General features: G+C 67.0%; 114 protein-coding genes, 3 tRNA genes and 1 pseudogene (2 of these 118 running past the window's edge). 84 read left to right on the forward strand and 34 right to left on the reverse strand.

The window, feature by feature from the left end:
- Both uvrB and LTA6_RS14250 read left to right on the forward strand, forming a co-directional pair.
- Positions 1–172: the final stretch of an excinuclease ABC subunit UvrB gene (uvrB, locus tag LTA6_RS14245; RefSeq protein ID WP_407358144.1), read on the forward strand. It extends 1901 nt beyond the left edge of the window; only the last 172 of its 2073 coding nucleotides appear in the window; the start codon falls outside the window, past its left edge; it ends in the stop codon at positions 170–172.
- A gap of 21 nt (positions 173–193) precedes the next feature.
- Positions 194–526, forward strand: coding sequence for a TfoX/Sxy family protein (locus tag LTA6_RS14250; protein ID WP_407358145.1), 333 nt, complete (start codon positions 194–196; stop codon positions 524–526).
- A 3-nt stretch (positions 527–529) separates the two neighbouring features.
- Here the strand turns inward: LTA6_RS14250 and LTA6_RS14255 are convergent, their stop codons facing one another.
- On the reverse strand, positions 530–772 hold the full coding sequence (locus tag LTA6_RS14255; RefSeq protein ID WP_407358146.1) for a hypothetical protein: 243 nt from the start codon (positions 770–772) through the stop codon (positions 530–532).
- A 46-nt stretch (positions 773–818) separates the two neighbouring features.
- Between LTA6_RS14255 and LTA6_RS14260 the strand changes: the two genes are divergently transcribed.
- The 11 genes from LTA6_RS14260 (at position 819) to LTA6_RS14310 (ending at position 12631) form a co-directional block, all read left to right on the forward strand.
- On the forward strand, positions 819–1259 hold the full coding sequence (locus tag LTA6_RS14260; protein WP_407358147.1) for a MarR family winged helix-turn-helix transcriptional regulator: 441 nt from the start codon (positions 819–821) through the stop codon (positions 1257–1259).
- A gap of 71 nt (positions 1260–1330) precedes the next feature.
- Positions 1331–4219: an excinuclease ABC subunit UvrA gene (gene uvrA, locus LTA6_RS14265; RefSeq protein ID WP_407358148.1), complete on the forward strand. Its 2889-nt coding sequence runs from the start codon at positions 1331–1333 to the stop codon at positions 4217–4219.
- On the forward strand, positions 4219–6114 hold the full coding sequence (gene uvrC / locus LTA6_RS14270; RefSeq protein WP_407358149.1) for an excinuclease ABC subunit UvrC: 1896 nt from the start codon (positions 4219–4221) through the stop codon (positions 6112–6114). The genes uvrA and uvrC overlap by 1 nt, the downstream gene beginning before the upstream one ends.
- 28 nt (positions 6115–6142) lie before the next feature.
- A complete protein-coding gene (gene rapZ / locus LTA6_RS14275) occupies positions 6143–7015 on the forward strand; it encodes an RNase adapter RapZ (RefSeq protein ID WP_341974409.1) in 873 nt (290 codons plus the stop codon).
- 68 nt (positions 7016–7083) lie between these two features.
- Positions 7084–8061: a DNA-binding protein WhiA gene (gene whiA / locus LTA6_RS14280; RefSeq protein ID WP_341974410.1), complete on the forward strand. Its 978-nt coding sequence runs from the start codon at positions 7084–7086 to the stop codon at positions 8059–8061.
- A 142-nt stretch (positions 8062–8203) separates the two neighbouring features.
- Positions 8204–8830, forward strand: a complete 627-nt coding sequence (locus tag LTA6_RS14285; protein ID WP_341974411.1) for a superoxide dismutase — start codon at positions 8204–8206, stop codon at positions 8828–8830.
- Between the two features lie 103 nt (positions 8831–8933).
- Positions 8934–9944: a type I glyceraldehyde-3-phosphate dehydrogenase gene (gene gap / locus LTA6_RS14290; protein WP_407358150.1), complete on the forward strand. Its 1011-nt coding sequence runs from the start codon at positions 8934–8936 to the stop codon at positions 9942–9944.
- Between the two features lie 7 nt (positions 9945–9951).
- Positions 9952–11166, forward strand: a complete 1215-nt coding sequence (locus LTA6_RS14295) for a phosphoglycerate kinase (protein WP_407358151.1) — start codon at positions 9952–9954, stop codon at positions 11164–11166.
- Positions 11157–11948, forward strand: coding sequence for a triose-phosphate isomerase (gene tpiA / locus LTA6_RS14300; RefSeq protein ID WP_341974414.1), 792 nt, complete (start codon positions 11157–11159; stop codon positions 11946–11948). The genes LTA6_RS14295 and tpiA overlap by 10 nt, the downstream gene beginning before the upstream one ends.
- A gap of 81 nt (positions 11949–12029) precedes the next feature.
- Positions 12030–12278: a preprotein translocase subunit SecG gene (gene secG, locus LTA6_RS14305; protein ID WP_102192666.1), complete on the forward strand. Its 249-nt coding sequence runs from the start codon at positions 12030–12032 to the stop codon at positions 12276–12278.
- Complete coding sequence (locus tag LTA6_RS14310; protein WP_102192665.1) at positions 12278–12631, forward strand: RNA polymerase-binding protein RbpA; 354 nt, start codon at positions 12278–12280, stop codon at positions 12629–12631. The genes secG and LTA6_RS14310 overlap by 1 nt, the downstream gene beginning before the upstream one ends.
- 60 nt (positions 12632–12691) lie before the next feature.
- Here the strand turns inward: LTA6_RS14310 and LTA6_RS14315 are convergent, their stop codons facing one another.
- The gene (locus LTA6_RS14315) at positions 12692–13885 is read right to left on the reverse strand and encodes a hypothetical protein (protein ID WP_407358152.1); all 1194 of its coding nucleotides are present in this window, start codon (positions 13883–13885) and stop codon (positions 12692–12694) included.
- 103 nt (positions 13886–13988) lie between these two features.
- Positions 13989–14059, reverse strand: a tRNA-Gly gene (locus LTA6_RS14320).
- A gap of 107 nt (positions 14060–14166) precedes the next feature.
- Here LTA6_RS14320 and LTA6_RS14325 point away from each other — a divergent pair.
- From LTA6_RS14325 to LTA6_RS14365, 9 genes are all read left to right on the forward strand, one after another.
- Positions 14167–14240, forward strand: a tRNA-Pro gene (locus tag LTA6_RS14325).
- Positions 14241–14303: 63 nt separating this feature from the next.
- Positions 14304–15779: a trigger factor gene (tig, locus tag LTA6_RS14330; RefSeq protein ID WP_363547342.1), complete on the forward strand. Its 1476-nt coding sequence runs from the start codon at positions 14304–14306 to the stop codon at positions 15777–15779.
- A 70-nt stretch (positions 15780–15849) separates the two neighbouring features.
- A complete protein-coding gene (locus tag LTA6_RS14335) occupies positions 15850–16332 on the forward strand; it encodes a tetratricopeptide repeat protein (RefSeq protein WP_407358153.1) in 483 nt (160 codons plus the stop codon).
- Positions 16333–16413: 81 nt separating this feature from the next.
- Positions 16414–17010: an ATP-dependent Clp protease proteolytic subunit gene (locus tag LTA6_RS14340; protein ID WP_341974418.1), complete on the forward strand. Its 597-nt coding sequence runs from the start codon at positions 16414–16416 to the stop codon at positions 17008–17010.
- Between the two features lie 19 nt (positions 17011–17029).
- On the forward strand, positions 17030–17671 hold the full coding sequence (locus LTA6_RS14345) for an ATP-dependent Clp protease proteolytic subunit (RefSeq protein ID WP_341974419.1): 642 nt from the start codon (positions 17030–17032) through the stop codon (positions 17669–17671).
- Positions 17672–17854: 183 nt separating this feature from the next.
- Positions 17855–18790 carry a sugar-binding transcriptional regulator gene (locus LTA6_RS14350; RefSeq protein WP_341974420.1) on the forward strand — a complete coding sequence of 312 codons (936 nt, stop codon included), beginning with the start codon at positions 17855–17857 and terminating at the stop codon, positions 18788–18790.
- Entirely contained in the window at positions 18787–19788 is a 1002-nt protein-coding gene (deoC, locus tag LTA6_RS14355; RefSeq protein ID WP_407358154.1) for a deoxyribose-phosphate aldolase, read from the forward strand. The genes LTA6_RS14350 and deoC overlap by 4 nt, the downstream gene beginning before the upstream one ends.
- Positions 19789–19798: 10 nt before the next feature.
- Complete coding sequence (locus tag LTA6_RS14360; protein WP_407358155.1) at positions 19799–21241, forward strand: aldehyde dehydrogenase family protein; 1443 nt, start codon at positions 19799–19801, stop codon at positions 21239–21241.
- A complete protein-coding gene (locus LTA6_RS14365) occupies positions 21238–22089 on the forward strand; it encodes an aldehyde dehydrogenase family protein (protein WP_407358156.1) in 852 nt (283 codons plus the stop codon). The genes LTA6_RS14360 and LTA6_RS14365 overlap by 4 nt, the downstream gene beginning before the upstream one ends.
- A gap of 72 nt (positions 22090–22161) precedes the next feature.
- Here LTA6_RS14365 and LTA6_RS14370 read toward each other — a convergent pair whose 3' ends face one another.
- A complete protein-coding gene (locus LTA6_RS14370) occupies positions 22162–22755 on the reverse strand; it encodes a sigma-70 family RNA polymerase sigma factor (protein WP_341974424.1) in 594 nt (197 codons plus the stop codon).
- Complete coding sequence (locus LTA6_RS14375) at positions 22755–23366, reverse strand: hypothetical protein (RefSeq protein ID WP_341974425.1); 612 nt, start codon at positions 23364–23366, stop codon at positions 22755–22757. Before LTA6_RS14375 ends, LTA6_RS14370 begins: the two co-directional genes overlap by 1 nt.
- A gap of 245 nt (positions 23367–23611) precedes the next feature.
- On the opposite strand from LTA6_RS14375, the gene clpX reads away from it, so the two are divergent.
- Together clpX and LTA6_RS14385 are read left to right on the forward strand one after the other, a co-directional pair.
- Positions 23612–24880, forward strand: a complete 1269-nt coding sequence (gene clpX, locus LTA6_RS14380; RefSeq protein ID WP_341974426.1) for an ATP-dependent Clp protease ATP-binding subunit ClpX — start codon at positions 23612–23614, stop codon at positions 24878–24880.
- Positions 24877–25590, forward strand: a complete 714-nt coding sequence (locus tag LTA6_RS14385; protein ID WP_341974427.1) for a peptidase E — start codon at positions 24877–24879, stop codon at positions 25588–25590. Before clpX ends, LTA6_RS14385 begins: the two co-directional genes overlap by 4 nt.
- A 26-nt stretch (positions 25591–25616) precedes the next feature.
- Here the strand turns inward: LTA6_RS14385 and LTA6_RS14390 are convergent, their stop codons facing one another.
- Genes LTA6_RS14390 through LTA6_RS14400 form a run of 3 tightly spaced genes read right to left on the reverse strand, consistent with a single transcriptional unit; the run spans position 25617 to position 29219 of the window.
- Positions 25617–26228, reverse strand: coding sequence for a methyltransferase domain-containing protein (locus tag LTA6_RS14390; RefSeq protein WP_341974428.1), 612 nt, complete (start codon positions 26226–26228; stop codon positions 25617–25619).
- Positions 26225–28276: a M3 family metallopeptidase gene (locus LTA6_RS14395; RefSeq protein ID WP_341974429.1), complete on the reverse strand. Its 2052-nt coding sequence runs from the start codon at positions 28274–28276 to the stop codon at positions 26225–26227. Before LTA6_RS14395 ends, LTA6_RS14390 begins: the two co-directional genes overlap by 4 nt.
- 34 nt (positions 28277–28310) lie before the next feature.
- On the reverse strand, positions 28311–29219 hold the full coding sequence (locus LTA6_RS14400; RefSeq protein ID WP_341974430.1) for a LysR family transcriptional regulator: 909 nt from the start codon (positions 29217–29219) through the stop codon (positions 28311–28313).
- Positions 29220–29308: 89 nt separating this feature from the next.
- Between LTA6_RS14400 and tdh the strand changes: the two genes are divergently transcribed.
- The 4 genes from tdh to LTA6_RS14420 are packed head-to-tail and all read left to right on the forward strand — an operon-like array spanning position 29309 to position 32417.
- A complete protein-coding gene (tdh, locus tag LTA6_RS14405) occupies positions 29309–30352 on the forward strand; it encodes an L-threonine 3-dehydrogenase (protein ID WP_341974431.1) in 1044 nt (347 codons plus the stop codon).
- Positions 30352–31530, forward strand: a complete 1179-nt coding sequence (locus LTA6_RS14410; RefSeq protein WP_407358157.1) for a glycine C-acetyltransferase — start codon at positions 30352–30354, stop codon at positions 31528–31530. Before tdh ends, LTA6_RS14410 begins: the two co-directional genes overlap by 1 nt.
- Positions 31531–31590: 60 nt before the next feature.
- Entirely contained in the window at positions 31591–32196 is a 606-nt protein-coding gene (locus LTA6_RS14415) for a helix-turn-helix domain-containing protein (protein WP_341974433.1), read from the forward strand.
- A 2-nt stretch (positions 32197–32198) separates the two neighbouring features.
- Entirely contained in the window at positions 32199–32417 is a 219-nt protein-coding gene (locus LTA6_RS14420) for a hypothetical protein (protein ID WP_341974434.1), read from the forward strand.
- A 100-nt stretch (positions 32418–32517) separates the two neighbouring features.
- Here LTA6_RS14420 and LTA6_RS14425 read toward each other — a convergent pair whose 3' ends face one another.
- The gene (locus LTA6_RS14425; RefSeq protein ID WP_341974435.1) at positions 32518–32733 is read right to left on the reverse strand and encodes a hypothetical protein; all 216 of its coding nucleotides are present in this window, start codon (positions 32731–32733) and stop codon (positions 32518–32520) included.
- Positions 32733–35357, reverse strand: a complete 2625-nt coding sequence (valS, locus tag LTA6_RS14430; RefSeq protein WP_341974436.1) for a valine--tRNA ligase — start codon at positions 35355–35357, stop codon at positions 32733–32735. The genes LTA6_RS14425 and valS overlap by 1 nt, the downstream gene beginning before the upstream one ends.
- A gap of 169 nt (positions 35358–35526) precedes the next feature.
- Here valS and LTA6_RS14435 point away from each other — a divergent pair, with 169 nt between their 5' ends.
- The 4 genes from LTA6_RS14435 to LTA6_RS14450 are packed head-to-tail and all read left to right on the forward strand — an operon-like array spanning position 35527 to position 40433.
- Positions 35527–37140, forward strand: a complete 1614-nt coding sequence (locus tag LTA6_RS14435; protein ID WP_341974437.1) for an ABC transporter substrate-binding protein — start codon at positions 35527–35529, stop codon at positions 37138–37140.
- 43 nt (positions 37141–37183) lie between these two features.
- Positions 37184–38131: an ABC transporter permease gene (locus LTA6_RS14440; protein ID WP_341974438.1), complete on the forward strand. Its 948-nt coding sequence runs from the start codon at positions 37184–37186 to the stop codon at positions 38129–38131.
- Complete coding sequence (locus LTA6_RS14445; protein ID WP_341974439.1) at positions 38128–38940, forward strand: ABC transporter permease; 813 nt, start codon at positions 38128–38130, stop codon at positions 38938–38940. Before LTA6_RS14440 ends, LTA6_RS14445 begins: the two co-directional genes overlap by 4 nt.
- Positions 38937–40433 carry an ABC transporter ATP-binding protein gene (locus LTA6_RS14450; RefSeq protein WP_341974440.1) on the forward strand — a complete coding sequence of 499 codons (1497 nt, stop codon included), beginning with the start codon at positions 38937–38939 and terminating at the stop codon, positions 40431–40433. The genes LTA6_RS14445 and LTA6_RS14450 overlap by 4 nt, the downstream gene beginning before the upstream one ends.
- Before the next feature lie 2 nt (positions 40434–40435).
- Here LTA6_RS14450 and LTA6_RS14455 read toward each other — a convergent pair whose 3' ends face one another.
- Positions 40436–41086 carry a pentapeptide repeat-containing protein gene (locus tag LTA6_RS14455; protein WP_341974441.1) on the reverse strand — a complete coding sequence of 217 codons (651 nt, stop codon included), beginning with the start codon at positions 41084–41086 and terminating at the stop codon, positions 40436–40438.
- Between the two features lie 243 nt (positions 41087–41329).
- Here LTA6_RS14455 and LTA6_RS14460 point away from each other — a divergent pair, with 243 nt between their 5' ends.
- The 5 genes from LTA6_RS14460 (at position 41330) to ndk (ending at position 48069) form a co-directional block, all read left to right on the forward strand.
- Positions 41330–42178 (forward strand): endonuclease domain-containing protein, encoded by an 849-nt coding sequence (locus tag LTA6_RS14460; protein WP_407358158.1) that lies wholly within the window; start codon positions 41330–41332, stop codon positions 42176–42178.
- Between the two features lie 360 nt (positions 42179–42538).
- A complete protein-coding gene (ileS, locus tag LTA6_RS14465; protein ID WP_407358159.1) occupies positions 42539–45889 on the forward strand; it encodes an isoleucine--tRNA ligase in 3351 nt (1116 codons plus the stop codon).
- A complete protein-coding gene (locus tag LTA6_RS14470; protein ID WP_341974444.1) occupies positions 45886–47238 on the forward strand; it encodes a folylpolyglutamate synthase/dihydrofolate synthase family protein in 1353 nt (450 codons plus the stop codon). The genes ileS and LTA6_RS14470 overlap by 4 nt, the downstream gene beginning before the upstream one ends.
- Entirely contained in the window at positions 47235–47651 is a 417-nt protein-coding gene (locus LTA6_RS14475; RefSeq protein ID WP_407358160.1) for a DUF4233 domain-containing protein, read from the forward strand. The genes LTA6_RS14470 and LTA6_RS14475 overlap by 4 nt, the downstream gene beginning before the upstream one ends.
- A gap of 1 nt (position 47652) precedes the next feature.
- Positions 47653–48069, forward strand: a complete 417-nt coding sequence (gene ndk, locus LTA6_RS14480; protein WP_102192635.1) for a nucleoside-diphosphate kinase — start codon at positions 47653–47655, stop codon at positions 48067–48069.
- A 63-nt stretch (positions 48070–48132) separates the two neighbouring features.
- On the opposite strand, the gene LTA6_RS14485 is transcribed toward ndk, so the two are convergent.
- Positions 48133–48750, reverse strand: a complete 618-nt coding sequence (locus LTA6_RS14485; RefSeq protein WP_341974446.1) for a vitamin K epoxide reductase family protein — start codon at positions 48748–48750, stop codon at positions 48133–48135.
- Between the two features lie 273 nt (positions 48751–49023).
- On the opposite strand from LTA6_RS14485, the gene LTA6_RS14490 reads away from it, so the two are divergent.
- Entirely contained in the window at positions 49024–51543 is a 2520-nt protein-coding gene (locus tag LTA6_RS14490; RefSeq protein WP_407358161.1) for an Rne/Rng family ribonuclease, read from the forward strand.
- On the opposite strand, the gene LTA6_RS14495 is transcribed toward LTA6_RS14490, so the two are convergent.
- A complete protein-coding gene (locus LTA6_RS14495; protein ID WP_341974448.1) occupies positions 51508–51774 on the reverse strand; it encodes a DUF4031 domain-containing protein in 267 nt (88 codons plus the stop codon). The two genes, LTA6_RS14490 and LTA6_RS14495, sit on opposite strands and share 36 nt — an antisense overlap.
- A 236-nt stretch (positions 51775–52010) precedes the next feature.
- Here LTA6_RS14495 and rplU point away from each other — a divergent pair, with 236 nt between their 5' ends.
- The 12 genes from rplU (at position 52011) to LTA6_RS14555 (ending at position 60678) form a co-directional block, all read left to right on the forward strand.
- Positions 52011–52319 (forward strand): 50S ribosomal protein L21, encoded by a 309-nt coding sequence (gene rplU / locus LTA6_RS14500; RefSeq protein ID WP_341974449.1) that lies wholly within the window; start codon positions 52011–52013, stop codon positions 52317–52319.
- A gap of 19 nt (positions 52320–52338) precedes the next feature.
- Positions 52339–52596 (forward strand): 50S ribosomal protein L27, encoded by a 258-nt coding sequence (gene rpmA / locus LTA6_RS14505; protein WP_028501603.1) that lies wholly within the window; start codon positions 52339–52341, stop codon positions 52594–52596.
- A 76-nt stretch (positions 52597–52672) separates the two neighbouring features.
- Positions 52673–54172: a GTPase ObgE gene (gene obgE / locus LTA6_RS14510; protein ID WP_407358162.1), complete on the forward strand. Its 1500-nt coding sequence runs from the start codon at positions 52673–52675 to the stop codon at positions 54170–54172.
- Positions 54169–54954, forward strand: a complete 786-nt coding sequence (gene proB, locus LTA6_RS14515; RefSeq protein WP_363547273.1) for a glutamate 5-kinase — start codon at positions 54169–54171, stop codon at positions 54952–54954. Before obgE ends, proB begins: the two co-directional genes overlap by 4 nt.
- A 9-nt stretch (positions 54955–54963) precedes the next feature.
- On the forward strand, positions 54964–56217 hold the full coding sequence (locus LTA6_RS14520; RefSeq protein WP_407358163.1) for a glutamate-5-semialdehyde dehydrogenase: 1254 nt from the start codon (positions 54964–54966) through the stop codon (positions 56215–56217).
- Positions 56218–56268: 51 nt separating this feature from the next.
- Entirely contained in the window at positions 56269–56493 is a 225-nt protein-coding gene (locus tag LTA6_RS14525; protein ID WP_102192627.1) for a hypothetical protein, read from the forward strand.
- A 6-nt stretch (positions 56494–56499) separates the two neighbouring features.
- On the forward strand, positions 56500–57096 hold the full coding sequence (nadD, locus tag LTA6_RS14530; protein WP_341974453.1) for a nicotinate-nucleotide adenylyltransferase: 597 nt from the start codon (positions 56500–56502) through the stop codon (positions 57094–57096).
- Entirely contained in the window at positions 57093–58214 is a 1122-nt protein-coding gene (locus tag LTA6_RS14535; protein ID WP_407358164.1) for a hypothetical protein, read from the forward strand. The genes nadD and LTA6_RS14535 overlap by 4 nt, the downstream gene beginning before the upstream one ends.
- The gene (gene rsfS, locus LTA6_RS14540; RefSeq protein ID WP_341974456.1) at positions 58214–58591 is read left to right on the forward strand and encodes a ribosome silencing factor; all 378 of its coding nucleotides are present in this window, start codon (positions 58214–58216) and stop codon (positions 58589–58591) included. The genes LTA6_RS14535 and rsfS overlap by 1 nt, the downstream gene beginning before the upstream one ends.
- A 47-nt stretch (positions 58592–58638) precedes the next feature.
- The gene (locus LTA6_RS14545; RefSeq protein ID WP_363547262.1) at positions 58639–59934 is read left to right on the forward strand and encodes a threonine/serine exporter family protein; all 1296 of its coding nucleotides are present in this window, start codon (positions 58639–58641) and stop codon (positions 59932–59934) included.
- Positions 59935–59989: 55 nt separating this feature from the next.
- Positions 59990–60295, forward strand: coding sequence for a hypothetical protein (locus LTA6_RS14550; protein WP_363547259.1), 306 nt, complete (start codon positions 59990–59992; stop codon positions 60293–60295).
- A gap of 98 nt (positions 60296–60393) precedes the next feature.
- A complete protein-coding gene (locus LTA6_RS14555; protein WP_363547256.1) occupies positions 60394–60678 on the forward strand; it encodes a hypothetical protein in 285 nt (94 codons plus the stop codon).
- Between the two features lie 9 nt (positions 60679–60687).
- Here LTA6_RS14555 and LTA6_RS14560 read toward each other — a convergent pair whose 3' ends face one another.
- The 3 genes from LTA6_RS14560 to LTA6_RS14570 form a co-directional block, all read right to left on the reverse strand.
- A complete protein-coding gene (locus tag LTA6_RS14560) occupies positions 60688–61608 on the reverse strand; it encodes a CorA family divalent cation transporter (protein ID WP_407358165.1) in 921 nt (306 codons plus the stop codon).
- Positions 61609–61621: 13 nt separating this feature from the next.
- Entirely contained in the window at positions 61622–61825 is a 204-nt protein-coding gene (locus LTA6_RS14565; RefSeq protein ID WP_341974461.1) for a hypothetical protein, read from the reverse strand.
- A 111-nt stretch (positions 61826–61936) separates the two neighbouring features.
- Positions 61937–62569, reverse strand: coding sequence for a TetR/AcrR family transcriptional regulator (locus LTA6_RS14570; RefSeq protein WP_407358166.1), 633 nt, complete (start codon positions 62567–62569; stop codon positions 61937–61939).
- 102 nt (positions 62570–62671) lie between these two features.
- Between LTA6_RS14570 and LTA6_RS14575 the strand changes: the two genes are divergently transcribed.
- A complete protein-coding gene (locus LTA6_RS14575) occupies positions 62672–63229 on the forward strand; it encodes a dihydrofolate reductase family protein (protein WP_363547247.1) in 558 nt (185 codons plus the stop codon).
- Positions 63230–63289: 60 nt separating this feature from the next.
- Here the strand turns inward: LTA6_RS14575 and LTA6_RS14580 are convergent.
- A tRNA-Ala gene (locus LTA6_RS14580) sits at positions 63290–63362 on the reverse strand.
- A 115-nt stretch (positions 63363–63477) separates the two neighbouring features.
- Between LTA6_RS14580 and LTA6_RS14585 the strand changes: the two genes are divergently transcribed.
- Genes LTA6_RS14585 through LTA6_RS14610 form a run of 6 tightly spaced genes read left to right on the forward strand, consistent with a single transcriptional unit; the run spans position 63478 to position 68283 of the window.
- Positions 63478–63918: a GNAT family N-acetyltransferase gene (locus LTA6_RS14585; protein ID WP_407358167.1), complete on the forward strand. Its 441-nt coding sequence runs from the start codon at positions 63478–63480 to the stop codon at positions 63916–63918.
- A 46-nt stretch (positions 63919–63964) separates the two neighbouring features.
- Entirely contained in the window at positions 63965–65053 is a 1089-nt protein-coding gene (locus LTA6_RS14590) for an NAD(P)-binding domain-containing protein (protein WP_407359289.1), read from the forward strand.
- A 4-nt stretch (positions 65054–65057) separates the two neighbouring features.
- Complete coding sequence (locus LTA6_RS14595) at positions 65058–65846, forward strand: hypothetical protein (RefSeq protein WP_407358168.1); 789 nt, start codon at positions 65058–65060, stop codon at positions 65844–65846.
- Positions 65843–66367: a hypothetical protein gene (locus LTA6_RS14600; protein WP_407358169.1), complete on the forward strand. Its 525-nt coding sequence runs from the start codon at positions 65843–65845 to the stop codon at positions 66365–66367. The genes LTA6_RS14595 and LTA6_RS14600 overlap by 4 nt, the downstream gene beginning before the upstream one ends.
- Before the next feature lie 21 nt (positions 66368–66388).
- Positions 66389–67045, forward strand: coding sequence for an SDR family oxidoreductase (locus tag LTA6_RS14605; protein WP_407358170.1), 657 nt, complete (start codon positions 66389–66391; stop codon positions 67043–67045).
- A 56-nt stretch (positions 67046–67101) separates the two neighbouring features.
- Positions 67102–68283 carry a glycoside hydrolase family 3 N-terminal domain-containing protein gene (locus LTA6_RS14610; RefSeq protein ID WP_407358171.1) on the forward strand — a complete coding sequence of 394 codons (1182 nt, stop codon included), beginning with the start codon at positions 67102–67104 and terminating at the stop codon, positions 68281–68283.
- Here LTA6_RS14610 and LTA6_RS14615 read toward each other — a convergent pair.
- From LTA6_RS14615 to LTA6_RS14625, 3 genes are read right to left on the reverse strand one after another with little or no spacing between them, the layout of a single operon-like run.
- Positions 68187–69122: a 3-methyladenine DNA glycosylase gene (locus tag LTA6_RS14615; protein WP_407358172.1), complete on the reverse strand. Its 936-nt coding sequence runs from the start codon at positions 69120–69122 to the stop codon at positions 68187–68189. The genes LTA6_RS14610 and LTA6_RS14615 overlap by 97 nt on opposite strands.
- Position 69123: 1 nt before the next feature.
- Positions 69124–70149, reverse strand: a complete 1026-nt coding sequence (locus tag LTA6_RS14620; protein WP_407358173.1) for an App1 family protein — start codon at positions 70147–70149, stop codon at positions 69124–69126.
- A 4-nt stretch (positions 70150–70153) separates the two neighbouring features.
- Entirely contained in the window at positions 70154–70825 is a 672-nt protein-coding gene (locus tag LTA6_RS14625) for a DedA family protein (protein ID WP_341974472.1), read from the reverse strand.
- 42 nt (positions 70826–70867) lie between these two features.
- On the opposite strand from LTA6_RS14625, the gene LTA6_RS14630 reads away from it, so the two are divergent.
- The 5 genes from LTA6_RS14630 to holA all read left to right on the forward strand — a co-directional run bounded on the left by LTA6_RS14630 (position 70868) and on the right by holA (position 79033).
- The gene (locus LTA6_RS14630) at positions 70868–72175 is read left to right on the forward strand and encodes an anthranilate synthase component I family protein (RefSeq protein ID WP_407358174.1); all 1308 of its coding nucleotides are present in this window, start codon (positions 70868–70870) and stop codon (positions 72173–72175) included.
- 31 nt (positions 72176–72206) lie between these two features.
- Positions 72207–74786, forward strand: a complete 2580-nt coding sequence (gene leuS, locus LTA6_RS14635; protein ID WP_407358175.1) for a leucine--tRNA ligase — start codon at positions 72207–72209, stop codon at positions 74784–74786.
- 255 nt (positions 74787–75041) lie between these two features.
- Positions 75042–75638 carry a ComEA family DNA-binding protein gene (locus LTA6_RS14640; RefSeq protein ID WP_341974475.1) on the forward strand — a complete coding sequence of 199 codons (597 nt, stop codon included), beginning with the start codon at positions 75042–75044 and terminating at the stop codon, positions 75636–75638.
- A complete protein-coding gene (locus LTA6_RS14645) occupies positions 75635–77986 on the forward strand; it encodes a ComEC/Rec2 family competence protein (RefSeq protein WP_407358176.1) in 2352 nt (783 codons plus the stop codon). Before LTA6_RS14640 ends, LTA6_RS14645 begins: the two co-directional genes overlap by 4 nt.
- A gap of 9 nt (positions 77987–77995) precedes the next feature.
- Positions 77996–79033 carry a DNA polymerase III subunit delta gene (gene holA / locus LTA6_RS14650; RefSeq protein WP_363547218.1) on the forward strand — a complete coding sequence of 346 codons (1038 nt, stop codon included), beginning with the start codon at positions 77996–77998 and terminating at the stop codon, positions 79031–79033.
- Positions 79034–79082: 49 nt separating this feature from the next.
- Here holA and rpsT read toward each other — a convergent pair whose 3' ends face one another.
- On the reverse strand, positions 79083–79343 hold the full coding sequence (gene rpsT / locus LTA6_RS14655) for a 30S ribosomal protein S20 (RefSeq protein ID WP_341974478.1): 261 nt from the start codon (positions 79341–79343) through the stop codon (positions 79083–79085).
- 259 nt (positions 79344–79602) lie between these two features.
- Between rpsT and LTA6_RS14660 the strand changes: the two genes are divergently transcribed.
- Positions 79603–80985: a GH1 family beta-glucosidase gene (locus tag LTA6_RS14660; RefSeq protein WP_407358177.1), complete on the forward strand. Its 1383-nt coding sequence runs from the start codon at positions 79603–79605 to the stop codon at positions 80983–80985.
- A gap of 5 nt (positions 80986–80990) precedes the next feature.
- Positions 80991–82211: an MFS transporter gene (locus LTA6_RS14665; RefSeq protein ID WP_407358178.1), complete on the forward strand. Its 1221-nt coding sequence runs from the start codon at positions 80991–80993 to the stop codon at positions 82209–82211.
- Here the strand turns inward: LTA6_RS14665 and LTA6_RS14670 are convergent.
- From LTA6_RS14670 to LTA6_RS14690, 5 genes are all read right to left on the reverse strand, one after another.
- On the reverse strand, positions 82206–82940 hold the full coding sequence (locus LTA6_RS14670; protein ID WP_407358179.1) for an alpha/beta fold hydrolase: 735 nt from the start codon (positions 82938–82940) through the stop codon (positions 82206–82208). The two genes, LTA6_RS14665 and LTA6_RS14670, sit on opposite strands and share 6 nt — an antisense overlap.
- Before the next feature lie 70 nt (positions 82941–83010).
- Complete coding sequence (locus LTA6_RS14675; RefSeq protein ID WP_363547209.1) at positions 83011–84723, reverse strand: ABC transporter family substrate-binding protein; 1713 nt, start codon at positions 84721–84723, stop codon at positions 83011–83013.
- Positions 84724–84840: 117 nt separating this feature from the next.
- On the reverse strand, positions 84841–86772 hold the full coding sequence (locus tag LTA6_RS14680; RefSeq protein ID WP_363547206.1) for an ABC transporter ATP-binding protein: 1932 nt from the start codon (positions 86770–86772) through the stop codon (positions 84841–84843).
- A complete protein-coding gene (locus LTA6_RS14685; RefSeq protein ID WP_341974484.1) occupies positions 86769–87674 on the reverse strand; it encodes an ABC transporter permease in 906 nt (301 codons plus the stop codon). The genes LTA6_RS14680 and LTA6_RS14685 overlap by 4 nt, the downstream gene beginning before the upstream one ends.
- A 20-nt stretch (positions 87675–87694) precedes the next feature.
- Entirely contained in the window at positions 87695–88678 is a 984-nt protein-coding gene (locus LTA6_RS14690; RefSeq protein WP_341974485.1) for an ABC transporter permease, read from the reverse strand.
- A gap of 239 nt (positions 88679–88917) precedes the next feature.
- Between LTA6_RS14690 and lepA the strand changes: the two genes are divergently transcribed.
- The 3 genes from lepA (at position 88918) to hemW (ending at position 92729) form a co-directional block, all read left to right on the forward strand.
- A complete protein-coding gene (gene lepA / locus LTA6_RS14695; protein WP_341974486.1) occupies positions 88918–90768 on the forward strand; it encodes a translation elongation factor 4 in 1851 nt (616 codons plus the stop codon).
- Between the two features lie 73 nt (positions 90769–90841).
- Positions 90842–91495: a DUF1990 family protein gene (locus LTA6_RS14700; protein ID WP_341974487.1), complete on the forward strand. Its 654-nt coding sequence runs from the start codon at positions 90842–90844 to the stop codon at positions 91493–91495.
- 16 nt (positions 91496–91511) lie between these two features.
- Entirely contained in the window at positions 91512–92729 is a 1218-nt protein-coding gene (gene hemW / locus LTA6_RS14705; protein ID WP_407358180.1) for a radical SAM family heme chaperone HemW, read from the forward strand.
- On the opposite strand, the gene LTA6_RS14710 is transcribed toward hemW, so the two are convergent.
- Positions 92726–93595, reverse strand: coding sequence for a carboxylesterase family protein (locus LTA6_RS14710; RefSeq protein WP_407358181.1), 870 nt, complete (start codon positions 93593–93595; stop codon positions 92726–92728). The two genes, hemW and LTA6_RS14710, sit on opposite strands and share 4 nt — an antisense overlap.
- The gene (locus LTA6_RS14715; RefSeq protein WP_407358182.1) at positions 93529–93909 is read right to left on the reverse strand and encodes a carboxylesterase family protein; all 381 of its coding nucleotides are present in this window, start codon (positions 93907–93909) and stop codon (positions 93529–93531) included. Before LTA6_RS14715 ends, LTA6_RS14710 begins: the two co-directional genes overlap by 67 nt.
- A gap of 125 nt (positions 93910–94034) precedes the next feature.
- On the opposite strand from LTA6_RS14715, the gene hrcA reads away from it, so the two are divergent.
- The 12 genes and pseudogenes from hrcA to LTA6_RS14775 all read left to right on the forward strand — a co-directional run bounded on the left by hrcA (position 94035) and on the right by LTA6_RS14775 (position 104062).
- Positions 94035–95069: a heat-inducible transcriptional repressor HrcA gene (gene hrcA, locus LTA6_RS14720; RefSeq protein WP_341974490.1), complete on the forward strand. Its 1035-nt coding sequence runs from the start codon at positions 94035–94037 to the stop codon at positions 95067–95069.
- Positions 95070–95113: 44 nt separating this feature from the next.
- Positions 95114–96229 (forward strand): molecular chaperone DnaJ, encoded by a 1116-nt coding sequence (dnaJ, locus tag LTA6_RS14725; RefSeq protein WP_341974491.1) that lies wholly within the window; start codon positions 95114–95116, stop codon positions 96227–96229.
- 15 nt (positions 96230–96244) lie between these two features.
- Positions 96245–96973, forward strand: a complete 729-nt coding sequence (locus tag LTA6_RS14730; RefSeq protein ID WP_341974492.1) for a 16S rRNA (uracil(1498)-N(3))-methyltransferase — start codon at positions 96245–96247, stop codon at positions 96971–96973.
- A gap of 55 nt (positions 96974–97028) precedes the next feature.
- On the forward strand, positions 97029–97379 hold the full coding sequence (locus LTA6_RS14735; protein WP_407358183.1) for an HIT domain-containing protein: 351 nt from the start codon (positions 97029–97031) through the stop codon (positions 97377–97379).
- Positions 97380–97428: 49 nt separating this feature from the next.
- Entirely contained in the window at positions 97429–98454 is a 1026-nt protein-coding gene (locus LTA6_RS14740) for a PhoH family protein (protein WP_341978399.1), read from the forward strand.
- Positions 98451–98909 (forward strand): rRNA maturation RNase YbeY, encoded by a 459-nt coding sequence (gene ybeY, locus LTA6_RS14745; RefSeq protein WP_341974494.1) that lies wholly within the window; start codon positions 98451–98453, stop codon positions 98907–98909. The genes LTA6_RS14740 and ybeY overlap by 4 nt, the downstream gene beginning before the upstream one ends.
- The gene (locus LTA6_RS14750) at positions 98906–100201 is read left to right on the forward strand and encodes a hemolysin family protein (protein ID WP_407358184.1); all 1296 of its coding nucleotides are present in this window, start codon (positions 98906–98908) and stop codon (positions 100199–100201) included. The genes ybeY and LTA6_RS14750 overlap by 4 nt, the downstream gene beginning before the upstream one ends.
- Positions 100194–101090: a GTPase Era gene (gene era, locus LTA6_RS14755; protein ID WP_363547188.1), complete on the forward strand. Its 897-nt coding sequence runs from the start codon at positions 100194–100196 to the stop codon at positions 101088–101090. The genes LTA6_RS14750 and era overlap by 8 nt, the downstream gene beginning before the upstream one ends.
- Before the next feature lie 54 nt (positions 101091–101144).
- The gene (locus tag LTA6_RS14760; RefSeq protein ID WP_407358185.1) at positions 101145–101663 is read left to right on the forward strand and encodes a sigma-70 family RNA polymerase sigma factor; all 519 of its coding nucleotides are present in this window, start codon (positions 101145–101147) and stop codon (positions 101661–101663) included.
- The gene (locus LTA6_RS14765) at positions 101660–102643 is read left to right on the forward strand and encodes a hypothetical protein (RefSeq protein ID WP_407358186.1); all 984 of its coding nucleotides are present in this window, start codon (positions 101660–101662) and stop codon (positions 102641–102643) included. Before LTA6_RS14760 ends, LTA6_RS14765 begins: the two co-directional genes overlap by 4 nt.
- Positions 102640–103122 carry a hypothetical protein gene (locus LTA6_RS14770; RefSeq protein WP_341974499.1) on the forward strand — a complete coding sequence of 161 codons (483 nt, stop codon included), beginning with the start codon at positions 102640–102642 and terminating at the stop codon, positions 103120–103122. Before LTA6_RS14765 ends, LTA6_RS14770 begins: the two co-directional genes overlap by 4 nt.
- Positions 103122–104062, forward strand: a pseudogene (locus LTA6_RS14775) (NADP-dependent oxidoreductase). The gene LTA6_RS14770 and the pseudogene LTA6_RS14775 overlap by 1 nt, the downstream one beginning before the upstream one ends.
- Here LTA6_RS14775 and LTA6_RS14780 read toward each other — a convergent pair.
- Positions 104059–104712 carry a hypothetical protein gene (locus tag LTA6_RS14780; protein WP_341974501.1) on the reverse strand — a complete coding sequence of 218 codons (654 nt, stop codon included), beginning with the start codon at positions 104710–104712 and terminating at the stop codon, positions 104059–104061. The pseudogene LTA6_RS14775 and the gene LTA6_RS14780 overlap by 4 nt on opposite strands.
- A 195-nt stretch (positions 104713–104907) precedes the next feature.
- On the opposite strand from LTA6_RS14780, the gene leuA reads away from it, so the two are divergent.
- Positions 104908–106662, forward strand: coding sequence for a 2-isopropylmalate synthase (gene leuA, locus LTA6_RS14785; RefSeq protein WP_341974502.1), 1755 nt, complete (start codon positions 104908–104910; stop codon positions 106660–106662).
- Positions 106663–106665: 3 nt separating this feature from the next.
- Here the strand turns inward: leuA and LTA6_RS14790 are convergent, their stop codons facing one another.
- Complete coding sequence (locus LTA6_RS14790; RefSeq protein ID WP_341974504.1) at positions 106666–107352, reverse strand: TRIC cation channel family protein; 687 nt, start codon at positions 107350–107352, stop codon at positions 106666–106668.
- Positions 107353–107386: 34 nt separating this feature from the next.
- On the opposite strand from LTA6_RS14790, the gene recO reads away from it, so the two are divergent.
- Both recO and LTA6_RS14800 read left to right on the forward strand, forming a co-directional pair.
- The gene (recO, locus tag LTA6_RS14795; RefSeq protein WP_341978401.1) at positions 107387–108130 is read left to right on the forward strand and encodes a DNA repair protein RecO; all 744 of its coding nucleotides are present in this window, start codon (positions 107387–107389) and stop codon (positions 108128–108130) included.
- A complete protein-coding gene (locus LTA6_RS14800; RefSeq protein ID WP_341974505.1) occupies positions 108127–108927 on the forward strand; it encodes an isoprenyl transferase in 801 nt (266 codons plus the stop codon). Before recO ends, LTA6_RS14800 begins: the two co-directional genes overlap by 4 nt.
- On the opposite strand, the gene LTA6_RS14805 is transcribed toward LTA6_RS14800, so the two are convergent.
- Both LTA6_RS14805 and LTA6_RS14810 read right to left on the reverse strand, forming a co-directional pair.
- Positions 108870–109493: an AAA family ATPase gene (locus LTA6_RS14805; protein WP_341974506.1), complete on the reverse strand. Its 624-nt coding sequence runs from the start codon at positions 109491–109493 to the stop codon at positions 108870–108872. The genes LTA6_RS14800 and LTA6_RS14805 overlap by 58 nt on opposite strands.
- Complete coding sequence (locus LTA6_RS14810) at positions 109490–110053, reverse strand: AAA family ATPase (protein WP_341974507.1); 564 nt, start codon at positions 110051–110053, stop codon at positions 109490–109492. Before LTA6_RS14810 ends, LTA6_RS14805 begins: the two co-directional genes overlap by 4 nt.
- A 53-nt stretch (positions 110054–110106) precedes the next feature.
- On the opposite strand from LTA6_RS14810, the gene LTA6_RS14815 reads away from it, so the two are divergent.
- Positions 110107–110781, forward strand: a complete 675-nt coding sequence (locus tag LTA6_RS14815) for a DsbA family oxidoreductase (RefSeq protein WP_341974508.1) — start codon at positions 110107–110109, stop codon at positions 110779–110781.
- 71 nt (positions 110782–110852) lie between these two features.
- Here LTA6_RS14815 and LTA6_RS14820 read toward each other — a convergent pair whose 3' ends face one another.
- Together LTA6_RS14820 and LTA6_RS14825 are read right to left on the reverse strand one after the other, a co-directional pair.
- The gene (locus LTA6_RS14820; protein ID WP_341974509.1) at positions 110853–112076 is read right to left on the reverse strand and encodes a metallophosphoesterase family protein; all 1224 of its coding nucleotides are present in this window, start codon (positions 112074–112076) and stop codon (positions 110853–110855) included.
- Between the two features lie 176 nt (positions 112077–112252).
- A complete protein-coding gene (locus LTA6_RS14825) occupies positions 112253–112756 on the reverse strand; it encodes a glutathione peroxidase (protein ID WP_341974510.1) in 504 nt (167 codons plus the stop codon).
- A 60-nt stretch (positions 112757–112816) separates the two neighbouring features.
- Between LTA6_RS14825 and dusB the strand changes: the two genes are divergently transcribed.
- On the forward strand, positions 112817–113124 hold the 5' end (the start) of the coding sequence (gene dusB, locus LTA6_RS14830) for a tRNA dihydrouridine synthase DusB (RefSeq protein ID WP_341974511.1). Its footprint extends 847 nt past the window's final position; the window shows 308 of its 1155 coding nt (coding positions 1–308); its start codon is at positions 112817–112819; its stop codon lies beyond the right edge, outside the window.

Below are 113124 nucleotides of genomic sequence, written 5' to 3' on the forward strand. Positions count from 1 at the left end.
CGGCATCGCAGCCGAGGGTGCTCAGCAGTTGGAAGCCACGATCCAAGACCTGTCCGACCAGATGCTCGCCGCTGCCGGGGAACTCAAATTCGAACTCGCAGCGCGTCTACGCGACGAGGTGCAGGACATGAAGAAGGAACTGCGCGCGATGGAACGCGCCGGACATGCCTGATCGCGAGCGGAGCTGACCCACATGGATGACGCGGGGAACGAGCTCGCCGATCGCATCCGCGCTCTGCTGAGCGCCGACGTCGCGCTGGAGGAGCGCCGCATGTTCGGCAGCCGCGCCTTCCTGGTCGAGGGTCGGATCCTCGTCGGGGCGCGCAAGGGGGGTGTCCTGCTCGTTCGTGTCACCACCGAGCACGGCGCGGCATTTCTGACTCAGCCCGGTGCCACCCCGGCGGTCATGGGGGCGCGAACCATGAGCCCGAACTGGCTGGATGTCGCGCCGAGTGCGATCGAAGACGATGATGCGCTGATGTTCTGGCTCGACGCCGCGAGGGAGGACAGCGCGACGCTGAGTTGACTCCTACGGGCAGTGCATCAGTGGTTTCGGGCCGGAACGGTCGATCTCGTGCTCCGTCATCGGGGCGCCGCAGAGGGGGCACGCCCTTTCCGCGCGCTCAGCTGCGGTCGGCGGCGGTGTCTTCTCGTAGGGGCCGACGGACGCAGGCCCGGCCAGGCGCACCAGATTCGAATTGAACCATGCGTAGAACCCGCCGGCTTCGCGGATGCGCGTGCGGAGAGGTTCGCGGTCGGTGTCCTTGGTCATGTTCATTAGTGTACTAACTATTAGGGCGGATGTAAGATCATCTCTCGTGACGGCCTCTGATGATCTGCTCCGGCTGGAGAACCAGCTCTGCTTCGCGCTCGTGACGGCGGCGCGCAACGTCGTCGCGATCTATCGGCCGATCCTCGAGCCCCTCGGTCTCACGCATCCGCAATATCTCGTGATGCTGGCGCTGTGGGAACGCTCTCCTCGCGCGTTGAACGATCTCGCAGCCGACCTCGCGCTGGAGCCCGCCACCGCATCGCCGCTCGTGAAACGACTCGAGAAGGAAGGACTCGTCACCCGGCAGCGCAGCGCCGGCGACGAACGTCGTCTCGACATCACGCTCACCGATTCCGGGCGGGCACTGCGGGAGCGCGCCCTTGATGTACCGCAGCAGGTGATGTCGGCGGTGGGGATGAATGTCGATGAAGTCGCGACGTTGCGTGACGGCGTCGCGCGGTTCGCGGGGCGCACCGAAGGAGTGTGATCGCGATGCGCTGGTCGCGAACTCGATTGTCCGCCGGAGCCAATGTCGGTGGCCCCTCGTAGACTTGATCGGTGCCTATTGTCCCCGTTGTCACCCCAGGAAAACTCAGTGTTCGCGGTGCCCGCGTCCACAACCTCAAGAACGTCGACATCGACATCCCTCGCGACTCGCTGGTCGTGTTCACCGGGCTGTCCGGCTCCGGCAAGTCCAGCCTCGCATTCGACACGATCTTCGCCGAAGGGCAGCGCCGGTACGTCGAATCGCTGAGCGCGTACGCGCGCCAGTTCCTCGGCCAGGTCGATCGGCCAGACGTCGATTTCATCGAGGGCCTGAGCCCCGCCGTGTCGATCGACCAGAAATCCACCAACCGCAACCCGCGCTCGACGGTCGGCACGATCACCGAGATCTATGACTACATGCGACTGCTCTGGGCGCGTATCGGCATTCCGCACTGCCCGGAGTGCGGTGAGAAGATCCAGCGTCAGACCGTGCAGCAGATCGCGGATCAGCTCATGGAACTTCCCGAGCGCACCCGGTACCAGATCGTCGCCCCGGTCGTCTCGCAGAAGAAGGGCGAGTTCGTTGACCTGTTCCGCGAGCTCGGCGCGAAGGGCTACTCGCGGGCGATCGTCGACGGCGAACTCATCCAGCTCGCCGAACCGCCGACGCTGAAGAAGAGCTACAAGCACGACATCGCCGTGGTCGTCGACCGGCTCGTGGCATCCGATGACATCCTCGGCCGCGTCACCGACTCGGTCGAGACCGCACTCGGACTCGCCGGAGGCGTCGTGCAGGTCAACTTCGTCGACGGCGAGGGGGACGACGCCTGGCAGACTTTCTCCGAGAAGCTGGCGTGCCCCAACGGTCACGCGCTCACCCTCACCGAGATCGAGCCCCGCACCTTCTCGTTCAACGCGCCGTTCGGTGCGTGCCCGTCCTGCTCCGGTCTCGGCACCCGGATGTCGGTCGACGTCGACCTCATGCTCGGCGACGAGGACCTCTCCATCCGCGAAGGCGTCATCATTCCCTGGACGACCCAGGGCAAGGGCCTCTTCCAGTACTACGAGCGGCTGCTCGAGGGTCTCTCCCGTGACCTCGATTTCTCGTTGGACACCCCCTGGCGCAAGCTGCACTCCGACGTGCAAGAAGCGATCCTGCGCGGCGAGAACTACAAGGTCACCGTCAAGTGGAAGAACCGCTACGGGAGGGAGATGCGCTACGCCTCGGGCTTCGAGGGCGTCGTCCCCTATATCGAACGGCAGTACCTGCAGGCGGAATCCGATAACCAGCGCAACCGCTGGGGGGAGTACCTCCGCGAGGTGCCCTGCCCGGTCTGTCAGGGCAACCGCCTCAAGCCCGAGGTGCTCGCCGTTCAGGTGCACGGACACTCCATCGCCGAGGTCTCGCACCTGAGCCTCGCAGACGCACGCGGCTTCATGGAGAAGCTCGTGCTCACCGACCGCGAGGCGAAGATCGCGGCCCAGGTGCTCCGCGAGATCCGGCTGCGGCTCGACTTCCTGCTGCAGGTCGGACTGTCATACCTCAACCTCAGTCGCTCCGCCGGCTCGCTCTCCGGCGGTGAGGCGCAGCGCATCCGCCTGGCGACGCAGATCGGCTCCGGCCTCACGGGCGTGCTCTACGTCCTCGACGAACCCTCGATCGGCCTGCACCAGCGCGACAACCGCCGCCTCATCGACACGCTGATCAAGCTCCGCGATCTCGGCAACACTCTCATCGTCGTCGAGCATGACGAAGAGACCATCGAGGCGGCCGACTGGGTCGTCGACATCGGTCCAGGAGCCGGTGTCAACGGCGGTGAAGTGGTCCATTCCGGTCCCTACTCGGCGCTGCTGAGCGACAAGAACTCGATGACGGGGGACTACCTCTCCGGTCGCCGTGAGATCCCGATGCCGAAGAAGCGGCGCAAGATCGACAAGAAGCGGCTGCTGAGCGTCGTCGGTGCCAAGGCGAACAACCTGAAGAACGTCACGGCGGACTTCCCGCTCGGCGTGCTCACCGCTGTCACCGGCGTGAGTGGTTCCGGCAAGTCTTCGCTCGTGAACGACATCCTGTACCAGGTGCTCGCGTCGCGCCTGAACGGAGCGCGCACCGTGCCGGGCAAGCACACGAGGGTGACCGGGCTCGACAACCTCGACAAGGTCGTTCACGTCGACCAGGCACCGATCGGACGCACCCCCCGATCGAATCCGGCGACCTACACGGGCGTGTTCGATCGCATCCGCACCCTCTTCAGCGAGACCCCCGAAGCCAAGGTCCGCGGCTACCAGCCGGGGCGCTTCAGCTTCAACGTCAAGGGCGGACGCTGCGAGGCGTGCTCCGGCGACGGCACGATCAAGATCGAGATGAACTTCCTGCCGGACGTCTATGTCGACTGCGAGGTCTGCCACGGCAAGCGCTACAACCGCGACACCCTCGCCGTGCACTACAAGGGCAAGAACATCGCCGAGGTTCTCGAGATGCCGATCGAAGAGGCAGCGGACTTCTTCGAGCCGATCCAGGCGATCCACCGGTACATGAAGACGCTCGTCGACGTCGGACTCGGTTACGTGCGCCTCGGTCAGTCTGCGACGACCCTCTCCGGCGGCGAGGCTCAGCGCGTGAAGCTGGCGACCGAGCTCCAGCGCCGCAGCAACGGCCGCAGCATCTACGTGCTCGATGAGCCGACGACCGGTCTGCACTTCGAAGACGTCCGCAAACTCCTCGAGGTGCTCAACGGCCTGGTGGACAAGGGCAACACGGTCATCGTCATCGAACACAACCTCGACGTGATCAAGTCCGCGGATTGGGTGATCGATCTCGGACCGGAGGGCGGCTCCGGTGGCGGCGAGATCATCGCGACCGGCACTCCGGAACAGATCGCTCGCGCCGAGCAGAGCCACACCGGGCAGTTCCTCGCGGAAATCCTCGGGGAAGGGCGCTCGGCGCGGAAGGCCAGCTGATGGCCGATGTCCTGCCCTACAAGCCGCGGGCGGGGGAGATTCCCACCGACCCCGGCGTGTATCGCTTCCGCGACGCCGAGGGCCGAGTTCTCTACGTCGGCAAGGCGAAGAACCTCCGCCAGCGGTTGTCGAACTACTTCGCTCCGCTGCGCACGCTGCACGAACGCACCCGCCGGATGGTCACGACGGCAGCATCCGTCGAATGGACGGTGGTGCCCACCGACGTCGACTCGCTGCAGCTGGAGTACATGTGGATCAAGGAGTTCGATCCGCCGTTCAACGTGCGTTACAAGGACGACAAGTCCTATCCGTTCATGGCGGTGACGCTCGGCGACGAGGCGCCCCGGGTGATCGTGACCCGCAACCATCGCATTCCTGGGGCGAAGTACTTCGGGCCCTACCCGAAGGTGTGGGCGGTGCACGACACCATCGACCTGATGGTCAAGGCCTTCCCGATCCGCACCTGCAGCGACGCCAGTTACAAGCGCGCCATGCAGACCGGACGGCCCTGCTTTCCCGGCCAGATCGGCAAATGCGGCGGCCCCTGCTCGATGACGGTGACGGTCGAAGAGCACCGTGCGATGGTCGACGATTTCGTCGCCTTCATGGCCGGTGGCGATGAGCGCTTCACCAAGGAGCTCACGAAGCGGATGCTGGCGGCATCCGCGGCGATGGATTACGAAGCGGCCGCGAAGTTCCGAGACAAGCTCTCGGCGATCGAGGCGGTGCTCGGCAAGAGTGCACTGGTGCTCGCCGCCGACGAAGACGCGGATCTCTTCGGTATCGCCGAGGACGAGCTGGCCGCGGCGGTGCAGCAGTTCGTGATCCGCGGCGGGCGCGTGCGCGGCGTGCGGGCGATGACGATCGAGAAGGAGATCGACATCACCACCGGTGAGCTCGTCGACCAGGTGCTGCAACGCGCCTACGGCGAAGCCGAGGATGTGCCGCGCCGCATCCTCGTGCCGACACTTCCCGACGACGTGGTCGAACTGGAGTTGTGGCTGCGCGAACGACGAGGAAAGAAGATCGAGATCACCGTCGCTCAGCGGGGGCAACGGGCAGACCTGATGCGCAACGCGACGCTGAACGCGCAGCAGGCCCTGATCAGGCACAAGACGCGCCGCACCAGCGACTACCTCGCCCGCACTCAGGCGCTCACCGATCTGCAGGAGGCGCTGGAACTCGAAGAGGCACCGCTGCGGATCGAGTGCTTCGACATCTCCCATCTCGGCGGCACCAACGTCGTCGCCTCGATGGTCGTATTCGAAGACGGGCTTCCACGAAAAGACCAGTACCGCTCGTTCAACATCCCTGAGACGACCGACGACACCGACTCGATGTACCAGGTCCTCCGCCGCCGTCTCGCGTATCTGGACCGGCCGGACCTGCAGGCCGATTCAGAAGCCGTCCTCGACGAGGAGACAGACGCAGGAACACAGGCGAAGCGGAAGCCGCGCTTCGCGTACCCGCCTCAGTTGCTGCTCGTCGACGGCGGGAAGCCGCAGGTCGAGGCGGCCGCACGAGCCCTTCGTGACGCCGGTCATACCGAGATCGCGGTGTGCGGCATCGCCAAGCGACTCGAGGAGATCTGGCTGCCGGGGGAGGATTTCCCGGTGATCCTGCCGCGCACCAGCGAGTCGCTGTACCTGCTGCAGCGACTGCGCGATGAGGCGCACCGCTTCGCGATCGTCCACCAGCGCAAGAAGCGCAAGCGCGACATCTCGACGGTGCTCACCGAGGTCCCCGGTCTCGGTGCGTCGCGGATCAAGACCCTGCTCAAGCACTTCGGTTCGGTCACGGCACTCCGCGCCGCGCAGCCGGGGGAGATCGAAGAAGCGCCGGGTATCGGCCCCGTGCTCGCCCAGAACATCCATACGCATCTCTCCACTCGCTAGGCTTGAGAGGACGGGGAGAAGGAGCAACATGACAGACGAGGACAAGGGCGAGTTCCTCATCGTCACAGGTATGTCGGGCGCAGGCCGGACGACGGTCGCCAACGCGCTGGAGGACCTGGGCTGGTACGTCGTCGACAACCTCCCGCCGCAGATCCTCCGTCCGCTGCTCGACCTCACTGACATGGGTGGCGGCGCGCTCCCGAAGGTCGCGGCCGTCGTCGATGTGCGCGGTCGCAACCTGTTCGACGATTTCCCTGGCGTGGCGAGGGCGCTTCGTGCCCGAGGCAGTGTGAGGGTGCTGTTCCTCGACGCCTCCGACGACGTCCTGGTCCGGAGATTCGAGTCGGTCCGGCGGCCGCAACCGCTGCAGGGCGACGGCACGCTCCTCGACGGCATCCGGATCGAGCGGTCGAAGCTCGCCCCCATCCGCGAGGCCGCCGATCTGATCATCGACACGTCGAATCTGAACATCCATCAGCTGGCCACGCAGGTTTCTCAGATGTTCTCCGAGGAGGGCGCGGCGAGGCATCGCGTCACCCTGCTCAGCTTCGGGTTCAAATATGGACTCCCGACGGATGTCGACCTCGTCGCCGACATGCGTTTCCTGCCGAATCCGTTCTGGAACGAAGAACTCCGCGGACTCACGGGCCAGGACGAGCAGGTGAAGGAGTACGTCCTCTCGCGGCAGGGAGCCGAGGAATTCCTCGATGCCTACGCGGCCGCGCTCGCGCCGGTTCTCGAGGGGTATCAGCGCGAGAACAAGAGCCATTCGACGATCGCGATCGGCTGCACCGGCGGCAAACACCGCTCCGTGGCGATGTCTGAAGAGCTGGCGCGCCGGCTCAAAGCGATCCCGGGAGTGGCGGTCAACGTCCGTCATCGGGATCTCGGACGCGAGTAGCAGAGCGTTCGGCCGAGTAGGCTAGTCGTTTGCGTCGCGATCCGGCGCGTGAGCGTATGAGGAGTCTCGTGGCACTAACCACCGACGTCAAGGCTGAGCTGGTCAGCATCCGTAATGCACCCCCCACGGTGCGTGTCGCGGAGGTTACCGCCATTCTCCGGTTCGCCGGTGGGCTGCATTCGATCGCGGGTCGTGTCGCGGTCGAGGCGGAGGTGGATGCCGAGACTCTCGCGCGCCGCGTCGCCCGGGATCTCGCCGAGATCTACGGCGTGCGTCCGGAGATCGCACAGGTGCAGTCGAGCACCGCCAACGAGGGCGCACGCTGGGCCGTCCGCGTCATCGCCGCAGGCGAGACCCTCGCCAGGCAGACCGGCCTCCTCGACCAGCGCCGACGCCCCGTGCGCGGCCTGCCGAACCGCCTCACCACCGGTTCTCGCGAAGAGGTCGCCGGCCTCTGGCGCGGCGCGTTCCTCGCCGCGGGAACCCTCAGCGAGCCCGGGCGTTCCGCCATGCTCGAGGTGGCCTGCCCGTCGTCGGAGGCCGCCATGGCACTCGTCGGCGCCGCCCACCGGCTCGGTGTTGCCGCCAAGGCGCGTGAGGTCCGCGGGATGCCGCGCGTCGTCGTCCGCGAGGGCGAGGCCATCCGCACCATCCTCAACGAGATGGGCGCCCAGCGGACGGCCGTCGCATGGGAGGAGCTCCGTCAGCGCCGTGAGGTGCGTGCCGGGGTGAACCGCCTGGTGAACTTCGACGATGCGAACCTCCGCCGTTCGGCGCAGGCCGCTGTCGCCGCCTGCGCGCGCGTGGAGCGCGCACTGGAGATCCTCGGCGACGACGTGCCCGATCATCTGCGTCTCGCCGGCGCGCTTCGTCTCGCGCACCGTGACGCGAGCCTCGACGAACTCGGCCACCACGCGGATCCGCCGTTGACCAAGGACGCCGTCGCCGGCCGCATCCGTCGTCTGCTCGCGACCGCAGACAAGCGGGCGCAGCAGGAGGGCATCCCCGGCACCGAGGCCGCAGTGCCCGCCGGTCTCGACGTCTGAGCCCGTCATAGCCGGAAGGATCCGGTCCGCCCCGACGTTCTCGTCACTAGGATGAATAACGTCTGCTCCACGCCGCACTTCGGTGGCGCGGAGGATCGGCAAGCGCCGCGCCGCGGCGCGGCGCGGATTGGATGAAAGCGATATGGCAACCTACACGCTCCCCGACCTCCCGTACGACTTCGCAGCCCTTGAGCCGCACATCAGCGGGAAGATCATGGAACTCCACCATGGCAAGCACCACGCGGCCTACGTCGCCGGCGCGAATGCGGCGCTCGACGGGCTCGCCGAGGCTCGCGAGAGCGGCAACCTTGCGAACGTCAACAAGCTGGAGAAGGACCTGGCGTTCAACCTCGGCGGCCACGTCAACCACTCCATCTTCTGGACCAACCTGTCGCCGAACGGCGGAGGACAGCCCGAGGGTGAGCTGAAGGCAGCGATCGAGGAGTTCTTCGGATCCTTCGAGAAGTTCCAGGCGCACTTCACCGCCAACGCGATGGGCATCCAGGGCTCCGGCTGGTCCGTGCTCAGCTGGGACTCGATCGGCCAGCGCCTGATCATCCAGCAGCTGTTCGACCAGCAGTCCAACGCTGCGCAGGGCACCGTGCCGATCTTCCAGCTCGACATGTGGGAGCACGCTTTCTACCTCGACTACCTCAATGTGAAGGCCGACTATGTCAAGGCGGCGTGGAACATCGCCAACTGGGAGAACGTCGCTCAGCGCTTCGTAACAGCCCGCGAGAAGACTGCAGGCCTGCTGGTACTGTCGTAAGCAAGACGGGCGTCCCGATGGGCCAACTGCCCGTCGGGACGCCGTTGTCCATGCTTCTCTAGTTGAAACCGCGCGCGAGCGCTCGAGAAATCAGGAGACCTTAGTGTCTGTCAAGATCGGTATCAACGGCTTCGGCCGCATCGGACGCAACTACTTCCGCGCGGCTCTCGCGCAGGGCGCAGACATCGAAATCGTCGCAGTCAACGACCTCACCGACAACAAGACCCTCGCACACCTGCTGAAGTACGACTCCTCCGCGGGTGTCCTCGATGCAGAGATCAGCTACGACGACGAGAGCATCACCGTCAACGGCAAGACCATCAAGGCGTTCGCCGAGCGCGACCCCGCCAACCTCCCCTGGGGCGAACTGGGTGTCGACATCGTCATCGAGTCGACCGGTTTCTTCACCAAGGCCGACCTCGCCAAGAAGCACATCGATGCCGGCGCGAAGAAGGTTCTCATCTCCGCTCCCGCGACCGGCGACGACCGCACCATCGTCATGGGCGTGAACGAGGAGACCTACAACCCGGAGACGGACCACATCCTCTCCAACGCCTCGTGCACGACCAACTGCCTCGCCCCGCTCGCCAAGGTCTTCAACGACGAGTTCGGTATCGTCCGCGGCTTCATGATGACGGCGCACGCGTACACGGCAGACCAGAACCTCCAGGACGGCCCGCACGGCGACCTGCGCCGTGCACGCGCAGCGGCGATCAACATCGTCCCGGCGTCCACCGGTGCCGCGAAGGCGATCGGAACGGTTCTGCCCGAGCTCAACGGCAAGCTCAGCGGCTCGTCGTACCGCGTTCCGGTTCCGGTCGGCTCGATCGTCGACCTCACGCTGATCACCGAGCGTGAAGACCTCACCGTCGACGTGATCAACGCCGCGTACAAGAAGGCCGCTGACGAGGGTCGCCTCGCCGGCTACCTGCAGTACAACGCCGACGACATCGTCTCGACCGACATCGTGCACAACGCGCACTCGTCGATCTTCGACTCCACGCTGACCAACGTCAGCGGCAACCTGGTCAAGGTCTCGAGCTGGTACGACAACGAGTGGGGCTACTCCAACCGCCTCGTCGACCTGACCGAGTACGTCGCAGAGCGTCTCTGAGCTCGACATGACTCTGCGCACCCTGGACTCTCTGGGTTCGCTCGAAGGCAAGCGCGTCATCGTCCGTTGTGACCTCAATGTCCCCTTGCGGGACGGGGTCATCACGGACGATGGTCGTGTGCGCGCTTCGCTGCCGACCTTGAACGCCCTCATCAACGCCGGAGCACGCGTCATCGTGTGCTCCCACCTCGGACGCCCCGACGGGGCGCCCGACCCGCAGTACAGCCTCGAACCGGTCGCTCAGCGACTCTCCGAGCTGCTCGGCAAGCCGGTGGCGTTCGCGCGCGACACGGTGGGGGAGTCGGCACACGATGCCGTCACGTCCCTTGAGGACGGCGGCGTCGTCGTCATCGAGAACCTGCGCTTCAACGCGGGTGAGACGGCGAAGGACGACGCGACGCGTCAGGCCTTCGCCGCGCAGCTCGCAGAACTCGGTGACGTGCTGGTCTCCGACGGTTTCGGCGTCGTGCATCGCAAGCAGGCGAGCGTCTACGACCTCGCGGAACTGCTGCCCTCGGCGGCGGGACTCCTGATCGCAGCCGAACTCGACGTCCTGGACCGTCTCACCGAGAAGCCGGAGCGACCGTACGCGGTCGTGCTGGGCGGCTCGAAGGTCAGCGACAAGCTCGGCGTGATCTCGCATCTGCTTCCGCGTGTCGACCGGATCCTCGTCGGCGGCGGAATGCTGTTCACGTTCCTCAAGGCGCAGGGACACGCCGTCGCATCCAGTCTCCTCGAAGAGGACCAGCTCGACACCGTCCGCGGCTACCTCGCCGAGGCGGAGAAGCGCGGCGTCGAGATCGTGCTCCCGACCGATGTGGTCGTCGCGGCGTCATTCTCGGCGGATGCCGCGCATGAGATCGCAGCGGCGGACGCGATCGAGGAGACCGCGTTCGGTGCTTCCGGGATCGGGCTCGACATCGGCCCCGAGACCGCTGCGCGCTTCGCCGAGGTCATCCGCACCTCGAAGACGGTGTTCTGGAACGGCCCGATGGGCGTGTTCGAGTTCCCGGCCTTCGCCGCGGGGACCAAGACCGTCGCACAGGCGCTCACCGAGGTCGACGGACTCAGCGTCGTCGGCGGCGGAGACTCGGCCGCCGCCGTGCGGCAGCTCGGCTTCTCTGATGACCAGTTCGGTCACATCTCGACGGGTGGAGGCGCCAGCCTCGAATTCCTCGAGGGCAAGAAACTACCCGGCCTGGAGGTGCTCGGATGGGCATAAGCGCTCGTACCCCGCTGATCGCGGGAAACTGGAAGATGAACCTCGATCATCTGCAGGCGGTGGCGTTCGTGCAGAAGCTGCACTGGACGCTGAAGGATGCCAAGCACGAGGACGGTTCGGTCGAAGTCGCGGTCTTCCCGCCCTTCACGGACATCCGCAGCGTGCAGACGCTCATCGATGCGGACAAGATCCCGTTCGCGCTCGGCGCCCAGGATCTGTCGGCACATGACTCCGGTGCGTACACCGGTGAGGTGTCCGGTGCGTTCCTGGCCAAGCTCGACGCGAAGTACGTCATCATCGGTCACTCCGAGCGTCGTGAGTACCACGCCGAGTCGGACGAGGTCGTCGCATCCAAGGTGCAGGCCGCGCTGAAGCACGCGCTCGTGCCGGTGATCTGCGTCGGCGAGACCGCGGAGGACCTGGAGAAGTTCGGTGCAAGTGCCGTTCCGGTCGGTCAGCTCGAGGTCGCGCTCCAGGGCGTGTCGAAGGACGCTGACATCGTCGTGGCGTACGAGCCGGTCTGGGCCATCGGCTCGGGTCAGGCGGCGACGCCGCAGCAGGCGCAGGACGTCTGCGCGACACTGCGCGGCGTGATCGCGAAGGTTCTGGGGGAGGATGCGGCTGCTCGCACCCGCGTCCTCTACGGCGGCTCGGTGAAGTCCGCCAACATCGCCAGCTTCATGCGTGAGCCTGATGTGGACGGTGCCCTTGTCGGCGGCGCGAGCCTCGTCGTCGATGAGTTCGCAGCGATCATCCGTTTCCAGAAGCACGTCGGCGTGTGAGTGTGACGGGGCTGCGGCCCCGTCACACCGTATACTTGACCGTTACGAGGGCAAATCTGCCCTGGCGAAAGGCTCTTCTTCGTGGCAATTCTCGAGTTCGTCCTGCAGGTCGTGCTGGGTATCACCAGCGTCCTGCTGACCCTCCTCATCCTCCTCCACAAGGGCCGCGGTGGCGGCCTGTCCGACATGTTCGGTGGGGGAATGTCGTCGGCGGTCGGCTCGTCCGGTCTCGCGGAGCGGAACCTCAATCGCTTCACTGTGGTCCTGGCGCTGGTGTGGTTCGTCGCCATCGTCGCGCTGGGGCTCATCACGAAGTTCGAGGTGATCTGATGGCTACCGGTGGTAACGCCATTCGCGGCACGCGTGTCGGTTCTGGCCCGATGGGCGAGCAGGACCACGGCTATCATGCCGACCGCATTGCAGTGTCGTATTGGGACGGTCTCGGCAACGAGACGGTCCGCTACTTCGCCGCCGGCCTCCCGGACGAGGAGATCCCCGAGACCATCGACCACCCGCAGTCGGGCCTCCCGGCTGGCCGGGACAAGGAGAACCCGCCGGCTCTCGCCAAGCCGGAGCCGTACAAGACGCACCTCGCTTATGTGAAGGAACGTCGCACCGATGAGGAAGCCGTCCAGCTCCTGGAAGACGCCCTCACTCAGCTGCGCGAGCGTCGGGGTCAGTGACCACCACGCTCTGAAGAAGAAACCGCCACGACCGAGTCGTGGCGGTTTCTTCGTCTGCGGTCAGCGGCAGCCCGCGGCAGCGTCGATGTACGACTGCGGGGGATAGCCGTACGCCCACACTCCGTTCGCATCATCGGTGAAGCCCATGCTGATCGCCCAGCCGGTCGCCCACTTCTCGATGCTGTCCTGAGTGGAGTCGTCGTACATGTCTGCGCACTTCACGCTGATGGCGTGGCCGACCTCGTGCGCGACGAGTGCCTGACTCATCGCGGACGGCCACTGCTCGGCCACGGAGTCGGACAGCTCGATCGTCGCGTAGCCGGGATCGTCGTACCACCAGGTCGTGTATCCGCCCATGCCGCCGTCGAGTCCGAAGCCGTTGACGAGTTGAGCCCAGTCGAACTCGAGCAGCACACCGGGAGCCAGGCTTCGCGCGAAGGCCTCCACTTCGAGACGCGTGCCCTGCAGCGGACCGGCCTTCTCTGCGATCTCCGCCTGCTCTGAGGCGACGATCTGCGTGGCGGCCGACTCCAGGGCGATGAACGCGTCAGCGGCGCCCTGGTCGATCGTGGTCGTATAGGAGACCTCCTCGGCGGCGTCGCGCAGAGCGATCACGTCAAGGTTCCGGGCGGAGATGTGCGCCGCTTCGAGCGCAGAGGCGCTGTCTGCCGCCGAGACCAGGGCGGCGACGCCGGATTCGGTCACGGTCGTCGCGGTGGCAACGGCGTCATCGCTTTGATCCTGGAGATCCTCGGCATGCTCGTCAGCACGCGCACGATTTTCATCGAGCTGCTGCGTCTCGGAGAACAGCTCCCAGAACCAGAAGGGCTTGTCGTCCGTCTGCGGCAGGGTGACTGCGAGAGCGTCGTCTGCTGCGGATGCCTTCGTCTGGCCTTCCGACACGGCGACGCCGAGTGCATCTGTTGAGCTCGCATCGAGCAGGGTGCCGCTGTTGTTCTCGAGAATGAGCGCCGCTGCATCCGTCGTCGTCCGAAGAGCGCCGACCTCTGCCCTGAGCTGTTCCGCGGTGGTCGCGGCGGCGGAAACGGAATCCTGGTACGCCGCTTCGGCACCGTCGTATCCGGCGTGGGACGAGAGCTGCACCGCGGCGATGGTGGCGACGGCCGCCACGGCGCCGAGAGAGCCGAGGACCGCGCCAGTGCGCCTCTTGCGCGGTACAACCGGCGGCGGCGTGATCGGACCGGTCATCTGTGCCGGGAGCGCGTGTCCGCCGGCCGGATAGGGGTGACTCACGATGTTTCGTCTCCTGCCTCCGCACCGCCGTGCGATCGTCGACATGAGTCTAATCAGGCGCGAATGCAGAAGGCCCCGCCACTGGCGGGGCCTTCTGAGAACGAGGGGCTGACGAGAATCGAACTCGCATCATCTGTTTGGAAGACAGAGGCTTTACCACTAAGCTACAGCCCCGAATCAGATCCTTCACGGACACTGACCGGACTCATCGATCATAGCGGACTGTCGCGGGTGCTCTCGTCCGTTAGACTTCATGGGGCTGAATCCGCGTGCGGATTCCCCGGGGCGTAGCTCAGCTTGGTAGAGCGCCCGCTTTGGGAGCGGGAGGTCGCAGGTTCAACTCCTGTCGCCCCGACACGACTTCCACAGGCATCACAGCCGCGATTCAGCGCGGAAATGACAAGGAGAACGAACCAGCATGGCGAACAGCACCGTCGAGAAGCTGACCCCGACCCGGGTCAAGCTCAGCATCACGGTCACACCGGACGACCTCAAGCCGAGCATCGCTCACGCGTACGAGCACATCGCTCAGGATGTCCAGATCCCCGGCTTCCGCAAGGGCAAGGTCCCGGCTCCGATCATCGACCAGCGCATCGGTCGCGGCGCGGTCATCGAGCACGCCGTCAACGAGGGCCTCGACCAGTTCTTCCGTGCCGCCACCGCCGAGCACAAGCTCCGCGTGGTCGGCCGCCCGGCCGCCGAGATCATCGAGTGGCCGAACGAGAAGGACTTCTCCGGAGACCTGCTCGTCGACATCGAGGTGGACGTCCGCCCCGACATCGAGCTGCCCTCCTACGACGGCATCACGGTGACCGTCGACGCCGTCGAGACCGACGAGGCGGCCCTCGACGAGGAGCTCGACCGTCTGCGCGCCCGCTTCGGCACGCTCATCCCGGTCGACCGTCCCGCTGCCAAGGGCGACTTCGTCGAGCTCGACCTCGTCGCCGCGATCGACGGCGCTGAGATCGACCGCGCCGAGGGTGTCTCGTACGAGGTCGGCTCGGGCGAGCTCCTCGAGGGCATCGACGACGCGATCGAGTCGCTCACCGCTGGTGAGGACACCACCTTCCGCTCCGCTCTCGTCGGTGGCGACCACGCCGGTGCAGAGGCCGAGGTCTCCGTCACCGTCAAGGCCGTCAAGGAGCGCGAGCTTCCTGAGGCTGACGACGACTTCGCGCAGATCGCCAGCGAGTTCGACACCATCGCCGAGCTCCGCGCGAGCCTCGCCGAGCGCGTTGCCGAGCAGGGCGTGTTCGCCCAGGGGTCCGCGGCGCGCGACAAGCTCGTCGAGACGCTGCTCGAGCAGATCGACATCCCGGTTCCGCCGAAGCTCATCGAGGATGAGGTGCACAGCCACCTCGAGGGCGAAGGCCGCCTCGAGGACGACGAGCACCGCGCCGAGGTGACGGAGGCCAGCGAGAAGCAGTTCCGCACGCAGGTGCTCCTCGACACGATCGCCGAGCAGGCCGACGTGCAGGTCTCGCAGGACGAGCTCAGCCAGTACCTGATCCAGTCCGCTGCGCAGTACGGCATGGCGCCCCAGGAGTTCGTCGAGGCGCTGCAGTCCTCGAACCAGCTCCCGGCACTCGTCGGCGAGGTCGCGCGCAACAAGGCTCTCGCTGTCGCGCTCGGCAAGGTGACGGTCGTCGACACCAACGGCAAGCCTGTCGACCTCACCGGCTTCATCGGTGGCGACGACGAGCAGGATGCTGCTGAGGCCGAGGAGAAGCCGGCCAAGAAGGCTCCGGCCAAGAAGCCCGCTGCGAAGAAGGCCCCCGCGAAGAAGGCGGCCGATGACGCAGACGCTGCCGAAGCCGCTGCGGACAAGCCCGCTGCGAAGAAGCCCGCCGCCAAGAAGGCTCCGGCCAAGAAGGCGGCCGACAAGGCCGAGTGATCGCCACGCGATCGTGACGAAAGGGGCGGGTGCTGCGGCATCCGCCCCTTTTTCATTCGAGGGGGAGTGCATGACGAACTGGGAAGAACAGATCGATGCCGTCTGGAGCGACCGGACGCTCTCGGACGCACAACGTATCGAGCGGATCGACGCGCTTGCCGAGCAGCGACCGGACCATGACGCCCGCGCTCTCTTCGAACGCGCCGGTGCCCGTGACTCCGCGGGGCTCGAGGCGGAGGCGGAGGGTCTGTATCGGCAAGCCCTCGACGCGGGGCTCGACGATGAGCACCGAGCTCAGGCCGCCATCCAGCTTGCCAGCACGCTGCGCAATCTCGGGCGGATCGAAGAGGCGCTGGAGATGCTTCGTGCGGAACGCGAGCGAGGAGGCCCGCTGGCCGATGCGGCTGCCGCGTTCTACGCGTTGACGCTGGCATCGAAAGGCGATCCGTATACCGCTGCGGCCGTTGCCCTCGAAACTCTCGCTCCGCACCTCCCGCTGTACACGCGTTCCGTCGCGGCGTATGCCAAGGAACTCGCTGCCCCGCCACGCTGATATGCCGACGGCGAACACGGCCGGAGCGCTGCGTTGTCGCCGGTAGATTCGAATCACCGAAACACGGAAACAGGAGCTGACATGGCTGCAGAACCCCTCGTCGCGACGAGTGTCTTCGACAGGCTGCTGAAGGACCGCATCATCTGGCTGGGTTCAGAGGTGCGCGACTCGAACGCCAATGAGATCTGCGCGAAGATCCTTCTTCTCGCCGCAGAAGACTCAGAGAAGGACATCTACCTCTACATCAACTCGCCCGGTGGCTCGATCACCGCTGGCATGGCGATCTACGACACGATGCAGTTCGTGCCGAACGACATCGTCACCGTCGGAATCGGCATGGCGGCCTCCATGGGTCAGCTGCTGCTCACCAGCGGCACCAAGGGCAAGCGTTACATCACGCCGAACGCGCGCGTGCTGCTGCACCAGCCGCACGGTGGCTTCGGCGGTACGTCCAGCGACATCCAGACCCAGGCGCAGCTCATCCTCTCGATGAAGAAGCGTCTCGCGGAGATCACGGCATCGCAGACCGGCAAGTCGGTCGATCAGATCAACGCCGACGGCGACCGCGACCGCTGGTTCACCGCGGACGAGGCCCTCGAGTACGGCTTCGTCGACCACATCCGCGAGCACGCGAGCGATGTGACCGGCGGCGGCGGCACTGCGGACGCCGCAGAATAACGGATTCGAGAGGACTCACATGTACACCCCGACCTTCCAATCCGCAGGCAACCTGCCCTCCAGCCGCTACGTTCTCCCGCAGTTCGAAGAGCGCACGGCCTACGGCTTCAAGCGCCAGGACCCGTACAACAAGCTCTTCGAAGATCGCGTGATCTTCCTGGGCGTGCAGGTCGACGACGCATCCGCCGACGACGTGATGGCACAGCTCCTCGTCCTGGAGAGCCAGGACGCCGAGCGCGACATCACGATGTACATCAACTCGCCCGGTGGCTCCTTCACCGCGATGACCGCGATCTACGACACGATGCAGTACGTCGCGCCGCAGATCCAGACGGTCGTGCTCGGCCAGGCGGCGTCGGCTGCGGCTGTGCTGCTCGCGGCCGGTGCTCCCGGCAAGCGTCTCGCGCTGCCGAACGCCCGCGTGCTGATCCACCAGCCCGCGATGGGCGAGGCAGGTCAGGGCCAGGCGTCCGACATCGAGATCCAGGCCGCGGAGATTCTCCGCATGCGCACGTGGCTCGAGGAGACGATGGCCTCGCACACGGGTAAGCCCGTCGAGCAGGTCAACCGCGACATCGACCGCGACAACATCCTCTCGGCCGCTCAGGCGCTCGAGTACGGAATCGTCGACCAGGTGCTCACCACGCGCAAGCGCGCGTAGCATCTCGGCAAGAGAGGGCGGCCCGGGTTTCCGGACCGCCCTTTTGCGCACCCCGAGGAACCGGTACCGCGCCGGTGTCTCGGAGGAGCGCGAATGCGCGTCGGTCGTGAACCGCCTGCTCATCTGAGCACCGGAGTGCGCGGATGGGGTTGACGGCTTACGCTGGAGACGAAGGAGGATGCCGTGGACGACGAATTGCTCATGGTCAGGGTCGCTGAACTCTCGTACGACGAGGACAAGACTCAGGACGAGATCGGCGCCCTGCTCAAGATCTCCCGGTGGAAGGTCGGCCGGCTGCTCACGCAAGCGCGCGAACGCGGCATCGTCCGCATCGAGATCGTGCATCCTCGGGCTCGTCGGCTCGGACTCGAGCGCGCGCTGGTCGAGCGATTCGGCCTCGCCGAAGCGGTCGTCGTGCCGTCGCCTTCCGGTGAGGAGAGCACCCTCGATCGGGTCGCCCAGGCGGCAGCCGACTTCCTGACGACGCTTCGCCCGGTGCCGCGCACCCTTGGCGTGAGCTGGGGACGCACGCTCCGCGCGGTCGCCGAGGCGCTCACCGACGGCTGGGCGCACGGCGTGACCGTGGTCCAGCTCAATGGCGGAGTGAGCCTGAACCGCCGCTCCGGCGGAGCTGCTGGCCTCGCCGGGATGATCGCACAACGTGCATCCGGGCACGTCTCCCTGCTGCCGAGCCCCGCCATTCTGGAGCGGGTGGAGACGAAGCTGGCGATCGAGGCCGATCGCACCGTCGCGGCTGTTCTCGAAGAGGCCACCCAGGCGCAGGCATTCCTGTTCACCGCCGGTCCCTGCGACGCCAGCTCCGCCCACGTCGAGAACGGCTACCTCAGCGTTCAGGACGTCGAGGAGCTCGCCAGGCGCGGTGCCGTGGGTGACGTCCTCGGGCGCTACGTCGATGCCGACGGCAACATCGTGGACCCGCAGCTGGATGCCCGCACTGTCGGTGTCGGGCTCGCTCGCCTGCGAACGGCGAAGACGGCGATCTTCGTCACCGCAGGCCCCGCAAAACATGACATCGCGCGTACAGTCGTCAGCAGCGGCCTATGCAGCGTTCTGGTGACCGATGAGACCACAGCCCGAGCATTGTTGGAGGAACAGTGACGACCAAGGAATTGAGCCGCAGAACAGCGGTGGACGTGCTGGGCGGTGAGCCCGATGATGCGACGCTGCGGCGGTTCCTGCACGGGCTCCCCGGAGTGGATGCGGTAGGTCTCGAGCAGCGAGCTGCCGGACTCGGCACCCGTTCGATCAAGACGACGTCGAAGGCATGGGCGCTGGACACGATCATCAAGCTGATCGACCTGACCACGCTGGAGGGATCGGACACGCCTGGCAAGGTGCGCTCGCTCGTCGCCAAGGCGAAGAACCCGGATGCCGCCGATCCGTCGTGCCCGAAGGTCGCGGCCGTCTGCGTATACGGCGACATGGTCGGCGACGCGGTCGCCGCCCTCGGCGGCATGCACGGCGACCCGGACGACGGACTGATCTCGGTCGCCGCTGTCGCCACCGCGTTCCCGAGCGGACGCTCCTCCCTCGAGATCAAACTGGCGGACACGGCGGATGCAGTCGCCGCGGGTGCCGACGAGATCGACATGGTGATCGATCGCGGTGCGTTCCTCTCCGGACGGTACGGTCTCGTGTTCGACCAGATCGCCCGGGTGAAGGAGGCCTGCCGTCGCGAGGACGGCAGCTACGCCTCGCTGAAGGTCATCCTGGAAACGGGTGAGCTCAACACCTACGACAACATCAAGCGGGCCTCGTGGCTCGGCATCCTGGCCGGGGGCGACTTCATCAAGACGTCGACGGGCAAGGTGCAGCCTGCCGCCACCCTGCCGACCACTCTGCTCATGCTGGAGACTGTCCGCGACTGGCACCAGGCGACCGGCGAGAAGATCGGGGTGAAGCCCGCTGGCGGCATCCGGTCGTCGAAGGATGCGATCAAGTACCTCGTCACCGTCGCAGAGACCGTCGGCGAGGAATGGCTGCAGCCGCACCTGTTCCGTTTCGGGGCCTCCAGCCTGCTGAACGACGTTCTCCTGCAGCGCCAGAAGCTCACCACCGGCCACTACTCGGGCCCCGACTACGTCACGATCGACTAGGACAACGCATATGTCATTCCTGGAATACGCTCCCGCGCCGGAATCGAAGGCGCTCCTGAACCTCAAGGACAGCTACGGTCTGTTCATCGACGGCGAGTTCGTCGACGGATCGGGCGCCAGCTTCTCCACCATCTCGCCGGCCGATGAGTCGCGCATCGCCGAGATCGCATCGGCGAGCGATGAGGACGTCGATCGTGCCGTCGCCGCAGCGCGACGCGCCTACGAGAAGACCTGGTCGAAGATGAGTGGTCGCGATCGGGGCAAGTACCTGTTCCGCATCGCCCGTCTCGTGCAGGAGCGCGCGCGTGAACTCGCCGTCGCGGAGAGCCTCGACAACGGCAAGCCGATCAAGGAGAGTCGCGACGTCGACGTGCCGCTCGTCGCCGCCTGGTTCTTCTACTACGCGGGCTGGGCCGACAAGCTCGATCACGCCGGCCTCGGCGCGAATCCGCGCTCGCTGGGCGTAGCCGGCCAGATCATCCCGTGGAACTTCCCGCTGCTGATGCTCGCGTGGAAGCTGGCTCCGGCCCTCGCCGCCGGCAACACCGTGGTGCTGAAGCCGGCGGAGACCACGCCGCTGACCGCACTCATCTTCGCCGAGATCCTGCAGCAGGCCGACCTCCCGGCCGGTGTGGTGAACATCATCACCGGTGCCGGCTCGACCGGAGCATCCCTCGTCCGGCACCCTGACGTCGACAAGGTGGCCTTCACCGGCTCCACCGGCGTCGGCCGTGACATCGCTCGCGCCGTCGCCGGTACGAAGAAGAAGGTCACCCTGGAACTCGGCGGCAAGGCTGCGAACATCGTCTTCGACGACGCCCCCATCGACCAGGCCGTCGAGGGCATCGTCAACGGCATCTTCTTCAACCAGGGACACGTCTGCTGCGCCGGCAGCCGCCTGCTCGTGCAGGAGTCGATCCACGACGAGGTCATCGACCGGCTGAAGAACCGGCTTTCCACTCTGCGTCTCGGCGACCCCCTGGACAAGAACACCGACATCGGTGCGATCAACTCGGCCGCCCAGCTCGCCCGCATCCGCGAACTCAGCGACATCGGCGAGGCCGAAGGCGCCGAGCGGTGGACCGCCGACTGTGTCATTCCGGAGAAGGGGTTCTGGTTCGCGCCGACGATCTTCACCGGAGTCGAGGCCTCGCACCGCATCGCACGCGACGAGGTGTTCGGGCCGGTGCTGTCCGTGCTCACCTTCCGCACGCCGGCCGAGGCCATCGCGAAGGCGAACAACACGCCGTACGGTCTCTCCGCCGGGATCTGGTCCGACAAGGGCTCCCGTATCCTCGCCGTCGCCGACCGGCTGCGCGCTGGTGTCATCTGGGCGAACACGTTCAACCGTTTCGATCCGTCGAGCCCGTTCGGCGGCTACAAAGAGTCCGGTTACGGCCGCGAAGGCGGACGTCAGGGACTCACCGCCTACTTGAAGGGGGCTGCAGCATGAGCAAGCGACTGACCGTGCCGAAGACGTACAAGCTCGCCATCGGCGGCGCTTTCCCTCGAAGCGAATCGGGACGCACCTACGAGGTGCTCTCGGCGAAGGGCGCGTTCCTGGCGAACGCCGCGCAGGGTTCGCGCAAGGATGCTCGGGATGCCGTCGTCGCCGCCCGCGCCGCCGTGAAGGGGTGGTCCGGGGCGACCGCGTACAACCGCGGGCAGGTGCTGTACCGCGTCGCCGAAGTGCTCGAAGGGCGTCGTGCGCAGTTCGTCGACGAGATCGTGGCGCAGGAGGGCATCTCCGTGGCTGCCGCCGGAGCGCAGGTCGACGAAGCGATCGACCTCTGGGTCTGGTACGCCGGCTGGTGCGACAAGTACGCCCAGATCGCAGGCAACGCCAACCCGGTCGCCGGTCCGTACTTCAACATCTCGGTGCCGGAGCCGACCGGTGTGGTCGCGATCGTCGCACCGCAGGATTCCGCCCTGCTCGGTTTCGTCTCGGTCGTCGCCCCGGCGCTGGTCGCAGGCAACTCCATCGTCGTGATCGCGAGCGAACGGTTCCCGCTGTCGGCGATCAGCCTCGCGGAGGTGCTGGCGACGAGTGACGTCCCAGGGGGAGTGGTCAACGTCCTCACCGGGTCGCCCGCGGAGATGGCCCCGTGGCTGGCCTCGCATCAGGACGTCAACGCCCTCGACCTCGCCGGAGCGGGGGACCTCGAGTGGGTCGACCTGCAGATCGCCGCGGCCGACACGCTGAAGCGCGTGATCGCGCCGGGCGAGGTCATCGCCTCACCGGAGCGGATCTCGGCTTTCACTGAGATCAAGACGGTGTGGCACACGAAGTCGATGGTGTGATCGGCGTGAGCCCGGGATTCGGCGGATCGAACCCGGGCTCAGGTGTCGCTCAAGAAATGTGTAGGCACTACTTCATCGCGCGCCGGTGGCTGGACTCGGTTGCGAACGGGCCCCAGCGGCTTCATCGTGGAGCGGATGCTCGCTCAGGTCCCGTTTGAGTCGCTGAAGAGCGCGTGCGTATCTTGTGCGTGCAGTCGAATCATTGATCGAAAGGAGCCGTGCTGCCTCGGCGATGCTGAATCCATCCCAGTGGATCAGCATCACGAGTTCCCGTGATCGCTTGTTGAGCGCCTTGATTGCGTTTCTGGCTGTCTCCGCGCGCATGTTCGCCTCAACGACCGAATCTGCCGCGTTGTCGTGCAGTGGAGAGACGCGGAGGTGATCTCGTAGCTCGTCGGCGAGGGCGAGGCGTTTGGCAGCACTCCTATAGTGTTCGCGGAGAACGTTGCGCGCAATCCCGAAGCACCACATCCGTGCGTCCGTGTCGCTCGATGGGACCTTCGTGCCGCTCTCCCAGAGCGCCAGCAGGACCAGTCCGAGAAGGTCTGCGGCATCTTCGGGTAAGTTGACCCGTCGTCTGAAGTAGCGGAGAAGGCCGTCAGCGTTCTCATCCACGACGATCGCGATCCAGTCGTGAAGTTCCTGGGGAACGGGAGCACGGACCATCAGCGCAGCTGTCCCGTGCAGTCCATGGTTCCGCCCACTTGTTGACCTTCTGCCCGCAGCTCAGCGGGAATCTCTCCATAGAGGACACCCCCTATTGCGAGGTTGAAGGAGTGCCTGTCGCGGAGTTCCTGCGTGTCGGTCTCCCAGACGTCGTTGGGGCCGGGGGCGAACGGGTTCGCGATCGCTTCCTCGTACACACGCTGACCGATTCCGGTCCAGTCGTGGTTCTGGGCGAACTCCGCGAGCCGCTCGTCGGCGGCGCTTCGAGTGGCCGGGTCACCGAAGTAGATGCCGTAACGGCAGCTCACGTCGACGCCGGTGTCCGTCGTGTAGAGGATCGGGATCTCCACATCCATCTCGACCGGCGTACCGTTCACCGCGATGCCGAGTGGAATCATCACCGCGGCTCCGGTCAGAGCTATGGCTCCGGCGATGCCGAGGGGAATCATCGTGCGGCGGCGCTTCCACCAGGGCGCGCGGGTTAGGGTTCCCGCGATTGATGCTTCCCGAGTGTCGACGGTCATTCGACGCACGAGATCGTGGAGTCTCGCGTCCTCGCCCGCAGCGACGGGGTCGGCGGATGCGAGATCCGACCGCAGCAGTTCGTTCATCATGGCTCCTTCGTCATCATCCCTCAGACAGGACATGACAGAAGCGAGCCAAACCGTCTCAATCCGCGATCCAACTAAATGATCGGGTGTGAAGTTCGATCTCACGAGGAGCAAGGTGTGATCAGAGCCTGACCCGGCGTGGGTCGTTCGCCATCGGCGAGCGGCCCCGCGCCAATGCGGCCCAGTGTCCCTTGCAGCGGTTAGGCTCAGATGACGATCTCTGGATCCCCCCTAGGAGGACGCGCATGGCCCGTATCGGTGAAAGCGCTGACCTGTTCAAGTGCTCGTTCTGCGGAAAGAGCCAGAAGCAGGTGCAGCAGCTCATCGCTGGCCCCGGTGTGTACATCTGCGACGAGTGCGTCGAGCTGTGCAACGAGATCATCGAGGAGCGGATGGCGGAATCCTCCGCCGAGGGCACAGCCGAGTTCGATCTGCCCAAGCCGCGTGAGATCTTCGCGTTCCTCGAGGAATATGTCGTCGGCCAGGAGCCGGCGAAGCGCGCACTCGCGGTAGCGGTCTACAACCACTACAAGCGCGTCCGCGCGCACGGCACTCTGCAGACGGCCGAGCAGAAGGCCGAAGAGGTCGAGATCGCGAAGAGCAACATCCTGCTGATCGGACCGACGGGCTGTGGCAAGACGTACCTCGCGCAGACACTCGCGAAGCGGCTGAACGTGCCGTTCGCCGTCGCCGACGCCACCGCCCTCACCGAAGCGGGATACGTCGGCGAAGACGTCGAGAACATCCTGCTCAAGCTGATCCAGGCCGCCGACTACGACGTCAAGCGCGCTGAGCAGGGCATCATCTACATCGACGAGGTCGACAAGATCGCCCGTAAAGCGGAGAACCCGTCGATCACGCGTGACGTGTCCGGCGAGGGTGTGCAGCAGGCGCTGCTGAAGATCATCGAGGGCACGGTCGCCTCGGTTCCGCCGCAGGGCGGACGCAAGCACCCGCACCAGGAGTTCCTGCAGATCGACACGACCAACGTGCTGTTCATCGTCGCCGGCGCCTTCGCCGGGCTCGAGGACATCGTGTCGGCTCGCGTCGGCAAGCACGGCATCGGCTTCGGTGCCCCGCTGCACGACAAGACCAAGGATCTCGACCTCTTCAGTGAGGTGCTGCCGGAGGATCTGCACAAGTTCGGGCTCATCCCCGAGTTCATCGGCCGCCTGCCCGTCGTCACGAACGTGTCGCCGCTGGATCAGGACGCGCTGATGGAGATCCTCACCGGTCCGCGGAACGCCCTGGTGAAGCAGTATCAGCGCATGTTCGAGTTGGACGGCGTGCAGCTCGAGTTCGATGAGGAGGCGCTGCGCTCGATCGCCGATCTCGCCGTCGATCGCAAGACCGGTGCCCGCGGTCTCCGCGCGATCCTCGAAGACGTCCTCGGACCGATCATGTTCGAGATCCCGTCGGCTGATGACGTCGCCAAGGTGATCGTCACGAAGGCCGCCGTCGACGAGGGCGCACCGCCGACGATCATCATGGAGCGTAAGCGCAAGAGCGCGTGAACGGAACCGTCGTCGCCCTCGGAGGCGGCGGGTTCTCGATGTCAGACGACGGCACATCGCTGATCGACGACTATCTTCTGGAGCTGACCGGCGCGGCGAAACCCCGTGTCTGCTTCGTGCCGACGGCCAGCGGAGACTCCGACTCGTACAGTAGGCGTTTCGAGGCCGCTTTCGCGGGACGCGCCGAGACATCCGTGCTTTCGTTGTTCTGCCAGGATCCATGGGGTTACACCGATCCCCGGATGCTGCTCGACCAGGATCTGGTCTACGTCGGCGGCGGTTCGACAGCGAACCTCCTCGCGCTGTGGCGCCTGCACGGGCTGACGGAGATCCTGCGTGAGGCGGCGAGCAACGGCACGGTGCTCGCGGGAATCAGCGCAGGAATGAACTGCTGGTTCGAGGCGTCGTCGACGGACTCATTCGGTCCGCTCGCCCCGCTGGCGGACGGTCTCGGATTCGTGAAGGGCAGCGCCTGCCCGCATTACCTCGGCGAGCCCGATCGGCGGGAGAAGTATCTGAGCTGGGTCGCGACGGGCGCGCTGCCCGACGGCTACGCGGTCGACGACTATGCCGCGATCGTCATGCGCGACGGGTCGCTGCACGAGGCGATCGCGGAGCGTCCCGGCCAGCCGGTGTTCCGTGTCGAACGTGCCGGTGACGAGGCGATCGAGCACGCCATTCCAGTGCGGGTGCTCCAGAACCCTTCCTGACCCGCCCATTCTGATTCCGGGCTCGATTATCTGTCCACGCGCAACTCGGCGATGAGGATGGCCGTGTCTGCTTCTCGCCATTCCGAGTGCCGGATGACCGCGAAACCTTGTGACGCGAACGTCGCGCGCAGTGTCTCAACCGAGTCGAACGAATCGTGGTCCACGGGAACCGACCGGTACTTCACAGGACCCGGTTGACGGCCATCGCGCAGAAACGTCGCCGTCACGACCCGGCCACCTGGCCGCAGCATCCGCCGCCACTCCGCCACGGCACGAACAGAATCGGGGATGAGGTGCAAGGCCGTCACGCAGGTGATCAGGTCGACGGAGGAGTCGGGGAGTGGGACAACCGCAGCATCCGCCTCAATCCACGTGGCACGTGGCAGCGCATCGCGGGCGACAGTCAGCATCCCCGGAGAGATGTCCGTGCCGACCATTTCGAGTCCGGCCGCTCTGTCGTGGAGTGCGCGGAGGACGAGACCGGTGCCGGTCGCGACGTCGAGGACATCATGAACGCGACCCAGCTCCACGAAGTCCGCGACCGCGTTCGCCAGCTCGCGATGCATCACGCTTTCGTCGTATACGGGTGCACGTCCGTCGAACACGTCGCGGATCGCTGCGAGCGCGTCGTCGGTCACGCGTCCAGGCCGCGCCGCTTCAGCAGCGGAGCGATCTCGGCATCGCGGCCACGGAAGTCACGGTAGGCCGCAAGCGGATCCATCGAGCCGCCGACGCCGAGCAGGCGCTGACGGAACCGGTCGCCGTTCTCCCGAGTCAGGCCCCCGTTCGAGCGGAACCATTCCACAGTGTCGGCGTCGAGCACCTCGCTCCAGATGTAGGAGTAATAGCCCGCGCTGTAGCCGCCGGAGAAGACGTGCGCGAAGTACGTCGACGAATAGCGCGTGGGGACGACGGGGTTGTCCAACCCGATGTCCGCGAGCGCGGTGGCCTCGAATGACGCGACATCGACGGCTCCGTCCGATGGCCCGACCCGGTGCCAGGCCTGATCGAGCCACGCTGCCGCGAGGTATTCGCTTGTTGCATGCCCCTGGTTGAACGTCTCGGTCGCACGCAGGCGGTCCACGATGGCAGGATCGAGCGGCTCGCCGGTCTCGTAATGCTTCGCATAGTTGTCGAGCACCTCCGGCCAGAGGATCCACATCTCGTTGACCTGGCTGGGGAACTCGACGAAGTCCCGGAAGACGTTCGTTCCGGCGAAGTGCGGGTACGTCACGGTCGCGAACAGGCCGTGCAGCGCGTGCCCGAACTCGTGGAAGAGCGTCGTCACCTCGTCGAGCGTGAGCAGCGTCGGCTCGCCGTCACCGGGGAGCGGCACATTGAGATTGTTGACCACAACCGCGGCGGTCCCTCTTAGACGGGACTGGCTCACGATCGGGTTCATCCACGCGCCGCCGCGCTTGGAATCCCGGGTGTAGAGGTCGAGGACGTACAGGCCCAGGGGGCTGTCGTCTTCGTTGTGCACCTCGAAGACGCGCGCGCCGGGGTGGTAGGCGGCGAGGTCACCGCGCTCGGTGAACCGCACGCCGTACAACTGGGTAGCGGCGTAGAAGACGCCCTCCTGCAGCACCCGCTCCGCCTCGAACCACGGTCGGAGCGCGCCGGTGTCGATGTCGAATCGAGCGGTCCGGACACGCTCGGTGAAGTACGCCCAATCGTGGGCTGCGACCGTGAACGGCTCCGCTTCGGTCTCATCGACGATGGACTGCAGCGCGGCTTGTTCAGCCCGGGCATTCCGGGCCGCAGGTGCGGCGAGTTCGCGCAGCATCTGCTCGACAGCCAGCGGATCGCCTGCGGTCTCGTCGGCCGTGACATACGCCGCATGCGAGTCGTAGCCGAGCAGGGCCGCGCGCTCGGCGCGCAGACCTACGATCTCGCTGAGCACCGGGCGGTTGTCGTGCTCGTTGTCTCGCGCGCCGCGCGCCTGTGACGCCTCGAGGATGCGCTGACGGGAGCTCCGGTCCCGGAGCTGTGCGAGGTACGGATGCCCCGTGAACAGCGGCAGCGACACCAGGAAGCGACCGGGAAGCCCGCGTTCCTCGGCGGCGCGGGCAGCCGAGGAAAGCTCGCCGACCGTCAGCCCGTCGAGCTCCGCGGCGGAGTCGAACACGACCGCGAGATCGTTGGTGTCGGCGAGGAGATTCCGTTCGAAGACGTTGCTGAGCGTCGACAGCTGCTGATTGAGACCGGTCAGACGTGCCTTCGCGGCATCGTCGAGCGCGGCGCCGGCATGCGTCATCTCGCGGTGGTGACGCTCGACGAGGTAACGCTGTTCGGCGTCGAGTTCCCGCGCGTCCAGCTGCGCATGCACCTGCTGCACCCGCCAGTACAACTGACTGTTCAGGATGATCGCATCCTGGTGGGCGGCCATCAGCGGTGCGAGCTCCGCATCGATCTCCTGGATCTCCTCCGTCGCGTCGGCTGAGCTGACCGTGTAGAAGACGTGCGCCACGCGGTCGAGCAGTTCACCGGCGCGCTCCAGCGCTTCGATCGTGTTCTCGAAGGTGGGCATGGAACGCACCATCGTGATCCGGTCGATCTCTCGGAGGTGTTCCTCGAACGCGGCGCGGAAGGCAGGAAGGTAGTGCTCGGGCCGGATCGCACTGTAGTCAGGGAGACCGTAGGGGAGTACGGATGGCTGCAGCAACGGGTTCGTGGCATCGGTCATCCTTCGAGCCTAGGGCGCATCGGCATCCAGCGGCTCACTCGCTCAGCCGTGTCATCACCCGCTGCAGAGCCTCGACGACGACCCGCACCGAACGCCGGCGAAGGTTCTCCGGCCGCGCCAGCAGGTCGATCATCCGGTGCGTGCTCACCCCCTGCAGGGGCAGCCGGACGATATCGCGGTCATCGGCGCTCCTGGACGTGTAGCGGGGCAGCATGCCGATCGCGTCGCCAGCGGCGACCACCGCGGACACCGCGCCGTAGTCGTTGATCCGGTGCTGCACGTGGATCGTGCGGTTCGTGACCGCGGCGACGGCACGGAGGACATCGTCGGGGGAGTACCCGATTCGACTCGTCACCCAGAGTTCCCCGGCGACGTCGGCTGGTGTGAGGGTCTTGCGAGAGGCGAGCACATGAGTCTTCGCGACGGCGATGTCCAGCGGCTCGCGAACCAGCGTGAGGCTCCGGATGCCCTCGGCCGGCCACGGAGCGGTGTGCTCCATCCGGTGAGCCAGCACGAGGTCGTATCGGGCGGTGAGGGCCGGAAAGTCGCTCTGCGCGACGTCTTCATCGGTCAGTTGCACCGTGGGTGATGACGTCGATGTCGACAGTTCGCGGACGAGCGAGCCGAAGAGTGCCTGACCGACGCTGTGGAACCCGCTCAGCGTGACGATTCCGGTGGTGTCGGTTTCGAAGTCGTCCAGTGCGTTGCGTGCAGCCGCCATCGCGTCGATCGCCTCGGCGCCCGCCGCGGCGAGCACCTCGCCGGCTGCGGTGAGCATCAGGGTTCGGCCTTCTTTGCGTGTCAGCGGAGTTCGGAAGCCGCGTTGCAGGGCGGAGAGTTGCTGGGACACGGCGGAGGGAGTCACTCGCAACTGTGCAGCGACGGCGGTGACGCTTCCGAGTGCGCCGAGCTCGCGGAGGATCTGCAGCTGATGGAGTTCCATTCCGAAAGTCTAGAGTTAAGAGCTGGCTTAACGAATAGTGCAGTAATCAGCGATTGCTCTACATGGTGCAAGTGCGGTGTGATCGAGTCATGAAAGCACTGTTCAAAGCCGAACGCGCAGCCGGGCTCGAGCTCGTCGAGCGCCCCGACCCCGTGGCCGGCGCCGACGAAGTGATCATCCGGGTGCTGCGCACCGGCATCTGCGGCACCGACCTGCACATCCAGCGCTGGGACGACTGGGCGGCATCCGCCGTCGTCGCCCCGCTGATTCCGGGTCACGAGTTCTACGGTGAGGTCGTCGAGGTCGGTCCGCTCGTGCACGACATCGCCGTGGGCGACCGCGTGTCCGGCGAAGGACACATCGTGTGCGGCACATGTCGCAACTGCCGTGCCGGCCGTCGCCAGATGTGCATCCGCACGATCGGGCTGGGCTTGCAGCGCGACGGCGCGTTCGCCGAATACCTCTCGCTTCCGGCGGCCAACGTCTGGGTGCACCACGCCGAGGTCAGCCCAGAGCTGGGTGCGATCTTCGACCCGCTCGGCAACGCGGTGCACACCGCCCTCACGTTCCCGCTGATCGGCGAGGATGTCCTGGTCACCGGCTGCGGCCCGATCGGACTGATGGCGATCGCCGTCGCACGGCATGCCGGTGCGCGCTTCATCGTCGCCACCGACGTCAGTGCTCCGCGATTGGAGATGGCACGGCAGATGGGCGCGAACGAGGTCGTGGACGTCTCGGTGCGCGACATCCGCGAGGCGCAGGTGGCCCTCGGCATGCGCGAAGGCTTCGACATCGGTTTCGAGATGAGCGGGGCGCCCTCGGCGCTTCCCGGCATGATCGACAACATGAACCACGGCGGCCGCATCGCGATGCTGGGCCTGCCGAGCAGCGAGTTCGGGGTCGACTGGGGAAAGCTCGTCACGCACATGCTGACCATCAAGGGCATCTACGGTCGTGAGATGTTCGAGACCTGGAACGCGATGGGCGCGATGCTGCAGACCAGCGCGACGTTGCGCGCATCGATCGGGCAGGTCATCGCCGAGGTGATTCCGGCGCGTGACTGGGAGCGCGGATTCGCGGCCTCTGAGTCAGCAGGAACGGGCAAGATCATCCTCGATTGGACGGAGTTGTGATGTACGGAACTTTCCAGAAGCACGTGGCGGCCGAGCTGGCCGGCATCGAAGAGGCCGGGCTCACCAAGCACGAGCGCGGCATCCGCGGGCCGCAGAGTGCCGAGATCACCGCCGACGGCGCGGCGGTTCTGAACTTCTGCGCGAACAACTACCTGGGGCTCGCTGACGATCCCCGGATTCTGGATGCCGCGACGGCGGCTCTTCAGGAGTGGGGCTACGGCCTCGCCAGCGTGCGCTTCATCTGCGGCACGCAGGAGCAGCATCTGGAGCTCGAGCGGCGCCTGTCCGGTTTCCTCGGCACCGACGACGCCATCTTGTACTCGTCATGCTTCGACGCCAACGGGGGAGTGTTCGAGACGCTGTTCAGCGCGGAGGACGCGATCATCTCCGACGAGCTCAACCATGCGTCGATCATCGACGGCATCCGCCTCTCCAAGGCTCGACGGCTCCGCTACCGCAACCGCGACATGGCAGACCTCGAGGAGCAGTTGCGAGCGGCATCGGATGCACGCTTCCGGGTGGTCGTCACCGACGGCGTGTTCTCGATGGACGGCTACATCGCACCGCTGGCCGAGATCTGCGACCTCGCCGAGCGCTACGACGCGCTGGTGTTCGTGGACGACTCCCACGCGGTCGGTTTCGTGGGCGAAAACGGTCGCGGCACGCCCGAGCTCTGTGGCGTCGCGGACCGCGTGGACATCTACACCGGCACGTTCGGGAAGGCCCTGGGCGGGGCTTCTGGTGGATACGTCGCTTCGCACGCCGACATCGTCGCCCTCCTGCGTCAGCGCTCGCGCCCCTACCTCTTCTCGAACACTCTGGCGCCCGCGATCGTGGCGGGAACCCTGACCGCGCTCGACCTCGTCGAGGGTTCGGCGGATCTGAGGGCGCAACTGCGCGACAACGCCGCACTGTTCCGGGAGCGGATGGCGACGGAGGGATTCGACCTGCTTCCCGGTGAGCATCCGATCGTTCCCGTGATGTTCGACGACGCCGCGCTCACCGCCCGCGTCGCGAGGGAGATGCAGGCCCAGGGGATCTACGTCACAGCGTTCAGCTTCCCGGTCGTGCCGCGAGGGGCGGCGCGGATCCGTGTGCAGCTGTCTGCCGCGCACACCGCGGAACAGATCGAGCGCTGCGTCGCGGCATTCGTCGCCGCCCGCGCGTCGGTGAGTTGATCCTCAACACTTGCAAAGAAACACTTGCAAAGAAGTCTTTGCAAAGGTATCTTTGCATGCATGACGGATGACACGCAGGTTCGAAGGCTTGATTCGGGGGCGCTGAAGGCGCTGGCGCATCCGTTGCGCGTGCAGATCTTCGATCTCCTTGCTGCACAGGGACCGCAGACCGCGAGTTCCCTCGCCGGCCTCGTCGGAGAGACCTCGGGGTCGATGAGCTATCACCTGCGGGCCCTTGCCGCGCACGGACTGATCCAGGAAGTCGAGGGGCGCGGCACGGCGCGCGAGCGCTGGTGGGAGCGCCCGAAGGGGCGCATCGAGGTACCGGGACCCGACGAGTCCACATCGCCCGCGAGTCGCGCGGCAGCCCAGATCGTCACTGCGGAGTTCTTCCGCCTGCGTCACGAGACGCTCATGGCGTATCTCAACCGGCCGCAGTCAGAGGTGCCGGAGGAATGGCGCGACGTCGGTCTCACGATGACGACCCACCTCGATATGACGCCGCCCCAGGTGTTCGCGCTGCGCGAGGAGATGGAGGCGCTCGTCGAGAGCGCGATCCAGCGCTTCCGCGGTCAGACCGGCCCTGATGTTCGTCGCGTCTCTCTCCGCGCCGAGATCTTCGACCTTCCGACGGCGAACAGCCGCCAGACCAGCCCTGAGGAGTGATCATGACCACTGCAACGCTTCGACTCGCCGCACCGACACGCTTCGAACGACTTCTCCAGCAGGTCGCGCTCGGACTGTCTCGCCACGTCGAACGCCGCATCGTCGCCCGCGCCGAGCGTCGCGAGATCGCCCTCGACATGCTGCGCGAGCAGCAGGCGCGCCGACACGACCCGCGGGCCGTGGATCACGCCCTCGCGCAGCTCGGCCTGCCGAGGCGCTGAGAATCCCGTCGGGCGTTTCGTCTCGTCGCTGCGGTCCTCGCTCAACGACCGGAGACGCTTCTTGGTCGTTGAGCGAGCGAAGCGAGACGAAACGCGGCGCTCAGTCCTCGAACGGCCGGGCGATCACGTCGCCTGAGGCGGTCTGCAAGACCTCCCAGCCGGAGTCGAGTTCCGCGGTCGCGCGGCCCTCGAGCCAGGTGAGCGTCCAGTGGCCGCGCAGGCCGCGGGACTCGACCTCGGCGATCGCGGGGCGGAGCGCCGCTGGTACCGAAGCAGGTGGCTCCGAACCGGTGGCCCAACGAGTGCCCAACTGCATCAGACGCCCTCGCCCACTGCAGGCTCGACGGGGGCGAGCTCGATCGCGATGACCGCGAACGCCTCGGCCTCGCTGAACTCGAGCTCGGCGATTCGGCCGACGGCGCGCAGGTCATCGGCGGCGGCGCGGAGGGCGACGAGCTTCGCGGCGGGAGCGGCGATTGCTGCACGAGCGACCGGCGTCTTCTGCGAGGCCTTCGCCTCTGTCTTCGCACGACGGATGCCGATCAGCGCCTCACTGGCGGCAGACAGCACCGCAGGATCGCCGGCGATGCCGAGCGGCTCCGGCCAACTCGCGGTGTGCACCGAACCCTCCTCGAACCACGACCACACTTCCTCGGTGGCGAACGACAGCACCGGAGCGAGCAGACGAAGCACCGCAGAGAGGGTCAGGCGCAGGGCGAGTGCCGCCGATGCCTGCCCGACGTCGTTCTGGTTGTACGCGCGCTCCTTGACGAGTTCGAGGTAGTCGTCGCAGAACGTCCAGAAGAAGGCCTCGGTGACTTCCAGGGCCTTCGCCTGGTCATAGTTCTCGTATGCCTTCGTGGCATCGCGGATCACTCCGTCAAGCGCGGCGAGCATCGAAGCATCCAGCGCGTGCGTGACCTGTGCATCCTCGGGAACCGGGAACGACAGCACGAACTTCGCCGCGTTCAGCACCTTGATCGCCAGACGGCGACCGATCTTCACCTGCGTCGGATTCTGCGGGTCGAACGCCGCATCCATTCCCAGTCGGCTGGAGGCCGACCAGTAGCGAACGGCATCCGAACCGTGCGATTCGAGGATGTCCGCCGGCGTGACGACGTTGCCCTTCGATTTCGACATCTTCTTGCGATCGGGGTCGACGATGAAGCCGCTGATCGCCGCGTTGCGCCACGGTGCCCGGCCGTCCTCGAGAGTCGAGCGCAGCATCGTGGAGAACAGCCAGGTGCGAATGATGTCCTGGCCCTGCGGACGCAGGTCGAACGGCGCAGTGAGGTTCCACAGCTCCTCATCGCGCTGCCAGCCGCCGGCCAGCTGCGGGGTGAGCGACGACGTCGCCCAGGTGTCGAGGATGTCGGCCTCGGCGTCGAATCCACCGGCCACGCCGCGCTGGTCCTCGGTGTATCCCGCCGGCACGTCGCTCGTCGGATCGATCGGCAGCGAGGCGGCATCCGGGGTCAGCACACGGTCGTAGTCACGCTCGCCGTTCTCGTCGAGCGCGTACCAGAGCGGGATCGGCACGCCGAAGAAGCGCTGGCGCGAAACCAGCCAGTCGCCGGTGAGGCCGCCCACCCAGTTCTCGTAGCGCACCCGCATGAAGTCCGGGTGCCAGGCGAGCTCGGCACCGTGCGCGATGAGCTCGTCGCGCAGCTTCGCGTCTCTCGCGCCGTTGCGGATGTACCACTGGCGGGTCGAAACGATCTCGAGCGGGCGGTCGCCCTTCTCGAAGAACTTCACCGCGTGGTTGAACGGCTTGCCGACCGACGTCATGTCGCCGGTCTCCTGCAGCTTCTCGACGAGCGCCTTGCGGGCGCTGAAGACCGTCTTGCCGCCCATGTTCTCGGCGTACCAGTCTCGAGCGCCTGCATCCGACACCAGAGAAGGCGCTTTGGGAAGGAATCGGCCATCCAGGCCGATCGTGGTCATGTTGGGCAGTGACTCGTTCGTCGTCGTGCGCAGCTCGCGCCACCAGATGATGTCGGTCACGTCGCCGAAGGTGCAGACCATCGCGGCGCCGGTGCCCTTGTCGGGCTGAGCGAGGTGGTGTCCGTGGATCTCGATCTCGGAGCCGAAGAACGGGGTGCGCACCTTCGTGCCGATGAGGTGCTTGTGCGGGCCCTCCGGGTGCGTCACGAGCGCGATGCACGCCGGGAGCAGCTCCGGGCGGGTCGTGTCGATGGCGATCGAGCCGGTGCCATCGGCGAAGGGGAACTCGATCGTGTGGAACGCCGCCTGCTGGTCGCGGTCCTCCAGCTCGGCCTGCGCGATCGCGGAGCGGAAGTCGACGTCCCACAGGGTGGGCGCAAGCGCCTGGTAGGCCTCGCCGCGCTCGATGTTGCGAAGGAACGCGAGCTGGCTCTGCCGGATCGTGTCGTCGGAGATCGTGCGGTAGGTCTGGGTCCAGTCCACGCTGAGACCGAGCTGGCGGAAGAGGCTCTCGAACTGCTTCTCGTCTTCGACGGTCAGCCGCTCGCACAGCTCGATGAAGTTGCGGCGGCTGATCGGCAACTGGTCGGCTGCGCGGCTGGACTTGTTGTCACCGCCCTCGAACGGGGGAGTGAAGTTGGCATCGTACGGAAGAGTGGGGTCGCAACGGACACCGTAGTAGTTCTGCACGCGGCGCTCGGTCGGGAGGCCGTTGTCGTCCCAGCCCATCGGGTAGAACACGGTCTTGCCACGCATGCGCTCGAACCGCGCCTTGATGTCGGTGTGCGTGTACGAGAACACGTGCCCGATGTGGAGGGATCCGGATGCCGTCGGCGGTGGTGTGTCGATCGAATAGACGCCATCGCGGCCGGCGGCAGCGGCGCGGATGCGGTCGAACAGGTACGTCCCCTGATCGCGCCATGCGGCGTCCCACTTCGCTTCGAGACCTTCGAGTGCGGGCTTGTCGGGAATCTGGTTCTGAACGGACACGGCCATGGAGGTCTCCTCGAGCGATGTATGCGGCACTGTGTGAGCGTGCCTGAGTGTGGGTTGTGCCCTCAGTCTAATGGAGAGCCGATGACGAAGGATGAGGTGTAAATCGACCCGGTCCAAGAAGGGGTCGTAGACTGAGATGTCACCCCATCGCTCTTCTCGAGGACCTTTCATGCGCATTTCGCTCCGGCGTCGCCTCCTGCCCTTCGTCGCGGTCTCCGCCGCTGCCGCCCTCGCGCTGAGCGCCTGCGCGGCTCCTGGGGCTACCGAGGAAGGCGGCGGAGAAGTCGTCTGGGGTGTCGACGGCAGTCTGCTCGCGTCCGGCCACATGGACCCTCAGACGAGCCAGTTGGACATCTCCGCCGCTGTCCAGCGGTCCGTCCTCGACTCGCTGGTCTTCCAGAAGCCCGACGGCTCGTTCGGCCCGTGGCTCGCGACCGAGTGGACGGTGTCCGATGACAGCACCGAGTACACGTTCACGCTCCGCGACGATGTGACGTTCCACGACGGGGAGCCGTTCGATGCGGCGGCGGTGAAAGCGAACTTCGACCGGATCATCGACCCCGAGACGGAATCGGCTCAGGCCGCGAGCATGCTCGGCGGAGAGTTCTACGCCGGTACCGACGTCGTCGACGAGCACACCGTCACGGTGCGCTTCTCCCAGCCTTACGCGCCTTTCCTGCAGGCAGCGAGCACGGCGCAGCTCGGCTTCTACTCGCCGAAGGTGCTGGCCGAGTCCGCTGACGAGTTGAAGGTCGGCGGCCCCGGCATCACGGTCGGCACCGGCCCGTTCGAGCTCACCGAGTACACGCCGGAGCAGGAGATCGTGTACACGGCCAACGCCGACTACGCGTGGGCGCCGGAAGGCACGGAGAAGCCCGGATTCGAGACGCTGCGCGTGGAGATCCTCCCCGAGCCATCGGTGCGCGCGGGCGTCGTCAGCTCCGGAGAGGCCGACCTCGTCGGCCAGATCCCGCCGAACGTCGCCGCCACGCTCGGCGACGGGGTGACCGTTGAGGCCGTCGAAGAGCCGGGTCTTCCCTACTCGCTGTACCTCAACGAGAAGCACGGCGTCTTCGCCGACCAGAAGGTGCGCGAGGCGTTCTCCCGTGCGATCGACATCGATGCGTCCGTCGAAGAGATCTTCTTCGGCGAATACCCGCGCGCGTGGAGCATCCTCGGACCGACGACCCCGGGCTACGACGCATCACTCGAGGGATCGTGGCCGATGGACCGCGACCTCGCGAACTCCCTGCTCGATGAGGCCGGGTGGACCCAGCGCGGCGACGACGGCATCCGCACCAAAGACGGCCAGCGGCTGTCCGCGCGCTGGATCGCCTGGACCCCGGTGCCCGACGATCGTGCCGCGCTGGCGAACGCCATCCAGTCCGACCTCAAGGAGGTGGGCTTCGAGGTCCTCCTCGAGAAGCTCGAGCCGGGTGCCTACAACGAGCAGTACGGGCCGAAGACGTTCGATCTCACCGACTGGAGCTTCTCCGGCGTCGACGCCGACCTGCTGCGCAACCATCTGCACAGCGAGGGTTTCCAGAACGCCTCGCAGGTCACCGACCCGACCATCGACGAATTGCTCGAGAAGGGTGTCGCGACGACGGATGCCGACGCTCGTGCCGATGTCTACGGCGAACTGCAGCAGTGGAACGCCGAGCACGTCGCGATCGTGCCGCTGTACGTGCCGTCCGCCATCACCGCGGTCGGGGAGCGCATCTCCGGTCTGCAGTTCGACCTCTACGGACGTCCGCTGTTCTTCGGTGTGACGGTCGAGTGACCCGGCACGGCATCGGCGATACGATGCCGTAGTCAGGAGCGCAATGATCAGAAGGATCGTCGGGCACGCGGCATCCCTCGTCGTGGTGCTGTGGGGAGCGGCGACGCTCGCCTTCCTGGCTTTCCGGGTGATCCCCGGCGACCCGGTCGACGTCATGCTCGGACCGCAAGCTCAGGTGAGCGATGCCGTCAAGGACGGCATCCGGGCGGAACTGGGGCTGGATCGGCCGCCGCTCGAGCAGTACGTCTCGTACCTGAGCCAGCTGCTGCGGGGCGATCTGGGCGAGTCGTACCAACTGCGGATGCCGGTGGCCGAGGTGATCGGGCGGCAGCTCGGGGCGACCCTGCAGCTGACCGCATCCGCGCTGCTCATCGCCGTGGTGCTCGCTCTTGCCGCCGCGCTCCTCGCGCGGCGCTCGGTGTCCCGGGGAATCGTCGCGGCTGTCGAACTCGTCCTGCTCTCCTCGCCGGTGTTCTGGATCGGACTCGTGCTGCTGAGTGTCTTCGCCTTCGGTCTCGGCTGGTTCCCGGTCTCCGGCACTCGAAATCCGGCGACGATGGTGCTCCCTGCCGTCACGCTCGCCCTGCCGGTGGCTGCGCTTCTGGGACAGGTGCTGCGCGACGGCATCGAGACGGCGGAACGCCAGCCGTTCGCGACGACCGTTCGCGCGCGGGGAGCGGGTCACGTGCGCCTCACCCTGCATCACACGCTGCGGCACGGGGCGGCCGGCGCCCTCACCCTGACCGCCTACCTCGTCGGCTCGCTGCTCGGCGGGGCGGTGCTGGTGGAGACCGTCTTCGCCCGGCCTGGCCTCGGAAGGGTGACGCTCTCGGCGATCACCGACCGCGATTTGCCGGTGCTCAGTGGCATCATCCTGCTCAGCGCGTTCACGTTCGTCGTCGTGAATCTCGTCGTCGAGCTCGTGCACCCGCTGCTCGATCCGCGCGTGCGGACAGTGGCCGACACCCCGGACAGGACGCCGCGCGCATGAGCGTCGGACGTCGCATTCTCCTCGGCGCAGCCGTGTTGATCCTCGCGCTGATCGCCGTGGCGGCGCTCGTGCCCGACCTGATCGCCTCCCAGGATCCCCTGCAGACCGATGTGCGCAGCGCCCTGCAGGCGCCGAGCGCCGCGCATCTGTTCGGCACGGACCAGAGTGGCCGCGACGTCTTCTCGCGCGTTGTGCACGGGACAGGCAGATCGGTCGGCATCGGACTGCTCGCGACCGCCCTCGCCCTCGTCGTCGGTCTGCTGTTCGGCGCACTGGCGGGGGTCGCGCCCCGCGCCGTCGATATTGCCGCGATGCGCGTCACGGATGTGCTCCTCGCCTTCCCCGAGTTCCTCGTCGCTCTGATCGTCGTCGCGGTGCTCGGGCCCGGTCCCGTGAACGTCGCGATCGCGGTCACGCTCGCCGCGGTGCCGGTGTACGTGCGCATGGGGCGCGTGCAGACGAGGACGCTCGCCGTCGCCGAACACGTCGAGGCGGCTCGCATCCTCGGGGTGCCGCCCGTGCTCGCGTTCGTGAGGCATGTGGTGCCCAGCGTCTTCGGGTCGCTCAGTGTGCTCGCCACCATCGGGATCGGATCGAGCATCCTTGCCGCAGCCGGGCTCAGCTTCCTCGGCCTCGGCCCCGCGGAACCGGCACCGGAATGGGGCCTCATGCTGGCCGGCGGGCGCAACGTCCTCGGCCAGGCCTGGTGGATCTCGGTCTTTCCCGGAGCGGCGATCACGCTCACGGTCGTCGCAGCGACGATCGTCGGACGTCAACTGAGGGCCCGCGCCGAGGGGAGGACATCATGAGTGCGCTCGAGGTGCGGGATCTCTCCGTCAGAATCGGCGGTGCCAGGCCGGTGGAATCCGTCTCCTTCACCGTGGAACCGGGGGAGTGCGTCGCGATCGTCGGGGAGTCGGGGGCCGGCAAGTCGCTGACGGCCGCGGCCCTGCTGGGACTGACTCCGCACGTCGCCCGGGTATCTGCCACCCGTCTCGTCGTCGACGGCGTCGATGCGCGGTTGTTCGGCGAACATGAGTGGCGCCGGCTCCGCGGCGAACGGATCGCGCTCGTGTCGCAGGATGCTCTGGTGTCCCTCGACCCGCTGCGCACCATCGGGGCGGAGATCGCCGAACCGTTGGCCATCCATCGGCAGCTCGCGGGGACGCAGCGCCGCACACGAGTGCTCGAACTTCTCGACGCGGTGGCGATGCCGGAGCCGGCACGTCGGATCAGACAGTACTCGCACGAGCTGTCCGGAGGGCTCCGGCAACGCGCGCTCATCGCCTCGGCCCTTGCCGGCGACCCGGCGGTGCTCATCGCCGACGAGCCGACCACGGCCCTGGACGCGACGGTGCAGGCGCGGATCCTCGATCTGCTGCGAGGGATCGCGGATGCCGGCACCGCCGTCGTCTTCATCAGCCACGACTTCGAGGCCGTGCGGCGGGTCGCCGATCGGGTCCTGGTGATGCGGGACGGCCGGGTGGTCGAATCCGGTGCGGTCGCGGACGTGCTCGAGGCTCCGCAGCACGAATACACGCGCCGACTGATCGCAGCGACGATGCACGAGCCGCGTCCCGCCGTCGATGCGGGCGGCGAGCTGGTGTTCTCGTCCGTGGCGGCGTCGAAGGCGTTCGGCGCCATGCCCGCCGTCGTCGGTGCGACTTTCTCGGTGCATCGTGGTCGGACGCTCGGCATCGTCGGGGAGTCCGGCTCCGGCAAGACGACACTGGCCAGGATGATCGTCGGGGTGGAGCATCCGGACGCCGGCGAACTGCGCCGGAACGGAGCGCAGCGCGTGCAGCTTGTGCACCAGAACCCGCTCGGCGCATTCGATCCGCGATGGACGATCGGACGATCGCTGCGCGAGGCGCTTGCTGCCGGCCGGGTCCCGCGCTCGCAGCGTTCATCGCGCGTTGCCGGACTGCTCGTCGAGGTCGGCCTGGATCCCGCACTCGCGGGGCGCCGGCCATCAGCCCTCTCCGGCGGTCAGCGACAGCGCGCGGCCATCGCCCGGACCCTCGCCGCCGATCCGGATGTTCTGGTGCTCGACGAGCCGGTGTCGGCACTCGATCCCTCGGTGCGGGAGCGGATCCTGCACCTGCTCCGGCGACTGCAGCGAGAACGCGGGCTGACGATAATCTTCGTCTCGCACGATCTCGACGTGATCGCGGCGATCGCGGATGACGTGCTCGTGATGCAGGACGGGCGGATCGTCGAGCAGGGCGCCACCGGTGCCGTCTTCGCGGCTCCTCAGCATCCGTTCACTCGAGAGCTACTCGCGGCCAGCGCCGTGTCCTGAGCTCAGCCCTTGATCTGGATGCCGAGTCCGGCCGCAATGGTCGGGGCGAGCTGCTGCACCTGGAACTCGGTCAGTGTGGTTCCGCGCAGGCTGTTCGCGTCGAGGTAGGCGAGGGCATCCAATCCGCGCAGATCGACGTGCGTGGCACGCATGCCGCGCGGATCGACCTCGTCGCTGCGAGTGCTCGTGAAGCGAACCCGGGTGAGTTCGGCCTGCGGCATGTCGATGGCGCGGATGCTGCAGCCGGTGACCTCGATATCTTCGGCGCGCGCTGTCCCGAGGTTCAGGTAATCGATGCGCACGTCGCGGAGTTCGAGCTCGGCGATGCGGGCGCCGCTGAGATCGAGCGTCCCGATCCGTCCGCCGGTGATGCGAAGGCGACGGATTCCGGAATTGCGGAGTTTGAGGGAGGCCACCCTCATGTCGGTCATCGCGACGTCGAGGATCGTGGCACCGGTGAGGTCGACCGTGTCGGCATCCGCCGTGACCACGCACTGCTCCAAGGAGGCGTACGCGAGATCCGCTGAGCCCGCGATCTCGAGGCGTGCGGCCAACAGGTCGGCTCGACGGGCAGGAGTGGCGGGTGCGAGGTCCTCCGGGAGGTCGGGTGCGGTGACGCGAGGCGCGACGGGGGAGTCGGAGGAGCGGGCCATCCCTCGAGCGTATGCGGTGGCACGGACAGGGGTGGGTGAGCAGCGCGCCTCGGCTTGCTGCAACCCCGGAAGCGCAACTTCGCAGACCTTCCCGAACTTCGCAGGAATTTCAGGAGAGTCTGCGAAGACGCTGCAATTCTGCGACGAACGAGTTGTCCTACACAGGGGGTGGATGCTGGAGCCCGTCCACAGTTCCGGGATGCGCAGGGAATGAGCGGCGGTGGGATGCGGCATGCTGCCGGAATGAGCCAGGACAACCTCATCGAGGCCGTCACCAATGGCGGTGGTGTCATGCGCGTGGAGCGGCTCCGCGAACTCGGTTTTCGGCGCACACTTCTCGAGTCCGTACTCGCCGCAGGCCGACTTCAGCGCGTGCGCCGCGGATGGGTGGCGTTGCCGAACGTGGATCCGCTTCTCGCATCGGCGGCGCGGCGCGGCGTCGTGCTCACATGCATCACCCAGGCGCGCCGACTCGGCATGTGGGTGCACGAGACGCCGGCAGCTGCGCACGTCGGAGCGACGCCAGGCAGCGCGGGTGGAAAGCCGGACACGATCCGCGTGCACTGGGCGCGGCCGTTGCTGCCACGTCACCCGGACTCGCTCGTGGATCCGATCGAGAATGTGCTCGCGATAGTTGCCGAGTGCGAGCCCCATGAGCAGGCGCTAGCGACCTGGGACTCCGCGCTCAACAAGGGACTGGTCACGTTGGAAGGACTCGCCGGGTACGACTGGCGCCCGGCGGCGCGGCGTCTGCTCGGAGAAGCCACGCCGTTCTCGGACGCCGGGCTTGAGACCTACCTTCGCCCTCGACTGCGCTGGCTGCGGCATCCGATCCGGATCCAGACGTGGATTGCGGGCCACAGGGTCGACGCGCTCATCGGCGAGCGTCTCGTGCTGCAGATCGACGGAGCACATCACGTCGGCCAGCAGCGCAGCGAGGACATCAGACACGATGCCGAGCTGAGGCTCATGGGATACCACGTGGTCCGCATCAGCTACCACCAGATGATGCACGAATGGGCATTAGTGCAGGACCTGATCATGCGCGCCGTCGCCCAGGGGCTACATCTCGCGTCGCGTCGCCGGGCCTGATGGGGGCGCTTCTTCGCAGAACTGCCCCAACTTCGCAGGAATTCCTGGAAAGCCTGCGAAGAAGCTGCGGTTCTGCGAAGAACCGCTGGCGCACGGCTCGGCCCTGCGAGGCGCCCGGATGCCGCACTCACGACCTGCGCGTAGAATGAGAGCACAAGCACTGATCCGGCCATCACCGGGGAGCTCTCGGAAGAACGCAGGAGACTGCAAGTAGAACCGAGCGGGGCAGGCCCGTGATCGCCGCAGTGAGAGTGGTCGCGTCGTGAGACGCAGCACGTGAGGTGGTACCGCGGTCTCGCAGGAGATCGTCCTCGCAGCAGCATCCGCCCGTGCCACCAGCTCAGATCACTGCGAGACGACATGACCTACCCGCGTTCATCCTTCGGACCCGCCGCCGATGCCTCCGTCGTGCCCAGCCCGCGCTTCCCCGAGATCGAGACCGAGGTTCTCGAGTTCTGGAAGTCGGATGACACTTTCCGCGCATCGATCGAGCAGCGCGACGGTGCACCCGAGTGGGTGTTCTACGACGGTCCTCCGTTCGCCAACGGACTGCCGCACTACGGTCACCTGCTGACCGGCTATGCGAAGGACGTGTTCCCGCGCTTCCAGACGATGATCGGCCACAAGGTCGATCGCGTATTCGGCTGGGACACCCACGGCCTGCCGGCCGAGCTCGAGGCGATGAAGCAGCTCGGCATCACCGAGAAGAGCCAGATCGAGGCCATGGGGATCGACGTCTTCAACGCGAAGGCGAAGGATTCCGTGCTGACCTACACCCGCGAGTGGGAGGACTACGTCACCCGCCAAGCCCGCTGGGTCGACTTCGAGCGCGGCTACAAGACGCTCGATCTCGGGTACATGGAGAGCGTGCTCTGGGCCTTCAAGACCCTCTACGACAAGGGCCTCGCCTACGAGGGCTACCGCGTGCTGCCGTACTGCTGGCGCGACGAGACGCCGCTGTCGGCGCACGAGCTGCGCATGGATGACGACGTCTACCAGATGCGTCAGGACCCGTCCGTGACGGTCTCGTTCCCGCTCGCGGGTGCGGATGCCGCCGCGAAGGGGCTCGAAGGCGTGCGGGTGCTCGCCTGGACCACGACGCCGTGGACACTGCCGACCAACCTCGCGCTCGCCGTGGGTCCTTCGATCGAGTACGTCGTGGTGCCCGCAGGGCCGAACGGCGTCGCAGAAGGCGCAGCAGACGGTCGCTACCTGCTGGCGCGGGACCTGCTCAGCGGCTATGCGAAAGACCTCGGCTACGAGGACGGAGACGCCGTGGTGGCAGCCATCGAGCGCACCGTCACCGGGGCCGACCTCGGCGGCCTCCGCTACGAGCCGCTCTTCGACTACTACGCCGACGTCGAGACCTATGGCACCGAGAATGCGTGGCAGATCCTCGTCGACGACTACGTCACCACCACCGACGGCACCGGCGTGGTGCACCAGGCTCCCGCGTACGGTGAGGACGACCAGCGGGTCGCCGAAGCCGCCGGCATCCCGACGATCCTCTCCCTCGACGATGGCGGACGCTTCCTGCCGAACGTGACCGATGTCGCGGGCGAGCTGTGGATGGACGCGAACACGCCGCTGGTGCGACTTCTCCGCGCGGACGGCCGACTCATCCGCCTGCAGAGCTACGAGCACTCGTACCCGCACTGCTGGCGCTGCCGGAACCCCCTGATCTACAAGGCCGTGTCGAGCTGGTTCATCCGGGTCACCGACATCAAGGACGACCTGCTGGCGAACAACGAGCAGATCACCTGGGTGCCCGAGAACGTCAAACACGGTCAGTTCGGCAAGTGGCTCGAGGGCGCGCGCGACTGGTCCATCAGCCGCAACCGCTACTGGGGATCGCCGATCCCGATCTGGAAGAGCGATGACCCGGAGTACCCGCGCGTCGACGCCTACGGCTCCCTCGAGGACATGGAGCGCGACTTCGGCACGCTGCCGCGCAACCCGGAGGGTGAGATCGACCTGCACCGTCCGTACATCGATGATCTGACCCGGCCGAACCCCGACGACCCCACCGGCAAGAGCACGATGCGCCGCATCGAGGATGTCTTCGACGTGTGGTTCGACTCCGGCTCCATGCCGTACGCGCAGGTGCACTACCCGTTCGAGAACCAGGAATGGTTCGACTCGCACTCGCCGGCCGACTTCATCGTGGAGTACATCGGACAGACGCGTGGCTGGTTCTACGTGATGCACGTGCTGTCCACGGCGCTGTTCGACCGCCCGGCGTTCACGGGCGTCAGCTGCCACGGCATCGTGCTGGGCTCAGACGGCTACAAGATGTCGAAGTCGCTGCGCAACTACCCGGACGTCTCCGAGGTGCTCGATCGCGACGGCTCCGACGCGATGCGCTGGTTCCTGATGTCGAGTTCGGTGCTGCGCGGCGGCAATCTCGCTGTCACCGAAGAGGGCATCCGCGCGGGCGTCCGCGAGTTCCTGCTGCCCCTGTGGAACTCGTGGTACTTCTTCGCGACCTACGCGAACGCATCCGACGGCTACGAGGCGACCTGGCGTACCGACTCCACGGACGTCCTCGACCGGTACATCCTCGCCCGTCTCGGCGACCTCGTCCGCGAGGTGCGCGCCGACCTGCAGGGCCTGGACTCGACCACGGCCGCCGGGCGACTGCGCGAATTCGGCGAGACCCTGACGAACTGGTACATCCGTCGTTCCCGCGACCGCTTCTGGGTTGGTGTGACCGACGACCCGAAGAGCCGCGAGGCGTTCGACACCCTGTACACGGTGCTCGAGACGCTCTGCCGGGTCGCCGCCCCGCTGGTTCCCCTCGTCAGCGAGCGGGTCTGGCAGGGTCTCACCGGCGATCGCAGCGTCCACCTCACCGACTGGCCGGATGACACCGCGTTCCCCGCCGCAGACGAGATCCGGGATGCGATGGATGCCGTACGCGAACTGTCGAGCGTCGGCAACGCGCTGCGCAAGAAGGAGAAGCTGCGGGTGCGCCTGCCGCTGGCCCGTCTCACGATCGTGTCGCCGCTGGCTGCATCGCTGGGTCAGTTCGAGGACATCCTGCGTGAAGAGCTCAACGTGAAGCGCGTCGAACTGGTCGAACTCGGTGAGAACGCGGCAGCAGAGTACGGCGTCAGCCACAGGCTCAGCGTGAATGCCCGCGCGGCCGGTCCGCGCCTCGGCAAAGAGGTGCAGAAGGTCATCCAGGCGGCGCGCGGCGGCTTCTGGACCGAGGAGAACGGCGTGGTGACGGCCGACGGCATCGCACTGGAGCCCGGCGAGTACGAGCTCGTGCTGGAGACCACGGGTCGCCCCGAGGGCGAGGCTCTGGCCATCGTCCCCAGCGGCGGCTTCGTGCTGCTCGACACTGCGACCACTGCGGAGCTCGAGGCGGAGGGTCTGGCTCGCGACGTCATCCGCGCTGTGCAGGAGACCCGCAAGAACGCCGGGTTCGATGTCAGCGATCGCATCCGGCTGGTGCTTCGATTCGCGGATGCCGCGGACTGCGACGCTGTCGTCTCGGCGTTCGATCTTGCCGGTGTCGCGAGTGAAACGCTGGCGGAGGAGTACTTCGTGGTGAATCCGCAGGGCGACTCGATCTTCGGGCACGGCGCCGTATCGCTCGCCGCCGGTGGTGTCGAGGCCGAGTTCACGGCGACCATCTCCCAGGGCACATATGCCAACTCCGGTGATCTCACGATCGCCGTCTCCCGGATCGGAGTGACCGCATGAGCGACCGCGAGCGCGCAGACGCCGTCTATGAGACCCTCCTCGCCCGGGCGGGCGAGCGCTGGGTTCAGCCGCGCAAGGAGCGCACGGCGCGGATCCTGGCGTTCCTCGACGACCCGCAGCGCACCTACCGGGTGGTGCACATCACCGGCACCAACGGCAAGACGTCGACGGCACGGATGATCGAGAGCCTGCTGCGCGCGCACGACCTGCGCACCGGCTTGTTCACCAGCCCGCACCTGGAGCGCTTCACGGAGCGGATCATGATCGATGGCGAGCCCATCGATGATGCCGCGATCGCGGACGCCTGGGACGAGATCGAACCGTTCGTCGACATCGTCGACGCCGAGCTGGAGGCGGCAGACGACGCCCCGCTGACGTTCTTCGAGCTGCTCACGGTGCTCGCCTTCGTGGCGGCCGCCGATGCGCCGGTCGATGTGCTCGTGCTCGAAGTCGGGATGGGCGGTGAGTGGGATTCGACGAACACCGCCGATGGCGACGTCGCCGTGTTCACGCCGATCGACATCGATCACGCGGACCGTCTGGGCGCGACCATCGCCGAGATCGCCCAGGTCAAGGCCGGGATCATCAAGGAGGGCGCCGCGGTCGTGTCCGCACAGCAGCCCGCCGAGGCCGTCGAGGTCCTGCGCAGGGTCGCGACCGCGAACGGCGCAACGATCGCATTCGAGGGCGAGGAGTTCGGCCTCGTCGATCAGAAGCTCGCCGTCGGAGGACAGCTCCTCACCGTCCGCGGTCTCGCGGGGGAGTACGTCGAGGAGTACCTGCCTCTGTACGGCGCGCACCAGGGCCACAACGCCGCGCTCGCGGTGGCGGCGGTCGAATCCCTCATCGGAGGCGGGTCGCAGCGCATCGCGGCCGACATCGTCGCCGAGGGCCTGCAGGGGGCGACCTCTCCTGGCCGTCTGCAGCTGCTCGGGATCGCTCCGACGGTGATCGTCGATGCCGCCCACAATCCTCATGGTGCCGCTGCCCTCGCGCTGGCGCTCGATGACAGCTTCGACTTCGACGAGTGGGGGATCGTGCTCGGCATCCTCTCCGACAAGGACGCCGCCGGCATCGTCGCTCGTCTGGCCCCGGCGGCCGCGCATGTCTTCGCGACGGCGCCGGATTCGGAGCGTGCGAGCGACGCGGATGTCATCGCCGATCTCGTTGAGCAGACAGGGGGGCGGGTGACGGTGCATCCGACGCTCGCCGAAGCGGCCGACGCGGCGCGTGAGTGGGCCTCATCCTCCGACCGCCGCGCCGTCGCCATCGCCGGCTCCGTGGTGCTCGCCGGTGAGGCGATCGCGCTGGCCGAGACCGAGGACTGGAAGTCCGGGTGGCGAGCGTGAGTGCTCCGGCACGCCAGGGGCGCCCGCCGCGAACCCTCGTGCAGAAGCTCGCCCCGATCGTGCTGGGTTTCGAGGCGATCGTCGTGGTGCTGGTCGGTCTCACCATCTTCGGCCTCAAGGCGTTGCCCGCCGAGATCGAGCAGTGGTGGGCGATCGTCGGCGCCGCCGTCGTAGCTCTGGCGTGCATCGTCACCGCCGGCATGATCACGAAGCCGTGGGCGATCGGCGTCGGCTGGGTGATTCAGGCGATCATCGCGCTCTCCGCGTTCTTCGAGCCGACGATCGTGATCGTCGTCCTGATTTTCGGCGGCATGTGGGGGTATGCGACGATCATGGGGGCCCGATTGGACGCACGACGCCCGACGGAGCCCACGACCGAGACTCAGACTCATACTCAGACAGAGAGTGAATGACATGGCCACCGAAGAAACCCTCGTCCTCGTCAAGCCCGACGGCGTCGCCCGCGGACTCACCGGTGCGATCCTCGCCCGGATCGAGGCGAAGGGCTACGCCCTCGTCGACATCCGCCTGGTCGATCCCGACCGCGATCTTCTCGCAGCGCACTACGCCGAGCACGAGGGAAAGCCGTTCTACGAGCCGCTGCTCGAGTTCATGCTCTCCGGCCCTTCCGTCGCCATTCGTCTCGCGGGCAACCGTGTGATCGAGGGCTTCCGGTCGCTCGCGGGCACGACCGACCCGACCACGGCCGCTCCTGGCACGATCCGCGGCGACTTCGGCCGCGACTGGGGCCTGAAGGTGCAGCAGAACCTCGTGCACGGATCAGACAGCCCCGAGTCCGCGGCGCGCGAACTCGGCATCTGGTTCGACTGACGATAAACACGAAGCCCGCCCCCACGATCGTCGTGCGGGCGGGCTTCGTCGTTTGCGTCGAGGTCAGAGGATCATTCCGATGACCTCACCGAGAAGGTCGAGACCGCGCATCTGAACGAGCAGGATGATGATCGCGTAGGCGAGGATCGTCGCGAGCGGTACCCACACCATCAGCTTGTTCGCGCGCTCCTGCACCGCTTCGTTGCGAGTGAACGTGCCGTTGCGCGTCAGATGCACCATCGTGGCGAAGAACGTCGGGATCGTGACGGCCCAGGTGAGCATGCACCACGGGCAGAGCACTCCGAGATTCGTGGCGTACAGGCTCTGGCCGATGAGCCAGCAGACGAACCCGAACGCGAAGGTGATTCCGGCGCCGAATGTCGCCCAGAACCAGCGCGGGAACGTGGCACCGGCGAGAATCGCGACTCCGACGACGAAAGGTGCCATCCATCCGGTGAGGCCGATGATGGGGTTCGGGAATCCGAAGATCTCACCCTGCCAGGAATCGAGGTTCTTCCCGCATTGGATCATGACGCTGACGTTGCAGCTGAGGTCGGCGCTCGGATTCTCGAGTTGGATGAACTTGTCGATGGTGAGTTGGAAGGCGGCGAACCAGCCCAGAACGCTGGCGATGATCAGCCAGACGGCGAAGACAACGGGGCGGGGACGTGGCTCGCTCATATCTGGATTATCTCAGCGTCGGCTATGCGCGGGACGTGAAGCGCGCGGCGCGCGCGAGGTCGGATGCCGCGAACGGGCGAACTTGGTGCGATAATGATCTGTGATGCACCGCACGGCCTTGCCGTGACACGCATCGACGCAGACTTCGGGGTCCTATGCCCCACGTGACCAGAGCCATGAGCCGGTCGCACACCGTGTGAGTTCGCGGCACCTGCGGGTGTCGCACGAGATTTCGCGGAGCACTCAGTGCCCCGCGCAGGGAGTAAGCCAGAGATGGCCGATGACAACAATGACAACAACGCCTCCACCCTCGACTTCCCGGCTGACGCCGCGGATTCTCTGACGGAACACGCGGCGCCCCCCGAGGATGCCGCCGACGACGTGACCGCCGAGGACGCCACCGAGGCGATCGACGCGCCCGACGAGACGGCTCCGAGCGATGCTGCGGCATCCGCTGAGGCGCCTGTCGAGGACGCGCCTGTTGAGGACGCGCCCGTCGAGGACGCGCCGGTTGAGGACGCGCCCGTCGACGAAGCGCCTGTTGATGAAGCGCCGGTTGAGGACGCGCCTGCAGAGGAAGCATCCGTAGAGGATGCGCCTGCAGAGGACGCGCCTGCTGAGGAAGCACCCGAAGAGGCTGCTCCCGTCGCGACGCCGGCCGCGCCGGAGCCGCTCACCGCGGTTTCTCTCGGGCTCCTCCCCGAGGTGTTCGTGTCGCAGGTATCCACCCGTCTCTCCTTCTACGCTCCTGAGATCGTGCCGCTCCCGGCCCGTCAGGGTCGCGAGCGCAACTTCGATCGCAATGCGGACCGGAGCTTCGATCGTGAATTCGACCGCAACGTCGAGCGGGACCAGGACGAGCCGGCATCCGCTCGTCGCGGCCGTCGCCGTCGTGGCGGAGTCGAGGTCGACGAGCAGCAGCGCGAAGAGCCGCGTCAGCGCCAGCGCGTCGTCGAGTACATCACTGAGCCGAAGGCCATCAAGGGCTCGACCAGGCTCGAGGCGAAGAAGCAGCGCCGTCGCGACGGACGCGACGCCGGTCGCCGGCGTCCCGTGGTGACCGAGGCCGAGTTCCTCGCCCGCCGTGAGTCCGTCGACCGCAAGATGGTCGTCCGCTCCAAGAACGGCCGCACCCAGATCGGTGTCCTCGAGGACGGCGTTCTCGTCGAGCACTACGTGGCCCGCAACCAGGACGCATCCCTGATCGGCAACGTCTACCTCGGACGCGTGCAGAACGTGCTCCCGAGCATGGAGGCCGCGTTCGTCGACATCGGCCGCGGCCGCAACGCCGTGCTGTACTCCGGTGAGGTCGACTGGGACGGCGTCGAGACGGGCAACCAGCCCCGCCGCATCGAATTGGCGCTCAAGCCCGGCGATCGCGTGCTCGTGCAGGTCACCAAGGACCCCATCGGCCACAAGGGCGCCCGACTGACCAGCCAGATCTCGCTCCCGGGCCGCTACCTCGTGTACGTGCCCGGCGGCTCGATGAACGGCATCAGCCGCAAGCTCCCCGACAACGAGCGTGCGCGCCTCAAGCGCATCCTCAAGGAGGTGCTCCCCGAGTCCAGCGGCGTGATCGTCCGTACCGCGGCCGAGGGCGCCACCGAGGACCAGTTGACGCGCGACGTGCAGCGTCTCACCACGCAGTGGGAGCACATCCAGAAGCAGGTCGAGAATCAGCAGGCACCTGCGCTGCTGCACGCCGAGCCCGACCTGCTCGTGAAGATCGTCCGCGATGTCTTCAACGAGGACTTCACGAAGATGCTCATCCAGGGCGATGAGTCCCAGGGAACCATCCGCGCCTACCTCGAGAGCGTCGCCCCGGATCTTCTGGAGCGCGTCGAAGCCTACGAGGACGAGACCGATCCTTTCGATGCCTTCCGCATCACCGAGCAGATCGAGAAGGCCCTGGACCGCAAGGTCTGGCTGCCCTCCGGCGGTTCGCTCGTGATCGACCGCACCGAGGCGATGACCGTCGTCGACGTGAACACCGGCAAGTTCGTCGGCTCCGGTGGAAACCTCGAGGAGACCGTCACCAAGAACAACCTCGAGGCCGCCGAGGAGATCGTCCGCCAGCTGCGGCTGCGCGACATCGGCGGAATCATCGTCGTCGACTTCATCGACATGGTGCTCGAGTCCAACCGCGACCTCGTGCTGCGCCGCCTCATCGAGTGCCTCAGTCGCGACCGGACCAAGCACCAGGTCGCCGAGGTCACCTCGCTCGGCCTCGTGCAGATGACCCGCAAGAAGCTCGGTCTCGGGCTGCTCGAGACCTTCAGCGAGGCCTGTGAGGTCTGCGCCGGCCGTGGCGTCATCGTGCACCACGACCCGGTCGTCAAGCACCGTGCCAGCACGAACGGCAACGGCCAGAGCAGCAGCAACAATCGCCGCCAGCGCGGCGGCAACGGACAGAGCCAGAGCGCTCCGCCCGCGAGCACCGTCACGCACAGCATCCCCGAGGGCGCGAAGTCAGCGCTCGCGCAGATCGCCGCCTCCACCGTCGCGCCCCGCGTCGAGGAGACCCCGGATGCGGCTCTCGCCGTCGAGCCGGTGCAGCCTGCTCAGCCGGAGCGCGCGAAAAAGCCGCGCAAGAAGCGCAACTCGGAGCGCAACGCACCCAAGTCCCCGGCCGAGCAGCTGCTCGACTCGGTGCTCGATGCCCTTCCTGAGCCGAAGGCTCCGGGTCAGGGACGCGGGCGCCGTCGGGTGAGCACGGCCGCGCTCACCGGCACTCCGGTCTCGGTGAACGCCGAGGCGTCAGCGCCGGTCGCGAGCGGGAATCCGGAGTCCTGAGGCGATCAGTCTCCGGACCAGTTCCTTGCCGCCCACCGGCTCGGCGCCTGCGGCGACGAGCCGGGGGATGAGCTCTGCGGGAACGTCGTAGTGGTCGAGGTCGAAGGATCGCGCGGGAACGTCGTGGGCACGGGCGAAGTCATGCAGCTCCGCCAGGCTCGCGTCGCTGACGAGGTGCGCCCAGAGCCGGCCGTGCGCGGGCCACAGCGGGTCGTCGACGAGAACGGTCACGTCGCCAAGCCTATTCGCGTTCGGCAGGCGATCGGCCGACCAGACACACCGACCGGCTCGCTTTGCGACATGGTCCTGCATCCGGTAAAGTAGTCCCTTGGTGCGTATGCCGTTCCGTCCTCGTCGGGCGGTGCGGAAAGTCTTGTGTTCGCACCCATCGCCCCGCGATGAATGCAAGCAACAGTCTTCCCGTGAGATTCTCGGAGCCGCGAGCTCCCCAACGAAACAGGTATGAAGTGGTTTACGCAGTAGTGCGCGCCGGTGGCCGGCAGGAGAAGGTGGAGGTCGGCACCATCGTTCAGCTCGACCGTGTTCGGGCTGCCCAGGGCGAGAACATCGAGCTGCCCGCCGTGCTGCTCGTCGACGGCACCACGGTGACCACCGACGCTGACACGCTGGCGAAGGTCAAGGTCACTGCTGAGGTCATCGGCAACCTCCGCGGCCCGAAGATCATCATCCAGAAGTACAAGAACAAGACCGGCTACAAGAAGCGCCAGGGCCACCGTCAGGAGCTCACGCGCGTCAAGATCACCGGCATCAAGTAAGCACGGAGGAGACTAAGACATGGCACATAAAAAGGGCGCGAGCTCTACCCGTAACGGTCGTGACTCCAACGCACAGCGACTTGGCGTCAAGCGCTTCGGCGGTCAGCAGGTTCTCGCCGGCGAGATCATCGTCCGCCAGCGCGGCACCCACTTCCACCCCGGCGTGAACGTCGGCCGTGGTGGCGACGACACGCTGTTCGCTCTCGCAGCGGGCGCAGTGCAGTTCGGCGCGAAGGGCGGCCGCAAGGTCGTCAACATCGTCGCCGCTGCTGAGTAATCACAGCACAGCATTTCATCCGGTTCGGGGCGGGCTTCGGCTCGCCCCGTCCGTGTATCCAAGGGGAGTTTTCGACATGGTTTCATTCGTCGACACCGTGACGCTGCATCTGCGCGCGGGCAAGGGCGGCGGTGGCTGTGTCTCGGTGCACCGGGAGAAGTTCAAGCCGCTCGGCGGCCCCGACGGCGGCAACGGCGGCGACGGCGGTGACATCGTGCTCGTCGCGGACCCGCAGACCGGCACGCTGCTGACGTACCACCACTCTCCGCACCGCTCTTCGGGCAACGGCGGGCCCGGTATGGGCGATCACCGATCCGGTGCGCTGGGCGAGACTCTCGAGCTTCCCGTTCCCGTCGGCACTGTGGTGAAGAACCCGGCCGGCGAGGTCCTGATCGACATGATCATCCCTGGCGAGCGATTCGTCGTCGCCAAGGGCGGACAGGGCGGTCTCGGAAACGCGGCACTCGCCTCTCCGAAGCGCAAGGCGCCTGGTTTCGCGCTGCTGGGCACACCCGGCTTCGAGGGAGATGTCGTCCTCGAGCTGAAGACGGTGGCGGACGTCGCCCTCGTCGGTTACCCCTCTGCGGGGAAGTCGAGCCTGATCGGCGCCATCTCGGCCGCTCGCCCGAAGATCGCCGAGTACCCCTTCACGACGCTGCATCCCAACCTCGGCGTGGTGCAGGCCGGTGAGTCCCGCTACACGGTCGCCGACGTGCCAGGGCTGGTCGAAGGCGCGAGCGAGGGCCGCGGTCTCGGCCTCGAGTTCCTCCGCCACGTCGAGCGCTGCTCTGCCCTTCTGCACGTCCTGGACTGCGCGACGCTGGAGCCCGGCCGAGACCCGATCTCCGATCTCGACGTGATCCTCGCCGAGCTCGCCGCCTACGAAGTTCCCGAGGGGCAGACGCCGCTGCTGGAGCGCCCGCAGCTCATCGCGCTCAACAAGATCGATGTGCCCGAGGCCCGCGATCTCGCCGAGCTGGTCCGCCCCGACCTCGAGGCGCGTGGGTTCCGGGTCTTCGAGATCTCCACGATCTCGCACGAAGGACTCCGCCCGCTGACCTACGCGCTCGGCGAGATCGTCGAGAAGCACAAGGCCGATACTTCTGTCGACGTGACCCACGAGCGCGTCGTCATCCGGCCGAAGGGCTCCAAGAAGGAATTCACGATCCGCATCGACGGCGGCTCGTACGGCAACTACTACCGCATTCTCGGCGAGAAGCCGGTGCGCTGGATGCAGCAGACGGATTTCCAGAACGAAGAGGCGATCGGCTACTTCGCCGACCGCCTCGAGAAGCTCGGCGTCGAAGACGAACTGTTCCGCCTCGGCGCAACTCCCGGTTCGACCGTCGTCATCGGCGAGGGCGACAGCATGATCTTCGACTGGGAGCCGACCATGCGCTCGGCAGCCGAGCTGATGACCGCTCCTCGCGGTACCGACCCGCGTCTCGCCCCCAACGCGCGCCGCACGACATCTGAGCGCCGTGAGCAGTACTACGAGCGGATGGATGCCAAGGCAGAAGCACGTGCGGAACTGGAGGCCAAGCGTCGCGCCAGCAATCTGGGAGCCGACGAGTGACGGCTCGCGTCAGAGCCGACCTCGCGACCGCCACGCGCATCGTCGTGAAGGTGGGCTCCTCCTCGATCAGCGGTGAGTCCTCCTGGCGCATCCCGGTGCTCGTGGAAGCGCTGGCAGCGGCGCACGCACGCGGCGCAGAGGTGGTGCTCGTCTCCTCCGGTGCGATCGCGTCCGGCATCCCGCTCCTGAACCTCGATGCGCGGCCCACCGACCTCGCCACGCAGCAGGCGGCGGCAGCGGTCGGTCAGAACGTGCTCATCTACCGCTACCAGGAGGCGCTGCACACGTTCGGGATCATCGCCGGCCAGGTGCTGCTGACGACGGGTGATCTGGAGAATCCGACCTCTCGCAGCAATGCCCGTCGTGCGATGGAGCGGCTGCTGGGGCTGCGGATCATCCCGATCGTCAACGAGAACGACACGGTGGCGACCCAGGAGATCCGCTTCGGCGACAATGACCGCCTGGGTGCGCTCGTCGCGCAGCTGGTCGGGGCGGATGCTCTGGTGCTGCTCAGCGACATCGAGTCGCTGTACACGAAGCCGCCGTCTGACCCCGGTGCGCAGCCGATCGACGTCGTCGCTGCGGATGCCGACCTTTCCGGCCTCGAGTTCGGCGCGACGGTCGTGAACAGCGTCGGCACCGGGGGAGCGGCGACCAAGGTCTCTGCGGCACGGCTGGCTGCCGCATCCGGGATCGGGGTGCTGGTCACCAGCGCCGATCTCGTCGACAGGGCCCTCGCCGGCGATGACATCGGCACCTGGTTCGAACCCGCCGCTGACTAAACTGGGCGGATGACCGACCAGACCCCGCAGGTGCGCCTGGAGCGCGCCAAGGAGGCCTCACGCGCCACGGCCGCACTCACCAGCGACGACAAGGTGCGTGTGCTCGAGGCGATCGCGGTCGCGCTGGAGGCGGAAGCCCCGCGCATCATCGCGGCGAACGATCGAGACATCGCCCGTGGCCGCGAGGAAGGCATCGGCGAATCGCTGATCGACCGGCTCCGTCTGGACGAGAAGCGGGTGAGCGACCTGGCAGCCGCCGTGCGCCAGATCGCGGCTCTCCCTGATCCGGTCGGCCAGGTCGTCGGCGGGCATCGGATGCCGAATGGTGTCGCCCTGCAGCAGATCCGAGTGCCTTTCGGGGTCGTGGGCGCCATCTACGAGGCCCGCCCGAACGTGACCGTCGACATCGCCGCTCTCGCGCTGCGCTCCGGCAATGCGGTCGTGCTGCGCGGCGGGAGTGCCGCTCGCGACTCGAATACGGTGCTCGTGCAGGTGATGCGCGATGCCCTGGAGGGCGGCGGTGTCACCGCGGAGGCGATCCAGACCGTGGATGATTTCGGTCGGGATGGTGCGAAGGCGCTGATGCACGGTCGTGGATTCATCGACGTGCTCGTGCCTCGCGGCAGCGCGGGGCTGATCGAGACGGTGGTCACCGAATCGACGGTTCCAGTGATCGAGACCGGTGCCGGCAACGTCCACATCGTGCTCGACGAGACCGCGCCGGCCGACTGGGCGCGCGACATCGTCGTCAACGCCAAGGTGCAGCGGCCGAGCGTGTGCAATGCCGTGGAGACCGTCCTCGTGCTGCGGCAGGCGGCTCCGAGCCTGATCCCGCTCGTCGCGAGCGCGCTGCAGAGCGAGGGCGTGGCGATTCACGGTGACGACATGGTGGCCGGACTCGTCACCGGTGTCATCCCCGCGACCGAGGAGGACTGGGCGACCGAGTATCTGAGCCTCGACATCGCCATGAAGGTCGTCGATTCTCTGGACGACGCGCTCGACCACATCCGCCGGTACAGCACGGGGCACACGGAGTCGATCATCACGACCGACTCACGCAACGCCGAGCGTTTCCTCGCCGAGGTCGACTCTGCGGTGGTGATGGTGAACACCTCGACACGGTTCACCGACGGCGGTGAATTCGGATTCGGCGCCGAGGTGGGCATCTCGACGCAGAAACTGCACGCGCGCGGCCCGATGGGACTCAGCGAGCTGACCAGCACGAAGTGGCTGGCGCGCGGATCGGGGCAGACCCGCGGCTGAGCGATAGGATGGACAGGCGTCTTCTCGCACCCGGTCACGAACGGAGTCAGGATGAACCTCATCGCACAGATCGCGATGGCTGCAGCGGAAACCGAGCATCACGGAAACGTCGCGCTCGAAACCCTCATCTTCGGTGTCATCGCCGCGCTCGGATTCGCCTTCCTCGGGTTCGTGACCCTCTCGTACCGCAACGTCGCCAACCGTCACTCGGCGAAGGCGGAGGCATGGGCAGCGAAGCACGGCAAGGACGGCCACGGGGCGGGGCACGGCCACTAGGCCCCCATGGAGACCTCGCGTGCTCCGCGCATCGGCGTGATGGGCGGTACCTTCGACCCGATCCATCACGGTCACCTGGTCGCAGCCAGCGAGGTCGCGCACTCTTTCGATCTCGACGAAGTGATCTTCGTCCCGACCGGACGACCGTGGCAGAAAGAAGAGGTCACGGCCAGCGAGCACCGCTATCTGATGACGGTGATCGCAACGGCCTCGAACCCTGATTTCACCACCAGCCGGGTCGATATCGACCGCGAGGGGCCGACGTACACCATCGACACGTTGCGCGATCTGAAGCGAGATCGACCCGACGCAGAGTTCTTCTTCATCACCGGTGCGGATGCCGTAGCGCAAATTCTCAGTTGGAGAGACCATGATGAGTTGTGGGACTTGGCGCATTTCGTCGCGGTCTCCCGTCCAGGGCACGTCCTGAGCACGGACGGACTCCCGGGAGATCACGTCAGTCAGTTGGAAGTGCCGGCACTGTCGATCTCGTCGACGAACTGCCGGCAGCGGGTCCGCGAAGATGAACCCGTCTGGTACCTCGTTCCCGACGGAGTCGTTCAATACATCGCAAAGCATCATCTGTATCGGAGCAAGGCATGAGTACATCGGATCAGCAAGGACACGGTCCGCTGACGCGCAAGCAGTTGCGCGAGATCCGGCTGACCGGTTCCACGCCCGTCATCACGGCGGAGGAGGCAGCCGCTGCGGCGGCGCCGCCGGTGGTTCCGCCGGTCTCACAACCTGTCGCACCGGTCGAGCCGACCGCGCCCGTCGATGAATCCGACGAAGCGGCGGGGCGACTGACGCGCCGCCAGGTGCGCGAGCAGGAGCGGATCCGCACCGGTTCGGTCCCCATCGCAGATCCTGCGCCCGAGACTCCTGCCGAAGACCTCATCTCCGTCGAAACGGCGGATGCCGAGGCGCCCGAAGTCGTCGAGGCCGTCGAGCTCGCTGAGACCGTCGAGGCCGTGGCACCCGCGGAGCCCGCCGAGGCCGTCGAAGCCGAGGTCGTCGAAGCCGAGATGGTCACCAGCGTTCCGCTTTTCAGCAAAATTGAAGACTCCGCAACGCCCGGAGAAGAATCCGCCGCCGCGGACGCTCCCGCGGAAACCGACGGGGTCGGCACGCTCTTCGAAGACACTTCCCGGGAATCAACGGAAGACGACGAGGTCGCGCCGGCCGCGGCCGACGATACGGATGTCCGCGCCGAGGAACGACCCACGGTGAGCCCCGCCTTCGGGCGAGGACTGCTCGGTGATGACGCCGACCACAAGCCGTTCGCCCCTTCCTTCGACGAGCTGCTCACGGTGAACGACTCGACCGGATCGCAGCACATCGCACCCAGCGCACTGATCTTCACGCAGTCCCCGGGAGAGGGGTCCCTCTCGGGTCCCGTCGCCTCCACAGGTGAAGTGCTCGTCACCGGCTCTTACGAGCTGCCCCAGGGGCTCGGGTCCCAGGGGCACGCACACGGGACCACCGACGGCAAGGACGTCGACGCGGTTCTCATCGACGGTGAACTGGCGCCGGCATCCTCGCCGACGCCGATCGCCGCGAGCGCCGCGATCAGCACGATGAAGTCCGCCGGTGAAGTCATCCGCCCCCCTGCCCCTGAGAAGGGCAACAAACTCATGCTGACTCTGGCGATCACCGCCGGTGGTCTGGCCCTCGCACTGGCGGTCGCTCTCATCGTCGCCTTCACCACGAATGTGTTCTGATGCAATCACCTGAAACCGCCGAAGAGATGCTGCAGCTTGCAGCCAACGCCGCCGCCTCGAAGGGCGGAGAGGACCTCGTCGCGCTCAACGTCTCCGAGCCGCTTCCGCTCGTCGACATCTTCCTGCTCGTCACCGGAAACAGCGAGCGGAACGTCGCCGCGATCGCCGATGAGATCGAAGACACCCTCATCGAGGCCGGGCACAAGCGCGTGCGCCGCGAAGGCCGGTCGGAGGCCCGCTGGGTGCTCCTGGACTTCGGCGACCTCATCGTGCACGTCTTCCACCAGGAGGAGCGGGTCTACTACGGCCTGGAGCGCCTCTGGAAGGACTGCCCTGTCGTTCCGATCCAGCTCGCGGAAACGGTCACGGGGGAGTAGCACTCCGCCTCGACCCCCGCGCAGACACGCTCGAGGAGTTGCCGCTCGTGGAAAATACGACCGGCCCGATTCACACGCCTGATTTCGCGCACACCGATGCCGAAGTCGTCTTCGGCGACCTCGGAGCGCTGCTGCTCGACGCCGGCATGTCGGTGACCGATGTTCGGGCGTCGCTCGAGCAGGTGCGCGATGCGACAGCGCCCGAAGAAGCGCTGGCGTTCGCCGTCCTGCCCCAGCACGTCCTCGTCAGTCGGCCGCGCACCGCGGGGGCGACAACGATCGGAGCCTCGACGGGCGCGGAACTCACCTTCCGCCAGTCCGCGCATGCCAGTCGCCTCGCCAGGCGACTCGAGGTCGGCAAGCTCAGCCTCGATCAGGTTCCGCCGCACGTGGAACGGATCCGCGGCCTGCCCCGCCAGCACCCGACACTGCAGTGGCTCGTGGGCGGCGGACTGCTGTCGATGGGCCTGGCCATGCTGTTCCGCTGCCCATGGTGGGCGATCGTGCTGGCGTTGCTGGTCGGCGCCCTGGTCGGGTTGATCTCGACGCTCATGTCGAGGTTCCGTCCCGCGGCCGCGATCGTGCCGTTCGTGGCGAGTTTCGTCTCGACGGTGCTCGTCGGAGCCGCAGATGCCTGGCTCGATCTCGGTCCGGTGCCGCTGTTCGCGGTCTGCGCGCCGATCGCATTGCTCGTTCCTGGGGCGCTGATCACCAATGCGCTGCTCGAACTCACCGCTGCCGACATCGTGACGGGGGCGGCGCGTCTCACCTACGGGATCATCATGCTCGGCTTCATGAGCGCGGGGATCTTCGCCGGCGGAGCGATCACCGGCCTGCGCATCGATCCGGATTCGGCGGCGCTCGTCGGTCAGGCGGCCGGAGTCACCGCGGATCACGGCGGATGGCAGGCGCTGCCGCCGTTGTGGCTCTCCTGGATCGGTGTGGTCTTCCTCGCGGTCGGCATCGGTCTTGCCTTCGGAGCCGGGTTCCGTCTGACGGTCGTGAGCGTTCTCGTGATGACCTGCACCTACGCGGCGCTGGTCGTGCTCACACCGTTCACAGGTAACACCGTCGCGACCGGGATCGCGGCCGCACTGCTGTTCGTCGCGGCGCGCCTCCTGGAACGCGTGACGCTCGCCGTGCCAGCGACCGTGTCCTTCCAGCCCGCGTTCCTGCTTCTCGTGCCCGGCACCGTAGGACTCGTCGCCATGGCGTCGTTCGATGCCGAGGCGCTGGCGGCTGCACCGATGATCTTCGTGAGTCTCTGCATCGGCACGAAGGTGGGGGCATTGATCGCGGATGCGGCGCGCATCACGCACTCGGCCCCTGGCCCCGTGGCCTGAGTTCCCCAAGCCATCGGCGCAGAGGGCGGCTTCCGAACTGCGATACGGTTCACAGATGGGTTCCCTTCTGTACGACGGCGAAGATCGACCGATCCACATCGACGATCGGGCGCTCGCGCACCTCAAGGTCGTCATCGCCACCAAACTCCGTCGTCAGGAGAGCTTCACCCTGTCCTGGAAGCACTCGGACAGTGAGCCGGGCGGACGGTCGACGATCTGGCTGCACCCCTCCATCCCGCTTCGTTTCATCTTCGATGAGCCTGAGCCGCCCGAGTTGAACATGCAGTGGGTCGAAGATCTGATGCACTCAGCCAATTCGACGGGAGGCATCATGCTCGTCGATGAGGTGCTCGACGTCTGAGAATATCTGACTGCTCCGGGCAAAACTGTCAAGGGTCTTTTCTTGTCCTGACAGCGCTCGGACAATCTCTCTGGGAGTGAACCTTGGAGGGATGTCAGATGTCTGAAACGCCGGATCCGCGCTACTCATTGCGCAGGGTGACGTCGTCGGAGTGGGTCATCAATGACTTTCGCTATGAGGCGCATGATCCACGTCATGTGGTGGCCTGTGTGTACGAACTCGAGGAGACCGAGGTCGAGGTCGTGTGGTTGCGCGACTTGCCGCTGGCTTCCCGCTACTCCTCGCCGTTCGATGTGCTCGAGGAAGTGGAACGGGTGAACAGTGTGAGTCGAGCGACCCGACCAGTCGCCATCCCGCACCTGCCGCCGCTTCTGGCGACGTGAGCGCGCCGATCATTCTTCTCCGCCATTGTTCTCGGCCGCTCCGCCGAGCCAGCCGCGACGGCGGAAGACGATGTATGCGACCACGTCGAGCACGATGATGGAGACGCCGACCGCGACCCAGCCGTACTCCCATCGCAGGAGCGGCAGGTTCTTGAAGTTCATGCCGTAGAGGCCGCCGATCACGGTCGGTATCGCCAGCAGTGCGGCATACGCGGAGATCGTTCGCATGTCCTGATTCTGGCGGGTGGCGACATTGCTCTCATGACTGGACACCAGAGCATCGAGAGAGGCGTGCTCGTTGGCGGAGAGTTCGGCAACGCCCGACGCGTCGAGTTCGAGGTGATGGAAGTACGGGCGCAGCTCAGGGCGATCCGCCGTTGCCGCTTCGAACTCCTGGCGAGCGGCCCTGAGCGCCTCGGACAGGCCGGTCGCGGCCCGATCGATGCGCCCGATCCGCCGACGCAGACGGTAGATGCGCTGATAGTCCTCATGGACGCGGTTGTCGAAGACGTCCGCCTCGAGTTCGTCGAGGTCGCCTTCGACTTGAGCGGCGAGCTCGACGAAGTCATGCACGATGGCGTCGAGAACTCGATACGCCGCGGTGATCGGCGAATCCACGAGTACCGGCCCGGGGCCTGCGAGCAACGCGTCAAGGTCGCGAATCTCATCGATGTCGCCGCGTTGGATCAGAAGCAGCACATCGCCGTTCCAGATGAGCGCCAGATCCACGTCGGTCGTCGCCGACTCGACTCCGCCTCGATCGACATCCCAGATCGACAGATACAGGTGGTCGCCGAAGGTCTCGAACTTCGGCTGCTGTCGATGCTCGCCCAGGTCGCCGAGTATGAGCGGGTGGAGTCCGAACTGAGCCTGCGCCACTTCCAGTTCGGCGCGAGAGGGGTTCACCAGGCGGTGCCATGGTCTCGTCATCGCGCGCCGCCGGTCAGAATGCGTCGCGCTCGTCGTCCTCTGAGCCGCCGGCAGCGAGACGATCGGCTGTGGCGCTGTCGATCAGATCGTCGTCGATGTCGGGATCGAGCGTGGTCTCTCCGTCCACCTCGGTGGTGACGAGGTCATCGTCGAACGGCTTCTCGTCCGGTGTCTCGTCAGCAGGGAGGGGAATGATCGGGGGGATGATGTTCGACATGATCGCGTCCTTTCGCCGGGTTGTCCGTCGACTGTAACCACGAAAGGACTGTGCGCCCGAGCCGCTTGACCGATGGTGCGGGTGGCGCTATAAGCCGCGCCGGAGCGACTGTCAGCGACTCGTCGGCGCGCCGTAGCGTGCCACCATCGTCCGTGCCGCTTCGTCCACCACATCGTGCGTCTCGGCTTCGTCGAGCGACCAGTTGCCGTGGATGAGGCGTGGCCAGAAGACGACGGTGGAGATCATCCCGAGGAACTGTGCTGCCGCAACGTCGGGGTTCTCGACGATGGCGGTCCCGGCCACATTCGCCGTCTTGAAATAGCGCGCCAGCGCAGTGAGGACGGGCAGCGTGCCGAAATTGAAGGTGCGTTCGCGCAACTCCGGGAATCTCGGCAGGTTGGCGATCACGACCCGGATCAAGTCCTCCATCTGAGGGCGCGACAGCAAATCGGCATAGGCGAGTCCCAGGACGACCAGGCCGGCGTGAAAGTCTTCGGAGGGTGGATCTGCGAATTCGCCGCCAGGAACATCGCCTGCCGCGAGCACCGTCGCTTCGAAGAGTTCTGCCTTCGTCGGGAACTGTTTGAACAGAGTCGCCTTGGAGACCCCGGCGTTCTCGGCGACGCGCGCCAGCGAGGTCCGATCGTACCCATGCTCGAGGAACAGGGCGGTTGACGCATCCAGGATCGCCGCACGGTTGGCGGCCGCGACGCCTCGGTGGTACTGGGAGAGTGCTCGTGCCATGCGCCCAGTATGACACAGAGGTGAGTCGCTTGACTCGCCATAAAGAAAGGAGTACCGTCCCGTAGTGAGTCAGCCGACTCACCTCATGTAAAGGAGCCGAACATGGCCAAGCTCATCTACTCGATGTTCACCTCGCTCGACGGCTACGCCGAAGCGGCGGAGGGCGATCTCGGCAGCGGCGCCGAGGATGAGGAGGTGCACACGTTCATCGGTGACACGTTCCGTCACCTGGGTACCTATCTCTACGGACGGCGGATGTACGAGACGATGGTCTTCTGGGAGACCGCGCACGCCCTGCCCGATGTGCCGCCATACATCGCGCAGTACGCACGCGACTGGCAGGCCGCGGAGAAGGTCGTCTACTCGACCACGCTCGAGTCGGTGTCGAGCGCGAAGACCCGGATCGAGCGGTCATTCGACCCGGACGCTGTGCGCCGGCTCAAGGCGGAGTCCGACCACGACCTCAGCGTCGACGGCCCGACGCTTGCTGCACACGCGATCGCTGCCGGCCTGGTGGATGAATACCACCTCTTCATCACCACGAGCGTCGTGGGCGGGGGCAAGCGGTTCTTCCCCGATGGCGTACGTCTCGATCTCGACCTGGTCGAGCAGCGTGCCTTCGAAAGCGGGCTGCTCTATGTGCGCTACCAGACCCGCTGACCGCACGAAAAAACCTTGCTTCACTTTGACGTGAGGCAAGGTTTGATCGTTCTGATTCGGTGGACCTGAGGGGATTCGAACCCCTGACCCCCTGCATGCCATGCAGGTGCGCTACCAACTGCGCCACAGGCCCAAACGCTGCCCCGTAGAAGCCGGGGCAACTCGAATAGCGTACTACACGGATCGGGCGAAGGGCCAATCGAGCAGCCTGCCTGTGGCACGAGGGGCGAGCGGATTAGGCTGACCCCGTGACGAGTATCCGAACGATCCAGCAAGACGACTTCGAGGAATGGTCCGTTCTGTGGTCCGGATACCTGCGGTTCTATGAATCCGAGATCGCGGACGACGTCACTCGCGCCACGTTCGGCCGTCTCGTGAAAGACCGCGAACTGCACGGCGCGCTCGCAATCGACGAAGAGGGGCATGCGATCGGCCTGGTGCACTGGCTGACGCACGCGGCGACGTGGAGCACGGGGGAGTACTGCTATCTCGAGGACCTGTTCGTCGCCCCGGATGCCCGTGGCAGCGGTAGCGGTCGGGCGATGATCGCGCACGTGCGCGAATGGGCCGAACAGGGCGGTTGCGCGAAGCTTTACTGGCTCACGCAGGAGGGCAACGCGACCGCGCGTGCCCTCTACGACCGCGTCGCGACGAACACGGGTTTCACGCACTACCAGATCTCGCTCTGAGTTCGAGCGGCGGAACAACTCCGAGGCTCGGGGCGTTCACTCCATGGTGAGCATTCTCGAGAGCGTGGTGATCGGTGCAGGTCAGGCCGGACTCTCCGCGTCGTACCACCTCACGAGACTCGGGATCGATCATGTCGTCCTCGACGCGGATGCCGAAGCCGGGGGTGCCTGGCGGCACCGCTGGGACGCGCTGACGATGCAGGACGTGCACGGTGTGGCCGAACTCCCCGGTTCGGCTCCGCCGCCGCGGAACAGCGAACGCGCGAATATGGCCGTTCCGGCATACTTCGCGGAGTACGAGCATGCGCACGCGCTCCCGATCGTGCGCCCGGTGCGTGTCGAACAGGTGACGGACGACGACGGCATCCTCGTCGTGCATGCCGGCGAGCGCACCTGGAGCACCCGTACCCTCGTGAACGCGACCGGCACGTGGACCCAGCCGTTCATGCCGCACTACCCCGGGATGGAGACCTTCCTCGGCGAACAGCTGCATACAGTCGACTACCCCGGCCCCGAGCATTTCCGCGGCAGACGAGTGCTCGTCGTCGGCGGTGGAGCATCGGCTGTGCAGTTCATCGGCGCGCTCGCGCCGATCACCGACACGCTCTGGGCGACCCGGCGCGAGCCCGTCTGGATCACCTCCGACTTCACCCCGGAGGCGGGTGCCGCCGCTGTCGCTCTCGTCGAGCAGCGCGTCGCCCAGGGGCTCCCACCGCAGAGCGTGGTCAGCGTCACCGGCCTCATGCTGCGCGCTCAGGAGCGAGAGGCGGAGCGGCGGGGAGCGTATGCCGCGCGTCGACCGATGTTCTCCCGCATCGAGCCAGACGGCGTTCGCTGGGCCGATGGCGCGTTCGAGCGCGTCGACGTCATCCTCTGGGCCACCGGCTTCCGGCCGGCGATCAGTCATCTGGCTCCCTTGCACCTGCGCAGCGCAGCGGGCGGTATTCAGCTCGACCGCCATGGCCGCGGCACGACTGCGGTCGGGGACCCTCGCGTGCAGATGGTCGGGTACGGCCCGTCTGCGAGCACCATCGGAGCGAATCGTGCGGGTCGAACCGCGGCGCGCGGCGTACAGCATCAGCTCGCCGCGTCGGGCGCGCTGCAGGACACGGACCGAACCATCTCGCTACGCTGAGCGCATGCTCCGTATCGTCTTCACGATCATCTGGCTGTTGCTCTCGGCCTGGCTCATCATCTGGGTCGGGGAGGGCCTGTTCGGAGTGAATCAGCGTCAGTCGATCCTTCCGTTCGGCGGCGACAAGCTCGGCGCCCCGATCATGATCGGCGTGGCCTGGGGGCTCCTCCTCACCTTCGGCGGCACGATGGGCGGCCTCGGCCGCCGCAAGCGCGTGCGCGGCGACGCGCAGATCGGCGTCGGGCGGATCGTCGAGGTCTCACGTACCGGCCTCACGGTCAACGACGTGCCGCAGTACGACCTGTTCATCCGCGTGACGCCGCGCATGGGCGACGAGTTCGTCGGTCAGCTCCGGATGCTGGTGGATGCGAGTGAATTCGGGATGCTGCAGGTCGGCCAGCCGCTGCCGGTGCGCTACAGCATGACCGATCAGGACACGGTCGAGCTTGCCGACCTCACCGACCCGACGGTGCGGGAGGCGATGCTGAACTGGCGCATCGAGCGCGGTCTCCTCGATCCACGACTGGTGAAGGCGCGCACCACGGGAACTCAGGTGCCGGCATCGGTCCTGACCGTGCGACCGACCGGGCGACGCCGAGAGGGGCAGAGCGAGCTCGCGCTTCGGGTGCTGATGGCACCGGAGGGCCTGTCGACGTGGGAGGCGGACACCACGGTGTTCGTGCACCCCGACGCGATCTCGAGGCTCCAGGTCGGCGCGCCGATCTGGGCGTTCTATCGCAGGGAAGATCCCCAGACGGTCGCCGTCACGATCGAGAAGGAGGAGGGGCGATGAATCCGATGGACACGCTCATCTGGCTGATCAACTTCCCGGTCGCGCACGGCTACGCGATGGTCTTCATCGCAGGCTTCTCCCTTCTCGGGCTGTTCGCGATGTCGGCCCGCGGCACCGCACCAGGAGGGCGGCTGCGCAGCATCCGTGAGCGGGAGGGGCTTCTGGCGCTCGATGCGCGACCACGGGGTGAGTTTCTCGGTCATCTCAGACGAATCGTCTTCCGGGTGCTCGCCTTCCTGATGCTCGGTTCTCTGATCCTCGGCATCCTGGGTCTGACCGGAGTGCCGGTCACCCGCGCCTACATCCACGAGAACGGCCGTCCGACCACCGCGACCATCGAAGGGGACTGGGTCACATTCACCACCGCAGACGGCGTCGAGTACACCCTCGAGAGCAATTTCTTCACCCCGTCCGTCTACCCTGCGCGTAACGCCATCGCATCGAGCGGGAGCGTCGTCGTGCGCTACCTTCCGAGCCACCCGCAGGCGTTCGTCATCGACGGCTCGCAGCGGCCTCGCTGAGCACCGACCAGAGGAGACCTCATGTCCCGCATCATCGTTTTCGGCGGCCACGGCCGCATCGCCCTTCTGCTTGCCCCGCTGCTCGTCGCACGTGGTGACGAAGTCACGGCGATCATCCGGAATCCAGCGCACGCCGCCGAGGTCGAGCAGACCGGGGCGACGCCCGTGGTGGCCGATATCGAGGAATTGGATGTCGCCGCTCTCGCCGACCTGATCCGCGCCCACGATGCGGTGGTCTGGTCGGCGGGTGCCGGAGGTGGTGCTCCGCAGCGGACCTATGCCGTCGATCGCGATGCCGCGATCCGAACGATGGATGCGGCGGAAGCCGCCGGCGTCCGCCGCTACGTCATGGTGTCGTGGCTCGGATCGACCGCCGAGCACGGAATCCCCGAGGACGACGGCTTCTTTCCCTACGCCGACGCGAAGTGGGCGGCAGACGAGTATCTGCGCGGGACGGATCTGGAGGGCACGATCCTCGCCCCCGGTACGCTCACGCTCGACTCCTCGACCGGGCGGATCGAACTCGACCCTTCGGGTCGCGGCGCAGTGTCCCGTGCCGATGTCGCCGCCGTGATCGCCGCAACGCTGGAAGCGTCGCCCACGATCGGACGGACCATCCGCTTCGGCAACGGAGCCCCGGAATCCTCCGAGCCGATCGACGTCGCCCTCGCCCGCTGACCCGCGCGTCACCCGCTCGCTCAACGACCGGAGAAAAGGCGTCGTAGGCTGGACGGATGCGCCGAAACCTCCCCGTCCGGGTTGCCGGAGCGTTGATGGTCGCCGTCGCAGCGCTCACTCCCGCGGCTGCGTCGGCGGATCTCGAGCGCGCTGGCGTGGTCGACACCGCACGGAAGAGCGGTCCGGCTGACCGGGCCGAGACGATCGTCTCGGCGATGAGCGTCCAGGAGCAGGCGGCGAGTGTCGTGATGGGGCACATTCCGAGCACGGACGCGGCCACGCTCAGCACCTTCATGTCGGCGGAGAATCTCGGCGGATTCATCCTGATGGGGTCGAACGTTCCCGGTTCAGAAGCCGAACTGCTCGGGGTCACCGCGGCGCTCACGATCGATCCCGAGCTTCCGCCCCTCATCGCCATCGACCAGGAGGGCGGCGACGTTTCGCGCATCGGCTGGGACGATTTCCCCGCCGCGCCCACCCTCAAGGACGCGCCCCCGGCGGCCACCTCGGCGGCGTTCGCTGCCCGCGCCTCACTCGTGGCGCGCGGGGGAGCGAACGTGAATTTCGGCATCGTCGCGGATACGACCGCCGACGGCTCTTCGTTCATCTTCAGTCGTTCCCTCGGGGCCGACCCTCAGAGTGCGTCAGATCGGGCCGCCGCCGCTGTCACCGCCGAGGAGCAGTTCCTCGCCTCTACACTGAAGCATTTCCCGGGGCACGGTGCGGCGCCGGGAGATTCGCACCAGCAGATCCCCTCCACCGCCATGACGCTCGAGCAGTGGCGTGCGGCGGACGCGCTGCCGTTCATCGCCGGGATCGACGCCGGCGCATCCCTGCTCATGTTCGGGCACCTCGCCTACACCGCGGTCGACCCCGCGCCCGCGTCTCTCTCCGCCCGGTGGCACGAGATCGCCCGAGAGGAACTCGGATTCGATGGTGTGATCGTCACCGACGATCTCGGCATGCTCCAGTCGACCGGTATTCCGGCATACGCGGATCCGGTCGCGAACGCCGTCGCGGCGCTGGCCGCCGGCACCGACCTCGTACTCACCATCGCTCACTCCACACCCGAGACCGCCGCACAGCTGACGGCCGGAATCGTCGCTGCCGTCGAGGCGGGAGCCCTCCCCGCGGAGCGGCTTCAGGAAGCGGCGGAGCGGGTGCTCACGTTACGGCTGGAACTCGCGGGGGCCGGCTCAGGGTGGGCGCTCTGCGCGGAGTGCGCGCCCGTCTCCTGACCCAGCCAGGCGCCGAGCAGCCGCCTACGCAGCAACGCGCCGCGATCGGCGAACCCTCGCTGCCGACGCACGTACTCCGCTTTTCCGTCGACGGTCTCGATCCGAACCGGTTCGACGCCCCACGCGGTGAGGTCGTACGGCGCCGCCTGCATGTCCAGCAGCCGGATGTCTCTGGCCAGCTCGAACGTGTCGAGCAGCAGCTCGCCGGGCACCAGCGGCCCGAGCTTCATCGCCCACTTGTACAGATCCATCCCGGCGTGCAGGCACCCCGGCTGCTCGAACAGCGGCTGCACATCACGGCTGAGGTCGTTGCGGTTGCGCGGCACCGCTTCCGGCGTGAAGAAGCGGAACGCGTCGAAGTGCGTGCAGCGCAGTTCGTGACTCTCCACCACCGCGTCGGTCTCGGCCTGCCCGAGACGCAGCGGCGCCGGATGGCGGTGTTCCTTGTCTCGGTAGACCATCGCCCATTCGTGCAGGCCGAAGCAGCCGAACTGGCCGGGTCGCGACGCGGTGCGGCGCAGCATCCGCTCGATCAACCCCGCGAGGTCCGGCTTCTCGCGTGCGAAGGCGGCCGCATCGGGGACGGCGGAATCGGCAGAGGAGCCGGGGGAGTACCAGCGCCAATCCACCCGCTCCGGGGCCTGCTCGAGTTCGACCCCGGCGCCCGGGTGCCAACGACGTATCTGGGCGGGCTTGTACGAGTAGTACGTGAACAGGAAGTCCCACACCGGATGCTTCTCGCCGCGTGCCGACCGCGCGCGGTGCTCGGCGGTCAGCTGGTCCGCGCGCTCGTGGTGCGCCCGTTCGAGCTCCGACCAGTCGCTGCGTGGGAGGGACATCTCAGCGCAGGATGCCGACATCACCGAGCAGATCGCGCAGACCCGCGCCGTCCTCGGCGCTCACCCACGGGGCCGGGTCGTCAGCATGCGGCTCGGGGTCGGCGCGCCCACCCGCGAGCACGGCTTCCGCAGGCAGCAGGCGACGGATGGCGACACCGGCGACGGAGTCGGGATGCTCTTCCATGAACTGCGTGTAGATCGACTCGTCATGCTGCCCGTCGTCGCCGATCAGCAGCCATTTCACCTCGGGGAACTCGGTCGCCAACCGACGCAGGTTCGTGAGCTTGTGCTCTCGGCCGCTGCGGAACCAGCGGTCGTGGGTGGGACCCCAGTCGGTGAGCAGCATGGCGCCGGCGGGGAACAGGTGCCTCCCGAGGAACCGGCGCAGGGTCGGCGCCACGTTCCAGGCGCCGGTGGACAGATAGATCATCGGGGCACCGGGATGCTCCCGGAGGAGCTGATCGAGCAAGACCGCCATTCCCGGGACGGGCAGGCGGGCGTGCTCGTCGACGACGAACGAGTTCCAGAAGGCGATGAAGGGCCGGGGGAGCGCGGTCACCATGACGGTGTCGTCGACGTCCGAGACGACACCGAACCGCACGCCGTCTGCGGCGATGAACGCGGTGGACTCGACGGGGTCCTGTCCTTCGACCGACATCGTGAAGCTCTGCCAGCCGGCGGGGAGGTCGGCCGCGATCGAGGTGTCGATGACGCCGCCGCGATCGGCCACGACTTCGTGCACCTTGCCGCCGATATCGATGCTGACCGTGGCGAAGCTCACCGGGATTCCGACGAAGCTGCGCCAACCGCGCACGCTCGCCGGTTCGCCGTTCTTGGTCGCGCGTTGCGGGCGCACGATGAGCACACGGCCGGTGACGCGCACCCAGCCGGCGCCGCCATAGCCGGGGAAGGGCAGGATCGTCGCGGCACGGCCGCGACGGCGCGCGCGGCCCTCGCGCCACACGTGAAGACGGTGCTCGAGTCGCGCGAACCAGTGGATCCGGGGTGCCGGGGGAACTTTTGGCATCGGTTCAGTCTTTCACGTCGGTCGCGGCATCCGCGTCCGGAGTCTCGAGGTGGCGGGCCTCGAGGCGTGAGATGACCTTCTTACCGACGAACACCGCAATCAGGAACAGCGCGATGATGCCTACGAAGATGTATCCCGCATAGTGGACCCGGTCGGCGAGCTCGTCGAAGCTTCCGGCCGCCAGAGACGTGACGCTCACGTAGGCAGTGGCCCACAGCAGGCACGCGGGCGCGGTCCACGCGAGGAAGCGGCGGTACGAGTAGTGACTCATACCCACGGTGAGTGGGACGAGCGAGTGGAGCACCGGCAGGAAGCGCGACAGGAAGATCGCGATGCCGCCTCTGCGCGCGAGATAGCGCTCAGCGCGTACCCAGTTCTCCTCGCCGACCCGACGGCCGACCCAGGAAGCGCGGATATGCGGACCGATCCATCTGCCGAGCCAGAAGCCGATGCTCTCGCCGATCAGCGCACCGACCACGACGGCGACGACCATCGCGACCGCTTCGGGGAGGCTCGTGATGCCGATGGAGGCGATGAGGACCACCGTGTCGCCCGGGAACACCAGGCCGATCAGGACGCTGGTCTCCAACATCACGGCGAGCCCCGCGACGAGCGTGCGGGCAACCGGGTCGATGGACCGCATAAAGTCGATCAACCACGGCACGATCTCATCCACTCCATGAGGATACGGGACGCGTCGCGGCTCTACCCTGGAAACGTGCCCGATCGCCTGAGTAGTCGCGTCCTGTCCGGGTGGACCGACCCTTCCGCGCTGTTCATGGCGCTCGAGTCCGTCTCGCCGGACGTGTTCTGGCTGGATGCCGGGACGGCCGCCCGCGAGGGCTGGAGCTTCATCGGCACCGGCGAGCGCGCCGGAGACCCGGATGCTGTACGCATCGACTCGGTGACGGGAGGCGATGCCGACGCTCCGCCGTTCCTGGGCGGCTGGGTGGGCTGGTGCGACTACGAGAGCGGCGCCGCAGCTGCCGGGGCGCCGACTTCCGCGAGCGTGGGGAGGTCGTGGCTGCGCGCCCGCCGGGTCGTGGCCTTCGATCACGCGGCCGATCGTGTCTGGGTGCTCGCGGAGGAAAGCGATCTGGACGAGTGGGCGGCGCTCGTGGCGGAACCGCGTGCCGTGGCATCCGCCGTCCCCGTCTCGGCCGACGTTGCAATTTCTGCGCTGGCCAGACACGAGCCGGCAGAGTACATGCAGCTCATCGAGCGCTGCCGCGAGCTGATCAGGGCGGGCATCGCCTATCAGCTCTGCCTGACCACGCGGTTCACCGTTCCAGGGCAGCATGATGCTGTCGCCGCCTACCTTCGACTCCGCGCCGCGACGCCGGCGCACCACGGGGGGTTCGTGCGCATCGGCGGGCGTGCTCTGCTCAGCGCGAGTCCTGAGCAGTTCCTGCACGCGGCCGGGGGCGTCATCCGCACCCGCCCGATCAAGGGAACCCGACCCCGCAGCGCGGATGCGGCGGAGGACGCGGCTCTCGCCGCAGAACTCGCCGTGAACGCCAAGGAGCGGGCCGAGAACGTGATGATCGTCGATCTCATGCGCAACGACCTCTCCCGGGTGTGCGAACCGGGGTCGATCCGGGTGGACGCGCTGTGGCAGGTGGAGAGCTACCCGGCCGTGCATCAACTGGTGAGCACCGTGAGCGGGAAGGCGGCGTCGGGCACGACGGTCGCCGCTCTCCTCGAGGCGACCTTTCCGGCGGGGAGCATGACGGGGGCGCCGAAGCTCTCGGCGATGACTCGGCTGCACGAATTGGAGGGCGGGCCGCGGGGCATCTATGCCGGATGCTTCGGATACGTCGGCGTCGACGGCGCACTCGACCTGGCGATGGTGATCCGCAGCATCGTGATCGAGCAGACCGCTGCCGTGGTGGGCGCCGGCGGCGGGATCACCTGGGGATCGGTGCCGGCAGCCGAAGTCGCCGAGGTCGCCACGAAGGCCAGGGCGCCGCTGGCGGCACTCGGCGCCGTCCTGCCCGGACACTGGGGTTCGGATATCCTGAACTGACCCCACTTTCTTCTCAGATTGGTCGTTTTCGTTGTCCGAGCACCAGCCTTCCTCCGCCGAGACCGTCGACGCGCCCGCTTCGGCGCACGACATCCAAGCCAAGTGGCAGAAGTACTGGGCCGAGAACGAGACCTTCCTCGCCGGCGGAGCCGAAGACAAGCGCCCGCGGCGGTACGTGCTGGCGATGTTCCCGTACCCGTCGGGTGACCTGCACATGGGCCACGCGGAGAACTACCTCTACTCCGACATCGTGGCGCGCTTCTGGCGGCACCGCGGGCACAACGTGCTCAACCCGATCGGGTGGGACTCGTTCGGTCTGCCGGCCGAGAACGCCGCCATCCGTCAGGGCGCGGACCCGCGGGAGTGGACGTACCAGAACATCGCACAGCAGAAGAAGGCGTTCCAGGCCTACGGGGTCTCCTTCGACTGGTCGCGTGTGCTGCACACGTCCGATCCGGAGTATTACCGCTGGAACCAGTGGCTGTTCCTGAAGCTGCACGAGCGCGGCCTGGCCTATCGCAAGAAGAGCCCGGTGAACTGGTGCCCGAACGACCAGACCGTGCTGGCGAACGAGCAGGTCGTCGACGGCCGCTGCGACCGTTGCGGCGCCGAGGTCGTGAAGAAGAAGCTCACGCAGTGGTACTTCAAGATCACCGACTACGCCGACCGCCTGCTCGACGACCTGAACCAGCTCGAGGGCTTCTGGCCGCACAAGGTGCTGCAGATGCAGCGCAACTGGATCGGCCGTTCGGTCGGCGCCGACGTCGACTTCCGCATCGAAGGTCGTGACGAGCCGGTCACGGTCTTCTCCACGCGGCCTGACACCCTGCACGGCGCGACCTTCTTCGTGGTGGCTCCCGATTCCGATCTGGCGGCCGAGATCGCCGCCGATGCTCCGGCCGACGTGCGCGAGCGCTTCCAGACGTACCTGACGCAGGTGCAGAAGGAAACCGACATCGACCGGCAGTCCACGGACCGCCCGAAGACCGGCGTCTTCCTTGACCGCTTCGCGATCAACCCGGTGAACGGCGAGAAGCTGCCGATCTGGGCCGCCGACTACGTACTCGCCGACTACGGCCACGGCGCCGTGATGGCTGTCCCCGCGCACGACCAGCGCGACCTGGACTTCGCCCGAGCTTTCGACCTGCCGATCACGGTCGTCGTCGACACGACGGCGCCGATCACCGGTGCGATGCCGATCATCGAGGTCGACGACGAGGGTGTGCCGATCGACACCGGCGTGGCTCTCGATGAGCAGCATCCGTCCAGCACGGGCATCGCCCTCACCGGCGAGGGACGCCTGATCAACTCGGGAGCCCTCAACGGACTCTCCAAGCGCAACGCGATCGCCCGCGCGATCGAGCAGCTGGAGGCATCCGGTACCGGGCGCGCCGCGAAGAACTACCGCCTCCGTGACTGGCTGATCTCGCGTCAGCGGTTCTGGGGCACGCCGATCCCGATGCTGCACGCCGAGGACGGCCGGATCATCCCTGTCGCCGAAGATCAGCTGCCGGTGAAGCTGCCCAGCGTCGAGGGTCTCGACCTGAAGCCGAAGGGTTCCTCTCCTCTGGGCGCCGCTGAGTCGTGGGTGCGCACGGTGGATCCGGCGACAGGCGATCCTGTGCTGCGCGATCCCGACACCATGGACACCTTCGTGGACAGCTCCTGGTATTTCCTGCGGTTCCTCTCCGCGAACAGCGATACCGTCGCCTTCGAGCCGGCCGAAGCGGATCGCTGGGCGCCCGTCGACTCGTATGTGGGGGGCGTGGAGCACGCCATTTTGCACCTGCTCTACGCGCGGTTCATCACCAAGGTGCTGTTCGACATGGGGTTGATCGACTTCACCGAGCCGTTCTCCAATCTGATCAATCAGGGCATGGTTCTCCTCGACGGCGCGAAGATGTCGAAGAGCAAGGGCAACCTGGTGCTCTTTGAAGAGGAGCTGGATGCACACGGTGCAGACGCCCTCCGCGTCGCGCTGGCCTTCGCCGGCCCCGTCGAGGACGACAAGGACTGGGCCGACGTCTCGACGACCGGTGCGCAGAAGTTCCTGGCACGCGTCATGCGGATCGCGCACGATGTCTCGAGCCCCGTCGATGTGGTGTTCGACGGCGGTGACGCAGCGCTTCGTCGAGCGACGCACAAGCTCCTCTGGGAGGCGCCTGGACTGGTCGAGCAGACCAAGTTCAACGTGCTCGTCGCACGCCTGATGGAGCTGGTGAACCTCACCCGCAAGACCATCGATGGCCCGGCGAGCGCGGGAGACCCCGCCGTGCGCGAGGCCGCTGAGACAATCGCCGTGATGCTCGACCTCATCGCGCCGCACACGGCGGAGGAGATGTGGGAGGCGCTCGGCCATGAGCCCTCTGTCGGCCTGGTGACGTGGCGTTCCGCCGATCCCGCGCTGCTCGTCGAGGACACCGTCACCGCGGTCGTGCAGGTGGGCGGCAAGGTCCGCGCACAGCTCGAGGTGCCCGCGCGTATCGGCGAGGCGGACCTCGAGGCGCTCGCACGCGCCGACGAGCGGGTGATCCGCTCGATCGGCGACAAGGAGATCGTGAAGGTCGTCGTGCGCGCCCCGAAGATCGTCAGTTTCGTCGTCAAGGGCTGAGGTTCGTCTCTCACGTTGGTACTCCCACGGGGATGCCGACCGGCCCTGGGCCCCGGATCAGGACGTTCGCCCCAGATCAGGACGTTTCCGCCTGAAACCTCCTGATCTGGGGACGTCCTCCTGATTTCAGGCAGCTCGATGGCCCGTGCGGCACGCGCTTCGTCTTCGTCTGCACATCACGACGGCGCGGTGACCTTTCCACCGATGGCGGCATCGTCCTCTTCAGGCGCGGACGCTCCGGCTTAGCGTTACCGGGTGACAGCGACTGAGTCGGCATCCGGGAGCAATGCCCGGCGACGGCTGAGCATCGGCGCGGCCGTGGTGCTGGCGCTGGTCGTGCTCTCCGGCGCCGTGGGCATGGGAATCCTGCGCGGCCAAGCGGCACCGGTGGAATCGCTGCCGGTCGCCGGTGACGGGGATGCGCCCGACGTCGCCGGCGAGCTGTACGTGCACGTGCTCGGCGAGGTCGAGAAGCCCGGGCTGTACCTTCTCGACCTGGATGCGCGACTGGTCGACGCGCTGGCCGCAGCCGGTGGCACCACCGAGGCGGCCGACCTCCAGGCGGTCAACCTGGCGCGCGTGGTGGCGGACGGGGAGCAGATCATCGTTCCGCCGATGGGGGAGCCCGGTGCCCCACCGGGGGCGGCGCCACCGGGAGACGCGCGGATCGACCTGAACGCGGCCGACCAGGCGGCGCTCGAGACGCTGCCGCGGATCGGTCCTGCGCTGGCGCAGCGGATCATCGCGTGGCGAGATGAGAACGGGCGGTTCCAGTCCGTCGATGATCTTCTCGCCGTGCCGGGGATCGGCGAGAAGATGCTCGCGGGCCTGCGCGAGGGGGTGCGCGTGTGAAGGCGCGCGAGCTGCGTCTCGTGCCGCTCGCCGCGGCCGTCTGGGGCGCCGCGCTCCTCTGCGTGCTCCTGCCGCAAGTGGTATGGGGGTGTGCCGTCGTGTGCGGGATGCTCGCGCTGACGCTTCTCGGGCTGCTCACCGCGCGGCAGCGTGGACGAACCGAGCTCGTCCGCGGAGGTCTCGCGGTCGTGCTGCTCGCGTCCGCGGCAGCGACAGCGGTGGCGGTCGGCTTCGCGGCGCCATCGCGAACCGAGGTCGCGGCGCACGACGGCCGCGTCGTCGAGGTGTTCGCCGAGATCAGCTCGTCGGCATCCATCGGCCAGGACGGTCGGCTCTGGTTCGACGCACGCACGACCCGCGCAGGACCGCCCGATTCCGCGACGCCGGCGTCCGCATCGGTGCGCATCGGCGTCGATCCCGGCGACGGCTTCGACCTCGGCGCCCGCATCCGTGTGGTGGGTGAGGCGATGGCGACGGACGCCGGTGAACGCGCCGCATTGATCGTCTTCGTGAGTGAGGCAGAGATCATCAGCCCGGCATCCGGAGTGTTCGGCGTCGCTGCCCAGGTACGACACGACTTCATCGAGCGCTCGGTGCGCTTGCCGGAACCAGGTGCCGGACTGCTTCCTGGACTCGCGGTCGGCGACACCCGGGCGGTGCCGACGGACCTCAATGACGACATGCGTACGAGCGGCCTGAGCCATCTCACCGCCGTGTCCGGCGCGAATTGTGCGATCGTCGTCGGTGCCGTGTTCTGGCTCACGGCGCTCTGCCGCGGTGGACGTACGCTGCGCGTCGTGCTGTCGCTCAGTGCGCTGGCTTCGTTCGTCGTGCTGGTCACGCCCGAACCGAGCGTTGTCCGGGCAGCGGTGATGGCCGGGTTCGCGATGCTCACCGTGCTTCTCGGCCGGCCGAGCGCCGGGAGCGGGGTACTTGCGGTCTGTGTCGTCGGGATATTGCTGGTCGATCCGTGGCTGGCCGCGACGCCGGGGTTCGCGCTGTCAGCGGCGGCCTCCGGCGCCCTGATCGTGCTGGCACGCCCGCTGGCCGCAGGACTTGGCCGATGGATGCCGGAACCGCTGGCGCTGGCCTTCGCCGTGCCGCTCGCTGCGCAGCTCGTCTGCGGGCCGATCATCGCGCTCTTCGCCGAGCAGCAGTCACTGATCGGCCTCGCGGCGAACCTTCTCGCCGCTCCGGCGGCGCCGCTGGCGACCGTGACCGGGCTGCTCGCATGTCTCGCCGCTCCGGTGCCCGCGCTCGCGGATCTGCTCGCAGCATCCGCCTGGCTGCCCGCCGCCTGGATCGCGTCGACCGCCACCACGACGGCGCAGTTGCCCGGCGCGCAGGTGCTCGTCGTCCCCGGCCTCGGAAGCTCCCTGCTCGTGGCCGTCCTCAGCGCGGCGCTGGGGCTCGTGATCATCCGCCCGGTGCAGGCGCCGGCGTTCCTGCGACGGCTGCGCGCAGGGGCATTCGCGGTGGTCGTCAGCACGCTGTCTCTCGCCGGCGCGCATCTCGTGCTCACCGGGCCGCTCGTGACGGCGACCACGCCGGATGGGTGGTCGATCGCCGCATGCGACGTCGGTCAAGGAGATGCCCTGCTGGTCCGTTCCGGCGATGAGGTGGCGCTCATCGACACCGGCCCTGAACCTGCGCCGCTGGCGGCGTGCCTGAGCTCGCTCGGCATCGAACGTATCGACCTGCTCGTCCTCACGCACTTCGATCTCGATCACGTGGGTGGTGTCGATGCCGTGCGGGGGCGTGTGGAAACCGTTCTGCACGGTCCGATCGGGGAGGAAGCGGATCAACGGATGTTGAACGATCTGTCCGTCGCCGGTGCGACAGCGGTCGACGCTGCGACCGGGATGCGCGGAGAACTCGGCACCGCATCGTGGCGTGTGCTGTGGCCTCGGCCGGACTCGGCGGCGTTCCCCGCGGGCAACGACGCCAGCATCGTCTGGGAGATCAGCGGAGGCGATGTGCCCCGTGCGATCTTCCTGGGGGACCTGGCGGCGACACCGCAGCGGATGCTCGTCGCATCGGGTCAGATCCGCGGCGCGTACACCGTGGTGAAAGTGGCCCATCACGGCAGCGCGGATCAGGACCCCGGGCTGTACGAGGCGCTGGGACCGGTGGCAGCCCTGTTCAGCGCGGGAGCGGACAACGACTACGGGCATCCCCGACAGGAGACCATCGACATCCTCGACGCAGCCGGCGCTCACATACTGCGCACCGATGAGCAGGGGCGCATCCTTCTGGGGTTGCGCGACGGCGAGCTGGAGGTGTGGACGGAGCGGAATGCGGGCGAAGAGGGGACAGTCACCGGATCGAGCGTCGGCGACCCCGGGTAGGCTGGCAGCATGGCTGCTCCGCGTTCCTCGTCCCGTGGCGGCGCGAAGCCGACGAAGGTTCCCCAGGTGTCCTGGCGAGAGCCGCGACCGGCCCCACTCGTGCTCGTCTCGGGTCCTGAGGAGATCTGCGCCGAGCGTGCGATCGCCGGTGTCCGGGACTATCTGCGCGCCGAGGATCCGGCCCTCGAAGTCAGCGATATCCGTGCCGATGACTACGCTCCTGGCACTCTGCTCGCACTCGCGTCCCCTTCCCTGTTCGGCGAGCCGCGACTCCTGCGGGTTTCGGGCGTCGAGAAATGCTCAGACGCCTTCCTGCAGGAGGCGGTGTCGTACCTCGAGCAGCCTCAGGAGGGTGCGACCATCGTTCTCCGGCACACCGGCGCGAGTGTCCGAGGGAAGAAGCTCCTCGATGCGCTTCGTGCCGGTACCGGCGGCGGCATCGAGATCGCCTGCCCGGCGATCAAGCGCGACAGCGACCGTGTCGACTTCGCTGCGGGCGAGTTCCGTGCCGCCAAGAAGCGCATCGCCCCGGCGGCCCTTCGCGCCCTCGTCTCCGCCTTCGCCGACGACCTCACCGAGCTCGCCGCCGCATGTCAGCAGCTCATCGGCGATGTCGAGGGTGACATCAGCGAAGACGTCGTCACCAAGTACTACGGTGGCCGCGTCGAGGTGTCGGCGTTCGTCGTCGCCGACACGGCGATCGCCGGACGCTATGGCGAGGCGCTGATTTCGCTTCGGCACGCCTTGGCGTCCGGTGCCGACCCTGTGCCGATGGTCGCGGCCTTCGCGATGAAGCTCCGCACTATGGCGCGGGTGGCCGGAAACCGCGAGCCCAGCCGGCAGCTCGCGCAGCGCCTCGGCATGAAGGACTGGCAGGTCGATCGTGCCCGCCGAGACCTGTCCGGTTGGAACGAGCGATCGCTGGGTATGGCGATCCAGGCGACCGCGCGAGCAGACGCCGAGGTCAAGGGCGCCGCGCGCGATCCGATCTTCGCCCTCGAGCGCATGGTGACGGTCATCGCGACCCGCCAGCCGTTCGGGGAATGAAGAAGGCCCGCACCGTGAGGTGCGGGCCTTCTTCAGAAAAGGTTCAGGCTCAGAGAGCGGCGACCTTCTTGGCGATGGCCGACTTGCGATTCGCTGCCTGGTTCTTGTGCACGACGCCCTTGCTGACGGCCTTGTCGAGCTTGCGCGTAGCCGTCTTCAGGGCGGCCTCGGCAGCAGCCTTGTCGCCGGTGGCGACGGCCGCGCGAGCGGTGCGGATGACCGTCTTGAGTTCGCTCTTCACGGCCTTGTTGCGCTCGTGAGCCTTGTCGTTGGTCTTGTTGCGCTTGATCTGCGACTTGATGTTTGCCACGTGTGGACGCTTTCTGTACAGGTGTGTGATGGAATGCCGGCAACAGAAGAGGGCTGGTGCACAGCGGTCGTGAGGGAGAGAACCCACACGCAAGCCAAGAGTCGAGTCTATCAGCAGTCGACCGGATAGCGCGAAACGATGCCGTGAGGTCACCCCAGTGTGCCGAAACACGGGAGATTCGTCACGATACCCAGTCGCGCTGAGAGCGGTACCGGGTACAGAATCAGCAGTGTCCCCGACACCGACGTCAAGGAGCGAGATGCTTTCCGATCCCACCCGGCTGGTCTTCCCGCCCCACTTCCGCTGGTCCACGGCGACCTCGGCCTTCCAGATCGAAGGGTCTCGCAGCGCGGACGGGAGGGGGAGGTCGATCTGGGACGACTTCGTGGACGTGCCTGGGGCCGTGAAGGACGGCTCCACGGCCGAGCCCTCCTGCGACAGCTACCGGCACCCGGAAGCCGACATCGCGCTCGTCGCCGGCCTCGGCGTGGATCACTACCGTTTCTCGATCCAGTGGGCACGAGTGCAGCCGGACGGCGCCGGCCCCGCGAACGCCGCGGGGCTCGATCACTACTCCCGCTTCGTCGACGCGCTGCTCGAAGCCGGCGTCGCCCCTTTTCCCACGCTGTACCACTGGGAGATGCCGAGCGCGGTGGAAGCGGACGGCGGTTGGCTCAACCGCGATACGGCGGAGCGCTTCGCCGACTACGTGGCACTCGTGGCCGACCGCCTCGGCGACCGGGTGCCGCAGTGGTACACGCTCAACGAACCGGCGATGACGACTCTGCAGGGCTACGCGACCGGGGCGCTCGCTCCGGGGAAGCAGCTTCTCTTCGGCGCCCTGCCGACCGTGCACCACCAGCTGCTCGCGCACGGCCGGGCAGCTGAGGTGCTGAGAGGTCGCGGTGCCCGTCGGGTCGGGCTGGTGAACAACCACACGTGGGTGCTGCCGCTGCACGATACCGACCAGGATCGGGCGGTCGCCGCGGTGTACGACACGATCCACAACCGGCTCTTCAGCGAGCCGCTTCTCGACGGCTCCTATCCCGATCTCGAGGCGCTGGGACTTCCGGCCATGCCGGTGCGATCCGGCGACCTGGAACTCATCGGCGGATCGATCGATTTCTACGGAGTGAACTTCTACAACCCGACAACGGTCACGGCGGCGAACGGTGAGAGCCCGATCCCGTTCGACATCGTGCCGACGCCCGGGGTGCCCGTCACCGGTTTCGGGCCGGAGTGGCCGATCATGCCGGAGGCGCTGCGCGATCTCCTCATCGACCTCCACCGCCGGCATCCGCAGCTTCCGCCGGTGATCATCGGGGAGAACGGCGCATCTTTCCCCGAGCCGGAAAGTGCAGGGCGCGTCGAGGACGCCGACCGGATCGATTACCTCGCCGGGCACATCACCGCGGTCGCGGAGGCGATCGAGGCGGGAGTTCCCGTTACCGAGTACACGGTGTGGTCGCTCCTGGACAACTGGGAGTGGGCCGACGGCTACACGCAGCGGTTCGGTCTCGTGCACGTCGATTTCGCCAAGGGGGAGCGCACCCCGAAAGCCTCATACGACTGGTATCGCGATTTCATCGCGGACGCCCGTGCGCGAGCATCCGCGGCTCGCGATGCGGAGCTCGCACAGTGAGCACGGTGAGCGCCGCGACGCGCGTCGGCTTCCGATGGATGTCGTTGTTCTCCCTGGCCTGGCTGGCGATCTGGACGGTTCAGCTCACGCCGGTCCAGCTGCTTCTTCCGCTGCAGCTGGACACGACCGAGGGTGACTGGATCGCCGGCGTCGTCTCTTCGGGAATCGTGCTCGGGATCGGCGGTCTCGCCGGAGTCATCGCCGGACCCGTCGCCGGAGCTCTCTCCGATCGGGCGCGCGCCGGGCGGCATCGACGACGTCCCTGGGCCCTGGGTGGCGTCTGGCTCACCGCCGTCTGCCTTGTCGTCACGGGATTCACCGAAGGGCCCTGGGCGGTCGGTGCGGCGTGGATCGGCGTGTCGGTCGGTGTCGCCGTCTCGTCTGCGGCCTTCACAGCGCTGATCGCCGATCAGCTTCCCGTGACGCAGCGTGGCGCCGCCTCCGCCGCGGTCGGATCCAGTCAGGCGGTCGGAATCGTCTTCGGGGTGGCTCTCGTCGTTCTGCTGGGGCTCGACGTGCTCGCCGGATACCTGCTGCTTGCGGCAATCATCGCGGTGATCGGCACAGCGGCTGCGCTGCTGCTGGCGGACCCGCCCTCGACTGCGGAGATGGGGCCGCCGCGCGCAGCCGGACGCCGGCTGGCGTCGCTCCGTGATCGCGATTTCGCCTGGATGCTGTCCGGCCGACTCGTCACGAACATCGGCAATGCATTGGGGACCGCACTCTTCCTGTTCTTCCTGCTGCACGGTCTGAACCAGCCGAGCGCCGCGGCGCAGGACAACTTGCTGCTGCTGATCGTCGTCTACACCGTCTTCGTCGTGCTCGCCTCGGTGCTCACCGGCATCGTCTCGGATCGCACGGGCAATCGGCGGGGGCTCACCGTGGCCGCCACTGTCGTGCAAGCGGCATCCGGTGTGGTCATCGCGCTCACTCCCACTTTCGAGGCGACGATGATCGCCGCCGCGCTGATGGGGCTCGGCTACGGCGCCTTCTCGACCGTCGGGCTCGCCTTCGCCGCTGACCTGCTGCCGGATGAGCAGGATCACGCACGCGACCTCGGCATCGTCAACGTGACGGCGGCTCTCGGCCAATTGATCGGGCCCGTGCTCGGTGCCGCGCTGGTGGCGTTGGTCGGCGGGTTCTGGCTGGTGTTCGTGGCGGCAGCGGTCCTGTCTCTCCTCGGGGGCGTCCTCACCGCATTCGCGCGTCCGCGCGCACGATCATGAAGCTGCGGCGACTCGCTGCTCGATCGTTGCCACAGCCAGACCCAGCACGGCATTGAAGACCCCTGGGCGCATTGCGGTGACCAGGTGCGTGGATCGGGGCACGACGATGAGTTCGGCGTGCGGTGCGAGCCGCTGGAAGAGCGTCTCGTGCACGCGCAGCTGGTCGTACTGGCCGTTCACGTACCAGAGGGGCACGCGGATGCGCTGTACGGCATCCGCGAGATCCAGCGACTCGAGGCTGCGCAGCGCGGCGTCCTGCGCGTCGTACGCGTAGCCGCCGGCACCGAAGTGATCGCGCGTCTCGAGGGGGAGCGTTGCGGCAAGGACCCGCCTGGTGAGCCACGAGCCCCGACCGGGCAGCGCGTTCATGGCGCTCGCGAGCAGGCGATAGGCGCGCAACGCCGCACCGCGCGGGAAGGCGGTGCAGGAGGCAGCGACCACACCAGCGATCGGTGGCGGATCCGCCGCCCCGGCGATCGCCAGGCAGAGCAGCCCGCCCATGGAATGCCCCACCAGCAGCACGGGACCGTCGAGTGCCGCCTTGCGTACCGCGGCATCCACTGTTGCCAGGGCCGCCTCGATGGTGAACGTCTCACCGAGGGTGCTGCCGTGCCCCGGCAGATCGAGGGCGACGGAGTGGATGCCCTGCTCGGTGAGAAACGCCTGTTGCGACAGCCACATCGTTCTGGACGTGCGGATGCCATGCACGAAGACGACCTGGATGCTCACAGGAGCCAGCATAAAGAACAGCGGGGCCGGTGGATGAACCACCGACCCCGCTGCGAATGTGCCAGAAGGCTTACTTCTCGTATCCCACGTTCTCCACCGGCGTGATGCCGAAGAGGTCGAGGCCCACGTAGGGCTCGGGCGTGAGGTTGGCGAGGCCGTTCTTGACGGTCCAGATCTCCGGGCCGTTGAACGCGGGCAGAACACCCCAGGTCTCGGCGAAGATCTCGGACTCGAGCTTCATCGCGGCCTTGGTCTGCTCGACCGGGTCAGAAAGCGACTCGACCTGCTCGTGGATCTTCTTGTCGATCGCCTCGGTGCCGGTGCCCGAGAGGTTCAGGCCACTGTCCGAGCAGTACAGCTGGCAGTACCAGGCAGCACCGAACGGGTCGGACGAGGTGAAGTTCAGGAAGAACATGTCCCAGTTCTTCGTCGTGAAGTCATCGGCGAAGTCAGCCGACGGACGCACGTCCACCGTCACCTCGACACCGATCTCCTTCAGCTGCGCCTGAACTGCGACCATACGAGCGCGTGCCGTCTCGGTGTCGCTGTGACCCGGGAACGTGATCGCGAGGCGGACGCCGTCCTTCTCGCGGACACCGTCTGCACCGAGCGTCCAGCCGGCGTCATCGAGGATCTTGTTGGCACCCTCGGTGTCGCCGTCCTTGCGGCCGGCCTCTTCCAGAGCGTTGACGTAGTCAGGCTGGAACGAGAACAGCGTGAGCGAGCCTGCGGGCTCCTCGGTGTAGTTGAGGCCGTTGAACACGATCTCCTTGACCTGCTCGAGGTTGATCGCGGACATGATCGCCTCGCGGACCTCGAGGTCTGCCAGGGCAGGAGTCTCGGAGTTCAGGATGAACAGCGCGTTCGCGGTCGCCTGACCACTGTAGGTCGTCACGCCCTCGAGGTCGGCGACCTGAGCGAGCAGCTCGGCGCTGCCGGTCTCGGCCATGTCGACCTCGTCGTTGAGCAGCGCGTTGACCGCAGCGGTCGGCTCCATCTGGATGAAGGAGACCTTGTCGAGGAGCGGCTTCTCGCCCCACCACTTGTCGTTCGGAACGAGCTCGACGACGCCGCCGTTCTTGTCGAAGTTGTCGATCGTGTAGGGGCCTGCGCCCCACTCCGGGTGCCAGTCGCCGATGAACGCCGTGTTGAAGAGCTCAGGCGTGTTCACGGCGGGGTGCAGCAGCTGCGAGTAGACCATCTCCGGCCAGGCGAACTCGCCCTTGAAGGTGACGATGACGTCGCGGTCGTTCTCGCCGGCCTCGACGGACTCGATTTCCTTCCAGCCGTCGGTGGCGTTGGGCAGGTAAGCCTCGTCCTGGCCGCTGTTGGCCTTCCAGGTCGCCTCGAACGCGGTGACGTCGATCGGCGTGCCGTCGTTCCAGACTGCCTTCTCGTTGACCTTGAAGTGCAGGACGGTCTTGCCGTCCTCGACACCGAAGCTGTAGTCGTCGAGGTACGCCGGGTTCGGCTTGATCGTGCCGTCCGGGTCCATCAGCAGCACCTGCGGGCGGAACCAGGTTCCGACCTGCGTCACGCGGGCGTCGCCGTCGCTGTGGAAGTAGTTCAGCTGCTCAGCGATGTTCGAGATCGGGATGCGAAGCTCGCCACCCTGCTTGAGGTTCTCGCGGGGCTGCGGGTTGTAATCAGCGCCGGTGACGGTCTTGGGACCTTCGCCCTCGCCTTCGGTGCCGCCGCCGTTGCCTGCTGCACATCCGCTCATGACGAGTGCAAGGGCGCCGCCGAGAGCTGCAATGCCCATCAGCTTCTGATGCCGTTTCATGGTACTCCTTAGTGCCTGTCGGCCTTACTTGGGATAGAGGCAGGATAAGTCAGTGGAACTGCGGCTCACGCGCATGGGCACCGAATGTTATCGGACCGTGCACATTGTGCCGACGGCTCAGAGCGCAGTCGCCGCCACGGCGTCGAAGCCTTCGACGGGGAGGATGATGCGCTGACGCGTGCGCTCGATGTCCGGATCGGGAATCGGGATCGCCGAGAGCAGTGCCTTCGTGTAGGGGTGCTGAGGATCGTCGAAAACCTGATCCACGTCTCCGTACTCGACGAAGTCTCCCTTGTACATCACGGCGACGCGGTCGGCGATGTGACGGACGACGGCGAGATCGTGCGCGACGAAGAGGTACGACAGGCCCAGCCTCGCCTTCAGTTCGTCGAGCAGGTTGATGACGCCGGCCTGGATCGACACGTCGAGCGCCGAGACCGGCTCATCGAGCACGATGACCTTCGGGTTGGTGGAGAGGGCACGCGCGATGCCGATGCGCTGGCGCTGTCCGCCGGAGAACGCGGTCGGGAACCGGTCACTGTGCGCGGGATCGAGTCCGACGAGCCCCATCAGCTCTTCGACCCTGTCCTGCACGTCGTCCTTGTCCATGCCGATGGCGAACATCGGCTCGGCGATGATGTCCCACACCGTCATGCGCGGATCCAGCGCCCCCATCGGGTCCTGGAACACGATCTGGAGGTTGCGGCGCATCTCGCGCTCCTCAGAACGCGACCGGATGTCGGCGACGCTCTTTCCCGCGATGCGGATATCACCGTCCTCCTGCTTGACGAGGTCCATGATCTGCAGGAGCGTCGTGGTCTTTCCGCTGCCGGACTCGCCGACGATGGCGAGGGTCTCGCCCTCGCGGACGTCGAAGCTGATGCCCTTCACGGCATGGACCTCGCCGACCTTGCGCTTGAGGAACGCACCCTTGGTCAGCGGGAAGGTCTTCGTGACGTTGATCGCCTCGAGGGTGATCGGGCGCTGTTCGCGGGGGAGTCGGCTGAGCGGGCTCTCCGGGATCTCGGGGAGGGGGAACACCGGCAGGCCGCCGATCAGGCCGCCGTCCACGATGTCATGTGCACGGATGCATGCTGCGGTGTGCGCCTTGTGGCCATCGGTGACCACGGGCAGCAGCTCGGGCTCGCGCTGACGGCAGGCGTCGACGGCGATCGGGCAGCGATCGGCGAACGGGCAGGCGTCCGGAAGGTTGATGAGCAAGGGCGGGTTGCCCTTGATCGGGATGAGCGGAACCTTCTCAGTCTTGTCCACGCGCGGGATCGCGCCGAGGAGGCCGATCGAGTACGGCATCCGCGTGTGGTAGAAGAGCTCGCGCACTTCCGCATGCTCGACGGGCTTGCCCGCGTACATCACCAGAACGTCGTCTGCGGTCTTGGCGACCACGCCCATGTCGTGCGTGATCATCATCATGGCGGCGCCGGTCTCCTCCTGCGCCTTGTCCATGAGGTCGAGGATCTGCGCCTGGATGGTGACATCGAGAGCAGTGGTCGGTTCGTCGGCGATGATGAGCTTCGGGTTGTTCGCCATCGCGATCGCGATGACGACGCGCTGGCGCATGCCGCCCGAGAACTCGTGCGGGAACGACTTCATCCGCCGGTCCGCTTCGGGGATGCCGACGAGCTTCAGCAGTTCGACGGAGCGGTCCCACGCCTCCCGCTTCGACAGGCGCCGGTGCACGGTGAGCGCCTCGATCAGCTGGTCGCCGATGGTGAACACCGGGGTCAGCGAGGTGAGCGGGTCCTGGAAGACCATCGCCATGCCGTTGCCGCGGATCATCGAGAGCTGCTTGTCGGACTTGCCGATGAGCTCCTGACCGTCGAACACGATGGAACCGGTGACCTTGGCGTTCTCGTCGAGAAGCCCCATGATCGCGAGCGAGGTGACGGACTTGCCCGAGCCGGATTCGCCGACGATGCCCAGCGTCTTGCCGGCTTCGAGGTCGAAGGAGACGCCGCGGACAGCGTCGACTCGACCGGCTTCTGAGGGGAAGCTGACTCGCAGGTCCCTGACGGAGAGAACAGTACTCATGCGCGACCTCCAGCCGCCGAGGTCGGATCAAGGGCATCGCGCAGACCATCGGCGATGAGTGCCATCGACACGGTGAGCATCGTCAGTGCTGCGGCGGGGAAGACGAACAGCCACGGAGCGCTGGCGAGCGTGCTCGAGCCGTAGCCGATGAGCGCGCCGAGCGACACATCGGGGAGCTTCACGCCGAACCCGAGGAACGACAGCGCCGTCTCGGTCAGCACAGCCGACACGATTCCGAGGGTGAAGTTGATCACGAGCAGCGAACCGATGTTCGGAAGCATATGGCGCAGGACGATGCGGATGCCGGAGAGCCCGGCGTATCGGGCGGCGTGGATGTACTCGCGCTCACGGAGAGAGAGGGAGAGGGTCCAGATGATGCGCGCCGGCATGAACCAGCCGACCACGAAGATCATCACCAGCGAGATCACGAGCCAGTTGCCGCCGACGTCGTTCGAGATCATTGCGAGGATCAGGAAGTTCGGGACCACCATCATGAAGTGGATGACGATCAGGGTGACGCGCTCGTAGAGCTTGCCGTAGTAGGCGGCGGTCGCACCGACGATCGCGGACACCACCGTCGTACCGACGGCGACGAGCAGGGCGATCATCATGGAACGCTGCAGGCCGACCGCGACCTGGGCGAAGTTGTCGTTGCCGGAGCCGTTGGTGCCGAACCAGTGCTCGGCCGACGGCCCCTTGCGCAATGCGAGGAAGTCCAGGTCGGTGTGGCTGTACTGCGCGACGAGCGGGCCGATGATGGCGAACAGGACGAGCGCGGCAAGGATGAACAGCCCGAGGACCGCGCCGCGGTTGCGCATGAAGCGGCGGCGGTACAGCGTCCACATCGAGGTGCGCTTGCGCCGCGTCGGTGCGGCCGGCTCCTTGCTCAGTTCAGGGGTCATCCCCAGAGTCTCGATGGACATCAGCTCACCCGCACTCTCGGATCGAGGACCACCACGGCGATGTCGGCGAGGATGGCGCCGATGGCCGTCAGCAGAGCGCCGAATGCGGCGATCGCGACGGTGCCGTGGATGTCGTTGGTGTTCAGGGTCTCGAGGAAGTACTTCCCCATACCGTTCCAGTTGAAGATCGTCTCGGTCAGCACGGCCCCGGTGAAGATGAGCGGAATCGTGAACGCGACCTGCGTCGTCACCGGGATCAGCGAAGTGCGCAGTGCGTGCTTGCGGATCGCCTGCTGCTTGGTCAGGCCCTTGGCGCGCGCGGTGCGGACGTAATCGGCCTTGATGTTGTCCAGCAGAAGGGAACGCTGCAGGAAGTGGATTCCGGCGTATCCCGTGAGCACGAGACCCAATGTCGGCAATGTGACGTGTTGGAGCACGTCGATGAGGACGGGGAAGAACCCTTCGACGCCTTGACTGGCGGAGCCGGTGACGTAGAAGACACGCACGCCGACGAGGTTGTTGAAGCCGATGGCGAGCAGGACGATGCCGAGACCGGCAACGACGACCGGAATGTTCATCGTGACGATCGACGTCGCCTGACCGATCCGGTCGGCGAGCTTGTACTGGCGGGAGGCCGTGTACACACCCAGCGCGATTCCGAGGATCGTGGTGATGATCGTGGCGCCCAGAACGAGCTCAGCGCTGACCCACATGCGGTAGGCGACCTGCTCGTTGACCGACTGACCGGTCGGCCCCAGGCCCCAGTCCCAGCGCAGGACGATGGCGGTGATCCAGTTCCACCACCGCTCGATCAGCGGCACGGTCTCGCTGAGGTTTCGTGGCTCCAGGAGGGCAGCGATCTCATCGGCTGTCTTCGGGGGGCGGCGACCGACGTAGTTGTTCTCGGGATCGAGGAAGTTCCAGGCGAGGAAGTAGGTGATGTTCGTCGCGATGACGATCATCAGTACCCACCCCACGAGGCGGCGCAACAGAAACTTGATCAAGGTAATGATTCTTTCTCGTTTACAGACGCGCTCGGGATCTGCCGACGCAGCGCTGGGTCGGTTGCAATTCAAGCATCATCCGACGATCCACGCGACGCGCGATCGGCTCCTGACGTGTGACGGAGTCGTGACGCCTGCGGGATTCAGTGTCACGGAACCGTCTGGGGCAACCTCGGGAGACTATCACCGGTTCGGGCGAATCGAGGATTAGCATCGCCTGACCGTAGAATCGTGTGGACATGTCACCACGCGCTCTCACCTCCCTTCAGCCTGCCGCGACTCCGGCGACGCAGATCCGCAACTTCTGCATCATCGCCCACATCGATCACGGCAAGTCGACGCTCGCCGACCGTATGCTCGGCATCACCGGCGTGGTCTCGGATCGCGACATGCGGGCGCAGTATCTGGACCGCATGGACATCGAGCGCGAACGCGGCATCACCATCAAGAGCCAGGCCGTGCGCATGCCCTGGATGCTGAACGGTGAGACGTTCGCGCTGAACATGATCGACACCCCCGGTCACGTGGACTTCACCTATGAGGTCTCCCGCTCGCTCGCGGCCTGCGAAGGAGCGCTTCTCCTCGTCGACGCCGCGCAGGGTATCGAGGCTCAGACCCTCGCGAACCTCTATCTCGCGCTGGAGAACGATCTGCACATCATCCCGGTGCTGAACAAGATCGATCTGCCGGCGGCCGACCCCGAGAAGTACGCGAAGGAACTCGCGTCTCTGATCGGCGGTCGCCCGGAAGACGTGCTGCGAGTTTCCGGCAAGACAGGCCTCGGTGTGGAGGATCTGCTCGACCGCCTCGTGGAGCAGATCCCGGCGCCGAAGGGCGACCCGGACGCTCCTGCCCGCGCGATGATCTTCGACTCCGTCTACGACGCCTACCGCGGCGTCGTCACCTATGTCCGCATGATCGACGGCTCCCTGGAGCCGCGCGAGCGTATCCAGATGATGTCGACGCGGGCCACGCACGACCTCCTCGAAATCGGCGTGTCCAGCCCGGAACCCGTGCCCTCGAAGGGTCTCGGCGTCGGCGAAGTGGGCTACCTCATCACCGGCGTGAAGGACGTGCGCCTGTCGAAGGTCGGCGACACCGTCACGACGGCCAGGAAGCCGGCATCCGATGCCCTTCCCGGCTACACCGACCCGAAGCCGATGGTCTACTCCGGTCTGTACCCGATCGACGGCAGCGACTACAGCGAGCTGCGCGAGGCGCTGGACAAGCTCAAGCTCTCCGACGCTTCTCTCGTGTACGAGCCGGAGACCTCCGTGGCGCTCGGCTTCGGTTTCCGCTGCGGGTTCCTCGGGCTGCTGCACCTGGAGATCATCACCGAGCGACTGGCCCGTGAGTTCGACCTCGATCTCATCACCACAGCACCCAGCGTGATCTACGAAGTGACCACCGACATCGGTGAGAAGGTGATCGTCACCAACCCGAGCGAGTACCCGGACGGTCGCGTCGCCTCGGTCGCCGAACCGATGGTCAAGGCCGCGATCCTGCTGCCGAAGGACTATGTCGGTACCGTGATGGAGCTCTGCCAGACGCGCCGCGGCGCGCTGCTGGGCATGGAGTACTTCTCCGAGGAGCGCGTCGAACTGCGATACATGATGCCGCTCGGTGAGATCGTCTTCGATTTCTTCGATCAGCTGAAGTCGAAGACGCAGGGGTACGCGAGCCTCGACTACGAGCCCGCCGGCCAGCAGGACGGCGACCTGGTCAAGGTCGATGTTCTGCTGCAGGGCGACAAGGTCGACGCGTTCAGCGCGATCGTGCACCGCGACAAGGCGTACGCCTACGGCACCCTGATGACGGAGCGGCTGCGCAAACTCATCCCACGCCAGAACTTCGAAGTCCCGATCCAGGCGGCGATCGGCGCGCGGATCATCGCCCGTGAGACGATTCGCGCCCTCCGCAAAGATGTCCTCGCCAAGTGCTACGGCGGTGACATCAGCCGCAAGCGCAAGCTGCTCGAGAAGCAGAAGGAGGGCAAGAAGCGCATGAAGATGGTCGGTCGTGTCGAGGTTCCGCAGGAGGCGTTCATCGCTGCTCTCTCCGGCGACGTCGACAGCAAGGACAAGAAGTAGATCTCCGCGGGATGTGACGTCCCGCGGCGCGTGGGGAGTGTTCGCCCAGGGAACGGGAAGTAGGCTGGAACTCATGCGGCGCGGGACTTTCCGAGACGACACGGTTGACTATGCGGCCGTGGGTGCGACCCACGCGCCCGATCTGATGCAGTATCCGCCGGAGCGCAGCATCCCCGCTGAGCAGTCCTGGCGGATCGGCAGTGGTGCGGAGCGATTCCAGTCCGCAGGTGAATCCCTGCTGACCTGGACGGCGCAGCGCGCGGCCGGCCTGAGCATCGAAGACGTCCGCCCGGCGTCGGGTCCTGCCTATGCAGGCGTGAGCTTCGATGCCGAGGGCAACCCCGTCGCTCCGAGCAAGCGCGACGTCGAGCAGCGCTTCGATGCCGAGGGAACCCCGTTCGTCGGTCCGGGCATGACGCTTCGCCTGCACGGTCGGGTCTCGGGCATGCGGGCGGATGCCGAGCTGCGCGTGATCTCGGTGACGGAGGAACCGCGCCGCGTCGGCTTCGTGCTCGGCACGGTCGGCGGTTCGGTCGTGAGCGGCGAGGAGTCCTTCGACCTCGAGTGGCGCGAGGACAACGACGAAGTGTGGTTCACCGTGCGAGCGTTCGATGCGCCGAATGCTCTGCTCTACCGGACGGTGCCGGTTCTGGTGAAGCGCCGCCGCCGTGAGCTGTTCGCGAGGTACCTCCGGGCGATCTCCCCGCTGTACGCGACCCCCGTCTGATGGCACGCACTCTCTGATGGGCGCGTCGCTCCCTCTCGGCGATCCCGCGCCCACCGACGGTCGTCTGCCGCACGACCTCCCGATCGATCTCACCGTGCCGTTCTCCGCGTACCTGCATATCCCGTTCTGCCGAGTGCGCTGCGGCTACTGCGACTTCAACACCTATACATCCGGTGAGCTGCGCGGAGCGCGGCAGGAGGACTACGCCTCGACGCTCGAGGCCGAGATCGCCCTGGCCCGAACCGTTCTCGGCGACGCCGGCGCCCTCCGACCGATGGACACGGTCTTCTTCGGCGGCGGCACCCCCACGCTGCTTCCGGCGGGGGATCTCGCCCGGATGCTGGGTGCCGCGGTCTCCGCGTTCGGGATCGTCGACGGTGCGGAGGTCACCGTCGAAGCCAACCCCGACACCGTGACGCCGTCCGTCGCCAGGACGCTGGCCGATGCCGGCGTGACTCGCCTGTCGATCGGCATGCAGTCCGCGGTGCCGCATGTGCTCGCCGCTCTGGACCGCACCCATGACCCGGAGAACGTGCGCACCGCCGTCGCCGCCGCCAAGGACGCGGGGCTGGCCGTGAGCGTCGATCTCATCTACGGCGCACCAGGGGAGTCACTCGCCGACTGGGAGGCTTCTCTCGATGCGGCGCTCGCACTCGAGTCCGACCACATCTCGGCGTACGCGTTGATCATCGAGGACGGCACGAAGCTCGCTCGCCAGATCCGCCGCGGCGAGGTGCCGACGCCCGACGACGACGTGCAGGCCGACATGTACGAACTGGCGGACGCGCGGCTCGCCGCCGCCGGCTTCGATTGGTACGAGATCAGCAACTGGGCTCGCGATCCCGACCAGCGATCGCGTCACAACCTCGCGTACTGGCGGGGGAGCGACTGGTGGGGGTTCGGGCCGGGGGCGCACAGCCACGTCGCAGGGCTCCGCTGGTGGAATGTGAAGCACCCCGCCGCCTACGCGCAGCGGCTCGCGGCATCCGAATCGCCGGCGGCCGGCACAGAGCGTCCCGGTGAACAGGCACGGATGCTGGAGCGGGTGCTGCTCGAGAGTCGATTGGCAGAAGGTTTCGCGGTGGCCGAACTGCCGCCCGCGAAGCGATCGCGCGTCGCGGGACTCATCGCAGACGGACTCGTCGATCCGGCATCCGCCCTGCGTGGTCGGGTGCGGCTGACGTTGCGCGGGCGGCTGCTGGCCGACGCGGTGGTCAGAGAACTCACCGACTAGGGCAGCAGGTCCATCGCCGTCGCGCGGCGCTGCACGACCGTCGTCGTCTCGGCGTCGAAAAGGCGGGTCTGGCGCTGTGCATCGAAAGCCGGCCAACCCGGATCGCCGGTCTTGATGAACCGAATCCATGCCGCGTGCATTTCTGCGGCGAGCTCCTGCGGCGCTTCAGGTCCGGCCATGCGCAGCGCCTCGTCATCGCCCAAACGGTCGAAGACGAACCCGAGTTCCAGCCCGTGTGCCGCGCGAAGATCGCGCACGGGACTCTGCCACGCGAACTCGTAGACGTACGTCGGCGCCTTCCGGGTGGACGCGAGCCTGCTCAGTGGCGCTCGGAGCATGCGGTCGGTCAGCAGCTGACCGGCGATCTCGCCGGGGGAGGCCTGTGGCCAGTCTGCTCGGTAGGCGCTCACCGCGCGCCGCGGGATGCGCAGGGCCAAGCGCGCAGCCAGCAGCTTGAGCTCAGTGATCCCGGCGAGGGCATCCGGTGTGAGCCACAGCCGGTACTCATCGGTGTTGGAGCCGATGAGAAGCGGAGTGTCGATCTCGCCGATCACCTCGTGGGGCGAGCGAGGAAGACTCTCCTCGTCGATCGCGAATTGGAACCCGGGTGCCCCGCGAAGCGGTGAAGAGCCCGCAGACAGCCGCCGGCGGATCTCGAGGAGACGATCCGGCGCCACCGCGGCGAAGGACTTCCGATCAGAACGGATTCCGAGCTGTTTCGCCATCTGCGCCGTGACCCTGCCGGCTTTGGCGAGTGTCTGCGCCTCGAGGGGGGCCGATTCGATGATCGCCCCGCTGATCATCCGCCGGGTGTCCTCCCTGGCGAGGAGGCCGGCGACGAGCGCTCCGCCCGCCGATTCACCCATCGCGGTGATCCGGGCCGCGTCGCCACCGCGTCGTCCGGCGCCCAGACGTTCACCGTGAGGATGTCGTCTCCATCGATGCGCACGGACCCGAGAAGCTCACCGATCGCGCCCGGATAGGGGAGCTGTGGAGCGGTGGCGCCGAAAGCGGTCGCCGAGCGCACACCGTTCCACGGTGCGGGAGGCTGCGGGGCACGGAAGCGATTCGCGCCGAAGGGAGCAGCCGCGTAGGGGATGCCCAGGAAGCGCCTGATGCCGTCCACCGCAGAGCCCTGTACGGTGCCGGTGCTGATGGTGATCCGGGGGTCGGGGGTCATGATCGTCATCGTATTGCCCGTTCGCGTCGATGAGTTCCAGGCGGAAAGGGTCGCGCACAGGTAGAATTGGCACTCTGAGTATTCGAGTGCCAGCGAACATCGGCGAGACAACGGGAGGAGGCGACATGGTCACCGAGCGAGGACTGCAGGTTCTCCGCGCGATCGTGCAGGACTATGTCGAGACCCGCGAACCCGTCGGGAGCAGGTCGATCGTCGACCGGTACTCCTTCGGCGTCTCCGCGGCGACGATCCGCAACGACATGGCGCAGCTCGAGGACGAGGAGCTGATCGCCGCACCGCACACCTCCTCCGGGCGGGTGCCGACCGACAAGGGCTATCGCGTCTTCGTCAACCACCTCGCCCAGCTGCGACCGCTCTCGGTCGCCCAGCGCACGGCGATCGAGTCGTTCCTCGCCGCACCCGCCGACCTCGACGACCTCATGGCCCGCACCGTCCGCGTGCTCACACAGCTCACGGGTCAGGTCGCGCTCGCCCAGTATCCGTCGTTCGCGCGCGCGCACCTCACGCACCTCGAGCTCGTCGCCCTGGCGCCGAACCGTCTGCTCGTCGTGCTCGTGACCGATGCCGGTGGCGTATCCCAGCGGCTCGCGCCGCTTCCCGTCGACGTCGACGAAGCAGACATGGCGGTGCTGCGTGCGCGTCTTTCCGCCCTGATCACCGGTCGTGCGGTCAGTGATGCCGCAGACCGTCTGGGCGGACTGCTGGCGGCGGCGGACTCGAAGACGAAGGATGCCGCGCTGCACACTCTCGCGTCGGTCATCGTCGACGAACTGGGAGAGTTCCGCCAGGAGCGGCTGGTGATGGCGGGAGCGGCGACGCTGGCCCGTCGCGAGCAGGACTTCCGCGGCAGCATCCATCCGATCCTCGAGGCGATCGAGGAGCAGGTCACCCTGCTGCGGCTGATGAGCGAGATGGTGAGCGACGAGCACGGCCTCGCGACGAGCATCGGCACGGAGAATGCTCCGTTCGGACTCGGCGAGGCCTCGATCGTCGCCAGCAACTACGCCGCCCCCAGCGGAACGGCGAGAGTCGGCGTGATGGGGCCGACCCGCATGGACTATCCGAGCAACCTCGCGGCGGCACGGGCCGTGGCCCGCTACCTGTCGCGGCTGCTCGACGAAGACGAGGGAAGCCGCTGACGCGGCTCCCGCACGAACGAACGCGCGTACGCGGAAAGGTGATTGTGGCGGACCACTATGAGGTTCTCGGAGTTTCCCGGGACGCTTCCACTGACGAGATCAAGAAGGCCTACCGACGCTTGGCGAGGCAGCTGCACCCGGATGTGAATCCGGGCGAGGAAGCGTCGGAGCGCTTCAAGCTCGTCACCCATGCCTATGACGTGCTCAGCGACGACGACTCCCGTCGTCGCTACGACATGGGCGGCGGTGACGGCGCCGGCCAGAACTTCAGTGGCTTCGGCGGGTTCGGCGACATCTTCGAGCAGTTCTTCGGGGCGTCACAGGGTGGCGGGCGCAGCGCCCGGCCGCGGTCGCGCCGGGAGCGCGGCCAGGACGCACTGGTCCGAGTGACACTCGAGCTCGGCGACGTCGTGTTCGGTGCGCACCGCGACATCGAGGTCGACACCGCCGTGCTCTGCGAGACCTGCCAGGGCTCCTGCTGCCAGGAGGGCACTTCGCCGGTGACCTGCGACATCTGCGGTGGATCCGGTCATGTGCAGCGTCAGGTGCGCAGTCTCCTCGGCAACGTCGTCACCTCTGCCCCGTGCGGCAGCTGCGAAGGCTACGGCACCACGATCCCGTATCCGTGCGCGACCTGTGGCGGTCAGGGGCGCGTGCGCTCTCGTCGTACGGTCTCGCTGGACATCCCCTCCGGTGTCGAGACCGGCCTGCGTCTGCAGCTTCCCGGCTCCGGCGAGGTGGGCAAGGCGGGCGGTCCGAACGGTGACCTCTACGTCGAGGTGACCGTGTCGCCGCACGCCGCGTTCAGCCGCGACGGTGACGATCTGCTCGCGACGCTCGAAGTGTCGATGACCGACGCGATTCTCGGCACGGAGACCTCGATCGACGGCCTCGATGGCGTCGTCGATCTGGAGATTCGTCCCGGCGTGCAGGCGGGCGACGTGCTCACCATCAAGGGCCGCGGAGTCACGCCACTGCGCGGTAGCCAGCGCGGCGACCTTCGGGTGGGAGTGCAGGTCGTCACGCCGACGAAGCTGGACTCTGCTCAGCGCGCGCTGATCGAGGACTTCGCGAAGAAGTCGAAGGCACCGGCTCCGCAACTCGCGCAGTTCCAGCAGGGTCTGTTCTCCAAGCTCCGCGATCGCTTCCGCACGCACTGACCGAAGGACTGAGCCATGGCGCTGCACTTCCTGCTTGAGTCGTCGTCGGATGCTTCGGTGGGCGACATCGTGTCGCTGACCGGTGCCGAGGCGAAGCATGCCGCCGTCGTGCGGAGGTTGCGGGTCGGTGAAACGGTGACGGTCGGCGACGGCTCCGGAGTCTGGCTCGCCGGGGTGGCCGAGGACGTGTCGCCATCGCAGGTCGATGTGCGGATCTCGGAGCGCACGGAACACGCGGCGCCGAGCCCGAGGATCGTGCTCGTGCAGGCGTTGGCCAAGGGCGACCGCGATGAGCTGGCTGTGCAGGCTGCGTGCGAGCTCGGCGTCGACGAGATCGTGCCGTGGCAGGCCAGCCGCAGCGTTTCGCGGTGGGACGGGCCGAAGGCGATCAAGGGCCGGGAGCGTTGGGCCTCCATCGTGCGCGAGGCGGCGAAGCAGGCGCACCGCGCCTGGGTTCCTGAGGTGTCAGCGCCGGTGTCGACCGCGCAGCTCGTCGAGCGCGTGGCGGTGCAGCGGGTGCTGCTGCTCGATCCGACGGCCGAGGTCCGGTTGTCCGACCTCACGCCAGACGGCCGAGACATCGTGCTCGTCGTGGGACCGGAAGGTGGCATCTCCGACGAGGAGCTCCGCCGCCTGGCGGATGCCGGTGCCGAACGCGTGCTGCTCGGTGAGACCGTGCTGCGCACCTCGACCGCTGGCCCTGCGGCGATCGCCGTGCTGTCGGTGGCCCTCGATCGCTGGTGATGCCCCGATGGGCTCCGGCGCCCATGGCACACAGGCCCGCAAGTAAGCTGGACCCATGACGGAACCCTCGATCTTCACGCGCATCCTGAACGGGGAGATCCCCGGCGAGATCCTCGCCGAGACCGACCGCCTCTTCGCACTGCGCGACATCGCCCCGCAGGCCCCCGTGCACCTCCTGGTGATCCCGAAGACGCAGGAGTACCCGAATGTCGCCGAGCTGGCGGCCGCCGATCCCGCCTTGCTGGCCGAGCTCATCGAGTTCGCCGAGAAGCTCGCGGTCGAGCACACCGAGGACGGCGATTTCCGCCTCGTCTTCAACACCGGTGCGAACGCCGGTCAAACCGTGTTCCACGTCCATGCCCATGTGCTGGGCGGCGGACTGAGCGAGCGGAGCGTCGGTGCCTGACTCCCGAGAATCCGAGGTCGTGGAGCGGATCTACGCCGATGGCGTCGCCATGGTGCAGTTGCTCGGGCCGCAGGATCGGCTGCTGCGGATGCTCGAGAAGGAGCACCGTGATGTGCAGGTGCTGGTCCGCGGCAACGAGATCACGCTGACCGGCGATGCCGAGGCGGTCGCCAAGGCGAAGACCCTCGTCGACGAGCTGCTCGCGATGACGAAGGCAGGTCACGATCTCGTGCCCAGTGATGTCGAGAACTCCGCCAGAATGCTGCGCCACGAGGGCGGTCCTCGTCCGAGCGAGGTGCTCGGTGAGGCGATCCTGTCCACCAGGGGCAGGGTCATCCGACCCAAGACGCTCGGGCAGAAGGAGTACGTCGACGCGATCGAGGAGAACACGATCGTCTTCGGTATCGGCCCCGCCGGCACCGGGAAGACGTACCTCGCGATGGCAAAAGCCGTGCAGGCGCTGCAGCGCAAAGAGGTCACCCGGATCATCCTCACGCGACCGGCCGTCGAGGCCGGGGAGCGTCTGGGGTTCCTCCCCGGAACGCTGAGCGACAAGATCGACCCGTACCTGCGACCTCTGTACGACGCGCTGAACGAGATGATGGACCCCGAGATCGTGCCGCGCCTGATGGCCACGGGCACGATCGAGGTCGCTCCGCTCGCGTACATGCGCGGGCGCACGCTGAACGACTCCTTCGTCGTGCTCGACGAAGCGCAGAACACCACGCCTGAGCAGATGAAGATGTTCCTCACCCGCCTCGGTTTCGGCACGAAGATGGTCGTCACGGGCGACATCACGCAGGTCGACCTCCCGCAGGGCGCGTCCGGACTGCGCCTCGTGACGCGGGTGCTGAACGACATCGAGGACATCCACTTCTCGCGACTCACCAGTGCCGACGTGGTGCGCCACTCCCTGGTCGGACGGATCGTCGACGCGTACAGCGAGTACGACGAGCAGCGAACCGCGCAGCGGTTCGAGCGCGAGCAGGCGGCAGAGTTCGCGAACCGCGCAGAACGCCGCGGACCCCAGCGACCAGGACCCCGAGACCGGATGCCGAAACGAGGACTCTCATGATCGAGATCAATAACGAATCGGCCATCGTCGTCGACGAGACCGTGCTGCAGCGGCTCACGGACTTCAACCTCGCGCAGATGCACGTCAGCCCCGACGCCGAGGTGGCGATCGTGCTCGTCGACGAGGGCGCCATGGAAGCCCTGCACGTGCAGTGGATGGACGAGCCCGGCCCGACCGATGTGCTGAGCTTCCCGATGGATGAGCTGCGCCCTGGCACCGAGGACCGTCCGACCGCTCCCGGTCTGCTCGGCGACATCGTGCTGTGCCCGCAGGTCGCCGAGACGCAGGCGCAGGCCGCCGGCCATTCGCTGATGGACGAGCTCATTCTGCTGACCACGCATGGACTGCTGCACCTCCTCGGATTCGACCACGCCGAGCCCGACGAGGAGCGCGAGATGTTCGGACTGCAGAAGGAGCTCATCGTGGGCTTCGCTGCAGCCGAACGCCGACGATGACAGCCGGATTCCTGCTCGCCGGCGCCGTCCTGCTCGTCGCCTTCGGCGGCCTGATGGCGGCGATCGACGCCGCCTTCGGTGTGACGTCGCGCTCCGACCTCGAGGAGATGGGCGCCGACGGCCGCAATGCCCGCCAGCTGGCGAGGATCGCAGCCGACCCGGACGTCCACGTCAACGCGGTGGCGTTCATCCGCGTTCTCGCCGAGGTGACGGCCGCCGTGCTCGTCACCGTCGCCTTCACGAGCCTCTTCGACAACATCTGGTGGGCGATGCTCGCCGCTGCCGTGCTGATGACGGGAATCACCTTCGTTCTGGTCGGAGCCAGCCCGCGCACGTTCGGCCGACACCACTCCGATCGGATGCTGCGTGCCAACGCCCCGATCGTACGAGGACTGCGCATCCTCCTCGGTCCGCTCGCGCAGGGGCTTGTCGCCCTGGGAAACCGGGTGACCCCCGGTACCGGCCGCAGCTCCTTCACCTCGGAGGAGCAGCTGCTGAGCATGGTCGATGAAGCCGCATCCAACGACCTCATCGAGGCCGACGACCGTGACCTCATCCACTCGGTCTTCGACTTCACCGACCAGTTCGTCCGTGCCGTGATGGTCCCGCGCACCGAGATGGTGACCGTCGATGCCACCGCGTCGACCAGCGAGGCGATGGCGCTGTTCCTGAACCGCGGTGTGTCCCGGATGCCGGTCGTCGACGACGAGGCCGACGACGTCGTCGGGGTCCTCTATTTGAAGGACCTCGTGCAGTTCGCCTTCCGCGACGAGAACGCCTGGCGCACGGCATCCGTCCGCCCGATCGCTCGACCAGCGACCTTCGTGCCGGAGTCGATGCGCGCCGAGACCTTGCTGCAGCAGATGAAACGCGACGCCGTTCATGTGTGCCTCGTCATCGACGAGCACGGCGGCATCTCCGGGTTGGTGACCCTGGAAGATCTGATCGAAGAGCTGGTCGGAGAGATCGCAGACGAGTACGACCAGGTCTCGGCCGAGATCGTCGAACTGGGCGCCGGACGGTACCGGGTCAGCGCGCGGCTCTCACTCGAAGACGTCGGCGACCTCTTCGGCCTGGAGCTCGAGGACGAAGACGTGGACTCGATCGGCGGACTGCTCGGCAAGGAGCTCGGCCAGGTGCCGCAGCCCGGCTCGACCGCGACGGTCGAGGGCTTGGAGCTCACCGGCGGCGCGTCGCGGGGACGTGGTCGCGGGATCGCGACCGTCTTCGTGGAACGCGCGGCCGGGAACGTGGAAGGAACGCATCATGAAGGAGAACGACGAGATGACTGAGCAGACGCGAAGCGGGTTCGTGACCTTCGTCGGCCGGCCCAATGTGGGCAAATCCACACTGACGAACGCCCTGGTCGGCGAGAAGATCGCGATCACCAGCGAGAAGCCGCAGACGACCCGACGGGCGATCCGCGGCATCGTGAATCGGCCCGAAGGGCAGCTCGTGATCGTCGACACCCCCGGCATCCACAAGCCGAGGACGCTCCTGGGCGAACGACTGAACAATCTCGTCGAGCAGGTTCTCGGCGATGTCGACGTCATCGGCTTCTGCGTTCCTGCCACCGAGAAGGTGGGGCCGGGTGACCGGCGGATCGCCGCTTCTCTGGACGGTTATGCACGGGCGAAGAAGATCGCGATCGTGACGAAGACGGATGCGGCCGGCCGCGACCAGATCACGGAACGCCTGATGGAGGTCGACGCCCTTCGCGAGGACTGGGACGCCGTGATCCCGCTGTCGGCGCTGACGCGCGACCAGCTGGAAGTGCTGTGCGATGAGGTTCTCTCCCTGATGCCGGTGGGGCCGGCGCTCTACGACGAGGGAATCACGACGGACGAGTCCGAAGAGGACCGGATCGCCGAGATCATTCGCGAAGCAGCTCTCGAGGGTGTGCGAGACGAATTGCCGCACTCGATCGCGGTCGTGATCGACGACATCGCGCCGCGTGAGAACAGCGACCTCACGGACGTGCACGCCCAGATCGTCGTCGAGCGCGACAGCCAGAAGGCCATCATCATCGGCCACAAAGGGTCTCGGCTGGCGGATGTCGGCAAGCGCGCACGGGTGGGGATCGAGGAGCTGCTCGGCACGCGGGTCTTCCTGGGACTGCACGTGAAGGTCGCGAAGGAGTGGCAGCGCGACCCGAAGCAGCTCGGCAGACTCGGGTTCTGAGGTGGCGGCCCGAACCGCGCCGGCCGAGGTCGCACTCTCCTCGGCTCCCCGGGAATGAGCGGCGGAAGCCACGACCGGGAAACGCGCCGCAATGAGATCTTCAACCGGATCTTCGACGAGCACTGGGCACCGGTCCGCCACCATATCGAGTGGATCGTCGACGACGATGCCGAGGTGTCCGAGGTGCTCTCGGAGGTGTTCCTGCTGGCGTGGTCGCGACTTGATCCCGACCGCCCCATGGGACGGATCTGGCTGCTTCGTGCTGCGGACCGCAGGTTGCGGGGACGTGCGCGGCGCCCGCGCCCGCGGACGAAGATGCTCGAGGTCGTGCACGAGGAGCTCGGCGGGGAACCGCACAGAATCGGGCCGGTGGGCCGAGCGGCCGTACTCGACGCATTCACAGCCCTCAGCGCCCGCGAGCGGCGTATCATCATGCTCACATACTGGGATGGGTTGTCCGTGGGGGACATCGCCGAGATGCTGCGCACCCCGCACGCGGGAGTGAGCAGAACCTTGCGTCGGGCGCAGGAGAGGCTGCGCATCCGTCTGAACGCGGAGGGGGGGACAGGATGAGTGAGAGCACTCTGCTCGATCGGATTCTGACTAACGCCGACCCCGCAGGAACGCCGCGGGACGCGAAACCGGATGCTGCCGCGCTCATGATGCGAGACCGGATCATGAGCGGCAAAGTCAGACAGAAGCACGCTCGGGCTGTCGGGCTGCGCTGGGCGACGGCAGTGGCCGGCGTCGCCGTCGCCGGCGTGGTCGCCTTCGCCGTCTTCAGTCCGCAGGGGCAGGCGATGGCGGGCGCCCCGCAGCCCCTGACCTTCGCGGATTCCGGTTCGGTGGAGCAGATCTTGGATGACGCGCACGTGGCACTCACCGAGACCGAGGGCCCCGAAGCACCGGAGCGATTCGTCCGAGCGGCCTCGTGGGGATACGCGATCGACATGACGGCACAGGAGTCTGAGGTCGTTCCGCAACTCTCGATTCTGCGCTGGGAGGCGGACCTCTCCGGCCGGATGACGATCATCGCAGGCGAGCCTTACGACCCCGATGACGCGGTGGCCAACACGCAGGCCGAGGTCTCGAGCAGCGGTGAGATCGTGAGCGACCTCATCATGGAACCGGGTCAGTTCGGAACCCCGGTCGTCGATCCTCCCGGTTCTTCGGCCGAAGATATGGTCGCGATGCTCACCGCATTCGGCATGCCGAACGACCCCACAGCCGGTGAGGTCTCCCGATACCTCAGTGATGCCGTCGAGCAGTGGACCCTCACGAACGAGCAGCAGGGTCATCTCCTGGACGTGCTCGCCGCCGCCGAGGGAACGACCGCGCTCGGCGCGACGACGGACCGGCTCGGCCGACCTGTCGCCGGGATCAGCATGCCGTCGGCGAATGGGGCGGCGACCGAGGTCATCCTGATCTCCTTGGAGACAGGTCGGATCGTCGGCATGGAGACGACGAGCCTGGGGGGCGAGGACGACATGCTGCCCGCGGGGGCGATCATCGCCTACCGCCTGTGGGACGTGACAGAGGAGATGGTGCGATGACGCGCTGGAGAACCGTTGTGGGCGTGGCACTGGGCATGCTGATCGGTGCGATGGCGATGACGCCCGCTGTCGCAGATGCCTCCCCGGACGGTATCGATGCCGATCCGCAGATCGTCGAGATGATGGAAGCGGTTCCCGGCGGCGTCCTCGTCGATGCGTATCACGCGGTCTGGCCGGCGCTGGATATGGAGATGACGGTTCCGAGCGGGAGCGCCAGAACGGCGCGCGCAGCGGTGGGACCTTGCGCAGACGGACGTGTCTGCGTGTTCAATGGTTACTCCCTGAACGGCTCCTCGCTCAGTTGGGGCGTGTGCGGCGGCCAGACGATCCCGTCGAATTTCGTCGCGAAGTCGCTCGCGCACGCGCGAACGTCAGGATCGACGCAGGCGCGGAACGGAACGACTCCGGTCGCGACCGCATACGCCGGAGGGTCGACGAACATCTACGGCCCCGTCACGAACATCCGCTGCTCCCTCTGATGGCCCGGCGCTGGGTTGCCGCGAGCTGGGGTCCGCCCGAGCGGTGGGAGTTCGTCGAGTTCGACGTGCCGGCCCCGCGACAGGGAGAAGTGACGATCCGCGTGCACGCGGCCGGCGTCAATCCCGCCGACGCGAAGCACGTCGCCGTGCCGCGCCCCGGTGCGGAGCTGCCGGTTCCCATCGGCTACGAGGTGTCCGGCGTGATCGCCGCCGTCGGTCCGGAGACGGTGATCGGCTCGGGGCCTGTGCAGGTGGGCGATGAGGTCATCGCTTTCCGGGTTCGCGGGGGCTACGCCACCGCACTCACGGTGCCGGCCGAGAAGGTGTTTGCCAAGCCGACGACGATGACCCATCCGGAAGCGGCGAATCTCCTGCTGGCGGGCACCACCGCAGCGGAGATGCTCGCCGTCGCACGTGTCGTCGAGGGGGAGACGATCCTGCTGCACGGCGCCTCAGGGGCGGTCGGCGTCAGCGTGCTCCAGCAGGCGGCACTGCGCGGGATCCGCGTCATCGGCACGGCGAGCGAGGCTCGCGCGGACGAAGTGCGCCGTTTCGGCGGCGTTCCGACGCGGTACGGACGCGGGCTCGCGGAACGCGTGCGTGAGATAGCCACGGCGCCGATCTCGGCCGCGCTGGATGCCGTGGGCACCGATGAAGCCGTGGACGTCTCCCTCGAACTCGTCACCGATCGCTCGCGGATCGTGACGGTCGCGGCACCCGGCCGCGCCGCATCCGACGGCTTCCTTGCGATCGCCGGTCGATGCCCGAGAGCGCGCGCTTCCGCGACCGCGCTCGATCCGAGCTGATCGTCCTCGCAGAGAAGGGCGATCTGGTGGTGCCGATGGCGCGCACCTTCCCGCTGGATCAGGCGCCGCTCGCTCTGCAGGTGCTCGCCGACGGGCATCCCGGGGGCAAGATCGCGCTGGTTCCCGCGCTCTAGTCGACCTCGCGCAGAGCGGATGCGACGATCACGACGCCATCGCCGAACTCTTCGTCGGCCGCCTGCTGCCAGCTCCCGTCGTCCCAGGCGACATCGACCCAGACGTAGCCCTCACGAACCGAGATGCCGAGTGCGTCGCTGCCGAGCCGGGCGGCAAGATCATCCTGGATGCGGGTGAGGTCGGCCTCCGAGGTCTTGCCCTCGACGCCTCCGGTGGGGTCTACGGGGGCGATCGGGTCGAAGAGCGCCAGCATGATCGGCTCATCGGTGCGAGCGATGCGCTCTCCGTCATAACTGCCGTAGACCGCGTAGGAACCCCAACGCGTGTCCCCGCTCGTCTCGTTGCCGTCGAGTCCGTCCCATGTCCAATCGTCGAGGGGGATCCCGTGGCATTGCGGCGGATACGACTCCATGATCGGGCCGAGGCACAGTTGCACGTCACCGGCGACATCCAGCACCGTCCCGACGCCGAGCATACGGCCGGCCGGCGGATCTGCTGGGGCGATGGCACCGAGACGCTCGGCTCCGGGGTCAGTCGCCGAACTCGTGGGGGCCGGCGAACCTCCGGGGGCGGAGGTGCACCCGGCGGCCAGCAGCAATCCGAGGAGGGCGGAGGACGTGAGAAGCAGGCGACGGCGCAAAGTGCTCATACCTCACAGTGTCACGTCGGCGTGGTTCGTCTCAGGCCGATGCGCGAACCATCCGGCGAGGACTGCTACCATGGCCGCATGCCTTTCGGCGGTCTGCTTCTTCTTAGCTGCCGCGACGAGTCCTCCAGCTAGGGCCTTCCTCGTCGCGGCGCTTGTGTTGGCCCGATCACTTTGACGAAGAGAAGAAGCCCCATCATGCAGAACACTCAGCGCCCGTCCACGATGCCGATCCACAAGTACCGGCCGTTCCACGAGCAGATCACCGTCCACCTGCCTGACCGCACCTGGCCGGATGCCCGCATCACGCAGGCTCCTCGCTGGTGCGCCGTAGACCTCCGCGACGGCAACCAGGCCCTCATCGACCCGATGTCGCCCGAGCGCAAGCGCGTCATGTTCGAGCTGCTCGTCAGCATGGGCTACAAGGAGATCGAAGTCGGGTTCCCCTCCGCCAGCCAGACCGACTTCGACTTCGTCCGGCAGCTCATCGAAGAGAACCTGATTCCCGACGATGTCACGATCCAGGTGCTGACGCAGGCGCGCGAGCACCTCATCGAGCGCACCTACGAGTCGATCGCCGGGGCGAAGCAGGCGATCGTGCACCTGTACAACTCCACGAGCGTGCTGCAGCGCGAGGTCGTGTTCCGGACCGACAAGCAGGGCATCATCGACATCGCCCTGGAAGGCGCGCGGCTGTGCCGGAAGTTCGAGAAGACGATTCCTGACACGCAGGTGTACTACGAGTACTCGCCCGAGAGCTACACCGGAACCGAGCTCGAATTCGCCGTCGACGTCTGCAACCAGGTGATCGAGGTCTTCGAACCGACTCCGGACCGCAAGGTCATCATCAACCTGCCGGCCACGGTCGAGATGGCCACGCCGAACGTCTACGCCGACTCGATCGAGTGGATGAGCCGTCACCTGGCGCACCGTGAGAACGTGATCCTCTCCCTGCATCCGCACAACGATCGCGGCACCGCGATCGCCGCGGCCGAGCTCGGCTACATGGCCGGTGCCGACCGCATCGAGGGGTGCCTGTTCGGCAACGGCGAGCGCACCGGCAACGTCGACATCGTGGCTCTGGGCATCAACCTGTTCACGCAGGGGATCGACCCGCAGATCGACTTCAGCGACATCGACCAGGTCAAGCGCACGGTGGAGTACTGCAACCAGCTGCCCGTGCCCGAGCGCAGCCCGTGGGCGGGCGACCTGGTCTTCACCGCGTTCAGCGGATCGCATCAGGATGCCATCAAGAAGGGTTTCGAGGCGATGGCGGCCCGTGCCGCTGCCGAAGGCGTCACGGTCGACGAGATCGAGTGGGCAGTTCCGTACCTGCCGATCGACCCGAAGGACCTCGGTCGCTCCTACGAGGCCGTGATCCGCGTCAACTCGCAGTCCGGCAAGGGCGGCGTCGCCTACCTGCTGAAGGCGGATCACGCGATCGATCTGCCGCGCAAGCTCCAGATCGAGTTCTCCGGCGTCGTGCAGGCCAAGACCGATTCCGAGGGCGGCGAAGTCACCAGCGATGCGATCTGGTCGATCTTCAACGACGAGTACCTGCCCGCAGCGGATGCTGCCGCGAAGTGGGGCCGGTTCGAACTGCTCGCCACGCAGACGCGCAGCGACATGTCGGGCGAGGTCGTGCTCGACGTCGTTCTCCGCGACGACGAGCAGCAGCTCGCGGTCGCCGGCTCCGGCAACGGCCCGGTCGCGGCGTTCGTCGAGGTGCTGCGGGCGCAGGGCTTCGACATCACCGTCTACGACTACGTCGAGCACGCTCTCAGCGCCGGCGGCGACGCGCAGGCGGCCGCCTACGTCGAACTGCAGGTCGGCGACCAGCGGCTCTGGGGCGTCGGCATCGACGGCGACATCTCGACGGCATCCCTCAAGGCGATCGTCTCGGGCGTGAACCGCTCGATCCGCACCCGCCAGCAGGAACTCGCCGCCGTCTGACGCCTACGGCTTGACGATCGGAATGGTGCCCGTCTCTGCCGCCACCTTGCGGCGGTAGAGACGGCGCTGTTCCGGGAGTGAGAGATCGAAGGCGACTGCCAGCACGCGGATGATCGCGGTCACCACGATCCCGATCACCCCGGCCACGGCGAGGTTCACGCCGACCGCGTTCGCGATCACGATCACGGTGCATCCGGCGGCCGCGGCCACCGCATACAGCGATCCGACATGCATGATCGCGACCGGCAGCCCCATGATGACGTCGCGCAGGACGCTGCCGCCGACGGCGGCGCACACGCCGATGAAGACCGCAGGCACCGGGGGAACCCCCAGTCCCAGTGCCTTGCTGGTGCCAAAAGCACCGAACATTCCGATGACGACGGCATCGAGACCCACGATGATCGCGTTGGCCCGGTTCAGAAGACCGGCCAGAAGCATGCCGATGATGGCGGCGCCGCCGGCGGTGACCAGATACCAGTTGTTCTGGAGCGTCGCCGGCGGCTGCCCCAGCAGCAGGTCGCGGATGAGACCGCCGCCCATACCGATGAGGATGCCGATGATCGACACGCCGAGCAGATCCAGGCGTCGCTGACCCTGGAAGCCGGAGGCGAACATCGCGCCCTGGATGCCGCCAAGGCCGACGCCGAGGAGATCCGCCCAGAGGGGAATGAAGAACTGCGGTTCGGTCACCCGTCTATTCTCCCGCACGGAGGATAATCGAATGGTGCCCACCTATCGAGACGAAGCGGTGATTCTGCGCACTCACAAGCTGGGTGAGGCCGATCGCATCGTCACCATGCTCTCGCGACGGCACGGCAAGGTCCGTGCGGTCGCCAAGGGCGTCCGGCGCACGTCGTCGAAGTTCGGCTCGCGCCTGGAGCCGTTCATGGTGGCCGATGTGCAGCTGTATCAGGGCCGTTCTCTCGACATCGTGCAGCAGGCGGAATCACTGGGGTCGTACGGCACCGAGATCGCCGCCCACTACGAGCGCTTCACGTCAGCCAGTGCGATGGTGGAGACCGCCGACCGTCTCAGCGACTCCGAGGCGACGCCGGATCAGTATCTGCTGCTCGTCGGCGGGCTGCGCGCATTGTCGCGTGGCGAGCATGCGCCCCGCAGCATCCTGGATTCCTACCTGCTGCGGGTGATGGCACTCTCCGGCTGGGCGCCTTCGCTCGAAGATTGCGCTCGATGCGCGGCGCGCGGTCCGCACACGACCTTCGTCGGCCAGCTCGGCGGGCTCGTCTGCGTGGACTGCGCCCCGGCGGGCAGCCCACGCATCGCCGAGGCGACTCTTTCGCTTCTGCGCTCGCTGATGGCGGGGGAGTGGGATGCGGTCGACGCGGCGTCGCCTGTCGCCACCGCCTCCGCATCCGGCCTGATCGCGGCCTACGCGCAGTGGCATCTCGAGCGCGGTATCCGCTCGCTCGCCCACATCTCCGTTCCGCCACGGGAAGGACCCCGGTGACCCCGAAGCCGTACACCCACAAGGACGCCGTGGCGTATCGCCCGCTGGACTGGACCGGCATCCAGCCCCCGGTCTTCCCGGCCGTTCCGGAACATGTCGCCATCGTCATGGATGGCAACGGCCGCTGGGCGAATCGGCGGGGCCTCAGCCGTGTCGAAGGTCACAAGGCCGGCGAGGAGGTGCTGCTCGACGTCGTCGCGGGCGCGATCCAGGCGGGCGTCAAGCATCTGTCGGTGTACGCCTTCTCGACCGAGAACTGGGCGCGCTCCCCTGAGGAGGTGCGCTTCCTGATGGGGTACAACCGCGACGTGCTGCACCGCCGCCGCGATCAGCTCAACGAGTGGGGGGTGCGCGTGCGCTGGGCCGGGCGCAAGCCTCGGCTCTGGGGCAGCGTCATCAAGGAACTGCAGTACGCAGAGCAGCTCACCCGTGGCAATGACGTCCTCACTCTGACCATGTGTGTGAATTACGGCGGCCGGGTCGAGCTCGTCGACGCGATGCGTGCGCTGGCATCCGAGGTCGCGGCGGGGCGGCTGAAGCCGAACGCGATCACCGAGAAGATGATCCGCCGGAACCTGTACGTGCCGGACATGCCGGACGTCGACCTGTTCCTGCGCAGCTCGGGGGAGCAGCGCACCTCGAACTTCCTGCTGTGGGAATCGGCATACGCCGAGATGGTGTTCCTCGACACCCTCTGGCCGGACTTCTCCCGCGAAGAGCTGTGGCGCGCGATCGGGATCTATCTCTCGCGCGACCGCCGCTTCGGGGGCGCGGTGGATGCTCCCGGCTCCGCCTGAACCCTCAACCACTTCTCGGTCTCGCGAGGGTGCGCCAGCCGCACGATCGTGAGGTGCGGGAACGTGTCGGCGATCGTCGGCATGCGCTCGGTCCAATGCCGGAGGGTCTTCGTCTGCCAGGCGAGGATGTTGTGATCAGGGTCTCTGGTCATGAGCAGCTTCCAGATCGGCTTCTCCACGTTGCCGTTGTACATCCGGGTGCGCAGGATGCTGCGACCGAGCGTGCGGCGTATCAGCCGAGAGCGCACGACCGGATACGGGTAGTCGAGCCAGATCACGAGTTGCGCGCGCGGGGTCATGATCTCGTCCGTGCCCTTGCTCGTGTACTGCCACTCGGTGATCCAGCGCTCGGTCGCCGCGAACGCACCGACGTCATCGAGGAAATCCGGTCGAGGTGTCCAATGCGGGCCGTGGAACAGCGCATCGATCTCGACGTGGCGGAGGCCCCAGGCCTTGCCTATCCGGGCAGCGAGAGTCGTCTTCCCTGAGCCGGTGACGCCGGCGATGAGCACGCGCTGCGGCCGAAACGGCAGAGGATCAGCGGCGAAGAGCATCCGGGAACTCATGATCGCGGAAGTCTCAGCCAGGCCTCGGTCTCGCGCGGGTGACGGAGGCGCACGATCGTGAGGTGCGGGAAGTCGGCCTGGATCGCAGGCATTCGCTGGGCCCACTTGTCGCGGGTGTTCCTCTGCCAGTCGAGGATGTTCTCTTCCCCGCGGACGGTCAGCGCCTGGAGGAGATTCGGTTCCCTGTTGCCGTTCCAGAGTCTCGTCCGGAACACCCGGCGCTTCAACGTCCTGCCGACGAGCCGCCGACGCACCAACGGGTACGGGTAGTCGAGCCACAGCACCAGCTGAGCGCGTGGCGCGAGGATCGCGTCCGTGCCCTTACTCGTGTACTGCCATTCGGTGACCCACCGTTCCTCAGCGGCGAAGGCGCGGACGTCATCGAGGAACTCCGGTCGGGGTGTCCAGTTCCGACCGTGGAAGAGGGCGTCGATCTCGACGTGTCGGAGCCCCCACGCCTCGTCGATGCGCGACGCAAGCGTCGTCTTCCCCGAGCCCGTGATGCCGGCGATCAGTACCCGCTCCGGCCGGAACGGCAGGGGATCATCGGCGGAGAGCATCCGAAAATCCTATCGGCGGAATAGCCCAAAGGTGCATGCGGTTGGATGAAGACGTGACTGAACCCATCTCCATCGACATCTGGTCCGACATCGCCTGCCCGTGGTGCTACATCGGCAAGCGCAACCTCGAGACCGGTCTCGCCGCGGTCGCCGCCGACGAGGATGCCCCTGAGGTGAAGGTGACCTTCCACTCCTTCGAACTTTCCCCGGACACTCCGGTCGACTTCGACGGCGACGAGGTCGACTTCCTTGCCGGCCACAAGGGCATGCCCAGGGACCAGGTCGAGCAGATGCTCGCCCATGTCACGGGTGTCGCCGAGGCTGCAGGTCTGGGGTACCGCTTCGATCTCCTCCAGCACACGAACACCGTGAAAGCGCACGAGCTGCTCCACTTCGCGAAGGCGCAGGGGCTCCAGCACGAGATGGAGGAGCGGCTCATGTCCGCCTACTTCACCGAGGGCAAGCACGTCGGGCGCATCGATGATCTCGTGGAACTCGCCGCTGAGGTCGGCCTCGATGCCGACGACGCGCGTGAAGCGCTCCAGACCGCCCGGTACCTGCCGGCCGTGCGTCAGGACCAGGAGCAGGCCCGTGCCTACGGCATCCAGGGCGTGCCGTTCTTCGTGATCGACGGTCAGTACGGCATCAGCGGGGCACAGCCCCCTGCTGCGTTCGAGAATGTGCTGCGCGACCTCTGGGCGAAGCGGGGAGCGCCCGTCGAGGCCTGAGTCGTCGCTACGACGAGACACGGCGGGGCCCCGATGCCGGGACCCCGCCGTTCCGTTTCGACCGGTGCCGGTCAGATCTGCTCCTGTCTGGGGGCGAGCGGCAGCGGCTCCATCGGCTGGTCGTTCGCGGTCAGATCGATGCCGAGATCGCGCGCGTAGACGACGCGGGTTGCGATCGATACCTCGTCGCCCACCTCGGTGAGCTCGAAGACGCGGCCCCCACGCATGCGGTTGCGCTCGTCTCCGGACAGGCCGTACGCGCCGAAGCCGGTTCCGGGCGCATAGCCGAGCTTGATGCCGTAATAGTCGCCCACGTAGTCGTTGACGTGATCATGGCCCACGAACACGCCCTTCACATCGCCACGCTCGAGGATCGCGTTGAAGAGCCCCGAGTTGAACGGACCGGGGCACTCGTCCTCGTTCCGCTCACCGACGATGCCGTGACGGTCCCTGCCGCGCGCGGCGTCGGCTTCCGTCCGGGTGTCGACGCCGCCCCACCACATGAAGCGGTGCTCCCACAGCGCGATGTGGATGAACATGAGGCCGGGCACCTTCTGGCCGCGGCGCTGCTCGAGCCGCTGCGACTGCTCGCGATACCAGGCGACCTGATCCATGCGCAGCCAGTCCCAGGTGGGATAACCGGTGAAGTCCTGTCCGTTGATCGCATCCGGCGCATAGCGACCCGAGTCCAGCAACCACAGCGAGAACGCCTCGCGATTCTTCTTCCGCGACGACGAGATCGGCACGATCGTGTTACTGGTGCCCGTCAGCCCTCGGGCATTGTCGGCGTTCATGTTGAACTCGTACGAGCGGTAGATCTGGAGCATCCCCGCCTCGTCGACGCCCGACTCCGGCAGCGAGTCCTCGTCGTGGTTGCCGTACGTGACCGCCCACGGGATCCGCCGGGACTCCATCGGCCACACGACGTTGTTGATCGCCTGCTTGACAGCGAGTCGTGTCTCGCAGCCGCTCGAGATCACATCTCCGTTGATGACCACGAAGTCCGGCTTCTCCTGGTCGAGCACCTTCTCGATGAGTTCGACCGTACGGCGGTCGGTCTGCTCGTCGTCCTGCGTGTCGTTGAACTGCACCACCTTGAATGTTCCACCGGCGCGGAAGCGCAGCCGCGGGCCGTTCGCACGTGGACTTCCCGAGGCGGAACTCGTGGCGGTCGCGGGATCGGACGGCGGCGCGGACTCCGCGTGCGCAGCGCCGATCGGCAGCGCGGCGCCCAGAGCGCCGAGCGCTCCCGCGGTGATCACTGTGCGTCGGCTCATCGGCATTCGGTCGGGCATTGCTGGGCTCCTTCGTCTACGGCGGGTTTCGCCGCGGTGAGACTAAGGAGGGCAGATGGCGTGAGGCTGACGCGCAGATGAACGGGGCAGCGGAATCACCTGTGGATGAGCGGGGTGCGCAAATGACGCGCAGGTGAACGAAGTACCTGCACGATGCCGCGACCCCGCAGCGAACGTCAGCGGCGAGCGGTGACCAGGGCGCTCTCGATCGCGGAGACGATCTCGGGTGCGTCCGGCTTCTGCTTCGGCCGGAAACGCTGCACCTCGCCGTCAGGCAGCACGAGGAACTTCTCGAAGTTCCACTCCACGCGGCCGGCCTTGCCGCCGGCATCCGGTGTCTGCTTCAGCGCCTTGTAGAGCTCGGTGGCGTTCTTTCCGTTGACCTTGACCTTGTCTGCCAGCGGGAAAGTGACGCCATAGGTCGTCGAGCAGAACTCGAGGATCTCCTCGACCGATCCTGGTTCCTGGCCGAAGAACTGGTTGCTGGGGAAGCCGAGCACCGTGAAGCCGCGGTCGCCGTAGAGGCGCTGCAGTTCCTCGAGCTGCTCGTACTGCGGGGTGAGGCCGCACTTCGAGGCGACATTCACGACCAGCACCACGTCTGCACCCAGATCATCGAGCGTTTTCTCGGCTCCCTGGGCGTCGGTGAACGGGATGGAACGGAGGGCGGAATCGGTCATATCCCCAGCCTAAACGCGACTGCCCGCCGGGGGCTCCGGGTCTGGGAGAATGGAGAGGTCATGACTCTTGCTCCAGCTACCGTGCGCCCGCTCCGAATCGGGCCGATCGCCCTCGACGTGCCCGTCGTCCTCGCACCCATGGCGGGGATCACCAACACCGCCTTCCGGCGTCTCTGCCGTGAGTACGGCGCCGGCCTCTACGTCAGCGAGATGATCACCTCCCGCGCGCTCGTGGAGCGCAACGAGACGACGATGCGCCTCATCCGGCACCACGAGTCCGAGACGCCCCGCTCGATCCAGCTGTACGGCGTCGACCCGAAGACGATCGCCGAGGCGGTCCGCATCATCGTCGCCGAAGACCACGCCGA

The organism is Microbacterium sp. LTA6, assembly GCF_045690355.1.
Classification (GTDB): Bacteria; Actinomycetota; Actinomycetes; order Actinomycetales; family Microbacteriaceae; genus Microbacterium.

Coding starts and splice junctions, on each gene's coding strand:
- LTA6_RS14715 (WP_407358182.1), bottom strand. CDS start 93,909: ATGACCCCCGACCCCCGGATCACCATCAGCACCGGCACCGTACAGGGC.
- LTA6_RS14620 (WP_407358173.1), bottom strand. CDS start 70,149: ATGCCAAAAGTTCCCCCGGCACCCCGGATCCACTGGTTCGCGCGACTC.
- rapZ (WP_341974409.1), top strand. CDS start 6,143: ATGACAGACGAGGACAAGGGCGAGTTCCTCATCGTCACAGGTATGTCG.
- LTA6_RS14310 (WP_102192665.1), top strand. CDS start 12,278: ATGGCTACCGGTGGTAACGCCATTCGCGGCACGCGTGTCGGTTCTGGC.
- LTA6_RS14370 (WP_341974424.1), bottom strand. CDS start 22,755: ATGGTCCGTGCTCCCGTTCCCCAGGAACTTCACGACTGGATCGCGATC.
- tdh (WP_341974431.1), top strand. CDS start 29,309: ATGAAAGCACTGTTCAAAGCCGAACGCGCAGCCGGGCTCGAGCTCGTC.
- LTA6_RS14335 (WP_407358153.1), top strand. CDS start 15,850: ATGACGAACTGGGAAGAACAGATCGATGCCGTCTGGAGCGACCGGACG.
- rsfS (WP_341974456.1), top strand. CDS start 58,214: ATGCAATCACCTGAAACCGCCGAAGAGATGCTGCAGCTTGCAGCCAAC.
- LTA6_RS14770 (WP_341974499.1), top strand. CDS start 102,640: ATGACGCGCTGGAGAACCGTTGTGGGCGTGGCACTGGGCATGCTGATC.
- LTA6_RS14680 (WP_363547206.1), bottom strand. CDS start 86,772: ATGAGTACTGTTCTCTCCGTCAGGGACCTGCGAGTCAGCTTCCCCTCA.
- LTA6_RS14605 (WP_407358170.1), top strand. CDS start 66,389: ATGTCCCGCATCATCGTTTTCGGCGGCCACGGCCGCATCGCCCTTCTG.
- LTA6_RS14525 (WP_102192627.1), top strand. CDS start 56,269: ATGAACCTCATCGCACAGATCGCGATGGCTGCAGCGGAAACCGAGCAT.
- LTA6_RS14575 (WP_363547247.1), top strand. CDS start 62,672: ATGGCCAAGCTCATCTACTCGATGTTCACCTCGCTCGACGGCTACGCC.
- LTA6_RS14360 (WP_407358155.1), top strand. CDS start 19,799: ATGTCATTCCTGGAATACGCTCCCGCGCCGGAATCGAAGGCGCTCCTG.
- LTA6_RS14595 (WP_407358168.1), top strand. CDS start 65,058: ATGCTCCGTATCGTCTTCACGATCATCTGGCTGTTGCTCTCGGCCTGG.
- LTA6_RS14560 (WP_407358165.1), bottom strand. CDS start 61,608: ATGACGAGACCATGGCACCGCCTGGTGAACCCCTCTCGCGCCGAACTG.
- hemW (WP_407358180.1), top strand. CDS start 91,512: ATGGGCGCGTCGCTCCCTCTCGGCGATCCCGCGCCCACCGACGGTCGT.
- LTA6_RS14445 (WP_341974439.1), top strand. CDS start 38,128: ATGAGCGTCGGACGTCGCATTCTCCTCGGCGCAGCCGTGTTGATCCTC.
- holA (WP_363547218.1), top strand. CDS start 77,996: ATGGCTGCTCCGCGTTCCTCGTCCCGTGGCGGCGCGAAGCCGACGAAG.
- LTA6_RS14410 (WP_407358157.1), top strand. CDS start 30,352: ATGTACGGAACTTTCCAGAAGCACGTGGCGGCCGAGCTGGCCGGCATC.
- LTA6_RS14395 (WP_341974429.1), bottom strand. CDS start 28,276: ATGACCGATGCCACGAACCCGTTGCTGCAGCCATCCGTACTCCCCTAC.
- LTA6_RS14660 (WP_407358177.1), top strand. CDS start 79,603: ATGCTTTCCGATCCCACCCGGCTGGTCTTCCCGCCCCACTTCCGCTGG.
- LTA6_RS14780 (WP_341974501.1), bottom strand. CDS start 104,712: ATGAGCACTTTGCGCCGTCGCCTGCTTCTCACGTCCTCCGCCCTCCTC.
- LTA6_RS14435 (WP_341974437.1), top strand. CDS start 35,527: ATGCGCATTTCGCTCCGGCGTCGCCTCCTGCCCTTCGTCGCGGTCTCC.
- nadD (WP_341974453.1), top strand. CDS start 56,500: ATGGAGACCTCGCGTGCTCCGCGCATCGGCGTGATGGGCGGTACCTTC.
- LTA6_RS14805 (WP_341974506.1), bottom strand. CDS start 109,493: ATGAGTTCCCGGATGCTCTTCGCCGCTGATCCTCTGCCGTTTCGGCCG.
- LTA6_RS14420 (WP_341974434.1), top strand. CDS start 32,199: ATGACCACTGCAACGCTTCGACTCGCCGCACCGACACGCTTCGAACGA.
- LTA6_RS14615 (WP_407358172.1), bottom strand. CDS start 69,122: ATGTCCCTCCCACGCAGCGACTGGTCGGAGCTCGAACGGGCGCACCAC.
- LTA6_RS14485 (WP_341974446.1), bottom strand. CDS start 48,750: ATGAGCGAGCCACGTCCCCGCCCCGTTGTCTTCGCCGTCTGGCTGATC.
- era (WP_363547188.1), top strand. CDS start 100,194: ATGACTGAGCAGACGCGAAGCGGGTTCGTGACCTTCGTCGGCCGGCCC.
- LTA6_RS14440 (WP_341974438.1), top strand. CDS start 37,184: ATGATCAGAAGGATCGTCGGGCACGCGGCATCCCTCGTCGTGGTGCTG.
- LTA6_RS14415 (WP_341974433.1), top strand. CDS start 31,591: ATGACGGATGACACGCAGGTTCGAAGGCTTGATTCGGGGGCGCTGAAG.
- uvrC (WP_407358149.1), top strand. CDS start 4,219: ATGGCCGATGTCCTGCCCTACAAGCCGCGGGCGGGGGAGATTCCCACC.
- LTA6_RS14735 (WP_407358183.1), top strand. CDS start 97,029: ATGACGGAACCCTCGATCTTCACGCGCATCCTGAACGGGGAGATCCCC.
- LTA6_RS14550 (WP_363547259.1), top strand. CDS start 59,990: ATGGGTTCCCTTCTGTACGACGGCGAAGATCGACCGATCCACATCGAC.
- LTA6_RS14760 (WP_407358185.1), top strand. CDS start 101,145: ATGAGCGGCGGAAGCCACGACCGGGAAACGCGCCGCAATGAGATCTTC.
- LTA6_RS14295 (WP_407358151.1), top strand. CDS start 9,952: ATGACTCTGCGCACCCTGGACTCTCTGGGTTCGCTCGAAGGCAAGCGC.
- LTA6_RS14250 (WP_407358145.1), top strand. CDS start 194: ATGGATGACGCGGGGAACGAGCTCGCCGATCGCATCCGCGCTCTGCTG.
- obgE (WP_407358162.1), top strand. CDS start 52,673: ATGGTTTCATTCGTCGACACCGTGACGCTGCATCTGCGCGCGGGCAAG.
- ndk (WP_102192635.1), top strand. CDS start 47,653: ATGGCCACCGAAGAAACCCTCGTCCTCGTCAAGCCCGACGGCGTCGCC.
- LTA6_RS14565 (WP_341974461.1), bottom strand. CDS start 61,825: ATGTCGAACATCATCCCCCCGATCATTCCCCTCCCTGCTGACGAGACA.
- LTA6_RS14740 (WP_341978399.1), top strand. CDS start 97,429: ATGGTGCAGTTGCTCGGGCCGCAGGATCGGCTGCTGCGGATGCTCGAG.
- LTA6_RS14750 (WP_407358184.1), top strand. CDS start 98,906: ATGACAGCCGGATTCCTGCTCGCCGGCGCCGTCCTGCTCGTCGCCTTC.
- LTA6_RS14455 (WP_341974441.1), bottom strand. CDS start 41,086: ATGGCCCGCTCCTCCGACTCCCCCGTCGCGCCTCGCGTCACCGCACCC.
- LTA6_RS14425 (WP_341974435.1), bottom strand. CDS start 32,733: ATGCAGTTGGGCACTCGTTGGGCCACCGGTTCGGAGCCACCTGCTTCG.
- LTA6_RS14520 (WP_407358163.1), top strand. CDS start 54,964: ATGACCGACCAGACCCCGCAGGTGCGCCTGGAGCGCGCCAAGGAGGCC.
- LTA6_RS14470 (WP_341974444.1), top strand. CDS start 45,886: ATGAGCGACCGCGAGCGCGCAGACGCCGTCTATGAGACCCTCCTCGCC.
- LTA6_RS14255 (WP_407358146.1), bottom strand. CDS start 772: ATGACCAAGGACACCGACCGCGAACCTCTCCGCACGCGCATCCGCGAA.
- LTA6_RS14450 (WP_341974440.1), top strand. CDS start 38,937: ATGAGTGCGCTCGAGGTGCGGGATCTCTCCGTCAGAATCGGCGGTGCC.
- ileS (WP_407358159.1), top strand. CDS start 42,539: ATGACCTACCCGCGTTCATCCTTCGGACCCGCCGCCGATGCCTCCGTC.
- LTA6_RS14460 (WP_407358158.1), top strand. CDS start 41,330: ATGAGCCAGGACAACCTCATCGAGGCCGTCACCAATGGCGGTGGTGTC.
- clpX (WP_341974426.1), top strand. CDS start 23,612: ATGGCCCGTATCGGTGAAAGCGCTGACCTGTTCAAGTGCTCGTTCTGC.
- LTA6_RS14610 (WP_407358171.1), top strand. CDS start 67,102: ATGCGCCGAAACCTCCCCGTCCGGGTTGCCGGAGCGTTGATGGTCGCC.
- LTA6_RS14365 (WP_407358156.1), top strand. CDS start 21,238: ATGAGCAAGCGACTGACCGTGCCGAAGACGTACAAGCTCGCCATCGGC.
- LTA6_RS14345 (WP_341974419.1), top strand. CDS start 17,030: ATGTACACCCCGACCTTCCAATCCGCAGGCAACCTGCCCTCCAGCCGC.
- lepA (WP_341974486.1), top strand. CDS start 88,918: ATGTCACCACGCGCTCTCACCTCCCTTCAGCCTGCCGCGACTCCGGCG.
- LTA6_RS14570 (WP_407358166.1), bottom strand. CDS start 62,569: ATGGCACGAGCACTCTCCCAGTACCACCGAGGCGTCGCGGCCGCCAAC.
- LTA6_RS14820 (WP_341974509.1), bottom strand. CDS start 112,076: ATGCCCGACCGAATGCCGATGAGCCGACGCACAGTGATCACCGCGGGA.
- valS (WP_341974436.1), bottom strand. CDS start 35,357: ATGGCCGTGTCCGTTCAGAACCAGATTCCCGACAAGCCCGCACTCGAA.
- tig (WP_363547342.1), top strand. CDS start 14,304: ATGGCGAACAGCACCGTCGAGAAGCTGACCCCGACCCGGGTCAAGCTC.
- LTA6_RS14675 (WP_363547209.1), bottom strand. CDS start 84,723: ATGAAACGGCATCAGAAGCTGATGGGCATTGCAGCTCTCGGCGGCGCC.
- LTA6_RS14535 (WP_407358164.1), top strand. CDS start 57,093: ATGAGTACATCGGATCAGCAAGGACACGGTCCGCTGACGCGCAAGCAG.
- leuA (WP_341974502.1), top strand. CDS start 104,908: ATGCAGAACACTCAGCGCCCGTCCACGATGCCGATCCACAAGTACCGG.
- LTA6_RS14340 (WP_341974418.1), top strand. CDS start 16,414: ATGGCTGCAGAACCCCTCGTCGCGACGAGTGTCTTCGACAGGCTGCTG.
- LTA6_RS14400 (WP_341974430.1), bottom strand. CDS start 29,219: ATGGAACTCCATCAGCTGCAGATCCTCCGCGAGCTCGGCGCACTCGGA.
- tpiA (WP_341974414.1), top strand. CDS start 11,157: ATGGGCATAAGCGCTCGTACCCCGCTGATCGCGGGAAACTGGAAGATG.
- LTA6_RS14285 (WP_341974411.1), top strand. CDS start 8,204: ATGGCAACCTACACGCTCCCCGACCTCCCGTACGACTTCGCAGCCCTT.
- LTA6_RS14810 (WP_341974507.1), bottom strand. CDS start 110,053: ATGCTCTCCGCCGATGATCCCCTGCCGTTCCGGCCGGAGCGGGTACTG.
- LTA6_RS14600 (WP_407358169.1), top strand. CDS start 65,843: ATGAATCCGATGGACACGCTCATCTGGCTGATCAACTTCCCGGTCGCG.
- hrcA (WP_341974490.1), top strand. CDS start 94,035: ATGGTCACCGAGCGAGGACTGCAGGTTCTCCGCGCGATCGTGCAGGAC.
- LTA6_RS14825 (WP_341974510.1), bottom strand. CDS start 112,756: ATGACCGATTCCGCCCTCCGTTCCATCCCGTTCACCGACGCCCAGGGA.
- LTA6_RS14685 (WP_341974484.1), bottom strand. CDS start 87,674: ATGACCCCTGAACTGAGCAAGGAGCCGGCCGCACCGACGCGGCGCAAG.
- ybeY (WP_341974494.1), top strand. CDS start 98,451: ATGATCGAGATCAATAACGAATCGGCCATCGTCGTCGACGAGACCGTG.
- rpmA (WP_028501603.1), top strand. CDS start 52,339: ATGGCACATAAAAAGGGCGCGAGCTCTACCCGTAACGGTCGTGACTCC.
- LTA6_RS14710 (WP_407358181.1), bottom strand. CDS start 93,595: ATGGGTGAATCGGCGGGCGGAGCGCTCGTCGCCGGCCTCCTCGCCAGG.
- LTA6_RS14555 (WP_363547256.1), top strand. CDS start 60,394: ATGTCTGAAACGCCGGATCCGCGCTACTCATTGCGCAGGGTGACGTCG.
- LTA6_RS14490 (WP_407358161.1), top strand. CDS start 49,024: ATGGCCGATGACAACAATGACAACAACGCCTCCACCCTCGACTTCCCG.
- LTA6_RS14765 (WP_407358186.1), top strand. CDS start 101,660: ATGAGTGAGAGCACTCTGCTCGATCGGATTCTGACTAACGCCGACCCC.
- LTA6_RS14730 (WP_341974492.1), top strand. CDS start 96,245: ATGGCGCTGCACTTCCTGCTTGAGTCGTCGTCGGATGCTTCGGTGGGC.
- LTA6_RS14375 (WP_341974425.1), bottom strand. CDS start 23,366: ATGAACGAACTGCTGCGGTCGGATCTCGCATCCGCCGACCCCGTCGCT.
- LTA6_RS14700 (WP_341974487.1), top strand. CDS start 90,842: ATGCGGCGCGGGACTTTCCGAGACGACACGGTTGACTATGCGGCCGTG.